Genomic DNA, 112,528 nt, shown 5'->3' on the forward strand with positions numbered 1-112,528 from the left:
GGAAACCGGCGTTAAATTCCAACCAAACGACAGCGCCAGCCAATACAGCGCCGCGTTGTTCCACATCCGCCAGGAGAACGTCGCCACCAAAGAGCAACCCACCGATCCATACCGCGCCGTGGGGGAGATCGAATCCCAAGGGCTGGAGCTGGAAGCGCAAACCCAGCTAACGGATACCCTCTCGGTTCAGGCAGGCTACAGCTTCACCGATATCACCTATGCCAAAAGCGACGACGGCAACCAGGGTAATAACGCCATTTACTCCCCACGGCACCAAGTGCAGCTCTGGGGCCACTACCAGGCCAACGACGGCTGGCTGAACGGCGTGGATATGGGGGTCGGCGTCCGCCACTACGCAGATATCGCCGCTGACCGGGCCAATACCGAAACTGTGCCCGACTACACCCTGGTCGATGCCACCATTGGTTACGACCTGGGCCACGTCGGTGTTAAAGGGGTCGAAACACGCTTAAACGTAAGCAACCTGCTCGATAAAGATTATGTGGCCTCCTGCAACTCGCTTGAGTATTGCTACTTCGGTGCGGAGCGCGGCGTGACCGCGAGCGTTCACTACCGTTTCTAGCGATGGCGCTAAGAGCCTATTCTAAGCCCCATTTCTAGGCTCTTATGCTAAGCACCATTAAGTAAACGTGTTCCCTCCCGCCCAGGCCACTCCGCCTGGGCATTTTTTCTGGGGTGTAGGTTTGCAAACAATAAATATTATCGTTTAAATACAGCCCTTATTTTCTGGATGGCCTCTCACCACCATGCGCCACACCAACCTGTTCTCTTTGCTCGCCCGCTGCGGGCTATTTGCCGTTTGTATGCTGCACCTGTCGACCGCTCAGGCTCAGTGGGCCACGGTGGACTGGACGATCGCCGAAACGCTGTTGGCGATTGATGCGCCGGTGAGCAGTGTCGCCCAGCAGAGTGACTACCATGCCTGGGTAGGCGAGCCACCTATTCCCGATAGTGCCACCGATATGGGCCTGCGCACCCAGCCCAATATGGAACTGCTGGCTCAGGTGCCACCAGAGCAAACGCTGATTTCGCCCATGTTCGCGGGTTTAACGCCGCGCTTGGAGAAAATTGCGCCGGTCACTTTGTTTTCGCTCTACTCCCCCGGCACCGATACCTGGCAAGAAATGCAAACGCTGACCCGCCAACTAGGCGAGTTAACCGAGCACCAGCCCCAGGCTGAGCAGCTTATAGAAGAGAGCCAAGCCTTGATGACCCGCCTGCGCGAATCCCGCCCCCTCTCACAGTCTGAAATCTCCCCGCTGCTGATGGTGCAGTTTATGGATGCCCGCCACGTGCGCGTGTTTGGGGAGAACAGCTTGTACAACGCCGTGCTGGAGCAGCTTGAGTTGCCCAATGCCTGGGATCAAGCCACTAACGCCTGGGGGTTCGCACTGGTGGGGATTGAAGCGCTGGCACGCTATCCAGATGCAACACTAGTTGTCATCGACCCGCTGCCCGCCGGAGTCGATGAGCAGTTAGCAAAAAGCGGCCTATGGCAACAACTCCCCAGCGTAAAACACGATAATCTAGTCCATCTGCCCCCCGCCTGGAGCTTCGGCGCGCTTCCTTCCGCCCAGCGTTTTGCCCGACAGCTAACGACGGCACTGGAATCCCCTTCGATTAGTCGCTAGGTCAGAAGTTAGAAGACCACGACGCTACCAAAGCGTTCTTAATTACGATAGGTTAAGCACTTAAGATAAAGTAGATTTCGCTTACATTCAGGTTGGAGTTTTTACCTAAACGCAGCGAGGGAAGAGCATGACGCTAGCCATTGTAGCCACGCGAGCGGGCGTAGGTTTAGATGCACCGGCGGTGCATGTTGAGGTGCATCTGGCTAACGGCTTGCCGGGCCTAACGCTAGTGGGTTTGCCGGAAACGGCGGTAAAAGAGAGCCGCGAACGGGTGCGCAGTGCGCTAGTCAATGCAGGCTTTGATTTTCCCAATACCCGCCGTATTACCTTAAACCTTGCCCCCGCTGATCTTCCCAAAGAGGGAGGCCGTTTTGATCTGCCCATTGCACTGGGCATCCTAGCCGCCTCCGGGCAAATTCCGGTGGAAGCGTTAGAAGGCATGGAGTGCGCTGGTGAGCTGGCCCTGGACGGCAAACTGCGCGCGGTGCCGGGCATACTGCCCTTTGCCCTTGCCACACGACGAGCAAAGAAAGCGCTGATTATTCCCCGCGACTGCGCCGATGAAGCAGCACTGGCGGGGGATCTGCCGGTACTACCCGCCGATACGCTCTGGCAAGTCGTCGCTCACCTACTCGACCAAGAGAAGATCCCGCCGCACAAGCTCAGTGCCTCGGTGAAAACCACTGCCCCAGTAGATGATCTCGCCGATGTGCGCGGCCAGCAGCAGGCCCGCCGGGCGCTGGAAGTCGCTGCGGCCGGAGGCCACAATCTGCTATTCGCAGGCCCTCCCGGCACCGGCAAAACCATGCTGGCCAGTCGGCTGCCCGGTATTTTGCCGCCGCTTTCCGAAGAAGATGCGCTGGAAGTGGCCGCCGTGCGTTCGGTCTGCGGGCTACCGCTGGAAGCCGACTGGGGTAAGCGGCCCTTCCGCCAACCCCATCACAGCGCCAGCGCCGCCGCTTTGGTGGGTGGCGGCTCAAAACCCAAACCCGGCGAAATTTCACTCGCCCACCACGGCGTGCTGTTTTTGGATGAACTACCGGAGTTTTCCCGCCATGTGCTAGAGGTTTTGCGCCAACCGCTAGAAACGGGAGAGATCCATTTAGCCCGCGCCAGCCATGAGCGCCGTTACCCAGCTCAATTCCAGCTCGTCGCTGCCATGAACCCTTGCCCCTGCGGCCACTTGGGTGACCCGCGCCAACGCTGCCAGTGCACTGCCAGCCAAATCCAGCGTTACCAAGCGCGGCTTTCCGGACCACTGCTAGACCGGATCGATCTGCAAGTGGAGGTTCCCGCGCTGCCGCCAGAGCAGCTCACCGCACAAACTCAAGGCGAGTCGTCCGAAGCCGTGCGTGAACGGGTAATGGCCGCTCGGGAGCGCCAAATGGCCCGCGGGGCGCTCAACAGCCAACTTAGCGGCAAAGCCCTGGAAGCCGCCTGCGCGCTTAACGATGAAGAGCGCGCCTGGCTCGCGGGCGTACTCGAAAAGCTCAAGCTCTCCGCCCGCGCCTATCACCGCGTACTGCGCGTAGCCCTGACCCTTGCCGACCTTCAGGGCGAACCCAAGCCCACCCAACCGCACCTGATTGAAGCAATTGGCTACCGGCAGTTGGATCGGATGTTGAAAGGTGCCTAAGGGTGGTTATTCGCCATTACATCGACAAGCCGTTGGCAGAGGGCGTCGAGCTTCTCGCCGGTAGCAGCGTCATTTAATGCGCCTGAATCGTTAAACGCGCTGCCTGCCTTCGGCAGCGATAGCGGCTGGGGCAATACGATTAAACCAAGATTGGCAAGCAACTGCTGACCTAGCGGCAGCGCGCGGATACCGCCTAGCCCACCGGGTGATGCTCCCACCAACGCGGCCCACTTACCGGCAAACAACCCGAGCCCCGGCGTATCCTGATAGGGTCGTGACAGCCAATCCAATGTGTTTTTCAGCAGCGGCGTGATAAAGCCGTTGTACTCCGGCGAAGCGATCATCACTGCTTGGTGATCCGCCAGAAGCTCACGCAGCTTCAGCACATTCTCCGGCATGCCCTGAGCTTCGATATCTTCATCAAACAGCGGGCAGGGGTAATCCTTTAAATCGATAAAGGTGGCTACCCCGCCAAGCGCCCCAATACGCTTGGCGGCGAGCTTGGCTAGCTGCTTATTCAGTGACGCTTCTCGGGCACTGCCCGCAAATACCAGTACCTTTTTGACCGATGATCCCATTGTCATTTCCTCTTTGAATAATGTATTTGAAAGCCACACCATTTATTAATATTTACACCTGTTGAGCAAGGCGTATTTTACTACTCAGGGCCAGACTCGACGTGCCACCCTGCTGCCATTAAAACGTCTGCACTTTGTCATTCAACTATCACTATTACGGTTGAAAATTAGCAAATGCTGCACCTGCTCTAATTTCTCTTCCTAAATGGTGAAATAGTGATGACAAAGCCGTTACTAGCGACTGCTCTACTCGCCTTTGCGTTTACCAGTGCGGCAAACGCCCAGCAGAGCTTTCCCGCCACATTGTCCGGCCATGCCCAGCTACCCGGCAGCACCTTTGTGACGGCGCCTGCCGGTGCCGCTGAGCACTACAACGTCTCAGGTCGTTTTACCGGTCAAGAGGGCCGCGTTGAGCAGCTCTATACCAACGTGCAATCCACGGGGTTGGCGCTACCCTTTCCCAGTCAGCCGCTGCAGGGATTTTCCGGTATTCGCTCACTTGGCGATGACCGCTTCCTGGTGTTGACCGATAACGGCTTTGGCTCCAAAGCGAACTCCTCCGACGTCATTCTGATGTTTAACATCATAAAGAGTGACTGGGACACTGGGCGTGTCATCGTCGAGGAAACCATTCAACTATCGGATCCCAACCGCAAGGTGCCCTTCCCGATTATGAATGAAGCAACGCCTGGTCGCTTTTTAACCGGCGCTGATTTCGATATTGAATCGATACAGCCGGTGGGCGATAGCTACTGGATTGGCGATGAGTTCGGCCCTTGGATTATCCAGGTCGACAATGCGGGCGAAGTGCTGCAAGTGTTAGCCACCAAGCCTGGTGGTACGCTGATGCGCTCCCCCGACAATGCCTTTGCCCTCCCCCCGAACCCTGGCGAGTCTCTCGCTGATGATGTGGTCGTGTTTCGCTCCGGCGGTTATGAGGGCATGGCGCTCTCCGAAGACCAAACAACCCTTTACCCCTTGCTGGAAAAGCCAGTCTGGGACAGCAGCGCCAATGCCCCAGAAACCATTGATGGCACTCCCGTATTAAGAATGTTCGAGCTCGATGCTGAAACCGGCGAATGGAGCGATACAACCCGCTACTATCCCTTGGCGTCCGCGGATCATGCGATTGGCGATTTCAATCTGATTGGCGGAACTCGCGGCTTAATCATCGAGCGTGATAGTCGCCAGGGCGATCCGCGAGAAGCGTGGGCAGAGAATCCCGCCGAGTTCAAACGCATCTATCTCATCGACCTCGAACGTACGGACGAACAGGGTGTGCTTGAGAAAATCGCCTATATCGACTTGATGGACATCCAGGATCCAGAGGGCCTTGCACCGCGAGGAACGATCAACGGCACCTTTAACTTTCCCTTTGTGACCATTGAGAACGTCGATCGTGTCGATGAGCGCACCATCGTGGTCGCCAACGACAATAACTACCCGTTCTCGATTGGCCGCCAGCAGGGGCAAGCCGATGATAATGAGCTGATACTGCTCGATGTGGAGGACTTCCTGAATACCCAGTAAGGTGAGTGTGAACATAGGTAGGTAAAGCACAGAATAAATGCTCAGCGGCGTTTATTCTGTGCCCATAACGCTTCGAGAGGTCTATCACCGATATATTTTACGAAACCTATTTGCGAGCACTCTCGACAAACCCATCTACAAAGTTATCCAGCGCTTCAAACAGCACTTCACGGATGGGATCTGCCTCGTTTACCAAGTGGTGGCGAGCTTCCGGGTGGCGGTGAATTTCAGCATTGGGAAACTTCTTCGCCAGAATCGCCAAATTCCACTCCCAATCGACGGTCAAGTCCTGCTCGCCCTGAAGAATCAAGGTAGGCAGCGGGTTGGGCTCCTGGGCCAGCAGGCGCGGCATCCAGCGGCGCATAGCGCTCACCCAGGCAACGCTCAAACGCTCGGGCTGCAGTGGGTCACCTTCGCGTAGAAACTCGGTGAACTGCTCATCGGTAGAGTTAGGCCGATATTTGCGCGGCAACTCTTTTACAAACGGGCTGGCGATCAAGTGCAGCCAGCTGGTTTGGCTCCACCCCCAAGGCCGCACCAGAGGCGCCAGCAGCACCAAACCTGACCAGCCGGACGCCTCACGGCGGGTGAGTGCATCGGTAGCCAGGATTGCCCCACCGGTGCTCTGGCCCACCCCTAACCACGGCTCAGGCGCCATGCCTTGGCTCTTTAGGGTCATCTGCAAATGAGCCAGGCAGTGCTGATAATCATCGAAATCTTCTATTGCTGCCCGCGCTCCACTGGACAGGCCGTGGCCGGGGAGATCCCACAGCACCACCCGCCACCCCTTAGCCAGCAGGCGCTCAAGCAAATGGCGATATAACCCCATATGATCGAAATAGCCGTGTACCACAAAGGCAGTGCCTACCGGCTGCGGGGGGCTCCAAACTTGGCACCACAGCGCAAAACGCCCCGTATCGATAAAGCCTGCATGCACTTCACTGGTATCTAACAGCAGTGCTTCTAAGCCATAGTGGTGGAAATAGTCTTGCATGGCGTTTGCCAATACTTCCCCTGGCAACAGACGGCTAAGGGCGGTATCGCCCGAGGCGTGGCGAAACAAGCCTTCCAGATGTTGGAAATCACTCATCGATGTTTCTCCATAACGCCATTGTCCTTTGACCTAGGCACGGCAGATGTTTCGCGCTTCCAGAACCAAATGCCTAGTCATTTGGTCGAGCATTTTAGCGCATTAGGGTCTACGCTGTTTACATGCCCGGCCAGGTGTGGAATTATTTTCCATAAATACATTTTACGCTGACCGTAGCAAATACATTACCCACTGGCGTCCCCACAGGAGAAACCCCATGAGCGAGCGTATCACGCGCCACCGTTTACAGGTGGCAGCCGATCTAGATCGTTTTATAAATGAGCAGGCGCTACCGGGAACAGGTGTTGATGAAAACGCCTTTTGGGCCGGTGTGGATGCCCTGTTTCATGATTTGACCCCTAAAAATCGTCAATTGCTCGAAGAGCGCGACACGCTGCAAGAAAAACTAGATGCATGGCACCGGGAAAACCCCGGCCCAGTCACCGATATGCCGGGATACCGCCGCTTCCTGAAAGAGGTCGGCTACCTGGCAGAAGCGCCGGCTAACGTTAAAGCGACCACCGCCAACGTTGACCGTGAAGTAGCCGTTCAGGCGGGGCCTCAGCTGGTGGTACCGGTGAGCAATGCACGCTATGCATTGAACGCGGCGAACGCGCGCTGGGGCAGCCTTTACGACGCCCTGTACGGCACCGATGCGATTTCCGAAGAGGATGGCGCAGAGAAAGGCTCCAGCTTCAACCCGAAGCGCGGCGCCAAAGTGATCGCCTACGCCCGTGGCGTACTTGATCGCGCGGCACCGTTGGCGACGGGTTCGCACCGTGATGCGGTGAACTACACCATTCGTGATGAGCACCTGGTGGTGACGCTGGAAGGTGGTCGTGAAACCGGCCTTAAGGATTCCGGCAAGCTGATTGGCTTTAGCGGCGAAGCGGCTAAACCCGATGCAATTCTGCTGGGCAACAACGGCCTGCACCTGGAAATCCAGATCGACCCTAATGACTCTATCGGCAAAACCGACCCGGCAGGCGTTAAAGATGTGGTGGTGGAGGCTGCATTGACCGCCATTATGGATTGCGAAGACTCCGTTGCTGCGGTGGATTCAGAAGACAAAGTGGGTGTTTACAGCAACTGGTTGGGCCTGATGAAGGGCGATCTGGAAGAGAAGATCGAAAAAGGCGGCAAAACCTTTACCCGCAAGCTGAACGCCGACCGCACCTGGCAAACCACCGATGGCAGCAGTGTCACGCTACCCGGCCGTTCGCTGATGTTCGTGCGCAATGTGGGTCACTTAATGACCACACCGGCGATTTTGGATGAGAACGGCAACGAGCTGCCGGAAGGTATTCTGGATGCGGTGGTCACCTCGCTGCTGGCACTGCACGACCTGAAGAAAGACGCCGACCAGCCGCGCAACTCGCGCACTGGCTCTGTGTATATCGTTAAACCGAAAATGCACGGCCCTAAAGAAGTCGCTTTCGCCAACGAACTGTTTGGTCGCGTCGAAGACATTCTGGGCATGAGCCGCGATACCCTGAAAATGGGCATCATGGACGAAGAGCGCCGTACCACCGTTAATCTCAAGGCGTGTATTGCCGAGGCCGCTTCACGGGTGGCATTTATCAATACCGGCTTCCTCGACCGTACCGGCGACGAAATGCATACCGCCATGGAAGCGGGCCCCATGGTGCGCAAGGGCGATATGAAAGGCGCCGCATGGATTCAGGCCTATGAGAAGAGCAACGTACAAGTGGGTCTTGCCTGTGGCCTGCGTGGTCGTGCGCAGATCGGTAAAGGCATGTGGGCCATGCCAGACCTGATGCACAGCATGCTGGAGCAGAAAATCGGTCACCCGAAAGCCGGTGCCAACACCGCTTGGGTGCCCTCTCCTACGGCGGCTGCGCTGCACGCCCTGCACTACCATCAGGTCAACGTCACCGACGTTCAACGCGAGCTGGAAGCGTTGGGCGAGCCCGACTATCTGGACGACCTACTCACCGTGCCGGTGGCGGAAAACGCCAACTGGTCGGATGAAGAGAAACAGCAGGAGTTGGATAACAACTGCCAGGGTATTCTCGGCTACGTAGTTCGCTGGGTAGAGCACGGTGTGGGCTGTTCAAAAGTGCCGGATATCCACAACGTCGGCTTGATGGAAGACCGCGCCACGCTGCGTATCTCCAGTCAGCACATTGCCAACTGGCTGCTGCATGGCATTGTCGATGCGCCACGGGTGGAAGAGACCCTTAAGCGCATGGCCAAAGTGGTCGATGAGCAGAATGCAGGCGACCCGACCTACACCGCCATGAGCGCCGATTTTGAAGGCTCCACCGCTTTCAAAGCCGCCTCCGACCTGATCTTCAAAGGCCGCGTACAGCCTTCCGGCTACACCGAGCCGCTCCTTCACGAGTGGCGTCAGGTGCATAAAGCCCAGGTGCTTAAGGCATAGTAAATTCGTTTTATGGTTTAATCAGCCTCGAGGCTTATGCCTCGGGGCTTTTTTATAAAGGAAAACAACAATGACCGTAATGACCGCCGAGCAAATCGAACACTTTCTGGATGAAGTGTTTCCCCAGCGGATGGGCAAGATAGAGAGCGTGGGCGACATGACGGCCACCCTACGCCTGAAGATAGGCAACGAGCATTTACGCCCCGGCCCGCGGGTTTCCGGGCCCACCATGATGGGCTTTGCAGATGTGGCTATGTACGTGGCTATTTTGGCGCAGATTGGCCCCGAGCCCATGGCCGTGACCAGCGACTTAAACTGCCACTTCCTCCGCGCGGCGTCCGGTGATCACGATATTATCGCCCACGCCAAGCTGATTAAACTTGGCCGCCGCTTAGCAGTAGGCGAAGTACAGCTATTCTCAGCCAGCGACGAAACGCGCCCGGTGGTGCATGTCACCGCCAGCTATGCGTTGCCGGATAAGATTTGAAGCAAACGTCAGTTAAGGCGCCAAGGTCATAAACGGCTCATCTTGCTGGTCGCTAAAGGCGTAAACGTTATAGGGCTCGCTCTGAGGCCCCGGCATACCCGGCGTACCGATGGGCATCCCCGCCAGGCCAATGCCATCGATGTCGGGTTGCTCTTCAAACAGCTTGGTAACCGCTTCCATCGGCACATGGCCTTCAATCCAGTAGTCGCCTATTTCGATGGTATGGCACGACCCTAAACCATAGGGGACGCCTGCCTGCTGTTTGATCTCACTTAGCTCAACGTCATCAACGATCGTTACATCCACACCCTGCTCTTCAAGGTGGCGGGCGTACTCGTCACAGCAGCCGCACTGCGGATTCTTGTACAGCGTGGCTTCATCCGGCAACGCAGCTTGAGCCGCGGCGGCTCCTAGGAGTAAAGCACTAGATAAAACCGTAGCGGTAAAACGCTTCATGAGCGGTCTCCTTGAGGTGTGTGGCTAAACAAATACTTGCCCAGCGAGGCAATAACCAGCCCTATCAACAGTAAAAAAGTTAGCGGCATTAACCAAGCCAACCACCCCATCGAGCTCATAAAAGCAAAACAATCTGCGTTCATCATGGTAAGCCTCCTACCAAGTCAGCTAGCAATAACGCTTTAAGCTTACAACCCTGGGGCTACCCTCAGGTCAAGCCTTGCAACCTTGCGGACAACAGTAAGGTTGCTAAAGATCATGTTTTGACCGCTGGGTTCAGGCTCGTTTCAGGTTAACACCGTATAAAGAACGGGTGACAATAACCTCTGAGGTAAATGACCATGCGCTACACTCTTTTCACAACGTCTTTGTTTGCTCTTTCATTAAGTCTGATCACGGGCGCGGCGCTGGCTGCACCCGGCCACGGCGGTGGTGGCAATAACCTAACCGAGGCTGACGTTGACCGCACGATCAGCCTTGAGGCTGGCGATATGTGGTTCGACCCTGAAGAGCTAGAACTGGCTGCTGGGGAGGTGGTTAGATTTGAAATCACCAACACCGGCAATTTAGAGCATGAATTTGTGATTGGCAGTAAAGAAGCCCAGGAAGAGCATCGTCAAATGATGCTAGATATGGCCAATGGTGACCACGATATGTCTAATATGGCACACGGTGAAAGCCACGATATGGCCAACATGAGCATGGCAGGCGTCACCATTGCGCCTGGTGAGACAGGGACTCTACTATGGAGTGTTCCTGATAATGCTAACCAGCTAGAGTATGCCTGTAACATCCCCGGCCATTACGAATCCGGCATGTACGGCAATTTTTCTTTCTAACCTGATGTTTACCCATGAAACTGTTGCTACTCGAAGATGATGACCTGCTAGCAGAAAGCTTGGCAGAGAGTCTTAAAGACAACGGTTACCTGGTTGATTTGGCCGCTTCATTGAAAGCGGCCAAGTCGCTTATGGCAACCGAGCATTACGAGCTGGCTATCTTGGATATCGGCTTGCCCGATGGCTCGGGGCTGGATCTGCTCGCCCAGTGGCGCAAGCAAAAACGCGCCACCCCTATTTTGATTCTGACGGCCCGCGACACCTGGGAAGATAAAGTCATTGGTCTTGAAACAGGAGCCGATGATTATCTGACCAAACCCTTCCATGAAGCCGAACTCATGGCCCGCTTGAAGGCCCTACTACGTAGGCAGTCTGGTCAGTTATCGCAGGTGGTCACGCTTAACGGCGTATCGTTGGATGGGGCAGGCCAACGGGTTTGCAAAGAAGGGGAAGCGTGGCGCTCGCTCACGGCGACTGAGTTTCGACTACTGCGCTATTTAATGCTGCATCCGGATCGCATTCATTCTAAAGAGCAGCTACTAGAGCAGCTGTATGCCTTGGAGCAGGATGCTGCCGCGCCCAACCTGGTCGAAGTCTATGTCGCTCGTCTGCGCCGTTATCTAGGCAAATCAATTATCCAAACTCGCCGCGGTCAGGGGTATTACTTTGCTTCACATTGATCGGCGCAGCTTACGTTTTCGACTACTCGCCTGGCTAGGTGGCGTGGCGCTATTCGTGGTGATGACGACCTGGCTACTACATGGAATATTGCTGCAGAACCTTGCTCGGGATTTCTTGGGTGAGCGTCTCCAGCGCGAAGCCGACCATGCCGTCACCCAGCTTGAGCAAGGTGAAGCCGCCATGCCTGCCGCGCTTGACTCGGTTAGCCGTGGCTATCAAGTCTTTCACCATTTATACGTGCTGCGCCTAAACGGCTCGGTGAGCGCCTCTAATCCCCAATGGCAGCAACAGTTGGCGCCGCTGCTGGAAGAAAACGGCGATGCTCTTTTAGATGTTAAACAGGGCGATCAGCACTTGCTGGTCTACCGCCGCCATTTTGAGTGGCAGGGTTCTAACGGCGTTTTACTGGTGGGGGAGGATTTTTCCCAGGTTGAAGCGGGCCTGGCCACGCTGCACTGGTGGGTAGGCGGCATTGCCGCAGGGCTTTTAGTAATGCTAATCACGCTCAACATGCTGGCCGTTAACCGTAGCCTGACGCCTTTATGGCAGCTCCGTGGGCAATTGGCCGAACTGCAAGCGGGGGAGCGCGAGCGCCTTTCGCTAACCGCGCCAGCCGAGCTGGACGCTCTGGTCGCACAGCTTAACCGCTTTATGGACGACATCGACCTGCGTCTACAGCGCTCTCGAGAGTCATTCGCCAACCTTTCCCATGCCTTAAAAACTCCGTTGGCAGCGGTTACCCAAGTACTGCGCGGCAACCGGCCTATTGATGAAAACCGGCGGCAGAAACTGCTCAGCCGTATTGAGGCTATTAACGCCCAGTTAGATGCGGAGCTGCGTCGTTCGCGTATTGCAGGCCCTAACGCGGGTCGAATGGCCAACGTCACGCGAGACAGTTCACGGCTCATAGAGATGTTCCGAAGCCTTTACCCTGAGCGTATGTTCAACCTCACCCACTCGGCAGGCGAGAAAGACCAAGTGCCTATTGAGGCTCACGACTTTTCTGAAATAGTAGGCATCGTGCTCGATAACGCTGGCAAATGGGCGAGTAGGCGCGTTCATTGCGATATTGCCGTCTCCGCCAACACACTCACGCTCACCATTGATGATGACGGCCTCGGCGTTGCAGAAGGGGATCTTTCGCGTTTGGGTGAGCGCGGCACACGGCTGGATGAACGCCGTCCCGGCTATGGCTTAGGCCTTTCGATTCTTGCGCAACTAATTGGCCGCTACTCAGGACACTCGCATTTTGAACGCAGCCCACGGGGGGGCTTGCGCGTTACGATTATCCTGCCACTGGCGGGTGAAATGGCTAATTAATCACTATTCAGCTTTGTTTCAGCTTCTTCCATCAAGATGGTGCCATTCATCATTGATGGGAGTTCTACATGGCACGCTCAAGCATCATTTCTCACCCGCTCTCTCGCCGACAGATCCTAAAAGGCGGCGCTGCCTTAGGCTTAGGTTCCGCTGCCGCAATGGGACTAACCCCCGCCTGGGCAAACCCCTGGGGCCGCACCAATGTTTATGCGCAGGGCGTCGAAGAAGGCCCCGAGGTATCGCTAGCCATTCGCCGCGAGTCACACCCCATTGATGGTCAAGAGGCGACGCCCATCACCATCAATGGCACCAGCCCAGGCCCGATGATTCGCTTGCAAGAGGGGCAGGACGCCGTGCTTCGCGTCACTAACCTGCTGGATGAGCCCACCTCTATCCACTGGCATGGCCTCATCCTACCGCCGGAAATGGATGGCGTGCCTGGGGTTAGCTTTGCAGGTATCGCCCCTGGTGAAACCTTTACCTATCGCTTTCCTGTTCGTCAGAACGGTACCTACTGGTACCACAGCCACTCAGGTATGCAGGAACAGCTTGGCCATGCGGGGCCGTTAATTATTGACGCCGCCGAACGCGAGCCATTCCGCTACGACCGAGAGCACGTGCTACTGCTCACCGACTGGACCTTTGAAGACCCCATGTCGGTGTTCCGTAATCTGAAAACCATGGAAGGCTACTACAACTTCCAAGAGCGCACGATTGCTGACTTCTTCGCCGATGTTCGCGAAAAAGGTTTCGCACAAACCGCCGAAATGCGCGGCATGTGGGCCCAAATGCGTATGAGCTCCCGGGATATCGCCGATGTCACTGGCAGCACTTATACCTACCTGCTCAACGGCCACTCCTCCCAGGAAAACTGGAACGCGCTGTTCAAGGCAGGAGAGCGGATACGGCTACGCGTGATTAACGGCTCAGCCATGTCATTCTTCGATGTCCGTATACCCGGCCTGAAAATGACCGTGGTAGCCGCTGATGGCCAGCCGGTGCAACCCGTTCCCGTTGATGAATTCCGTATTGGCGTAGCGGAAACCTACGATGTGCTTGTTTCACCTGAAGACGACCGGGCATACACCATCTTCGCCGAGTCCATGGATCGCAGCGGCTACGCCCGCGCTACCCTGGCACCGCGTGAAGGCATGCAGGCCGACATTCCTGAACGACGTCAAATTGCCGACCGCGGCATGGAAGCCATGGCTGCCCACGGTATGGGCGGTATGGATCATTCCAATATGGCAGGGATGGATCACTCAGGCATGTCAAATATGGAAGGTATGGATCACTCCAATATGCCAGGAATGAGCAGTGACGATGCCGGTATGGAGGGCATGGATCACTCTAATATGGGCGGCATGCCGGGGGAGCAGGCGAAAATCGGCGAAAATGGTTTGCTCGTTGCTGGTGAAGCCCAGCCCGGTTCTCGCTACGACCAGGCAGGCATAGGCATCGACCCCAACGAACGTCGAGTACTCGTCTACCGCGATCTTAAAGCCTTCACGCCATGGCCTGACCGCCGCGAACCAGGCCGTGAGCTTGAACTGCACCTGACCGGCAACATGGAACGCTACATGTGGTCGTTTGATGGCAAAAAGTTTAGCGAAGTGACCGGCCCTATTCACTTTGTGAAAGATGAGCGGCTGCGCCTCATCCTCGTCAACGACACCATGATGGAGCACCCCATTCACCTCCACGGCATGTGGATGGAGCTGGAAAACGGCCAGGGTGAATTGATTCCGCGCAAACACACCCTGAATGTGAAGCCCGGCGAGCGCGTGTCTGCGCTGATCACCGCAGACGCCGAGGGCAGCTGGGCGTTCCACTGCCACCTTCTCTATCACATGGATGCCGGCATGTTCCGCGTTGTTCAGGTTTCTTAAGGAGGCAGTATGAAAAACAAGCACTACTTAACCCTCGCCAGCGTGGCCCTCGCCGTGGCCGCCGCTACTACCGCTCAGGCCGAAGATGGCTATGCGGCTCCAGACAACTGGCCAGCGCCCACGATGGAACACAACATGGGCATGGGGCTGTTCGACCGGCTTGAATACACCGTTCCCGACAAAGGCCAAGACGCCGTGGTATGGGACTTTCAAGGCTGGTACGGCGGTGATATCAACCGCGTTTACCTGAAGTCAGAGGGCGAAAACGTCCAGGGCGACGGCGAAGATGCTGAGTTCGAGTCCCTGGAACTACTCTATAGCCGCCTAGTGGCAGATTTTTGGGAGTTACAAGGGGGTATCGGTTATCAAGGCGGTGTGTTCTCCGATGACCACGCCGAACGCACCTATGGAGTGGTCGGCCTGCAAGGTGTGATGCCCTACGGCATTGAAACCGACGTTGCCATGCAAGTGAGTGAAGATGGCGACGTGGCTGCCAGTTTTGAGGGCGAATACGATCTGCGACTCACACAGCGGCTCTACCTACAGCCACGCACCGAAATCGCCGTGGCCGCCAGTGAAGTGGAAGAATTTGGCGTCGGTGAAGGGCTTAACTCGGTTCGTGCTGGCCTGCGGCTAGGCTATGAAGTCACCCGCCGCTTCGCCCCCTACGTCGGTGCTTATTGGGAGAAAGAGTATGGCGACACGGCGGATCTCTCCCGTGCTAGTGGCGATAACACGGAAGACGCGGGGGTCGTTGCTGGTGTGAAGCTGATGTTTTAACGAAGATAAGTGCGACTGCCCCTTCGCAGCCTGCGCAGGGGCGAGCTTACAAATTGGATCGATTGGCCCAACCTCCATGCAGCGATTGCCGCACTGTTGCCGGGCACCCCAGAATCGCCTGACATTTACCGGCAGAGCATTCAACAACAGTGCGGTTCTCTGGTGCATCTAACGGTGGAAGTGCCGTTAGATTCGAGGTCTTGATCCGAAGACAAGCCAAGCAAGCTAATCAGTGAGCTTGTTGCTGGTTTTGTTCCCACGTAACGCTTACCGCTAGCCCATTGGGCATGCGGTTACTAAGTGTAAGGCGTGCATCCTGGCGCTGAGCCAACTCCGAAACAATCGACAAACCCAATCCGCTGCCAGTAGTGCCCTGACCAGACGCGCGCCTAAAGCGCTCTGTGACTTTATCCAATAGTGCCTCAGGCAGTCCGGGGCCAGTATCTCTCACAATAAGTTGAGGCGCCCCCTCCCGAAGGGTCAACTCTACCTCTATATGACCGCCTTCCAGGGTATAGCGTAAGGCGTTATCCAGTAGGTTACGAAAGAGAATGCCCACCTCGACTTCGTCGGCGCGAACCTCCAGCCGGGTTAACCCTGTTAGCCTCAAGTGCTGATCTCGCTCTTCAGCGAGTGGCCACAGTTCGGCTACCAATTCAGCAATAATCGGGTAAAGATCGATAGTTGCCGGTGAGGTTGTGGCAACTTGATCCAAACGCGCCAAAATAAGCAGTTGTTCTACTACCCGCTGAAGCCGTTCCACACCAACATACGCCTTTTGTAATGATTGTTCTCCCCCTGCCTGAGCGTTATCCAGGTGGATTCTCAGCGCTGCCAAAGGCGTGCGTAACTCATGGGCTGCATCGGCGGTAAAGCGCCGCTCGCGCTCTAACGTTGCTTTTAACCGGGCGATAAAGTCGTTTAGCGATTGGCGTAATTCATTAAGCTCTTGAGGAACCGGGTTATCGATTTTACTTAGGTCGTGGGCGGAGCGGCCTTGCACCTGGCTGGAAAGCGCTTGGATGGGCGCAATTCCCCGCCGAATGATGCGGCTCATCAGCCAAAGGAGGAGTGGCAGCAAAAAGAGCATCGGCAATAAATTGTTCCAGGTGATGCGCTCCACCACTTCATCATGAAACGAACCTTGCAGCCCCATGCGGATCCAGGTATCGCTGGCAACGTCGAACATGCTGAACACCCGCCAACGATGACCATCGTAGCTTTCCCAGCGAAACCCCTCTTCTAAAGGCGCGGGGAAAGGCCCGGCATCATGCCATTTGCCCCCTAACACCCTGGGTGAGCCATCTGCATTCCAAAAACCCAGCACTAATTTAAGCTCCTCCTCGTGGTAAAGCTTGGAACCTGATTCAGAGCTGTTCACGGGCACTGCGTTACCGTCGCGATATAGCTGTGTCGGATGGCCTGGGAGGCCCATGCGCGAGGCAAGGCGAGCGTAGTCGTCAATGGTCGCGTGTGGGTCGAGTTGGCCAGCCACAATCCGACTATGCAGACTGAGCTGAGTATCGAGAATCTCTTCCAGCTCGTGATCGGTAATTAAGTAAGCTGCGGTAACCGCAATGCCCCCAGCGATAACCAAGGTAATGGCTAGCGTGCGAAGCAGATAGTGTCGTATCGATCTCATTGCGCTTGGCTATCCAACCGGTAGCCAATCCCGCGCACATTAATGATCAGACGCTTTTCAAGCTTTTTACGCAGGTGATGAATGTGAACTTCCACCGCATTGGACTCTACCTCTTCGCCCCAGCCATAAAGCAAATTTTCTAAACGAGGACGAGATAGCACCCTGTCGGGATGTCTGGCTAGCTCTAACAATAAGGCATACTCCCGTCGGCCCAACTTTACGTCTTTACCCCGCCAACTCACCACATGACGAGCCTCATCAATACTCAGCGCCCCCAGCGTCAATATCTGCGAGGCCCGCCCCTCAGCGCGTCGCATTACGACACGCAAACGGGCGAGCAGCTCCTGCAAATTGAAAGGCTTGAGCACATAGTCATCTGCCCCCGCATCTAAACCGCCAATACGGTCTTCCATCGCATCGCGGGCGGTCAAAATCAGAATAGGTAGGGTGGATTGCTGACGGAGTAACTGGAGTACCTGCATGCCGTCCATATCAGGCAGACCAAGATCCAAAATAATCACACTGAAGGTCTCGCTGCCGATAGCGCGGATAGCCTCGCGGCCAAGCATAAACCAATCGACCGTGTACCCCTCACGCTCCAGCGCCGTTTTAATGCCATCCCCAAGCAAGGGATCATCTTCGATTAGCAGTGCGCGCATGCTGCTCCCTCAATCTACAAACCACTATCTTCGCCATCAAAACTTAAGCTTTTCTTAAACACGGCAATTTAATACCCCACAACGCATACGCATCTGAACTCAACCAGTAAGCCAGCCCCTCTTTTTTGCAAACCTCTTAGGCAGCTTAACTCTTCTTTAAGTTATTTAGGCTCAATCTGCCTCTTTCGCCATGGGCAAAGCCAAAGCAGCGCCTTCAATGGCAGTCATTTTGAATCTGCATTAACGCTGCCGTAGGCAGACCATTGTCTATTAACTGAACAGAGCGTCAGAGCATGCACTTACTAACACTTATTAGAACAAACTCTTATTTAAAAATAGTGGCCCGCTTTTTAGAAAAAAGAATGAAGCGATTTTTACTGGGAGTCATGCGGTATATCCTCAAACCGCCTGCACCAGAAACCATCGATAGCCTTGTCGGCATAGAGAAAATTTTAATTATTCGCCCCAATTTCCGTCTGGGCAACGCGCTAATCAGCACCCCTGCCATCGATGCTTTTCGTGAACGTTTTCCTTCCGCGCGCATAGACTATTTAGCGACTGATAAAACATGGCCACTGTTGCAGCAACGTCCTGTTGACCATTTCCATTTACTGTCGAGAGACGCCATTCTCCGCCCCTGGCAGTGCGTGACACTATTACGCCGCTTACGAGCACAACGCTATGACCTGGCGGTACAAGTGAGCGGAGGATCAACGAGCGGCTTTATAGTGACCCGGTTAATAGGGGCGCGGTACAGCATGGGGTCGCGCAAAGGTCACCAGCGGTGGTACAGCATTGAGGCTGAAGGTAAGTCATCACACGCCTATGATGCCATCGTCAATTTGACACGCCCGCTCGGCGTTACTTGCCGTAATCGGCCACTGCTCCAGCTAACGGAGCAGGAACGCTTTCAGGCCATAACGAAGATACGACAGCTATTCAGTCTGCATAGCGACCACTCATCAGATACAGACTTTATTGCGATCTTCGTAGGCGGGCATCAAAACAAACGTTGGCCGTTGGCATTTTGGCTAATGCTCATCGATGCCATGGAAGCCTGCAAAATACGTTATGTCGTTTTCCTTGGGCCGGAGGAGTTTAGGCTTCTAGCACCGATTGAGCAGCGCTTGATGTCATCGCGGTATGGCAGCTTATGCCCACCGCTTCCTATCCGTCACTTTGCTGCGGTTTTAGAGCGTGCGCGTTTACTCGTGACACCCGACTCAGGGCCGATGCACTTAGCAGCAGCACTCGATGTCGCCACCATTTCCCTGGTACGTCAGAAAAAATCACTCGCCTTCGTACCACGAGAACCCTATGACACGATCCTGTGGCGTCCAGAGGTCAGCACCATAGTAGAAGCCATACAAGCTAATCTTGAGGGTCGAGCCTCAACGACACCCGTTCATGCGAACTCGGCAGCAGGCCAACCAAAACAGTGCCTAACACCTTCCCCTAATACAACCCATACGTACGCCAGCTAATGAATGAAAGCACATAACTGTTCGTTAAGTATTCGGTGACAAGATAGGTTCAACCTCATCAAGATTCGGGTGCATCGGAATGTACATATCGCTCTTATCAACAAAAAATATCACTTCTGATAGTTGGATGTCGCTTGATAATAAGGGTCTCATGGACTGGCAATGGTTTTCTTTTCGGCTATGCCTATTTTTAACTACCTTGTTAACCATTTTCCTTGTGCTATTTGGGATAGAGACCATCGAAATCATTATCGCTATTTTCAGTATCGGGGTCAGCAGCACCTCCCAGTTATTGAGGTTAAGCAGTGCAAGAACAACTATGTGTAACCTTCTCCATCCTGAAGAGAGCGAGGTTTTAGATACGCTGGACGCGATAGGTATGGCAGGCGTTGGCACTTTGGTTGTTTTATATTTTTTAGCCTAATCCCTCGTTGCCAATGCCACTACCTGATTTATTCGGCGGTGGGAAATATACAAATACTTGACCTATAGGCAACCCCAGGTACTACGCTACATGCACTAGGCTTATAGCCTTGATAAGGCAAAAAGAGGGAGGTTGCCATGGCATCATCAACACAGCAAAGCGCGCGGGTTTACCGGATGAAAACCGCCGAGCATATGTGCCCGTTTGGTCTGAAGACCGTTGATCTACTCAAACGCAAAGGCTTTAAGGTCGACGACCACACCTTAACGTCCCGCGATGAGATCGACGCGTTCAAGCAACAGGAAAATGTCGACACTACGCCTCAGGTGTTCATCGGTGACCAACGCATCGGCGGCTACGAAGAGCTGCGTGAGCATCTGGGAATGAGTGTTCCCAATGCAAAAGAAACCACTTATCGGCCAGTGATTGCCATATTTGCCACCGCGCTGCTGGTAGGCTTAGCGATTAGCTGGGCGACCCAAGGCACACTGTTCACAGCGCGCATGCCGGAGTTTGCCGTTGCTACGGCGATGGTGCTGCTAGGTTTGCAGAAGCTGCAAGACGTCGAAAGCTTCAGCAGTATGTTTTTGAATTACGACCTGTTAGCTCAACGCTACGTGCCCTACAGCTATTTTTACCCCTACGCCGAGACGCTTGCTGGTATTTTAATGCTAGCCGGGGCGTTGATTTGGCTGGCCGCGCCGCTGGCGCTGTTTGTCGGTACGGTGGGGGCGGTCTCCGTGTTTAAAGCCGTGTATATCGACAAACGTGAGCTTAAATGCGCCTGCGTCGGCGGTAACAGCAATGTGCCGCTAGGTTTCGTATCACTAACCGAAAACCTGGTTATGATCGCCATGGGGCTGTGGATGCCGCTGCGGATGTTGTTGTCATAAATAGCAAAATGGCAGAGCAACGCGTGGCATAAAAAAGGCTTAGGGTCGAGCCGAGGGTTCAAATGCTTTCGACCCTCGGCATAGAGTTCAGTCTAGCCGCCACATCCCCGAGGTTTTACGCGGCGGGTAACTGCGCAATTATTCGATCCAACGTCATCGGGTATTCGCGCACCCGAACTCCAGTGGCATTGTAGATCGCGTTGGCAACCGCGGCGGCTACGCCACAGATACCCAGTTCACCCACCCCTTTTGCTTTTAGGGGCGTTGAAGCAGCATCGGTGGTATCTAAAAAGATGACCTCTTGCTCGGGAATATCCGCATGCACCGCCACTTCGTAGCCTGCCAGGTCGTGGTTGACGAAGAATCCGCGCTCGGTATCCACGCTCATGCCCTCGGTCAAGGCAGCCCCCACGCCCATGGTCATACCGCCAAGCACCTGGCTGCGCGCCGTGATGGGGTTGAGAATGCGTCCTGCATCGCACACGGCCAGCATACGCCGAACGCGGGTTTCACCGGTATAGGCATGCACAGCCACCTCAACAAAGTGTGCTGCGAAAGTGCCAATCTCCAGCTTATCCTTGAAGTCGCCAAAGTTGATCGAATCTTCAGCCACGACCTCTTCGCCATCGGCCACGTCGGCCAGCGCCAGATCTATCTGTCCGGCGACAACGCGGCCATGTTCAAAGCGCGCCTCGTCAACGTTTAGGCGCTTGGCGATCTGCGCCTGAAGCGCTACACAGGCGGCATAAACGCCAGCGGTAGAGCTTGCTGCTCCAAACTGCCCGCCTGAGCCGGAGGAGGTTGGGTAGGCGCTATTGCCCAGGCGCACCTCTACGTCCTGTATCTCCATGCCCATGGTTTCTGCGGCTGTCTGGGTCAGGATCGTGTAGGAACCGGTACCGATATCGGTCATATCGGTTTCCACGATCAGGCGGCCGTTCTGCAAGCGCACCCGTGCGCCCGAAGCCAGGGTGGGCGCGCCGCGATAAGCACCGGCCATACCGTGGCCAATCAGCCATTGGCCTTCGCGCCTGCCGCCCGGTTTAAGGTTACGTTCAGCCCAGCCGAAGGTGTCGGCGCCCTTACGCAGGCACTCCACAAAGTGGCGTTCGCTGAAGGGCTTCGATGGCTCTTCAGGATTGACCTGGGTGTCGTTGAGAATCCTAAATTCCACCGGATCCATGCCAAGCTTCTCCGCCATCTCGTCCATGGCGATCTCGAGCACCGCCAGCCCCGAGGCTTCCCCAGGGGCACGCATATCCGCCGATTCAGGCAGGCCCATATCAATAGGATGGTGCGCTACGCGACGGTTTTCGCCCGCGTAGAAGCAGCGAGTTTGATTGACCGCATCTTCACCACTGCCGCCGGGCAGCGTATGGGAAACGGCGGCGTGATCGAAGACGGTGATTTTGCCATCTGATCCGGCCGCGATACGCAGTCGCTGAATAGTGCCGGAGCGGTGGGTGGCGTTGTTGAAGATCATCGGGCGCGGCAAGGCCACCTTGACCGGCCGACCGGTTTCCCGCGAGCCAAGTGCCGCCAGCACCGCGTCAGCGCGCAGCCATAGCTTGCCGCCAAAGCCGCCGCCCACGTAAGGGCTTTCCAGGCGGATCCTGCCAGCGTCGATCTCGAAGGTGGTAGCGAGCGCCTGGCGTGTCCATTCGATCATCTGATTCGATGTCCATACCGTCATCTGACCGCCATCCGACCAGTCCACGATAGAAGCGTGGGGCTCCATCATGGCGTGGCTTTGCGAAGCAGTGCGGTAGGTTTCATCCAGCGCCACCGGTGCGGCATCAAACGCCGCCTCCACATCGCCTACATTGGCGGCCAGCTCGCCGGTATTCTGTAAGCGTGCCCAGGCATCTTCAAGATCGAACACGCCCGGCGTCTCTTCGTAGCGCACCTTGATCAAGGACGCCGCACCACGCGCCTGCTCCAGAGTATCGGCGACCACTACAGCAATCGCTTGGTGGTAGTGCTCAACGGTGGCGCCGCCGAACAGGTGGGCCACATTGCTGTCGGCACGCGCCAGCGGCTCAAACTCTAGAGTGGTGATAACGGCGGCTACGCCGGGCGCGGCGCGGGCGGCCGAGGCGTCCATATGGGTGATTTTGCCCCGGGCAATCGTTGCGCCCAAGGGAAAGCCCACCAGTTGGTTGGCCACCACATCATGCCGCTCGTAAGCGTAGGGCGCGCTTCCGGTTACCTTAAGGAGCCCGTCGACTCGTACATGCGGCTTGCCGATAATACGGGCACGGTCAAACAGGTTATCTTCCGTTGATTGATTAAAATCCATGGGTTACTCCTGAGCCAGCAGCGCGGCGAGCGTGCGCTCTGCGAGGGTAAGCTTGTAGGCGTTCTCATGCGTTGGACGAGCGCCATCCAGTAAGCGGACCATGACGGCAGAGGCGCCCTGCGGTAACAGCGCATCGGCTTCAGCACGGCGCCAAGGCTTGGGCGCTACGCCACCTAGTGCCACACGTCCGGTGCCATCGGGGGCTTTAATCAGCGCAACGGATACCAGCGCAAAGGCGTAAGAGGCCCGATCGCGCACCTTGTAGTAGGCATGGCGGCCCTCAACGGGGGGCGGCAGGCGCACGGCGGTAATCATTTCGCCTGCTTGCAGCGCGTTCTCTATCTCCGGGGTATCGCCGGGCAGCTGGTAGAACTCATCCAGCGTCAGGCGGCGCGTTTCACCTGATGAGGTCACGGTTTCTACTTCGGCATCCAGCACGCGCATCGCAACGGCCATGTCCGAAGGGTGCGTGGCAATACACGCGTCTGACGTGCCGATGACGCCCAGTTGACGCGACGTTGCGCCATCACCCAGTGCTGCACAGCCTGCCCCAGGCGAACGTTTGTTGCAGGGCATGCCGGTGTCATAAAAATAGGGGCAGCGGGTGCGCTGTAAAAGGTTGCCGCCGGTCGTGGCTTTATTGCGCAGTTGGCCCGATGCGCCAGAGACAAGTGCCCGACTCAACACCGCGTAGTCCTTGCGGATCCGGGCATCCGCCGAGAGCGCGGCATTGCTGACCAGCGCACCAATGCGCAGACCGCCCTCATCCGTCGGGGTAATAGCGTCAAGGCCCGTGCCCGATACGTCGATCAGATGCTCGGGAATTTCGATCTCATGCTTCATCAAGTCCAGCAGGTTAGTGCCGCCTGCAATAAACTTGGCGCCGGGTACTTCCGCCGCACGCGCTGCCGCCTGGGCCGGGTCGCTGACGCGTTCATAAGAAAAAGCTTTCATGAGCGTGCCTCCGCCACCTGGTTAATAGCCTTAAGAATGTTGGCGTAGGCACCACAGCGGCAAAGGTTGCCCGACATGCGCTCACGGATTTCCGCATCGCTTATCTCGATAGGCGCATCCAGATCGTTGGTAACGTGGCTTGGCAGCCCCGCCTGGATCTCCTCAAGCACTGCCTTGGCCGAGCAGATCTGCCCCGGTGTGCAGTAGCCGCACTGGAAAGCGTCATGATCGACAAAGGCTTGCTGCATGGGATCAAGATGGTCGACCTCTCCCATCCCTTCGATAGTCGCAACATCATCGCCTTCATGCATCACCGCAAGGGACAAGCAGGCGTTGATGCGCTCGCCATTCACCAGCACCGTGCAGGCACCACATTGACCGTGGTCACAGCCTTTCTTGGTGCCTGTAAGCTTTAGATGCTCACGCAGGGCATCCAGCAGCGTTGTGCGGTTATCCAGCGTTAACGTATGGCTTTCGCCATTGACGGTCAGTGAAAAGGTGCTGCTATCAGGGCTCACGGTCTTGGGGTATCTTTCGACGTTATTAGAGGAGTTCATTGCTATATGCCTTCCTTGCGCGTTGCTATCGCTTATTTAGTGCCATAAGACCTTTAGCATAGTCACGATTCCCCCAAGCAGCCCAAATCTCTCACCAAACCCAGTAAAACAAAGCCTCTAGATGCGTCAGGTGCGCTACGCTATGACACGTCTATCCACGCAAGAGAGGCAGTGGATGCCGCTTGCTCACTACTGGAATCGTTTGAAATGCAGCATTTGGATTTGCAGGTTATCGATCAAGCGCTTACCTGGTCACGGGAGGGTGAAACGGTCTGGCTGTGCACCGTGCTCGCCACGTTTGGCTCATCGCCCCGCGCCCCTGGTGCCTGGATGGCGGTAATCAGGGACGGCAGCCACCTGGGGTCGCTTTCTGGCGGCTGTGTGGAGGATGATTTCATTAAGCGCCTAGCGGAGGGGCAGTTTGAAAACCCTGCGGTCGTTATACGCTATGGCGATACAGACAATACACAGGCCAGGCATATCACGCTGCCCTGCGGCGGCATTCTAGAGGTGCTGGTTGAGCGCCTACCCGCCACGCCGGAGATACGGGAGCACCTTGGCACGCTGAAAGCGACGCTTGAAGGCCAGCGCCCGCTTATGCGCCACGTCGATATTCATACGGGCTCCCGCTACTTTACCGACGATGCCACGCTGGGGCCTCGTGTGATTTGGCCCAGTGAAGAGGGCGCACCAGATCGGGTAAGCATGCGGCTTACACCTGCGCGGCGGCTAATCATCGCTGGTATTTCGGCCGTTTCCAGCGCCTGCGCCTCGTTTGCTGCCACGTTAGGGTTTGAGGTGATTGTCTGCGACCCCGATGAAACCGCCTGCCAAGCGTTTGATGTTCCAGGGGTCACGGTCAAGACGCAACTGCCTTCCCTATATCTGGCCGCCAACGGCTGCCACGACGCCACCGCCATTGTTGCGCTCAGCCATGACCCTCGCATTGATGACTTAGCCATGATGGAAGCGGTACGCACGCCCGCGTTTTACATAGGCGTGATGGGCTCAAGGCGTACCTCTGCGGAACGGATGAAGCGGCTGATTCGCTCAGGTGGGCTGACCGAAGAGCAGGTCGAGCGCCTGCATATGCCGATTGGTCTAGCATTAGGAAGCAAAACCCCTGCGGAAATTGCCCTCTCGATTATGGCGGATATCGTACGTGTGCAGCACGGAAAAACACTCCATGAGCTCTAGTCATGTCGTCGCCTTGGTGATGGCGGCGGGCAACTCGCGTCGATTTGGTGAGGATGACAAGCGCTGCGCCCCCTTAGCCGACGGACGCTCGCTGTTGACAGCTTCAGTCACGAATGCGGAGCAAGCCTTCCCTCTGCTGCGCGTGGCGATACGCGAAGAGGATGAGGCAACGTTACTAGGCCTTGCAGACAACACGCCCCTGATCCGGCTTGGTCAGGCGCATCTTGGGTTGGGGGCAAGTCTCGCCGAAGCGGTGAGCGCCCTTAGCCGCGACGCCCGTCTTAACAGCGTCGAGGCAGTAGCCATTTTATTAGGCGATATGCCCTGGATTCAGCAAGGCACATTGAGGGCATTACAGCGGCTAGCCACTCACGACACCATCGTGAGGCCCTGCTTCAAGGGCCAACCAGGCCATCCGGTTATTTTCGGTCGCGCACTCTGGCCAGCCCTTCAAGCACTAAGCGGCGATGACGGTGCCAAAGGCGTTATTCATCGCCATACGGCGCAGTACCGGGAGTATGCCCTCCAAGATGACGGCATACTTATCGATATCGACGCGCCAGAGGACATAGTGTTCGCCGAAAACGAGCGCACTCAATAAACCTTAAGCGTTAACGCCTGAAACAAGGTGAGAACGCGCACCCTAGCGTGCTTTCACAACCACCACCCCAAGCGCCAGCCAGCCTGCCATCAGTAGCAGTCCGCCAATGGGCGTGACAATACCCAGACTTAGCCCCGCCAGCGCCATTAAATAGAGCGAACCTGAAAAGCACGTCACGCCGAGCGCCCATAGTGACAGCACCCAGCGCTGACCGGAAATTGGCTGCACCTGGCGCCATACCAGTACGATCATTACGGCAAGGGTATGCCACGCCTGGTAACGCACGCCGGTTTCCACGGCACTTACCATGACCTGGGTCGTGCGCGCCGCCAGGCCGTGGGCTGCGTAGGCGCCCAGCATCACCATCATGGCGCCTGACAGCGCCGCTACGCACCACCACACTTTATCCATCCGTTGCACGCTGCTCTCCTGCTCCGATTATGGTTGCTATCCATCACACTATTGCTGCTACGGCTTACCTTGCGTGGCGCGAAACCGCTACAATAGAGAATACCTTAGAGCACGAACTGCCACGACGAATGAGACGCGCCTATTTATGTCTATCCAGATACGTCTAAACGGTGAACCCCATACGCTGTCCACCGGCCTCACCGCCGCTGACTTAGTTGAACAGCTGGGCCTTAGTGGTCGTCGTATCGCCGTCGAAATTAACGAAGAGATCGTCCCCCGCAGCCAACACGCCGACACTCGCTTGGTCGATGGCGACCACGTAGAAGTTGTCCACGCGATTGGCGGCGGCTAGAGGAAATACTATGACCCAGTTAACTCATGAACCGCTAACCGATACACCGTTAACCATTGCCGGGCGCGATTTTCACTCGCGCCTGCTGGTGGGCACAGGCAAGTACAAAGACTTTACCGAGACCGGCGCCGCCATTGCCCAAAGCGGCGCTGAAATCGTCACCTTTGCCGTTCGCCGTACCAATTTAGGCCAGGACGCCGATGCGCCCAACCTGCTCGACGTTATTTCACCTGAGCGCTACACCCTGCTGCCCAATACCGCTGGGTGCTATAACGCTAAAGATGCCGTGCGTACCTGTCGCTTGGCCCGGGAACTGCTTGATGGCCACAACCTGGTCAAACTGGAAGTGCTCGGCGATGACCACACGCTCTACCCCAATGTGGTCGAGACGCTCAAAGCTGCGGAAACGCTGCTGGCCGATGGTTTTGACGTCATGGTGTACACCAGCGACGACCCTATTGTGGCACGCGAACTAGAAGCCATGGGCTGCTGCGCCATCATGCCGCTGGGCTCGTTGATCGGTTCTGGCCACGGCATTCAAAACCCGCACAACGTGCGCTTGATTGTTGAGCAGAGCAGCGTACCGGTGCTGGTAGATGCAGGCATTGGCACGGCATCAGACGCGGCCATGGCAATGGAGCTCGGTTGCGACGGCGTGCTGCTGAATACCGCTATTGCCCACGCCCGCGACCCGCTACGCATGGCCAACGCCATGAAGTTGGCCGTGGAGGCCGGACGTGATGCGTTTTTAGCCGGCCGTATGCCGCGCCGCCAGTCCGCTGATCCCTCTTCACCTTTCGCTGGCCGTATTAACGGTTAATTGATTCGAGACCTCATGACTGACACCAACGATAGCGTACCCGAACGTCACGCCGACCCCGAAAGCAAGACCACCACAGGGCCGGAAGGTACGGATGCACCGCTGCATCGCCGCGGTATTAAAAGCTATGTGATCCGCGCGGGCCGTATGACCCAGGCGCAAAACCGTGGCTTAGAAGATATTTGGCCGCGTTTTGGCCTGACCATCGCAGACGGCCGCCAAGACTTGGACGCCCTGTTTGGCCGCCAGGCACCGCGGGTCGTAGAAATCGGCTTTGGCATGGGTAACTCGCTGATAGAACAGGCCGAGACTCATCCAGACACCGACTTTATCGGCATTGAAGTGCACGCCCCTGGCGTTGGCAAACTGCTCGATGAAGTCGATAAACGCGGCCTCACCAACCTGCGCGTGTACCGCGAAGATGCCCTGGCGGTGCTAGAGCAGTGCCTGCCCGAAGGCTCGCTAACAACCCTACAGCTGTTCTTCCCCGACCCCTGGCCGAAGAAGAAACACCACAAACGGCGCATCGTGCAACCTGCCTTTGTTGAGCTGATCCGCACTCGGCTAATGCCCGGCGGTACTTTCCATCTGGCCACCGACTGGGAAGCCTACGCGGAGTGGATGGCGGAAGTCATGGAAGCAGCCCCCGGCTATGCCAACATTGCCAGCGCGGAAACCGCTCCCTATGTACCGCGCCCGGCGTTCCGCCCATTGACCAAGTTTGAAGCCCGCGGCGAAAAACTTGGCCACGGTGTGTGGGATTTGATCTATCGTCGGGAAGAGTAGAGTGTCAGCCAGCTAGATTGGCAGAGAGGAGTTGTTGCAGTGTTAGGCGCTACGCTCAGCATCAATTCTGAGCGGGCGTCTTTCGCATTTACCTAGGCTTTGTCTGAAAAGTCGGCGAGCGAAGGCCAGACAAGGCAAAAATCGGCGAAAAGACGGAGTTTACGTGTTGTAAATGAGTACTTTGAGCCGATTTTTAACGCCGTATGGCCGAGCGCAGCCAGTTTTCAGACAGAGCCTAGAATAGCTGCATCCAGACGACTATTAGGTTTAAGCATCTGCTTTTAATGAGTAAGCGATCTTAAAATACCCATTTGATGCAAGCTGGCGATTTCTGCGTATATCTCTTCGCAGAAAGATTCGGCCACGTTACTTAACGGCTTGTGTTTAGATTTAAGTAAGGCAATTTCCCACTCAATCGTTGGCTCCATAGGCTTTGATACAACGGCTGTTCCCTGCAACAGCAGTTCTGCAATGGGATCAATCACTGCAACCCCAAGCCCGCGATCAACTAATGCACACACACCCCGCATATGGCGCATTTCAACAGCAATATGCCGCTTTATATTCACTGTCTGCATAATGTAATCCACGCGTGCACGCAGAGGACTATCCGCCATCAGCTCTACGAATGTCTGGTTTTGTAAGCTGGTAAGCGCCACCACATCTTGCCTAGCGAGGGGGTGCGTACGCTGCATGATGCACCTGGCAGAACAGCGTGCAAGCGTACTCACCGTTGCTCCATAAGTGTCGGCTTCAAGCGTTATTCCCAGCGCCACATCACAGGTATTGTTGTCGATCATTTTAAGCAACTCTTGCAACCCGGCATCGATGACCCGAACGCCTACATTAGGGTGATTTTGTTTAAATCGCTTAATGACATCGAGTAAAAAGGTATCGCAAAAAATGGGTTGTGCCGCCACGACGACACTGCCTAATTGGTTATTAGCAATAGCATCCGCATCTTTTTGAGTATCTCGAATACTCGCCATCAACCGTAAAACGGACGCGTGGTATAAAAACGCTTCTGAGGTTGGCGAAAGCTGATTACGGGCACGTTTGAACAACGCAAATCCCAGCTCATCCTCTAGCCCGATGAGCAAACGACTGACCATTGATTGGCTGATCCCTAACGTTTCTGCAGCCGCTTTTGTAGTGCCATGTTTCATAAAGGCATCAAACGCTTCAATTTCTTTTATTTTCATTAGTTTAAACTCGCTTTAGCCTTATTTAACGAAACAACCGGCAGTTAAAAACACGCTTTATAAACAACAAGCTTGCAACTTTCGCCCACCACTAGAACTAAAACGCATACTAAATTGAATTGTTGCAACAAATTTCATAGCTGTCTATGTTGAAAGTGCTGAATCCAATTAATGCTCGTTACTCAATCCTTCAATAACGGCCCTTCACTAGCAGCTATTTAATAACAGCCATGCAAATACCACTGCGGAGACAAGTATGAAACTCACCTTAAGCTTAGCGGCAGCTACGCTGCTCGCTGCCTCCACTGCCTATGCTCAGAGCTATCCTTCCGAACCCGTCACGCTGGTAGTTCCCTATGGCCCCGGCGGCGCTTCCGATCTGGCCGGTCGTGCCCTAGCGGAGTCGGCTCGCGAATATTTAGGACAGCCCGTCACGGTCGTCAACCAAGCCGGCGCAGGGGGAATGACTGGCGCTCGTGATGTCGTACAGGCTGACCCCGATGGTTACACCTTGCTATTAGCCCGCGTCGGTATGGCGCTGTCACCGGCGGTCAACGAAAACAGCAGTGTTGATTGGGATGAGTACACCTTTATCAGCCCGCTCGAAGCTACGCCGATGATTCTTGCCGTGGCTGAAGACTCTCCCTATGAAAGCGTTGAGGATTTGCTGGAGGGCATTGAAAACGACCCTGGCGCGATGAGCTATGCCGCCTCCGGCGCCACCGCCATTGATGGCTTTACCGTGCAGTCACTGCTGGCTGACGCAGAAATGGATCCGCTGACGGCGGCCACGCTGATTCCCTACCGTGGGGGTGGTGAACTCGCAACGGCGCTACTGGGTGGGCATGTTGATTTTCTCGCCATCGCTGCTGCTTCGCTAATGCCGCATATTGAGAGCGGTGATATGCGCCCGTTAATGGTGTTCTCACCCGAGCGCATGGAAGCACTCCCGGACGTGCCGACTGCTGAAGAGCTGGGTTATGAGTTGGCTGGCCAAGTGATGGGGTGGAGCGCGCTGTATGGCCCGCCTGACCTACCCGAAGAAGTGGTTAACACTTGGGCCGAAGTGATGGAACAGGTGGCTGAGGATGAGACGTGGCTCAGCCGTGCTGATGATCGTGGCTCAATTTCCACCATCGGTAGCGTCGATATGGAGACCTACGCAAAAGAGCAGTACGAGTTCTATCGCACCTTGGCAGAACAGTTTGGCTACCTGGAATAAAGCAGCGTTAAACACTTCATTATTACTGCATACAACAGTTAATCCCGGGAGGGGACATGGGTATAACACGCGGTTTAGTCATTACGGTGCTGTTCGGTATCGTTCTGTTCGTACTGATCCCCGCCTATGTACCCCGCCCGCGCTTTATTCCCGGGTTTGCGCCACCGCCTGATATGTGGCCACGCACGGTTTCCATGCTCGGCATGGCATTGGGCATACTGCTCGTTGGGCTGACGTTTTCACGCAAAACCGAAGCCATCGCCGACCCTGAAGACGCCCGCTCAATACGTGGCGATACGCCGCTTGCCACACTACTCACCCGCTTCGGCTGGACGGTACTTGCCTTTGCGCTATTTATCGGCTCAGTGATGCTGCTCGGTTTTTTGCTATCAAGCATTCTGCTGTTAATGGCGATGCTGATACTGACCGGTTATTGGCGCCACAAAGTGGTGGCAGCCATTGTGGCCGTCGCGCTCCCACTGGTTCTCTACCTGTTTTTCTCCAGCGCACTCAATACGCGTTTCCCTGTCGGCAGCCTTTTCAAGGCGATCGGTATTTAACCTACCGCGTATAGGAGTGACCACTATGCTCAACGACCTGCTGGTTGCCTTTCAGGCGGTTGCCACCCTTGAGAATTTTTTGATTATGGCCGCCGGTATCTGGGGTGGCGTGATTATCGGCGCTATACCCGGCATGACCGGCACCATGGCGGTGACCCTGGCGCTACCCTTTACATTTTATATGCAGCCGATCCCGAGTATTTTACTGCTCGTTGCGCTCTACAAAGGCTCCACCTATGGCGGGTCGGTCTCGGCGATATTGATCAAGACGCCAGGTACTGCTTCGGCCGCCTGTACCACCCTTGACGGCTACCCACTGGCCCAACAGGGCAAGGCAGGCAAAGCCCTTAACATGGCGCTCTATTCGTCCTGTACCGGGGATTTTATCTCCAATCTCTCACTGATTTTTATTGCCGCGCCACTGGCACTCCTGGCACTGCGTATCGGGCCACCCGAATACTTTATGCTGATGATTTTCGCACTCACCACCGTGGCTGGGGTGTCAGGGCGTTCACTGCTGCTGGGGCTTGTATCAGCCTGCTTAGGGCTACTGTTAGCCACAGTGGGCGAAGATATGTACGGCTCGTTCCGCTTTGATCTCACCGTGGATATGCAGAGCGGCCTTGCCGTTGCGCCTGTGCTCATCGGTCTGTTTGCCATTCCTGAGCTGCTTAAGATTATTGTTTTCCGTCACACCCAAAGCCATAAGCCCATGCAGTTGGGCGATAACCGGGTAACGCGAGATGAGCTGCGCCGATCCTTAAAGACAATGCTTAAAGGCAGCATGATTGGTGTGGTGATGGGGGCCATTCCCGGTATTGGCCCCTCGGCAGCGGCGTTCTCTTCCTACGGCGAAGCACAGCGTAGCTCAAAGAACCGCGAGAACTTTGGTAAGGGCGAACTAGAAGGGATCGCAGCATCCGAGTCCGCTAACAATGGTTGCTGTGGCTCCACCATGATCCCACTGTTAGCGCTGGGCGTACCGGGCGATGTGATCACGGGCGTGATGCTGGGCGCCTTCATGATTCACGGCATGACCCCAGGCCCGATGCTGTTTGAGAACAACCTTAATGAGGTTTACATGCTGTTTATTGGCATGCTGTTCTCCTCTGTTCTGCTATTTGGTGCGGGTAAAGCAACCATGCGCTTTTTCTCGCATATCTCGCGGATTCCCCCGGGGTTGATGGCGCCAATCGTGCTTGCGCTATGCGTCTTCGGTATTTTTTCGATCTCCAACAGTATGTATGACGTCATCGTACTGCTGGCGATGGGCATATTTGGCTTTTTCATGTTCCTGTTCGCCATTCCCGCCGCGCCCTTTTTAATCGCCTTCATTCTCGGCCCGATGCTGGAAGAGAACCTGCGTCGTGCCCTTGCGCTCTCTCGTGGTGATCCCAGCATTCTGGTCTCGTCGCCTATTACCTGGCTATTCGCTTCGTTGGCGATATTTGTGGTGGTCGTAACAATTCGTCAGCAGCTTAAGAAGGCCAAAGCCTGAGCCACAGTTTCCCTTATTGCCAAGGATTTAACGCTATGCAAGCTAGTGCTACGCCTAACGCTCACCCGCAGTTGAAAGACGCGGTCTCGCACCTCGCAGACCTGATCGCTTACGACACAACCAGTGCGTACTCCAACCTTGAACTTATTCAGCATATGGAGGAGTACTTTGCCAGTCTGGGCGCTGAGGTAGCGGTGCTACCCGATGAGAGCGGCGAAAAGGCCAATTTAGTCGCCCGGCTAGGCCCAGCAGACGTACCTGGCATCGTCCTCTCAGGCCATACCGACGTCGTCCCCGCCAATCCGAAGAACTGGCAAAGCAACCCTTTCAAACTGGAGCAGCGCGACAGTCGCTTGTTTGGGCGTGGCACCTGCGATATGAAAGGCTTTGCAGCCTGCGTTATGGCAGCTACACCGGCGTTTGCCAGCGGCGAGCTACAGCGCCCGTTCTATTTCTGCTTCTCTCATGATGAGGAAGTGGGTTGCCTGGGTGCTCCCGCTATCGCACGCTACCTAGCCAAGCTCAAGGTGCCACCGGCACTGGCCATTATCGGCGAACCCAGCGAAATGAAGCTGATCAACGGTCAGAAAGGCAAGATCGCGATGCGGGTCACGGTGCGCGGTGAAGGGGGCCACTCATCGTTTTCACCCCAGCATGTTAATGCGGTGGAGTATGCCTCGCGGATCATCACCATGATCGCCGAACGATCACGACGATATGAGCAAGAAGGCCCTTTCGACCACGACTTTACCGTTCCCCACGCCACAGCGTTGACCACCATGATAGAAGGCGGTGTGGCGACCAACGTGACCCCTGATACCTGCAGCTTTATCTTTGAGCTACGCAGCATTGATCAGGAAGCAGCCGCCACGGACATTCAAGCACTGATCCGCGATATAGAGGCTGCCCTACTCCCCGAAATGCAGCGCCAATCAGCCGATTCCGTCATTGAGTGGCAAGAGCTATTTGCCTACCCCGCCATGGGGGACGCCACTAACAAAGATATGTTTAAAAAGCTTGAACCCATTCTTCCCGAGCGTGGTGGCAAGGTCTCTTATGGGTCTGAAGGTGGGGTTTTCGAGATCGATGGCGACATCCCCTCGGTAATTCTTGGGCCCGGCTCTATTCGCCAAGCCCACAAGCCCGATGAGTTTATTGAAATTGATCAACTTAGCCAGTGCTTAGCGTTTTTAGATGACTTAAATGCCTGGATGAAACACTGAGTCAAAAATAGCGGTGCGCATCTATTTTACATGGGGTGGCGTTGAGGCGCCCCTTCATGAAGTCACGTTCTCCCTCAACGCCTTTGGTCAAACACTTCGTAAGCCATTACCCCCACGCGCCACATCAAAAAAGCGCCAAACGTGGTGTTCTGCCACATTGGGGCGAGAACGTAAGCTCTGGTCGTAGCGCTTTAATACGGCGCAGCGCTTTGGCACTACTCCTTAAGCGGCTTTAGCGGCTCCCAATCCGAACGATTGGCCAGAAACTCAGGCCTGGGCCGGTTACCGCAGTAAGGGTCGTGTAGCGTGTTTTCAACGCTATTGTAAACAAAGAATAGATTACTTCTCGGCCAGCAAGACATATTGATATTCGAGCCGTGCATGGTGTTGCATTCAAAAATCACCAGCGATCCGGCAGGCCCCTTAGGCGCTTCGATATCGTTTTCTAACATGAGCTCGCGGAGGCTACTGGCTGGGGGCACGCCCACCTCTTGGCTTTTCAGCGACTCTTTATAGTTATTTTCCGGCGTTCGTCCAACACACGGAACAAAATAATGATGGGAGCCCGGGATCAACATTAATGGGCCGTTAAATTCACCGTTGTCAGTGAGTACGATGGAGCAACTTAACGCACGCATACGTGGCATGCCGTCTTCGCTATGCCATGTTTCAAAGTCGGAGTGCCACTCAAACCCTTTGCCTTTAAAACCTGGTTTATAGTTAATCCGTGACTGATGAATATATACATCGCTGCCCAGCAGCTGCTTAACAATCGCCAATAGCTTGGGATCCTGGGTCAAGCGCTGAAAGCGTTTTGAAACATCATGGATGCCGAAAATGGTGCGAATCTCTTCACGCCCAGGTTCAAGAATGGTGCCTTCTGAAAGTTTCAGATCAGCATCGTCTTCATACTCGCGCAGTTCTTTAAGAAAAACCTGCATATCATCAGCGTCAAAAAATCCTTCAAACGACAGAAACCCCTTTCTTTCGTACTCATCAATTTCTGATTTGCTTAAGGGGCCATTCGCAAGCTGTGACTCATCGCCATATACCACGGGATCAATACGCTTAAACATTCCCAACTTTCGTTCCAAGCGAGTCGGGAAAAGATCTTGTGTATCGTTCATGGCAAACTCCTCCGTTAGTATCCATGTCAAGTAACACTTTTAGCGGCTACTTATAAAACGTAGACGCCAAAACGCCCCTCAGCAATGACGCCATGTCAGCCTGCTTCCGTGCAGCCGTTATCGCCTTAATTAGACAATAGCTCTAAGCGTGTAGAGTAGTCGTCGAAAAAACGTGTAGATGGCGGGGCTCTAGCAGACGCTAGAAAAAAGAAAGCCGCTCCAGTGGAGCGGCAAAAAGACCGTGACTAGCAATGAGAGGGAGAAACCATGACAGGAAACTGGCGCTGATTCTTAAATCAACAGCTGTCGTGGTTGCCAGCGTCTCATTAAACGCTGACAATCACACTGTAATAGTTCTCATTTACCCCGTCAATACAAATACGAATATTTTTTATTACCGTTTGTCGAAAGCGAACAACGCAATCGCCCCCACAGGAGGTGAATAAAAATGGGTACCATAAAAAAAGAAAGCCGCTCCAATGGAGCGGCAAAAGACCGTGACTAGCAATGAGAGGGAGAAACCATGACAGGAAACTGGCGCTGATTCTTAAATCAACAGCTGTCGTGGTTGCCAGCGTCTCATTAAACGCTGACAATCACACTGTAATAGTTCTCATTTACCTCGTCAACACTAATACGAATATTTTATATTTAGATTTATCAGTCCCCCCGTCAGCTTACCAGTTGCAGCCAAAACGGCAGGGTAAGCATGGCTAATAGGGTTTGTCCGGTAATGATCGCGGCCATCAGCTCGGCATCGCCGCCCAGTTGGCGGGCGAGGATATACGCAGAGGTAGCCGTAGGGAGTGCGGCAAACAGCAGCGCTACGTCGCGGCTTACCGGATCCAGCTGTAGTATCCAGGTTAATGCCAATACCAGCGCGGGCATAAGCAGCAGTTTAACGCTATTAGTGGCCAGCACGCCGCGGTCAAGACGCAGCAGCGCCGCCGGGCGCAGCGCCACACCGACGGCCACCAAACCTAATGGCAACGCCGCACGCCCCAGCAGCGCCACCGTATCTTGACTCCAGCCGGGCAAACCAACGTCTGACAGGTTCAGACCAATGCCCGCCAAGCAAGCAAGAATCAGCGGATTTTTAATCAGCGCCATGGCACTTTTACCTACGCTAGCACCGCCTAGAGTGCCAGCCGCCACAAAGCTGGCCACACACATCACGTTAACCACTGGCACCATTAGTGCCACGGCGACGGCTGCGGTGGTCGCTCCTAAGCTGCCGTGTAGCGCGGCGGCGCCAGCAACGCCCACATAGGTATTAAAACGTACCGCGCCTTGGAATACCGACGTAAACGCCGCGGGCGTTAGCTGTAGCCAGCCACGTAAGCGCCAGAGCAGCAAGCCAAACAGCGCCATCGCGCCCAGTAACACCAGCGCCAAGCGCCCAACCGGTACCTGGCTTACATCTGCGGTGGCCAGGGTTTCCACCAGCATGGCAGGAAACAGCACAAAGTAGATCAGCCGCTCCATGTGCGGCCAGAAGGTGTCGCTAGGCCAACGCCAATAGCCAAGCACGGCACCGAGTAAGATCAATAGAAATAGTGGGCCTAAAGCGCCAGTGATACTCTCCATTTACGTCCCTTTTGCCTGCGACATCCCAGCACAGCGATATCGACGCGATTGCTGTTACCATGGCTATAACACCCCGCCCCTGCGGCTTGCGTAGCGATTATTCTGCCATGAAGATGATATCAAAACCTGCTCACCCGGCGGGCTTCCCCGTCTTAAGAGTACTGATACTGGTCACTGGCTTGGCGCTGGCGGCCTGCGCATGGTACGCCTTTGCCCATTGGCTTCATCGCGATAGCGATGTGACATGGTTTCCGCCCACATCAAGCTGTAACCTGCATGCAGCGCCCTGCACCGCCACCTTGGGTGATGTGGGCCGCATTACGTTCAACGTGCAGGCAAATGGACGGATTGATGCACTGGAGATACTGCCGCTGGAAGTGGAAGTCGATGGTGTAGCGGCCACACAGGTTGAAGTAGATTTTATTGGTCGAGATATGGATTTAGGGCTACACCGTTTTGCCCTTAGCGCCGATGCGCCCGGCCGCTTTCAAGGTCAAGGCCAAGTGGGAATTTGTACGCAAAGCGTTATGCCCTGGCGAGCGCGTGTCATACTGCAAACCGCAGAAGGCAAGGTAGGCAGCTGGTTCGATTTTGACGTGATTCGGAGTTAACGCATATGGCACGGAAACCCTTATGGCTAGGCGCCGGGTTGGTCGCTGTTTTACTCATAGCCAGCGGCATTGGCCTCTATCAGTATGCCTTTGCCCCTCAAGATGGCGAACCCGTAGGAGGCCCGGTAGACTTACCCTCTACTCAGGGTGATTTTTCATTGACCCAGCTGGACGACGATCAAATCGCGATTGTTTCGTTTGGCTATACCTACTGCCCCGACATCTGCCCCATGACCCAGTCGGTTAAACGCCAAGCCCTGGCCCAGCTCTCTGAGGAGCAGCGCGAGCGTGTAGTGCCGGTAATGATCACCGTCGACCCCGAACGCGACACGATTGAGCGCATGCAGGAGTACATGGGCTTTTTCGGCGAGGCGTTTATCGGTGCAGTGGGCAGCCAGGAGCAGCTTGGGGATGTCGCCTCACGCTATGGGGTGATCTGGCGGAAAGTCGAAGCGCCGGGGTCAGCAATGGACTACACCATTGACCACAGCGCCTCGCTTTTTTTGGTGAATCGCGAGGGCGATATTCTTCAGCGAGTACTCTACTCACCGACCCCGCATGGCCTGGTTTCCGCATTAGAGAGCGAACTAGACGGCTAAGCGGCGCCTCTTAATCGGCTTGTTCAGGTGCTGACTGCAAGCGATCCAACATCGCCATCAGCGCCCCGATTTGGGTGCCATCACGGGTATCGTGCAGGGGGCTTAACTGCCAGGTGCTTTCGGCAACCCCCCACCAGTCCCAGCAGCCCTGCGGGTTCGCCATACTGCTTTCTGCCTGAGGATAGAGCACGATTTGTTGATGCGCTGCCGACCAGGCATTGAGCCCGGTGTAGCGTATAAACGTATCGCCGATGGCCTCTGCGTTCATTTGACAGCCGTGCAGCGCCAGCGTGACCGGGCACTCGCCCGCTTCACAGCCTTCGGGTATAAACACATAGCCGGTGTCCGCTAGGCCCTTTACCGCAAACTCTGACTGATCAAACGCGACCAATTCACCACCTTGCCCTGCCTCTTGCTCACTAGCGCCCGAGGCTTCTCGTTCGGGATAGAGCCAATCCAGCATTTCTCCGGCAATATCCTCATCGCAGGACAACAAAAAACTACCGCCTCCCTGACGACAATCACCCCACTCATGGGGCCCGGGGGCAGCTTCACTGGGTAACTGTATCGGCCAGCCATGCCCCGCATTTTCACTGCGCGCAACGCGCAGCTGATCAGGCGAAGCAAGCCACTGCTGCCACTGCTCTGCAAGCAGGTCGCCGAGCTTTGGCTCAACCACTTCATCCTCTTCGCCGTGCCATAAGTAGGCCCTAAGCTGGCTAAGCGCCTCACTGCTACCTACCTGTTCAAGCCCAAGATAGCGCTGGCGGCGTGCCTCCAGCTCATCCAGCGAAGGCATACCACGACGGGTCATCATGCACTGATTAAGCGCTAGGCTCAGCGACCCCTGCGCACAGCTCCAAGGCCCCGCCGCCAACACACCCAGACCACTAAACCGCTCGGGCCAAGCCACCGCCAGTTGGGTCGCCATATAGCCGCCCGACGATACCCCCACTACGCTGGCCTGCTCACTCGCAGCACTCAGGGCGGGCAAATCCTCAGGCTCACTGTCCGTCTCGGCCTGCGCTAGCAGCGGCGTGCACAGACCTAAGCAAACCAGTGACTGGGCGAGAGAACGCAGGTTAGTGGAGGGGGTTGAGATCATCGCTTATTCGACGCCCAACAGTTCAACGCGGAAGGTCAGCACTTCGTTAGGCCCAATAGGCCCCTGACCATTCTCACCGTAAGCAAGATCCGCTGGGATATACAGCATCCAGCTATCACCAACGCTCATCATCTGCAGCGCTTCCTGCCAACCTTCGATCACTTGGTTGGTTTGGAAGCTGACGGATTCTCCACGCTCAAAAGAGCTATCAAATACAGTGCCATCCAACAGCATACCTTCGTAGTTCACTTCGACGGTGTCTTCAGGGCCAGGCGTGGCGCCGTCGCCAGTTTCAAGCACTTCATACTGGAGACCTGAGTCAGTGACAGACACTTCGTCGCGCTCAGCATTTTCAGCCAGGAAGGCTTCACCCTCTTCGAGATTCATCTGCGCAATCTCTTCAGCTTCTGCTTCACGCGCTTGCATTGACTGCTCCTGGAAGGCCATCAACGCTTCGGTCATCTCTTCTTCACTGAGCGCCAAGTCGTTGTCTTCAAAGACGTCGCTCATACCCTCGTGAAATGCATCCAAGTCGAGGTCTTCGATATCCGCCTGCATGCTTTCACCCAGAGTGACACCCAGGCTGTAAGCCAAGCGCTGTTCATCGGTTTCGGGCGCTGCCGCGGCAAAAGGGGCAACCAAAAGCAAACCTGTCAGAGCCGTAGTAGAGAGCAGTTGTTTCATGAAAGATCCTTTTTATAGCGGCGCCGAACGCCAATCAGTGTTACGCAAAGACTAACACCCACCGCCCCGAGCTGCATCTTCGAGGTGGTGGGTGTCAATAAGACCACAAAATGAGAGAGAGGTTTAGCGGCTTTAGACCACCAGGGTGGGGCAGTGCGCCGCTCCCGCCACTCGTTGAGAAACGCTGCCCAACAGCGGGTTCTTCTCGCCATTGGTGCCCTGAGCGCCAATCACGATCAGATCGCACTCCCGCTTACGGGCAAAACGCACAATAATGCGCGAAGGCCGCCCGCCTTTCACAAAAGCGCGCACACGGGCACTGTCCGCACCCAGTTCAATAGCATGGGATTTTGCATGCACAGCGATCTCGGTGGCGTACTCTTTTAACGCGTCGTCAGGAATATCCAACTGATTAGGCCGTACCATAGAGAGCGAGGCCTCCAGCAGGCTGTGATGCTTAAACACGCACAGCAGATAGAGCTCAGCGCCGGTTAGCATTTGCAAACCCACCGCTTTTTCCAGCGCCCTCAGGGCGCCTTTAGAACCATCCACCGGGACTAAAATGCGATTAAACATTCGCGTACTCCTTGTGGCTGTTTAGCGGAAGGCAACATCGCGCAGGAACAGCGCAATTTGCGGGAACATGATCAGAAGAGCGGCGGCTAAAATCAGCATGAAAATAAACGGTGGAGTACCTTTGATCACATCCCAGTAGGGGCGCTTGAAAATTGCAATCGCGGTGAAAATATCGCACCCGAAGGGCGGGGTTGCCGAACCTATTGCCACTTGCAGCGTGATCAAAATACCCACCAGTACCGGATCGAGCCCAGTGGCCTCAATGGCAGGGGTAAAAATAGGCGTTAGTACCAGAATGACCACAATCGGATCGACAAACATACAGGCCACAAAGAAGGCGATACAGATGGCAATTAACACTCCCGTGGGGCCTGCTTCATTAACCCCCACCGCCTCCAGGATCATTTGTGGGATCTGAGCAAACGAAATGATCCACGAGAAGCCGTTACCCACTGCGACCAGGATAAACACCACAGCAGTAATCAACCCGGTGGATTTGGCGATGGCATAGATATCGTTCATCTTCAGCGAGCGGAAGACCACAAACTCAAGCAATATGGCATACAGCACACAGGCCGCAGCGGCTTCCGTCGGGCTAAAGACACCACCGTAAATACCACCAACAATAATGACCGGAAAGCCAAGCGGCCAAAGCGCCTGCTGAACCGCCACTGCACGATCTCTCCAGGTCGATTTTGCTTCCGTAGGCACATCTTTAACGATGGCGTAGATGATGCAGTAAATCGAGAACATAAGCAGGATCATTAACCCTGGCCCAATCCCGGCAATAAACAGCTCACCGATGGAAGTACCCGAGATCACCCCATAAATAATCATGCCGATACTGGGGGGGATCAAAAACGCGATGTCGCTGGAATTGATAATCAGCGCCAACGTAAAAGAGTCTGAGTAGCCCGCTTTAAGCATTTTAGGACGCAGCGGTGAGCCAACCGCCACCACGGTCGCCTGAGTAGAACCGGATACAGCACCGAACAGCGTACACGAAGCCGCCGTGCTTACCGCCAAGCCGCCTTTAATATGACCAATAAACGCCATGACCATATCAATCAAACGGTTAGCGGACTGCCCGCGGGTCATAATATCGGCAGCAAGGATAAACATGGGCACAGCAATTAACGAGGCTGGTCGTATACCCGCCATCATCTGCTGGATCAGCGTATCCATCTGGCCGAAGCCGTTAAACATCATATAGAAGCCAATTACCGCAGCGGTAATCAGCGGAATCATCATTGGAAAGCCCAGCAGCAGCAGGGCAATCATGGTGGTGACCATTATTGTCGTCATAGCTGTTCCCCTAGGGTGCAGTGCCCCGCATTAGACTTCTGTTTCAGTGTCTTTATAACCATCCACCACGCCCGTCGAAAGATAGACATCGTGGGATGTAACGTTTTTAACGGCAGTCAGCAGGTATTGAATACCGGTGATTAAAAAACCCATCGGCACCCATAGGTAAATGATCCACACCGGTAAGCCCAGGGAGGGCAGCACGCGGCCTTTACTTTGCAGATCAAGAATATAAACAATCGAATAGTAGAGCAGGAAAAACATCACCAGCGAGGTGAACAGCGCAATAAAAATCATCAGTACTTTGCGTCCGCCTACCGGCAACGCATCATAAATAGCCGACATACGTATATGGCGGCCATGGCGCGCGGCATAGCCGATCCCCGCGAAGGTAATCATGATGATTAAAATGCGGTTTAGCTCACCGGAAAACATAATGCTGTTGCCAAATACAAAGCGGGCAACCACATTGGTGACCGTATTCAGCGCCATTAGCAAAACACCCATCGCGAGTATCACGGCTTCTATTTTGCTAATTGCAGTGTCGATCACGCCCAGTACCCCCGGCAAACCGGAGCGGTAACTCTTTTCCATCTCATCATCGGTCATGGCCGGACTCCTTTTGAACGGCTCTAACGGCATCAGTTAAGTGCCGTCGGCACAATAAACACAGCGTTATTTCAGTGTTATCTAGTCCACATCCACTTCGTGCCACTGTCGAAGCGTTAATTCTAGCGTAACGGTATGCAGCCGCCGGTGATTCAACGCTTGATGTACGTAACACACGGTTACGTTGTTAAAACAGCCCGCAGGACTTACGCCTTACTGAGCAAAACAAAAAGGGGCAGCTTGTGCTGCCCCTTGATCATCACCCTTACGCCAGTGTGGCTAAAAAGGTGCTTACTCGTTAGTCACGGCTTCAAGGTCAGCTTTAAACTGCTCAAGTAGCTCCTGACCTTTCTCACCGGTCATTTCCAGGAAGGCTTCTTCAACCTGCGGGGCACGATCACGGAAGGCTTGAATTTGCTCTTCATCGAGACGTGTCACCGTCACTTCATCAGACGCTGCCTGAATCTTCTCTAGCGACTCTTCAGCCAAGCCTTTGATATGCTCAATGGTGTGGTCATAGGCGGCTTCAGAGGCTTCTTGCACTAGCTCCTGATCTTCTTCAGACAGCCCTTCGTAGAAGTCCTGATTGGCCATCATGGCGGTGGTGAACCAACCGTGGCCAGTAAACGTCAGATGCGGAGAGACCTCATACAGACCGCCAGATTCGATCCAGAAGATCGGGTTCTCTTGACCATCAATGATGCCCGTTTGTAGGCCACCATATACTTCGCCCCACGGCAGCGGCGTCGGCGTTGCGCCAAAGGCGTCGTAAGTTTCCGACAACAGTGGGTTGGTCATGGTACGAATTTTCTTATTATTCATATCTTCCGGCGAGCTGATCGGCTCGTCGGTGGTCACGACCATTTCGCCTTCCGGATACATCTTCAGCAGCTCTAGACCTTGCTCGGCATAAAGCTCAGGAAACATCTCGTTGATTGCTTTACTCTCGTCGAAGAACGTCAGTACAGTCTCTTCGTCGGTAGGTAGCAGATAAGGGATGAAGAAGATTTGCGCTTCAGGGATTAGGGCACCAGTAAAGCCAGGCGACTGGTTGACGAACTGTAGAATGCCGTTCTGGGTCTGCTCCATAATGTCGTCAGACTCGCCCAGTTCACCAAAGCGGTAAACTTGTACGGTGTGGTCTGAGTTCTCTTCAATATACTCTTTAAAAGCATAGGCAAAGACGTCTTGAACGTCGCCTTCATACTCCTCGTGAGCATAGCGCCAGTTATCTGCTTGAGCAGCGGCGCTGAGGCCAAACAGCAGTGCGCCTACACTGGCTGTGGTCAATAACTTTGTCGTTACAGAACGAGTAGAAACGGATTTGCTTGCCTTCATGCGGTGTTCCCCTTGCAGTGGTAAGCGCGCTGTACGAATGCGCAAAAACCTAGTTTTGAGAACCCCACTGTTAAAATTCAATGTTTTAACAGTGAGGTCAGTATCGCATTTCCCAACGCGACACTTTATTCGCCAACCGGGGTTTATTAACCCGTATCCCAGTGTGCACTAACAGGTAGTCATGCAATCCATACAGCAATTCACACTGCCTGCTAGCGGACGAAAAACGCTAGGTATTTCAAAAACAGCTTAAATTCAGGCTAGCGCGCTCCTTGGTAAGGGTCAAGCTGGCAAGTAAGCGTTTGTAGCGACTTAAGCCACGTAGGTGGCTGTTTTAAGCGATTCTCAGAGAGACTATCATGCGGGCTAATAACAAGCTGTTTTCGCAGCCATTTAGACGCATCTGACGTCTTTTCGGCAACGTTTGCGACACGTTCCTTATTGTCGGACGCTTCCAAAGCCCACATTTGCCAACGTTGAAGGTTCTCACGCTCAGCCATCAATTCTGCCTGTTTGATGGTTGAGCGCAGCGCTTTCATGGACTCACTCGTCGCCGCCATGGCTTTTAGGTCGCGGCGTAATCCACGCAAAACCGCCGTCACACTGCACTGCCACAAGCGGCGCTGCTCACGCTCACGTTTCAGTGCAGCGGGAATGGCTTCCAACCCGGACGAATAGAGCCAGCAATGAAACAGCACCTCGCAAACGTCCAGCCCAGCATCATCTTGAAGCGTCAGGCAGGCGGCCTCAACGCCAGGCTTGGCATACAGCGTCAGTGCAAAATCCCATAAGGGTGTCTGCTGTAAGCGCTGCAATCGGGTAGAATCAAGCGTCATAGCATCTCGCATCAAATGACCCACTTTCTTCGGGAGAAGGCATGATCGCACTGCGCCAAGTCGCCCTGCAACGCGGCACGCAAACGCTACTCGACAACGCGGACGTCACCCTGAACAACGGAGTGAAGGCCGGGATTATCGGGGCAAACGGCGCCGGTAAATCGAGCCTGTTCAAACTGCTGCTCGGCGAGCTTGCGCCTGACCAGGGCGACGTCGAGATGAGCGGTGGCCAGCGCATTGCGCATATGGCCCAGGAAGTTGACGCCCTTGACCGCCCGATTATCGAGTATGTACTCGATGGCGACTTGGCGCTACGCCAGGCTGAGGCTGACTTACTTGCCGCCCGTGAGGCCGGGGAGGCGCATCGCGAAGCTGAACTGCACGGTTTGATTGAAACCCTGGATGGCTACCGCGCAGAGTCACGCGCAGCGCAACTGCTGGTGGGGCTGGGCTTTGTCCAGGCGGATCTCTCACGCCCGCTCTCGGCGTTTTCCGGCGGCTGGCGGATGCGGGTAAACCTTGCCCGTACGCTATTTATGCCTTCCGACCTGCTGCTGCTGGATGAGCCCACCAACCACCTGGATCTGGATGCCCTGCTGTGGCTGGAGCAGTGGCTGACCCGCTACCCCGGCACCCTGCTGCTGATCTCACACGACCGCGACTTTTTGGATGCGGTGTGCGACCACATCGTGCATATGCATCACCAAACCCTGGAACTATACCGCGGCAATTACTCCCAGTTTGAACGCACCCGCGCCGAAAAGCTCGCCCTGCAGCAGGCTGAAGCCGCCAAACAGCAGGCTCGTCGAGAGGAGATCGAGCGCTTTATCGCTCGCTTCAAAGCCAAGGCGACTAAGGCGAAGCAGGCACAGAGTCGGGTAAAAATGCTCGAGCGGATGGAGGATATTGCCGTTGCCCATGTCGATTCCCCCTTCCATTTCACGCTGCCCGCCGCCGATAAAACGTCCCACCCGCTGCTGGTGCTGGATCAGGCCCAGTTGGGTTATCCCGGTGAAAATGGGGGTGATGACAATGTGCAGCTGGATAAGGTCAACGTTACCTTACTGCCCGGCAGCCGCATTGGTCTTCTGGGCCCAAACGGGGCGGGTAAATCGACACTGATTAAGTCGCTTACCGGGAAACTGGAACTGCTTAATGGCAAGCGGATACCCGGAGAGCACTTGGCGATTGGTTACTTCGCTCAGCATCAGCTTGAAGGGCTGGATGTTACATCAACGCCCTTTGTGCACGTCCAACGCCTTTCCCCCACCGCCAGTGATCAGGATATCCGCAACTTCCTGGGCGGTTTTGGTTTTAAGGGCGATGATGCCTTCGGCACCGTCGCCAACTACTCCGGGGGTGAGAAAGCCCGCTTGGCGCTGGCGCTCGTCGCCTGGCAGAAACCCAACCTGCTGCTACTCGATGAGCCTACCAACCATCTGGATTTAGAGATGCGCGAGGCGCTGACCCAGGCACTGGCCAGCTTTGAAGGCACGGTGATTCTGGTTTCCCACGACCGTCACCTGCTGCGCGCCACGGTCGATGAGTTTTGGAAGGTGGCGGATAACCGCGTCGAGCCCTTCGATGGCGATTTGGAAGACTATCGGGTTTGGCTCAAAGCGCGCCTGGAAGAGAGTCGCCGGGATTCTCGCGGCGAAAAAGCCGAGCGCCAGGGCCTGCAACCCAGCGGCGACAGCCGTGAAGCGCGTAAGGCGTCACGCAAAGCGGCCGCCGAGCTGCGCGAAAAGCTACGCCCGCTGAAAAAGCAGCGCGATCAGGCCGAAAAAACCATGGAAAAGGCCCAGCAGGAACTTGATCAGGTAGAGCAAGTACTGGCAGACCCTGAGCTTTACACAGACAGCACCCGCAAAGCCGAACTCACCAAGACGCTTAGCCAGCAAGCGGAGATTAAAGCGCGATTAGACGAGTCAGAACGGCAGTGGCTTAGCGCCGAAGAGGCGTTGGAAGCAATGGAAGCAGAACTGCTCGCCAGCGAGGAAGCTGCCAACTAGTACTCTAGTACTCAAACACCGATCTAGCTTTCCAGCAAAAACGTTACTGGGCCATCGTTGATCAATGCCACCTGCATATCGGCGCCAAATTCACCGGTGGCCACGTTTGGCCAAGCCGTTCGGGCCTGTGCCACCAGCACGTTAAACAACTCCTCGCCTTGGGCGGGTGGCGCGGCGCTGGAGAAGCTAGGGCGCAGCCCCTTGTGGGTATCTGCCGCCAGGGTGAACTGAGAGACCAGCAGCAAGCCGCCGTTCACCTGCTGCAGGTTTTTATTCATTTTGCCTTCGGCATCGCTGAAAACCCGGTAGTGGAGCAGTTTATGCAGCAGCTTTTCTACAGCGGCCACGTCATCGTGCTTCTCCACCCCCACCAGCGCCAGCAGCCCGTGATCGATACTGCCAACAATCTCGCCTTCCACTTCTACGCTAGCACGCCTCACGCGCTGAATCAGTGCCTTCACAACGCCTCTCCCAGCTAACAAACGGCCATTATAACGACCACTTGTTAATTTTTCCCCAGCAGCGCATCGCGGAAATCTTCACCCAAAGGCCGTTCCCCTAGCCAGATACCAAACATGGCGCTAGCCAGTTCTGCGTTATCTCCCTCATATAGCGTGTCGCCGTTTAGCGCCAGGCGCAGCGTGTCACCGTCCCAACTCAGCACATAGCGATCTTGCGGCTCGACATCCTGGTAGCTTTGGTTAAATGCCTCAACCTCTGCTTCCAACTGGGAAAATTCATAGGCGGTAAGGCTCTTTTGCAGCGTTTCTGTGGTGGCTTCCGCGAAGTCGGGAGCGTCGATGGCGTGAAAATAAGCAAGCTCCAGACGCCGTGGTACGTCGCTCAACGGCTGCGGCTGGGTTTCTCCCTCAAGCTGGTAATAGGCGCCAGCATAGGCTGTCCAGATCATATAACGAAACACACCGCTCCCGATTAGTCGATAGCGCTGGCCGTGCTCCTCTACCGTGCGCTCAAAGGTTTCGCCTTTTTCGGTCACACTGCTGGCCATCGCCGAGTGCATTAGCGAGAGCCCCGCTAACAGCAGTGACAATTGAACAGCGCGCCTAGCACCCAATATATGTGTGTACATAGAACCTCCTCATATCATCGTATCTATACATACCGATACGGGAAATAAGGGTTCCGTACAACATTTATTATTGCCAGCACAATACTGTTATTGAATTTCGCTGTTTACCAGGCGCGGCAGAGCATTAGATCGCAGTGCGGTTCACATAGCAGCATCTCAGTTAGCTGGCTGGTGTGATGGGGCTGCCCACGACTGCCGATCATCACCAGATCCGGCGAGTGGCGCTTCATATACGCCTGCAGTACGTCGCAGGGCGCGCCTTGCTCTAGCACCAACTCAACATCGGGAACACCTGCAAGCTCTCCCATCAGGCTATCAATTTCGTTATCCAACTGCTCGCGCAGTCGCAGCACCTCATGCTCCCGCCAGTGGGCGTAATAAGCCTGTGAACCCAGTTCACGTTCACCGGGCAGTGTCCAGGCATGCAGCAGGGTAAGCGTCGCTTCAGGAAAGAGGATCAATGCCTCTTTCAAGGTATGCCGCGCCGTCAGCGAAAAATCGATAGGTACCAGAATATGCTGCCAGGGCTGGGTGGGCTGGTGAGAAGAGACCACCACCGGGCAAGGCGCGCTGCGCAACACGCGCATGGCAGTGGTGCCCGACAGCAGATCTTTTTGCCCACGTTTGCGGTGCATACCCAGTACAATCAGCTCGGCGTTGCGCTCATGGGCTTCGCGGACGATTTCAACGTGAGGCGAGCCGGTCACGGTCTGGATCAGCGTTTTCGGCGCTTCCAGAGCATAGTCTTCGCGCAGATCTGTCAACATGGCGGTAATGTCTTCCACCACCGCACTCTCGACATCGCGCAGCACACGCCGGGGTAGATAGGGATCCAGTACGTGCAGCACATCTAGCTGAACACCTCGGGCATAGGCCAGTCGTAAAGCTCGTGCAAACGCAGCGCGGTTGTCAGCAGAAAGATCGGTGGCAAACAAGATCGTACGAGGCATGGCGAAACGCTCCTCGGCTGAGCAACCCAGCCTTACAAGCCGTTAAGCAAACACTCCTTAGCATGGTGTGCAATGCGCTTTCTCGCAAGTTACCGATTGCCCAAATGCCTCAAAGCGGTACACCCATCACCACCAAGCGTGAAAATGGTGCACCGGGCCACGGCCTTTACCCACGCTTAAGCGCACGCTCGCTTCTAACGCCGCGTGCAGCCACTGCTTGGCATCGCTGATGGCGGTGACCGGGGCATCCGTACCGGCATCCACGGGTAACTTCGCCAGGCAGGCGGCAATCGCCGAAGAGAGCGCACAACCGGTGCCGTGTAAATTGTTGGTATCGATACGCGAGGCGGGCAACCACTCATGGGTAGTGGGGGTTGCCAGCAGATCCGGGCAGGTGGCCCCGCGCAGATGGCCACCTTTCAGCACCACATAGGGTGCGCCTAACTGCGTCAAGCCCGGCAGCATCGACTCCATGGCGTCTAAACTGGTGGGTGAGGGTGTGTCGAGCAGTACCGCGGCCTCCGGCAGATTGGGGGTTATCACATCGGCCAAGGGCACGAGAACATCGCGTACGGCACGAATGCCTTCATCGTCGACCAGAATATCGCCACTCTTAGCGACCATCACTGGGTCGAGCACAATCCAGCGTGGCCTGCGCTGACGCAGTACGTCGGCGATCACCTCAGCAACCTCACGGCTGGCCACCATGCCGATTTTGACCGCGTCTATCGCCACATCATCCAGCAGGTGTTCCAACTGCTCGCGAATGGCCTGGGGAGCGACAGGGTACACCGAGGCCACGCCGCAGGTGTTTTGGGCAATCACCGCGGTAATCACGTTGGTGCCGTAAACACCGAGGGCTGAAAAGGTTTTCAAATCGCCCTGTAGACCAGCACCACCGGAAGGGTCGGAACCTGCGATGGTAAGCACATTGCGAAGATGGGAATCGGTAGACATGGGGCTCCTTCACGGCAAAATCGGCAACAAACGCCACTGTGCGCCTGCTTTTACGATACCCACTAGGATACCCAAGCTGGGCGCCTTATGCTGCCGAAACGTACCTGCCAGCCACACAAAAGCCGCCCGAAGGCGGCCATTGCGTTCGTGTGCGTGAGCACGGCAGACTATTGAGCGGTGTCGCCTTCCGGGTTGCGGGCGTTATAGTACGCCTGCTCGGAAATGGCGTGGTAATCCTCAACTTTTTCCTGGAACGCTTGATAAGAGTCATAGATACGCGTAGCCAGCTCGCTCGATTCCGCCAACTCTGCAACAACATCAGCCGAATGCTCGCGGGCTTGAGCGAGTACATCGTCAGGGATGCGGCGTAGCTCAACATCGTGCTCGTTGACCAGTGTTTCCAGCGCATCGTTGTTACGCGCGGTGTACTCATCCAGGACGCTTTGGTTGATGTCGCTAATAGCACTACGCAGGATCGCCTGTAGATCCGCGGGCAGCTCCGCGTAAGCCTCTTCGTTAACAATCGCCTCGAACATCACCGTGGGCTCGTGCCAGCCTGGATAGTAGTAATAGTCGGCGGCTTGATGCAGACCAAATGCCAGGTCGTTATAGGGACCAATCCACTCTGTTGCGTCAATCGCACCCGACTGCAGCGAGGTAAATATCTCGCCGCCAGGCATATTGACAATCGCCACCCCCATGCGGCTCATTACTTCGCCACCCAAGCCGGGCATACGCATTTTCAGGCCGTTCAAATCGTCAACGGAGTTGATCTCTTTGTTGTACCAGCCGCCCATCTGCACGCCTGAGGCACCCGCGACCATTACGTCAACGCCGAAGTCATCGTAGAGCTCGTTCCACAGCTCCATACCACCGCCATAGCTTAGCCAGGCGTTCATCTCTTGGGCGTTCATACCAAACGGCACGGCGGCAAAGAACTGTGCAGCAGGGGCCTTGCCCTTCCAGTAGTAGGAGGCAGAGTGACCCAGTTCAGCAGTGCCGTCAGAAACGGCATCAAACACCTCGAATCCGGGTACTAGCTGACCGGCACCGAAGACTTCAATGGTCAGACGGCCATTCGACATTTCGTCGACCAACTGCGATAGGCGCTCAGGGCCTTGACCAACACCTGGGAAATTCTTCGGCCAGGAGGTGACCATTTTCCAACGGAACTCTTCCTCCTGGGCCTGGGCTTGGTTATCGAAGCTAGAAACCACCAGCAAGCTGGCGGAGAGTGCGGTCGTCATGGCGATGGCGACGGGGAGCGTTTTGGCTTTCATACAAGAACCCTCTTACTTTCTATTATTACTATTATTGAGTAGGGAATACTCCGCCTAGCGAAGAACACTAGGCGGTTTACGGCAGGCCATTAACGGCTGCTAACTGCTTTTTAATTAGATTGCCACATATATCCGTTGATAGCTGCGATGTTTTTCAACCAACGCCCCGTTCGTTAAAACTGGTCGGGAAGCCACGTCGCCAGCTGCGGGAAGAAGCTCAGCATGAGCAACATTCCTAGCTGCATGAGGATAAACGGGATAACACCGCGGTAAATAGCTGACGTAGAGACCGACGGCGGCGCCACACCGCGCAAGTAGAACAGCGCGAAGCCAAACGGCGGCGTTAAGAATGACGTTTGCAGGTTGATCGCGATCATGATGCCCAGCCAAATAGGATCAAGCCCCATGGCGAGCAGAATCGGCCCGACAATAGGCACTACCACAAAGGTGATTTCGATAAAGTCGAGAATAAAGCCGAGCAGGAAGATCACCAGCATAACGATAATCGTCGCGCCGACCACCCCGCCAGGCATTGCCTCGAACAATTCAGTCACCATATGCTCGCCGCCGTAGGCACGAAACACCAGCGAAAACAGTGCCGCACCGATCAGGATCAAAAACACCATGGTGGTGACGTGGGTAGTCGAGCGCAGTACGTCTTTGAGGGTCGCCCAGTCAAGCTGACGATAGGCCAATGCCAATACTAAAGCACCAAAGGCGCCCACCGCAGAGGCCTCTGTGGGGGTGGCAAAACCGCTTAGGATCGAGCCCAGCACCGCCACAATCAACACCACGGGCGGTACCAGGCCTTTGAGCAGCAGCATACCAATCCCCGAGGTATGGCCCAGTTCGGCCATTAACTCTTCACGGTCGGCAGCAGGCGCCATGTGCGGGCGCAGCCAGGCCACCAGGGCCACGTAAATCATATACATCACGACCAGCAGCAACCCAGGCACCAGCGCGCCCATAAACAGATCACCCACGGAGACGGTTTTAGGGCTGAAGATCCCCATATCCAGCTGCGCTTGCTGATACGCCGATGACAGCACGTCACCGAGCAGTACCAGGGCAATGGAGGGCGGAATAATCTGACCCAGCGTGCCGGTGGCGCAGATAGTGCCGGTTGCCAACGAGGTGCTGTAGCCACGCTTTAGCATGGTGGGAAGCGACATCAGCCCCATGGTGACCACAGTGGCCCCAACGATGCCGGTAGAGGCAGCCATCAGCATGCCCACCAGGGTTACCGAAATACCCAAGCCACCACGCAATGAGCCAAACAGCAGCGCCATGGCGTCCAGCAGCGTCTCGGCCACTTTGGATTTTTCCAGCAACACACCCATTAAAACAAACAGTGGCACCGCCAACAGCGTTTGGTTGGTCATAATGCCGTAGAGTCGGTTGGGTAAGGCGGCAAGATAGCCACTATCAAAGTTGGCGTTGATACCAATGGCTTCCAGACCCAGCCCCATACCGGCAAACAGCAGCGCCGTGCCCGCCAGCGAGAGCGCTACGGGAAAGCCGAACATCAGCACTATGCATATAACGGCAAATAAAATAATCGGCATGAATTCCAGCATCAAACACGCTCCTCAAGATGGTTGCCACCGGCAGCAGACGGCACTATCCGCCCGGCCATCACATAGCCATTGCGCACAATCTCAATCACGCCTTGCACGATCATTAGCACGGCAAACAGCGGTATTAAGGTTTTCAGTGCATAGACGGCCGGAATACCGCCGTAATCAGAGGAGGTTTCCAGAATACGCCAGGAGTTAGCAACGTAACCCAGGCTGGAAGCGATAATGAAGATCATTACTGGAATCAGTAGGGTAATAATGCCTACCACATTGATTAACGCCTGACGGCGCGGCGTCATACCTCGATAGAAGATATCCACCCGCACGTGACCGTCGTGGCGAAAGGTATAGGCGGCAGCGAGCATAAAGACAGTCGCGTGCATATACATTACGAGCTCTTGCATAAAGATGCTGTTCACACTGAAGGCGTAACGCAGCAGTACAATCGCGAACTGAATCAACATCATTATGATGATCAGCCACGCAAGGGTACGCCCGAACCACTCTGAAGCGCGGTCCAGCGCACCAATAAACGCAGGTAGTTGTGTTGTGTCCGACATGGGAGTGTCTCGCGTAAAACGGCTAAGGGGAGTCAGCGCTCCAGACAATAGCGCATATACGCGCACAATGCAGCGCCCTCGCGCTGCACAGAGTGCTTATTATTAAACGCTTGGGCGAATTGCCGCTAAACAGGCCTCTGGCAAGGGTAGATCCACAGCGATCGGCAGGTGATCAGAAAAAAGATGATCAAGTACACGCACCTCCGCAGCCTCTAACGACTGCGACAACAGGATATGATCCAGTGCATGGCGCGGCTGCCAGGAGGGGTAACTTAACAGAGGTTTAACCGGATGCAGCGGTAGCGACGCACTAAAACGCTCATGAGCATGCAGTTGGTCAGGAGTACAGTTGAGATCTCCCATCACTACAACGTGGCGCAGCGGCTGGATAATCTCGCTTAAATAATTGAGCTGACGCACCCGACCTCGATGACTAAGTGCCAAGTGAGCAACAAATATGTGCAGCGCATCAGGCCCTTCGCCAAAGCGTGCATGTATCGCACCGCGACCAGGCATCGCTCCCGGCAAACGGTGCTCTTCTACTTGGCTGGGCACCAGCCGTGAGAGTAAACCGTTACTGTGCTGAGCAATACGGCCCAGATTACGGTTGAGCTGCTGAACGTGATGGGGAAACCCCGCTTTGGCAGCGAGGTACTCCACCTGGTTGACGCGGCTTGAGCGAAAACTACCGCCATCGACCTCTTGAAGACCGACCACGTCATACTTGCTCAGCACCTCCCCCATTACATCCAGCCGCTTCTGGCGACGCGGATGAGGCAGAAGGTGCTGCCAGCTGCGCGTGAGGTAGTGATGATACGCCGATGTCTGGATCCCCACTTGCAAATTAAAGGTCAACAGACGCAAGTGCCCATCTTCAAACAGCGTCGAGCGTGGGCCATTTATGGCTGCTTCGTCACGCTCTCTGGCTTCGCGCAACACGGTTATTCTGCGCGCTCTTCACGCACCTGCTCGACCAACGCCTCAGCGATCTTCGGCATGTTATCCAGGCTGCCGGCAGAGCTCGGCGTTACCAGATAGCGACCATCAATCACAATGGCCGGCACGCCCATTAACTTCATTTTGCGCATACGATTATTGGCATCATTCACTTCACTGCGTACACCAAAGTCGGTCAGCGCCTGCTTGGCTTCTTCTTCACTGACACCATAGTTGGCGAAGAAAGCAGCGATCTCATCTGGCTCGGTGAGCGACTGATTTTCCTGATGGATGGCGTTAAAGAAGTCGGCATGGAGTTTATCTTCGATGCCCAGCGACTCCGCCGCGTAAAACGCTGTGGCGTGAGTATTCCAATCACCGCCCATAGTGGCAGGCATCTTGACGACACTCACGTCATCTTCCAGCGTCTCGTACCACTCGTTAATCGGCGTTTGCAAACGATAGCAGTGCGGGCAGCCAAACCAGAATATTTCGGTGACTTCAATTTGCCCGTCCTCAACCTGGGTCTCCACCGGCGATTCAAGCAGCTCATAGTGCTGGCCTTCCACCACTTCCTGGGCACTTACCACCGCAGAAAGCCCCAAACCTGCCACTGCAACCATTAGCGTTTTGAACATATTAGACATCGTGTAAGTTTCTCCGTGGGTAAGCGAGGAGTGAGACCGTTGATAAGCCAGCGGGTTCCCTCAGCTAGCGAACGTTGCCTAGTGAGGGCCCGCAAACGGCATAAGGAAGTGTTTAGGCTATCGATTGCTGGTTTTAAACGCGCTTATTGACAACCTTAGTTCAAACCCAGCACGTAATTAGCCACGGCTTCCATATCGTTGTCGCTCATTTTTGAAGCGATATCGCCCATGATGTTATTGGGGCTATTGTTACGATCACCCGCAGCGAAATCCTGAAGCGTTGAAACGGTGTACTCCGCATGCTGGCCAGAAAGCCCCGGGTAAACAGCACTACCGATACCTACCCCGGTTGGAGTGTGGCAAGCTGCACAGGCGGGAATGCCTTTCGACATATCACCAGCGCGGTAAAGCTCTTCACCGCGCGCCAGTAATTCAGCGTCCTCATCACTGGTTTGACCCAGGTTGGCATCCTGGCGTGCAAAGTGTGCCGCTACGTCCCAAGCGTCTTGGTCAGAGTAGTCATCAACTTGACCGGCCATTTGGGGAACCATGCGATTGCCGTCGCGGATATCCATGATCTGTTTTGCCAGATAGGACATCTGCTGACCGGCCAGGTTAGGGAAAGCGCCCGACGGGCTAATGCCCTGCTGCCCATGGCAGGCGGCGCAAGTTTGGGCCATTTCCTGGCCTGCAGATGCGTCTGCATCGGCTTGGTAGTCCGTTTGTGCGTGGGCGATGCCAACGGCGCCCATGGTAATTGCTAGGCTTGCCAGTAACTTTCTCATTGCTATTCCACTATGCCGTTTTATGTTTGACTGGTACGCACCCTGGGCGCTTCCCAGGCTTCACAAGTTACCAGGGTTAGCTCCGCCAATACCAACCTTCGCTAATACCAACAACGTATCGCGATGGTACACTAGCGCCCCAGGTCGCAGATATAAACCGCTTGCATTATAACGAATCACCCCAGCGGCGGGAATGCAAGTACTTACCTGCTTTAGGGGTAATTCGTCGCGGTACCGCTCTCACTTCTTTATCATGAGTCGCTATTATGCGTTCTACTTTACCTGATGGTGAGGCGATAATGAGTTGATCGTACGCAGAGTAGGCCGTTTTTATGTTCGTTTTTCAGGATTAACCCCATGACTACCTCCCATGATAGCCCAGTTCCTCGGCTGAACTACCCGACGGCAAGTTTTCTTATTAGCGCCCCCACCCTGGCCCTGTGCCCGGATGACACCGGTGCCGAAGTCGCTTTTGCCGGGCGTTCAAACGCGGGCAAATCAAGTGCTATCAATGCATTAACGCAACAAAATGCGTTAGCGCGCACCTCTCGAACGCCGGGGCGCACCCAACTGATCAACTTTTTCAGCGTGATGAACGACGAAGCGCGGCGCTTGGTCGATCTCCCCGGCTATGGCTACGCCAAGGTACCAGAGGCGGTCAAACTGGAGTGGCAAAAACATCTAGCCGAGTACTTACGCAACCGCTTTAGCCTGCGCGGCTTAGTACTGCTAATGGATGTGCGCCACCCGCTTACCGAGTTCGACCAAATGATGCTCGACTATGCCGACCAGCGCGGTATGCCGGTGCATATTTTGCTCACCAAAGCCGACAAACTGAAGCGAGGCCCGGCCAGTGCTGCCTTGCAGAAAGTGCGCTCACGGTTGAAAGAGTGGGAAGACCTGGTCTCCGTTCAACTGTTCTCTTCACTCAAGCGCGACGGCGTCGATACGCTATCCCAGAAGCTCAACCAGTGGCTGTATACCCCCCCTGAGTGATGTCGCTATTGCTCCGCTGAGCTATAGCTTCTCAAGCACGCTGGGCAATTCTTTAATATGAGCTATGCGATACACCCGTGGCGGCAGTGGTTGATCCTCTGAGGGAGAAATCCATACCGCATGCATGCCCAACTGCTGGGCGGGCAGCACGTCCTCCAGCCACGAATCACCCACATGCATGGCGCGCTCGGGGGCCACGTTGAGTTGCGACAGTGCGGTGAGGAACGGCGTAGGGTCAGGTTTGGGCGCCAATATCTCGCCCGCGGCAATGGCAACCGGAAAGTAGGCTGCCAGCGGCTGTCGTTTAAGATGAATATTGCCGTTGGTGATCGCCGCCAACTGATAGCGTTCCGCCAGGGCAGCCAGCAAACCGGCCGCTTCGGGGTGAGGCGTGACCTGCACGCGTAGGCGGTGGAACTCATTCATCGCCGCGGATGCCCACATTAACGCAGCACTGCGGTGCAAACCTGCGTCTTCTAACTGGGCCTCCAAGGCGCGCAAACGCAGCCAGGTGAAATCCCCGCGACGTTCTGGCACCTCACTGGCCAGCTGTTGACGACGCTGGAGATAATCCAGCCCGCCCTCTTCATGGGATAGCCCCAAGGTTGCTTCCTGGCGTGCTGCCCGCCATGTATCCAACGCCTCCAGTAACCAACGGTAGTGCCCCTCTTCGGTGCGCGCCATCACACCGTGGTTATCCCATAACGTATCGTCGAGATCGAAGGTAATCGCCTTTAACATCGTCATGGCTTGCTCCTGGGGCTATTCGTAGGGTCGTTGGGGCCTCGCTTGGCCCGGGGGTGTGCGGCATCGTAGCTAGTCGCCAGATGCTGCCAGTCAAGCCGGGTGTAAATTTGCGTGGTCGACAGATTGGCGTGCCCCAGCAGTTCTTGCACGGCGCGCAGATCCTGGCTTGATTCCAGCAGGTGGCTGGCAAAGGAGTGGCGCAAACGGTGGGGATGCAGGTGTTCGGGCAAGCCACGGGCAACAGACAACTGCGCTAAACGCTTTTGAATGGCGCGATGACCTAACCGCTGCCCGCGCTGGCCCACAAACAGCGCCTGCTCAGCCATGGGGGCCAGCGCAGCGCGACACCCGAGCCATTCGGCCAGCGCCTGCTGGGCGCGGCGCCCTACCGGCACCTGGCGAGGTTTAGCGCCTTTGCCCATTACCCTGACCCGGCTGTTTTGCAAATCGCCCAAATCGAGCGCCGCCAGCTCCGCCAAGCGCAGACCGCTGGAGTAAAACAGCTCAAGAATGGCTTGATCCCGCACGCCCAACGGTGAGCCGTCGTGGGGGGTATCGAGGAAGCGCGCCAGGGCGTCAACATCCACCGGGCGCGGCAGATGGCTGGGCTGCTTTGGCGTACGCAATAAACCCACCGGGTTATCAACCAGTACACCCTGTTTGACCAGATAGTCGGCGAACTGGGAAAGCGCCGCCCGCCGCCGGGCCAGACTCCTGGGCGCCAAGCCCCGGCTGCGCTCTGAGCCCAAAAACGCCCGTAATAGTGCAGTATCTAACGCCGCAGGGTCGGTCACCTCGCGACGCTCGGTGAAGGTACACAACGCCGCCAGGTCATGCCGGTACGCCTCAACGGTGGCTGGACTTGCATGGCTCGCCAGAGCGTTCAAAAATGCCTCAACACGCTGGGCTAAGGCTGATTCCGACAAGCAGGGGTCAGTCATCGCCCAGGCGTACCAGCAGGCGCGCGACGATATCGCCCAAGTACTCGGTAAACAGCGTGTCCATACTGGCGCGGTAAGCGTCGGGGCTGGGGCTAGCGAGCAGCAAATAGCCCATGGGGTCACCCGCCGAGAGCCGTGAAATCGCGCACGAGCCCGCTTTGCGGGGCGCTTTGACATGGGGTAGCAGGCACTTCCAGTCGCTGACGCTAAGCTTAACGCAGCGGCTGGTTCGGCCATCCAGCAACGCCGACAGGCGAGCGCTGGCGTGCTGATCCAGCACATGCCGGGGCGGCTGGGGCGGCGTCGGCTCACTATCGCTTAACGTGGAGGGACACCACAGCGCCATGGCCGGGGTCTCAAAGCGCTCGCTCAGTTGGGTGGCCAATGCTTGCGCCAGCGCATCGCGGTCTGGAGCTTCCACCAGCGCTATCAATGTTTCCCGCAGCCGACGGTACTGGGACTCGTTATGCCGAGCCGTCTCCAGCAGGTGTTCCAGGCGCCCCTCGGCGGTTTCCGCACGCTTACGCAGATCCAGCACTAGGCGCTCTAGCAGCGATACCGCCCCATCGATATGCGGGTGAGGCACCTGCAGTTGCTGAAGCAACCCTTCACGGCCGACGAAAAAATCGGGATGGCGCGCCAGCCAGAACGCCACTTGATCAGGCTCGAGCGTTTTGCGGGGTTCGGGGGCTTGTGACATCGCCGTTCTCCTCGAATTAATTAAGTGCTACGCGGCCATCGAAGACGCGTGTAGCTGGCCCCACCATCGTTAGCGCCCCTTCTGGGTCAGGCCACTCAATGCTGAGTTCTCCACCGGGTAAATGGACTTTTACAGGGCTTTTCAGCAGCCCCTGGCGAATGCCGCTGGCCACTGCGGCGCAGGCACCGGTGCCGCAGGCCAGCGTTTCGCCGCTGCCGCGCTCATAAACGCGCAAGCGAATTTCACTTGGCGAGAGTACCTGCATAAAGCCTACGTTAACACGCTTAGGGAAACGGGGATGCGCCTCTACCAATGGCCCAAGGCGTTCGACCGGGGCATCGTCCACGCTGTCGACCTGCAGCACCGCATGGGGGTTGCCCATGGAGACCACGCCAATCCGCAGCGTTTCATCCCCCACTTCGAGCTGATGCAATGGTTGATCCCCAGGGGCATCGAACGGCAGCGCCAGAGGAGTAAACCGTGGCCGGCCCATATCCACCCGCACCATGCCGTCGTGCTGAACGGTGAGTACCAAGGGGCCACCGGCGGTTTCCACATGAATTTCATGCTTATGGGTTAGCCGCTGATCGCGCACGAAGCGGGCAAAACAGCGCGCGCCGTTGCCACAGTTCTCCACTTCACTGCCGTCGGCATTGTAAATGCGGTAGCGAAAATCCATCTCGGGATCGCGAGGCGGTTCAACAACCAACAGCTGATCAAAGCCAATGCCGAAACGCCGGTCTGCCAGCGTGCGGATTTGGGCCTCGTCCAACCGTGCGCGCTGAGTGACCAGATCCACCATGACGAAGTCATTGCCCAGGCCATGCATTTTGGTGAAGTGTAACAGCATCAGCGCCCCCCTTCGGGCAGCAGCGCTTCACCTGCCCACAGGCTAGCGACGGTTTCCCGTGCGCGCACCACGTGGCAGTTGTCGCCATCGACCATTAGCTCAGCGGCCCGCGGGCGGCTGTTGTAGTTCGAGGCCATGACGAACCCGTAGGCCCCCGCCGAGCGCACCGCCAGCAGATCACCTTCGGCAATTGCCAGCTCGCGCTCTTTGCCCAGAAAGTCACCGGTTTCGCAAACGGGGCCCACCACGTCGTAGAAGGCACTCTCCCGGGATTGGCGGGTATCCACCGGCACAATTGCCTGCCAGGCCTGGTACAGCGCCGGACGAATCAGGTCGTTCATGGCCGCATCGACAATGGCAAAGTTTTTGGTCTCTCCGGGCTTTAAGAACTCCACCCGAGTGAGCATAACGCCCGCATTGGCGGCTATCGAACGGCCTGGCTCGAACAGCAGCGTCAACTGCTCGCCGCCCTCCCAGCGCGAAAGCCGCGCCAGCAGTTGGCTGGCGTAATCGAACGGCTGGGGCGGCTTTTCGTCACGATATGGCACGCCTAAACCACCGCCTAAATCGAGGTGCTCGATTTCGATGCCTCGCTCGCGCAGCCGCTCCATGAGTACCAACAAGCGTTCAAGGGCATCCAAAAACGGCGCCGTTTCAGTAAGCTGGGAACCGATGTGACAGTCGAGCCCCTTCACTTGCACATTGGGCAGGCTTGCGGCCAGCTCATAAACAGCCAGCGCTTCATCCACCGGAATACCAAACTTGTTATCCTTCAAACCGGTGGAGATATACGGATGAGTACCCGCATCCACGTCCGGATTAACCCGCAACGAGACCGGTGCCACTTTACCCAGCTCGCCAGCGACGCGATTCAAGCGCTCGAGCTCAGGGCGCGACTCAACGTTAAAGCACTTAATGCCCACTTCCAGCGCTCGGGCCATTTCATGGGGCTGCTTGGCAACCCCGGAAAAGACCACCTTCACCGGGTCGCCCCCCGCCTTCAGCACCCGTTCAAGCTCGCCGATGGAGACGATATCGAACCCCGCACCCAGCTTGGCTAACAGGCCTAGCACAGCCAGATTGGAGTTGGCCTTCACCGCGTAACAGATCAAGTGAGGATGGCCGCCCAGTGCTTCGGTGTAGGCACGAAAGTGGCGCTCAAAGGTCGCTTTTGAGTAGACGTAGCAGGGCGTGCCGAACTCGTCGGCAATCCGTGACAGCGGCACATCTTCGGCGTATAGCACGCCATCGCGGTAATTAAAATAATCCATAGGGCTCTCCCCTTCTCCTGGGCCTGCGGCTATCTATTCAGAGGGCTGGGTAGATTGCTCGTCAGCGGGTGCATTGTCCGGCAGATAAAGCGGCCCCTTTTGCCCACAGGCAGTAACCGCGGTTAACAGCAGCGCCGAAAGGGCGATGATTGCCAGCGTTTTCATGCGCCCGCCTTGAGCGCGGCCAACGCCTCACGCGCCCGCTGGGCGGCCGCCCGCACCTGGTTGGGTGCAGTGCCACCAATATGGTTCCGGGCGGCGACAGAGCCTTCCAGAGTTAATACCTCGAAAACGTCCTGCTCGATGGTAGCGGAGAACTGCTGAAGCTCTTCCAGGCTCATTTCAGACAGGTCTTTTTCGCTTTTTAGGCCATAAGCCACCGACTGGCCGACGATTTCGTGGGCGTCACGAAAGGCCACGCCTTTGCGCACCAAGTAGTCAGCCAAGTCCGTCGCGGTGGAGAAACCACGCCGCGCCGCTTCATACATGCTGGCTTTTTTGGGCTCAATAGCGGGCACCATATCGGCGAAGGCTTTCAGGCAGTCGCGCACGGTATCCACGGCATCGAACAGCGGCTCTTTATCTTCCTGGTTGTCTTTGTTGTAGGCCAACGGCTGCGATTTCATCAGCGTTAACAGCGACATCAGGTGGCCATAAACACGACCGGTTTTGCCGCGCACCAGTTCCGGCACGTCAGGGTTTTTCTTCTGCGGCATGATGGATGAGCCGGTGCAGAAGCGGTCGGGCAGGTCGATAAAGTTGAACTGGGCGCTGGTCCACAGCACCAGCTCTTCGCTCATGCGCGACAGGTGCATCAATAGGATGCTGGCAAAGCTGGTGAATTCAATAGCGAAGTCACGATCCGAGACTGCGTCCAGGGAGTTTTCCGTGGGGCGGTCAAAGCCCAAAAGCTCTGCGGTGACGTGGCGGTCGATGGGATAGGTAGTGCCGGCCAGCGCCGCGGCACCCAGCGGCATGACGTTGACGCGCTTGCGGCAGTCCAGCAGGCGCTCATGGTCGCGAGCCAGCATCTCCTGCCAAGCCAGAATGTGGTGGCCAAAAGTGACCGGCTGGGCGGTTTGCAGATGGGTAAAGCCGGGCATAATGGTCTCGGCTTCACGGTCAGCCAGCTCGATCATGCCTTCGCGCAGACGTTTCAGCTCCACTTCGATAACATCGATCTCATCGCGCATAAACAGACGAATATCGGTGGCGACCTGATCGTTACGCGAGCGTCCGGTGTGGAGCTTTTTGCCGGTAATGCCGATCTTTTCGGTCAGCCGCGCTTCGATGTTCATATGCACATCTTCAAGCGGCACTGACCAGTTAAATTCGCCGCGCTCGATTTCGCCCTGTATCTCATTCAGGCCGTTAATAATCGCATCGCGCTCATCATCGGTAAGCACGCCTACCCGAGCAAGCATGGTGGCGTGGGCGATGGAACCCTGGATGTCCTGGGGGGCCAGACGCTGGTCGAAATTAACCGACGCGGTGAAGCGTGCAACAAAGGCATCGGTGGGCTCGCTAAAGCGACCGCCCCAAGACTGATTCGTGGCTTGGCTCATCGAAGATATATCCTGCTAGCAAAACAAAGGAGTCGTTAGCAGAAAGTGTACCAGAGTCGCCCCGGTCAGCGGCACGCCGTTTTTACTTATGCGTCAGCTAACAGAGAGACGTTATGACGGCAGGGGGTTGGTGCAAAAACTCGCGCAGGGCACCGAGGGGCATGGGGCGAGCAAAGAAATAGCCTTGATAGTAGTCACAGTGGCGCTTTAGCAGGTAGCCAAACTGCTCTGCCGTCTCGACGCCTTCGACCAAAACCTCAAGTCCCATCTTTCCCGCCATAGCGACTACACCTTCGATAATCGCAGCATCGTGGCGGTCAGAGATCACGTCGCGCACAAAGGAGCGGTCAATCTTGATGCGATTAATCGGCAGCCGCTTTAAGTAGCTGAGACTAGAGAAGCCGGTGCCAAAGTCGTCTAACGCTATCTGAACCCCCAGGGCACGCAAATGCTTTAACGCCTGGATGGCTTGCTCGGCACTCTCCATCAGGACGCTTTCGGTGAGCTCTAGCTCCAATAGCGCTGGCCTTAAACCACTGCTCGCCAGCACCTGCTCAATGGAGGCGAAAAAGCCGGGACGTTGAAACTGCATCGGCGAGATATTGACCGCCATGGTGATCTCACCCAACCCTAGGCCATTAAGCTGCTGGGCATCGCGACAAGCGGTGGCCAGCACCCACTCGCTGATAGGTATGATCTGACCAGTATCCTCGGCAAGGCTGATAAAATCAGAGGGCGGAATATTGCCGCGCTCAGGGTGCTGCCAGCGGATCAGTGCTTCCACCCCCACCACGCGACCACTGGGCGCATGGATTTGCGGCTGGTAATGCAGTTCGAACTGCTGCTGTTCAATGGCTTGCTGTAGTGCGCTGCGTAAGCTCACCCTTTCGCTCACTTTGCGATTCAAGTCTTCGGTATACCAGTGGTAGGTATTACGCCCGCGCCGCTTGGCTTTATACATGGCCAAATCCGCCTGCTGGATAAGCTGGCGGGGGTTGTCTATGGTGCCGTCGTTGATGGCAATCCCGATACTGGCGGTGATGCGAAGCTCACTGTCGCGGTACCAATAAGGGGGCGAAAGGCCCTGAAGCACTCGTTCGACCACTTGTATCACATCATCTTGGTGGGCCAGATCCGGCAGCAGCACAACGAACTCATCGCTCCCAAAGCGCGCCACGGTGTCCCAGGGGCGCAATTCATTTTCCAGCCGCTTGGCGACCTCGACTAAAATAAAGTCGCCCACTTCATGGCCGAGGGTATCGTTGATCGGTTTGAAATCGTCCAGGTCAATAAACAGCACGGCTATGTAGCGCTGGTAGCGGCGCGCGACCACACACCCCTCTTCCAAACGCTGACCTAGCAGCAGCCGGTTGGGCAGCCCCGTCAGCGCATCATGATGGGCGTTGTGGGCGAGCTGGGCCTGATATTCGCGCTGCGCCGATATGTCGTTCTGGACGCCAATAAAGTGGGTCACCTGGCCGTCCTCATCTAGAACGGGTGAAATGTACAGGTCGTTCCAAAACTCCGTGCCATCACGCCGATAGTTGCGGATCACCACGTGCACTTCACGCTGTTCAGCAATCCCTACCTTTAGCTGATTGATAGTGGCGGGATCGGTCTCTTCACCCTGCAGAAAACGGCAGTTGCGCTCCAGTGCCTGGCTGCGCGAATAGCCGGTAATCCTCTCAAAAGCGGCGTTGACATACACAATTGGCCAATCAGCACGCTGCGCATCGACAATAATGACGCCATTGGTGCTTGACTCAACGCTACGCTCCAGCAGTTTCAACTGATGCTCGGTCGCTTTGCGCTCGTTAATGTCGCGGAAATAGACCGCAAGCCCCTCAGTAGAAGGGTAAACGTGCACCTCAAGCCAACTATTGAGCCGGGGATTGAAGGCTTCAAAATGCACCGCTACTTGTTCGCTCGCGGCGCGTTGATACTCTTTTTGAAACCTGCTGCCCTCGGCGTCAGGAAAACTCTGCCAAATAGGCTGGCCTAGCAACTCACCCCCGGGGCGCTTCAAAATACGCTCTGCTTCCCGATTCACGTAAGTAAAACGCCACTCTGTATCGAGGGTAAAAAAACTGTCGGTGATGCTATCCAGCGTCATTGTGAGCCGGTGCGCAAGCTGGGTGAGGTTTTCGCGCAGCTGCTTTTGCTCGGTAATATCCTGAGACGCCCCCTGTACCTGAATAATGCGGCCCTCGTCATCACGCACTGCTTTACCAATGGCCCGCACCCAAAGATGCTTCCCTTGGCGGGTAATCACCTCAAACTCGCCATCAAAACTAATGCCGTCCTCACAACAGGCATTGAACGCCGCCATCAGGCGTTCCCGTGACTCAGGAGCATAGAAGGAAAACGCCTCCTCAACGCTGGGCTGAAATCCAGCGGGCATGCCGTGAATCTGGCTAAGCTCATCCGACCAGATAAACTTGCCGTCCACCATGTCGACATACCAACCACCAATCAGCGCGGTTTCACCGGCAATTTTAAACAGCCGTTGGTTGCGCTGCAGTTGCTCATCGGCTGCCTTACGCCGCGTAATAACCCGGGCGATCACGTAAATCACGCCCTCCCCAAATGAAGCCGTGACCTCCAGCCAGTGCTGCTTGCCGGTTGCGGAGACAGCACGCACTTCGAAGGGGGCGACCTTTCCGCCTTGATGCAGTCGCTGTAAAGCTCCCTCAATCACGGGATGGTCAAGGGGATCTATAACGACGCCGCAGGCACGCCCGATCAATTTTTCAGACGAGTACCCCAGCAGCGTCTCGAAGGCTGGATTGACTTGCAGCAGCGTGCCTTCAAAGTCGATACAGCAGAACAGATCCCGTGAAAGCAGGAAAAACTGGTCAAGCTGGCCGTGGGGTAACACTAAAGACATAGGATTTCCTAGAGAACGGATAAAACACGTGACGGGAGCATAATTAGTTCCGTTATTTTTACTGTGGCGCTCGGTGCTTTATGATGACACTTATCATAGCTTGACTCGCCGTGTCTGCGGTATAGGGAGAATAACGTGCTATCCATCACCAAACTGCGCATTGCCACGCGTAAAAGTCAATTGGCCATGTGGCAGGCTGAGTACGTTCGCGACCGCTTAATGGCGGCCCACGACGGCCTTGAGGTCGAGCTTGTGGCACTGTCTACCAAGGGCGACAAAATTCTCGATACACCGCTTTCAAAAATTGGCGGTAAAGGGTTGTTCGTTAAAGAGCTGGAAGACGCCATGCTCGATGGCCGTGCCGATATTGCCGTCCACTCGATGAAAGATGTGCCCATGCACTTTCCCGAAGGACTGGGCCTATCGGTCATTCTCGAAGGCGCCGACCCTACCGATGCGTTTGTATCCAACCACTACGCCAGCATTGATGAGCTTCCCGAAGGGGCACGGATTGGCACTGCCAGTCTACGCCGTGGGCTGCAGATGCGTGAAGCCCGCCCCGACCTGCAAATTCTTAATCTGCGCGGCAACGTGCAAACGCGGCTAAGTAAATTAGACGCAGGCGAATTTGACGCCATCATCCTGGCGACCTCGGGCCTTAAGCGGTTGGGCTTGAATGAGCGGATTGCCCAGGCACTGCCACCGGAAGTGTGCCTGCCCGCCTGCGGCCAGGGCGCCTTAGGCATCGAGTGCCGCCTGCATGATCCCGAGCTGATTGCGTTACTAGCCCCGCTTGACGACGCAGACACCGCAACCCGCGTACGCGCCGAACGGGCCATGAACACGCGCTTAGAGGGCGGCTGCCAGGTACCCATCGCGGGCCACGCGGTGCTGGATATTGACAATGAAACCCTGTGGCTACGCGGCTTAGTGGGCAACCCAGAGGGCACCGAAGTGCTGCGCGCCGAAGGGCGTGGTTCTATGCATGAACCGGAAGCGCTGGGCATCCGGATTGCCGAAGAGCTGCTGGATCAGGGCGCTGGCGATATTCTGGCTGAGGTTTACGGCCGTACCCTATGAGCCAACCGGTATTGATCTGCCGCCCAGGCGAGCGCGGTGAAGCGCTGGCCGCTGCCCTTCGCGAAAAGGGCGAGAGCGTTGAATCACTTAATGTGATGCAGCTTGAAGTCTTGCCAGAAAATCCCGACATGCGACAAATCTGGCTGGATATAGATCAGTACCATAAGATAATCGTCATCAGCCCCTTTGCGGCGGTATGTTTAAGCGAAGCGCTGGATCGCTACTGGCCACAACTGCCCATTGGCATTGACTACTACAGCGTTGGCAGCGCCACCGCGGCGACGCTCTATGATCAGTTGGGTGTACGCGTTCATGTGCCATCGCCCAGTGTCGGCGAAGATACCAGCGAAGCACTGCTTGCGCTTGCCTCACTGCAGCGGTTAGCGCACCAGCGTATTCTGCTGGTGGCAGGCGAGGGTGGCCGTTCACTGCTCGCGGAATCGCTTGCCGAGCGGGGGGCAAAGGTGACTCGCGTGGCGGTGTATCGCCGCACGTATCACCCCCTTGCACCTGCTCTGCAAACGCGTCTTTCTTCAGGTAATTATCGGGCGTTGATCGTCACCAGCAGCGAACTGCTGGAACATCTGGCAAAATGGTGTAATCAGGCGGCCTTGAACCAACCGCTAATCGTTTCCAGTCGCCGTTTGGCTACACTGGCTGGCATACTGGGTTTTCGTGACCTCAAGGTGGCGTCCGGAGCTACGCCAGCTGCATTGATAGCGGCGTTGGAGACCTGCGACCCACAGGGTGCCGATGTCGATCAAGGAACTTACTAAGGGCTAGCGACACATGAGCAAACAAGTAAACGATCAGGACGATGTACAACCGACGTCCGCCGATGCCTCCCAAGGCGTCCCTAAAGCGACCGACACAGCAGCTTCCACGACCGACGCGACTGAGCCCAGCACGCCGACCACACCGCCGAGCTCAACAACACCTGCTCAGAGTGGTGCTAAAAATAGTCGGTCGCGGCGGCGTGGAAAGGGCTCTGCGAGCTCAACCGCTGCTAGCAGCACCACGGCTAAGCCAGCGGAGGCCACGACCTCCAGCAGCACGGCCTCACCGTCATCAAGTGCAGCGCAACAAAGCCCTTCTTCTTCAAGTTCCACCGCGTCCAAGCCGGCCAGCGACAAATCGTCGACGGGCACCACGCCGCCCACCGGCCCCAAAGGCAGTGGCAGTGGCAGTGGCAGTGGCAGTGTCCAGAACGGTGGAGGCAAGAGTGGTGGCGGTAAAAGTGGCGGCCTCGCGATTGCCCTGGTGATTATTCTGGCGATTGCCTTGGCGTTCATCGCCTGGCAAGGCGGGCAGCGCCTTGAGAGCCAGCAGCAGCGCCTTGACGAAGTAGCGCAACAGGCTGAAGGTAGCGCCTCACAACAAGCGGTTAGCGATTTGGAATCACGCCTGGACAGCGGCGAAGCCGAGCGCGATGAAGCCCTGCAGAGCGCGCTAAGCGATCTACGTAGCGAATTTGAAAGCTACCGCAGCGATGTCGATGAGACCCTGGGCCAAGTGCTGGATCAACTCTCTCAAGAGCAGGACACCGACGAGCGCGAGTGGCTGCATGCTGAAGCAGCCTATCTGCTGCGCCTCGCCAATCAGCGCCTGCAGTTAGAGGGCGATGTTGATGGCGCCGCCGCCCTGCTGCGTACTGCCGATGCACGCCTAGCTGATGCTGATAACCCAGCGCTGACCCCCGTTCGCGAAGCGATTGCCAATGAGCTAGCTGCCCTGGACGCTGTGCCTCAGGTTGACCGCACTGGTCTCTATTTAGCGCTCAATGCTCAGCAGGAGCGCATTTCCAGCCTGCGCCTCTCCCAGGAGATCGAAGAACAGGCTGTCTCCTCCAGCATCGAAGAGCCGCCGACCGGCACTTTCCAGCGCCAGCTGGCGCGCTTTGGTGAAGAGCTTAAAGACCTGGTGGTCGTTCGCCATCACGATGAAGCCCTGGAAGCGTTGATTACGCCAGAGCAAGAGTCTTACCTGCGTCAAAGCCTGCGTTTAGTGCTCGAACAGACCCAACTGGCCCTGCTCAACGAAGAGAAAGAGCTTTATGACGCGAGTATCGACAAAGCACTACAGCTGCTGAATGACTACTACGACACCACTCGCGAAGAGACCCAAAGTGTTATTGCGCGCCTTGAAGAGCTTAAGCAAGCAGAGGTAAAACCAGAGCTGCCGGACATCAGCGCTTCACAGCAGGCACTTGCTCGCTTTATCGACAACCGCTATGAGACGCGTGGCCAAAGCGGAGGTGATTCATGAGAAAGCTTGTTCTCCTCATTGTCGCAGGCCTCGCCGTCGGGGCCCTGTTTGGGCATCTGATGATGTCGGTGCCCGGCTACTGGCTGATCCGCGTGGGTGACTCCTCCGTCCAGACATCGTTTTGGTTTGGTCTGGTACTGCTGTTTGCCGCCTTTATCGTCCTACACTTCGTGCTGCGTTTGCTCAGCGGCATTATTCGCCCCATGGGGCGTTTTCGTAGCTGGAACAGTCGCGCCCGTAACCGTCGCGCCATGCAGCGCACCGTGCGTGGCCTGGTAGCACTGACCGAAGGGCGCTGGAAAAAAGCCGAAAAAACCCTGGTTAATGCCGCCGATGACTCCAGCACACCGCTGGTCAACTACCTATCTGCCGCGCTGGCGGCCCATTACCAGGGCCATCACGTGAAATCCCAGGAGCACCTGAATCAGGCACAGCTAACCACCGACGGTGCCGATACGGCCGTTGGCCTGATGCAAGCGCAAATGATGATTGAGCGTCAGCAGCCGGAAGAAGCGCTGGCGATTCTTAATCGCCTGGATAAGAAGCTCTCCAACCACCCGCAGGTGCTCAAGCTACTCAAGCAGGTGCATTTAAGCGTCAACGACTGGGAAGGCTTACGGCGTTTGATTCCCCGCCTGGCGGCGCAGAAGCTCATTACCCAGCAAGAGCGTGAGCAGCTCGAGTTTAAAGCCTACCGCGAACTCATCGTGTTTGAAGCGCAAAACCCCACCAACATTGAGCGTGTGCGCGGCCTGTGGGCGGATATGCCGGACTACCTGCGTGGCAATACCGAGCTGATCGTGCTTTACAGCGAAGCGCTGATACAAGCCAACGAAGAGCCGATTGCCGAACGCTTGCTCAACCATTCGCTCGATCACCATTGGGATGCGCGTTTGGTGAAACGCTACGGCCTGCTGAACGTGGACGCTGCTCGCCAACTCGTTAAAGCCGAAAAATGGCTGCAGGAGCGCCCTAACGACCCAGAGCTGCTGCTCGCTTGCGGCCGCCTCTCGCTGCGCATCGGCCAGTGGCAAAAGGCACTAGAGTATTTTGAAGCCAGCCAGCGTCAGCGCCCCAATGGCGAAGTGTGTGCGGAGCTTGCGCGCCTCTATGCCAGCCTGGGCGAGCATAATAAGAGTCAGCTCTACTACCGTCACAGTGTCGAAATGCTGGCTAAATCGCTGCCGTCGCTACCGCAACCCAGCGATGCCAACGACAGCAAGAAGCCTGACAGTAAGCAAAAAGATAGCAAAACCATTAAGAAAAGCGCGTAGTGGTACGTCTGGTTCTACCTTTAAGGGCGCCTTTATAGGCGCCCTTTTTAGTGGGTCAGGGTTTAGCTGCTGGCATGTGCGGTGGGGTGGTAGTCTCATCCGCCGTTTCAGCCACTGTTGGCGAAGGAAGAGTTGCTGTGCAGTGACCACAGCGGGTGGCTTTGATCGGTACCACCATTAGGCAGTAAGGGCACGGCTGCTCCGTAGGACTCGCAGGCGCCACCGCCTCTTCACGCTTTAAACGGTTGATGGTGCGCACCAATAAGAAGACCACAAAGGCGACAATCGTAAAGCTCACCACTGCATTGATAAACAGCCCCACATTTAACGTTACCGCCCCTGCCGCCTGGGCATCCGCCAGCGTCGCATAAGGGCCGCCCACCGCCCCTTGGCGTAACACCACAAACAGGTTGGAAAAATCCACACCCCCCACCAGCAAGCCAATCAGCGGATTCATCACATCCGCCACCAGGCTCTGCACAATCAGCGTAAACGCCCCTCCGATAATGATCCCCACCGCCATATCGACGACGTTGCCTTTTACCGCAAACTCACGGAATTCCTGGAAGAATTTTGCCATTTCTTCGTCGCCCCTAACGTTTTCCTGTTAACCACACCCAAAGCGATTCTATTCAAATAAAAGCATGGGCGACGGCGCGTTAGGCGGCAAGTAAATTTGTTCAGGGTGGAAACCATGCAGAGTGATGTGCGAACAGTTATCGGCATCGCTCTTTACTCACTCACCGTAATCACACGACACTTGGCAGAGTGGCCTATTTTGTGTGAAACGCTGCCAATCACAACACCCGCCAAGTCGCTTAATCCGCGGCTCCCCATCACAATCGTATCGATATCAACCATATTCGCAGTGTCTAAAATCACTCGGACAGGATCACCCCGGGTAAGTAGCTCTTCAATTCGCTGAGCACCTTGCTCTTGCGCTGACTTAGCCGCTTGCCGCAGCAACTGTTCGCCTGCTTTCTCCCGTTCAGCAAGATTAGCTTCGGCATTAACAGCTCCAATACCCCATACCAGCGTGGTGGTATATGAGAGCGTTTCAGGTACATGCAGTAAATAAAGCGTAGAGGCCTTTTCATCTAATAACTTACAAGCGACTGATAGAGCTTGCTTAGCGTGCTCAGAGCCATCGATAGGTACGAGAATACGGGTATACATGGTGCGTTCACCTCTATCTATTTTCTCTATCATTACTAAAGTCTTACACGTTATTTTGCTTTCTCACGCATAAACCCTGATAGCTTTGTAAGGCCTAACTGGGTTGGTTAAAAAATGTTTTGCTGCTTGAGAATACTAACCAGCTTGAAATTTTCAGAATTACAAAACAACTATTATTTAAGTAGCCACTCATACCTTGGAGGTATCATGGAACTACGCCACCTGAGGTACTTTTGCATTGTTGCCGAAGAGCTTAATTTCACTTGCGCTGCCGAACGCTTGCATATGTCGCAGCCACCTCTATCACGCCAAATCAAGCAGCTAGAACAAGAAGTAGGCGCGGAGTTATTCGAACGAAGCTCTAGAGGCTTGCGCCTAACGCCGTCAGGTGTGTTTTTTCAGCAGCATGCTCTGCAGATATTAGAGAAAGTTGAGGTCACCATTGAAGCGACACGCCACATGGCACGCAGCAAACGTGCGCTGTTCGGCATTGGCTTTGTACCGTCCGTTTTTTACGGGCAGTTGCCAATGCTCGTACGTGATCTACGCCGAATGGATAATGTAGAGCTCTCGCTAGCAGAGCTTACAACGGTACAACAAATTCAAGCGCTTAAGGCAGGCCGCATCGACATGGGGTTCGGGCGTTTACGTATTGATGACCCCGACGTCGAGCAAGAGATTCTCTTCGATGAGCCATTAATTGCAGCACTCTCAAGCGGCCATCCGCTAGAGGGAACCACCCCTAGCTGCGAAGAGCTGGCCCGCTACCCTCTCATCCTGTTTCCCGCAAAACCACGTCCCAGTCTTGCCGATATGGTACTTGGCATTTTCCGTCGTCAAGGCTTGAAGGTGGAGGTGGTACAAGAAGCAAACGAGGTTCAGACGGCACTAAGTCTTGTCGCTTCCGGCATTGGTATTACGCTGGTTCCGGAGCAGGTTAAGCGCGTTCAACGGGATGGCATTTGCTATGTGCCCTTGGCTGATAAGTCCATCACTTCACCCGTTGTCTGCAGCCGTCGACGAGGCGAAAAGCCCTCCCCGCTTATGCAGGAAGCCAATGCTATCTTAGAAGTACTCGTTGAGAATCGTCGCTCTGGCCGCTACCCCTAACGGTTCGGTTCAAAGCGTCGATGCAGTAGGTTGTAAGCAAGCGCTCCAACGACCACTCCCCAAAAGGCGGAGCCTAAGCCTAAAAAGCTAACGCCCGATGCGGTGGCAATAAAGGTAATCACAGAGGCTTCCAGATGGCTCTTTTCGACAGCAAACGCACTGATGTTGCTGGCAATAGCACCAATGAGCGCGAGCCCCGCAAGCACCGCTACAAACTCCCCCGGCAACGAGGTGAATAGAGACACAATAGTGCCCGCAAAGATGCCACCAATCAGGTAGAACACTCCGTTCGCTACCCCCGCCACATAACGCTTGTCGGGATCTTCGTGGGCTTCCTTACTGGTACAGATGGCCGCGGTAATCGCTGCGATCACCGTAGTAATCCCCCCAAAAAAGGCAGTAAAAAAAGACGTTAAACTCGCCACGGTGACAATTGGTTTGGCCGCCGTGCTGTATCCGGAACTCCGCATGATTGCCATACCTGGTAGAAACTGCCCGGTGAGGCTGACGAGTACCAGCGGTATGGCTAGACTCAAGGTTGCATTCCAGGTCCATTCAGGGCGGATAAACTGTGGTTGGGCAAGCTGGACTGAAACGCCCTCTAAGTTTGCGCCTTCTAAAATGACAGCCAACACAATGCCAACCACTAATAGCAGCACCAGACTGTAGCGTGGAGTTAACCGCTTAAATAGGAGATAAGCGATAAGCATACCAATCGCCAACGCTGGCACGCTCTCCAGTGAGACGAAGACACCCACCCCAAACTGGAAGAGAATACCCGCCATCATCGCGCTGGCAATACCTGGTGGAATCATCTGAATAATTCGGTCAAAAGAGCCGGTAACACCGATCACAAAAATGATCATCGCTGCACTCAAATAGGCCCCCACCGCTTCATTGAGTGACAACCCTGGGAACAGGGCCACTAATAGCGCCGTACCAGGCGCTGACCAGGCCGTCACTACCGGCACCTTTAGCCATAGGCTTAACAAAATACCCGAGACTGCTGCACCGATAGAGATGGCCCAAACCCACGATGTCATCATCGCATTCGATATTTCGGCGCTTTGGGCCGCCTGAAAAAAGATGGCGAGAGGGCCGGAATAAGAGACCAACACCGCTACAAAGCCAGCTGTGATCGCCGGAATCGACATCAATAAGTCTTTTTGAGATAGCTTTTGCAATTGCTTGTAAAATTGCATGCAACACACTTCCCCGTGTCAGTATTTAACGAGTAGCCAACGGCTCCGGCAAGCATCTGCTAGCCGGAGCTGTATCAAGCAACGCCGAGGTGGGTTTCAAGAATTGAAGGGTTATCTTTTAGGCCTTGAGAATCACCGCTATAGACCACTTCCCCCTTGACCAGTAGCAGGTGTTTTTCTGCTATCTTCAGAATGTTATCGATATTTTTATCGACGATAATGGTAGAAATCCCGGTCGCTTTGATCTCACCTATGATCTTCCAAATCTCATCGCGAATCAGCGGAGCAAGGCCTTCGGTCGCTTCATCAAGGATGATCAGATCGGGGTTGGTCGTCAGCGCACGGCCAATAGAAAGCATCTGCTGCTCGCCACCTGAGAGAAAGGAGCCATCATGATTGATACGTTGGCCCAGCCGCGGGAACGTATCCAGAACGCGCTCTAGCGTCCAGGGGGACTCCCCCCGCTCATTGGGACGTGCAGCCATAATTAGATGCTCACGTACACTGACGCCTGGAAAAATACCGCGTCCCTCCGGCACGTAGCCAATCCCTTGGCGAATCAGTTGCCAGGGGCGCCGCTTGGTCGCCGAGACGCCCTTAATAAACACCTCGCCGCGCCGCGGTGGGACAAACCCTAGTATCGACTTTAGCGTCGTGGTCTTGCCCATACCGTTACGGCCCAGCAGACTCAACGTTTCGCCAGGCATGAGAGTCAAATCCACCCCGTGCAAAATATGGCTCTCACCGTAGTAAGTGTGCAGCCCCTGGGCGTCAATCAATGGTGTATTGGCTTGTTCTGAGTTCATGCCGCGACCCCCTCTTCATGACGCCCCAGATAAACATCGCGTACCTTTTCGCTTGTGCGTATCTGCTCGGTCGGGCCACTCTCCAACACGCAGCCATCAACCATGACGGTAATGCGGTCAGCCAAGCGAAAGACCGAATCCATGTCGTGTTCAATCAGTACCAGGGTGTAGCGATCCGTCAAACTGGCGAGCAGCTCGGTGACTTGAGCGGTCTCTTCACGCCCCATACCCGCCATCGGCTCGTCGAGCAGCATCAGCGACGGTGCTGTCGCCAACACCATCGCGATCTGCAGTTGGCGCTGTTCGCCATAGCTCATATCTGAGGCTTTCGTATGCGCACGGTGACTCAATTGGCAGGTATCCAGCACCTCCTGAGCGCGATCGTTCACCTTCCGGGCGGTTTGTCGCGAACGCCAACTGCCAAACACACCACCCATATGGATACGCGCGGACAGCTCACAATTCTGCAGGCAACTGAGACGAGGGAAGATATTGGTTTTCTGGTGGCTGCGGCCAATGCCCTGGCGGGCAGTCTGCCGAGCGCTTTTACCCTGAATCGGCTGACCGCGATAGAGCACCTGACCTTCAGAAGGAGGAATCTCGCCAGAGAGCAGGTTGATCAGCGTACTCTTACCCGCGCCATTGGGGCCTAAAATGGCATGGATCTCATGGGCCTTAACATCAAAGTCCACCTCGTTAACCGCCACTAATCCACCAAAGCGCCGGGTCAAACCGTGGGTAGCTAAGATAATGTCGTCACTCATAATTTAGCTCTCCTTGCGCGGGGTAACGGGTTGAGCGGAGATAGCCAACGACGTCTTCCCATGGTCTGAGGTGACTTTAGAGGCTACTTGGCGCTTACGATGCCTGGGCGGCGCGATAATCAAGCCTGCAATTCCGCGAGGAAGCACCAGTACTGCAACGATAATGGTCAGCCCCATCAGGATGGGCCAGTGTGTAGTGGCATGTTCGTAGGTATAGAGCAGAATTTCGTAGGCGAAGGCGCCTAAAATGGGGCCAAAGATAGTGCCCATGCCGCCTAAAATCAGCATCATTAGCACTTCGCCCGAGGTGTGCCAGCCAAGCTGAGCCGGATTAGCGAAGCCGTACTGCATCGCCGCCAACATACCAGCAATCGCTGCCATCACTCCCGCGATAACAAAGGCCACCAATTTGTAGCCGCTAGTGGCATAACCTAACGCCTGCATACGATGCTCATTGTCATGAATACCGTCGAGCACTTGGCCGAAGTAGGACCGAGTGAGCCAGCGTAAAAAGAGGTAGCCCAGGAGCAGCATTCCCAAACAGAAATAAAAGAAGCTGTAAGGGTTATCAAGGTCTACCAGCGTACGCTCTCCTAACGCCAAGCTCGGCCGGAACATGATAAAAACACCGTCGGTTCCTCCCGCAAACTGGGACGTACTAATGAAGTAGTAAAGCATCTGGCCAAATGCCAGAGTGGTCATGATGAAGAAGATGCCTTTAGTGCGGATCACTAAGATGCCTATCACTAATCCCACACAGGCAGAGACGCCCATTACAAGAGGCAACATCCACCACATTGATGCCGGACTAAAGTCAGGGCTGGCTAACGCCAGAGTGTAGGCCCCCAAACCGAAGAAGAGCGCATGTCCCAGACTGACCAGTCCCACGATGCCTACCAATAGATCCAAGCTCATGGCAAACAGGGCCAGAATCAGCATCAGGGTTAGTTTCTCCAACATGAAATTGGCTTGACCGCCGAAGACGGCTTCTCCCCAGAGAGGAAAAGCGGCTACCAACGCCGTTAATACCAACATGATGAGTCCAACGCGCTTGGGATATCTATGTAACATTGCTTACTCTCCTCACGCGAAAAGGCCGCGCGGTTTCACCAGCAGCACCGCCGCCATAATTAGGTAGACCACCATGCTGGCAAGGCTAGGGATGAGTACCGCTCCAAAGGTGGTGGCCATACCAATAATAATGGCGCCCCAAAAGGCCCCCTTAATGGAGCCAATACCGCCGATAACGACGACTACAAAGCAAGTGATGAGGATGCTATCGCCCATGCCTGGCGCAATGGAGGTGAGCGGTGCCGCGATCATCCCCGCGAAAGCGGTAAGTGCCACTCCTACGCTAAAGATGAGCGTAAAGAGGGTACGGACATTGATTCCCAACCCTTCCACCATGTCGCGGTTAACCGCTCCCGCGCGAATAATGATGCCCAGTCGCGTATGGCGCATCACCCAATAGATCGCCCCCGCCAATGCTAGGCAGACGCCCATCACAAATAGGCGGTAAACCGAGTACTGCAAGTTATCCGTCAACTGAATACTGGCGTCGAACGGTGCAGGCACTGCAACACGGTGCACATCGCCTCCCCAAATAATCCGCTGCGCTTCGTTGAGCACTAAAATTAACCCGAAGGTTAGCAATACTTGATAGAGGTGATCCCGCTTGTAGAGGGTATCCAGAAACAGCCGCTCAATGATGAGTCCCAGTGCAATAGCGATGGGAATGGCCGCCAGAATGGCCAGCCAAAAATTGCCCAAACGCAGGGTAAGGTCGTAAGCCAAATAGGCTCCAATCATATACATAGCGCCGTGGGCCAAGTTAATGATGCCCATAATGCCGAAAATCAACGTCAAACCGCTGGCAATCAAAAACAGCAGTAAGCCGTACTGCAGGCCGTTAAGGAGCTGTACGCTGAAAAATGCGAGATCCATAAGATCCCTCCGAGAATCTGAGTGAGGGGCGAGCCATGCTCGCCCCAGAGTGCCTATAGATGTGGTTACATCTGGCAGGCTTCATCGGGTACTTCGAGATTCTCGGCAGCGATACTAATGACTTCATGCTTGCCGTCGCGGATCTCACGAAGGTAAACATTTTGGATAGGGTGGTGGGAGTCAGAGAAGCTTAAAGGCCCACGCGGGCTTGCCAATTCAACATTGGCTAATACATCTATCAGGCGCTCTTGATCAGAGGTATCGCCCCCTAATACATTCAGCGCTTGCACTAGCATCATGCCCGTATCGTAACCCTGTACGGCATAGGTATCCGGCATTTCACCGTAGGCATTTTCATAGGCTGAAAGGAAGGATTGGTTAGCATCATTTTCGAGGGTCTCAGCGTAGTGCAGCGTAGTCATCACGCCTTCGCCTGCATCGCCTAATGCTGCCAAATTACCTTCGGTAAGAAATCCCGATCCTAGCAGCGGTATGCTCTCTTTTAGACCGGCTGCGGCATAATCCCGTACAAAGCTGACGCCGCCGCCGCCCGCAAAGAAGGTGTAAACCGCGTCAGGCTCAAGACTGGCAATCTGCGTCAGGTAACTTTGAAATTCCGTACTGGGGAAGGGTACTAAAATTTGCTCGACGATTTCGCCGCCTTCTGCGGTAAACGCCTCTTCAAAACCAGTGAGGTCTTCCTTACCACCGGCGTAATCCCAAGTAATGGTAACAATCTTACGATGCCCTTGATCGTAAGCTACTTTACCCATGGGATAGCTGTCCTGCCACATGCTGAACGAGGTTCGGAAAACGTTTGGCATGCACAGTTCATTAGTGGCGGCCCCCAACCCTGCATTGGGAATAATGGTGATAGCGCCAGTCTGTTTAGCTACTCGCAGCATGCCCATGGCAACGCCCGAATGAACGGGGCCAATGACGAAATCCACATCATCGCCATTGACCAAACGGCTCATGTTTTGAGGCGCTTTAGATGGATCTGCTTCCGAGTCTAGCTCAATGTATTCAACATCGCGGCCACCCAACTGGCCACCCTCTTCCTCAATGGCCAATTTCAAACCATTCGTGATGGCCTCTCCAAGGGCAGTGTAGGTACCTGAATAGGGAAGCATCAAACCAAGTTTCACCGGATCTTCATTAGCGATGGCACTGCCGACTGACAGCATGGCAGTAGCGCTGAGGAGTGTCGCTAGCGAGGTCTTTTTAAAAATTTTCATTCTATTTTCACCAGGGTTCAGTTGTTGTTAATTTGTTTTGTTATCCAATATCGCCAAAGGCGTTATCAAACTCAGCGGCATCCCTGTCACGTCAGTGCCGATTAAACGTGATACACGTCGATAACCTGATGGATATAGTCGTTGTTCAATTGCACGACTCGATCTCCTCCGACGCTCCTAACGGAAGGACGCTCAACCAATCAAACCTTGGCAGTACCGGCGAGTTGGCTGGCAAGATCCTGCTCGTCTTCTTTAGCCCGTGGGCGGGCGTGACGCACTTGCAGCTCGGCGGCGTCGGTTGGAGCCAGCTCCACGTCGAACACTACGTGGGAGAACGGGCCGTCCAGGTCGCGCTTGGCGATCTCGGCCGGGTCTTCAATGCGCTCGGCGGGCACCACCAGCTCTTCCCGAGTGGCAAAGGCGAAGTCGTCAAAGGTGTAGGGGTCGCCTGCCAGGTTGATCTGGGTGGTCAGGTGCTGGTGGCCTGGAGCGGAGACGAAGTAGTGAATATGCGCCGGGCGTTCGCCGTGGCGGCCCAGGGACTTGAGCACCACGTCGGTGGGAGCGCCTTCAGGTACGCCGTAGCCGGAGGGGATAATGCTGCGCGCGGTGTAGCGGCCGTCGCTGTCCGCATAGATCGTGCGGCGCAGGTTGTACTCGGGTTGCGAGGGGTCAAAGAAGGAGTAGCAGCCTTTAGAGTTGGCGTGCCAGATCTCGACCTTGGCACCGGCAATCGGCGTGCCGTTCACGTCGCGCACTTGGCCGGTCAACCACATAGTCTCACCATTGTTGTCCTGGCCGTCGTCCAGACGGGCAAAGCCTTCGGCTTCCGGGGCACCGGCCACGTAGAGCGGGCCTTCAATAGTGCGCGGCGTGCCGCCGGCGCGCTTGGCTTCGGCGTCGATAGCGTCCTGGCGCATATCGAGGAAGTGATCAAAACCGAGACCAGGCGAGAGCAAGCCGAACTGGGTCTGGCTACCCAGGGCATTGAGCAGGTTAACCGCCGCCCAATACTCCTCCTCGGTGACATCGAAGTCATCGATTAGCTTGAACAGGTCGCCGACCAGTCGATGGACGATTTGCTTGGCGCGGTCATTACCGCCAGCTTTGTCAAAGCCAGCAACGGTTTTGATGAAGTCTTGTACTTCGGGGGTGTCGAAGATCTTCACGGTCATGGTGAAACCCTATCGTTGGTTTTCTTGTTGTCTTGGAGCCCGGCGATAGTGGCAGTACGTTTTGAGGAGTAAGTGCCTATCAAGGGCCTAAAGACGACAGTTGTTTTTATGTTCGCCACTAATATCGACCATGCCGTGACTTCCAGACCAATATCGTTTGAGTTCCTTTCCATACTTGATAGGTATCTCAGAGGGGAGTTATGTTGAATATTCCCTCCCTAAATACAATCAGCAAAAACAGCTAACCTTCTATTTATAAAGAAAAAATATAAAATACTAATGTTAAATATGCTAATAACTTTCAGCTGAACTCCTCATTAACTCAGGCTTTAAACCGATAAAGTGGTTTTTGTGAGGAAGAACACTCATCTGCCCCTCTCAAAAGTAGTAGCCATTACGCCCAACTTAAGACAAAAGGATAAAGGGAGAGCCAGATGCGCAATGGAAAAAAACCCGCACTGCATAAGCAGAGGCGGGTCAAGGAGGATAGCGACGGTAAAGCGGAAGCAGATACGTGAGATCAGCCGCTCTTTTTGGCTATTTCACGGGTAAAAATAAACTCGAAGTCTTTAGTTTCAAAGATGGCCGACACAATCACGCCCAGCACTAATGCCCAGAACGTGGCGCCTATCCCAAGAATCTGAATTCCGGATGCAGCAATTAAAAAGGCAAACAGCGCGCCTATCTCATGCTTCTTACCTGAAAAGGCGATAGCCATTGACGAGGTGATCACGCGCATAAGTGCCAGCCCGGCAATAATGGCGATAAAGTAGCGCGGCGTGGCTTCCAGTAGGCTAACCACATAACCGTAGAAAGGGGCGGCAACCACAAAGATAGCCCCGGCAATCACCGCCGCTACCCAGCGTTTATCATGAGCCCCGGCTTCCGGTGAGGCGCAGACACCGGTCATGGGCGCGGCAATACAGGTACTGTGCAGATTGAAAAACGCCGACACCATGGTACCTAAACCGCCCACTGAGGTGATCGCATTGGCGGGTACTTCTTTGTAGCCCATCCCCTTTACCAGGCCGACGCCCGCGGGCGTTTCCATGCCTACCAAGATGATGGCAAGTGGTAAACCGTAGGTTAGGAAAGCGCCTAACGTGAATTCAGGGAGAATGAACTCGGGAAACCGAATCGTTGCCTCGATACCTGACAGATCGACGCCGGTCGCTATCAGGTAAAGAATTCCCGCCAGCATCGCGACAACCAGAGGGGGAATTTTACGAAAAAGGCGTGCGGAGATGAAGAAAGCCAGGATCATGATGGAGGCAGGCACGATAGCGCTCTCCAACGGATTAACCATATTGAGACCAAAACTAAGCAGCATACCACCCACCATGCCCATCACTATCGGCATCGGTATCAAACGCATAACGATACCCATCACGCCAGTCACCCCAGCGACCAACGTAATCACTCCGGCAATCAAGCTTGCGCCTAATGCAGCCTCCAGGCCAATCACAGGAATGACCGCTGCGAACATCAGCGCACCGGGGATCGAGTTGGCCATCGGTAGCGGCAATCGGTAGTAGGCTGGCATAAATAGCCCGAATAGACCATTGATCATCAGGTAGCTGATCACCCAAATCATGATGAAGGAGGAGTCGAGGCCGGCTGAGGTGCCGGCGCTAATGTGAACGACCCCAACGCTGAGCCCTAAGATTCCCGCCACTAGGCCAGTACTGGCGTTGTCGGCATTGAGGTCGCGCAGGAAATCGCGGGGCGCATGCCTTAGGCTGACGCCTTTCTCAATATGTTTCACGGTTTTCTCCAGGGGTATTATTATGCTTAAAGTTATAATTAACGCTTATTTAGATTTATTGGTTTCATCTACTGTTAGCCAAGGTCTCCGCCTGCCACGGGCAGTACGCTCCCGGTGATATAGCTGGCCTCATCGGACGCAAGGAATAGAATAGGTGCGACCATTTCATCCAGGGTGCCGTAGCGGCTCATTAAACAGCTCTGCTTGGTCTGATCGATATGCGCCTGAAACCACGCCTGCTCTGTCTCGTTACTTGGCGTAGGCGTTCCTCGCGAAATTTTCCTTGGCGGGGCTTCGGTACCCCCAGGCGCCGTGGCGACTACCCGGATACCATACTCGGCATACTCAAATGCCAGCGATGCGGTTAGCGCGTTGATGCCACCTTTGGCTGCCGAGTACGGAATGCGGTGAATACCCCGGGTAGCCGCTGAAGAGACATTGACGATGACACCTCTGCCCTGCTCCACCATGGTGGGTAGTGCGGCGCGGCAGCACCAGAGCGTAGGCATTAGGGAGCGGTTGATCTCTGCGGCGATTTGGGCTTCGCTAAACTCGGTAAATGGCTTGAAGTTAATCGCGCCTCCAACGTTGTTCACCAGAATGTCGATACGACCAAAGTGAGCCAGCGTCTCCTGCATCACTTGTTCCGCACCTTTCCATGTTTCCAGATCGGCTTGTACCGCAATCACGTCCCGCCCTTGCGTGCTTATTTCAGCGACAACCTCGTGGATTTGGTCAGCTCGATCGACCAGTACCAAGCGGGCACCTTCGGCGGCGGCACGCTCGGCAACACGCTGCCCAATCCCTTGGGCAGCTCCAGTGACCACCATTACCCGTTTTTGAAAACGCGCACTGTTAACGGCTGAGTAACTCATGCGGCTTCTCCCACTTGATTAGGGGTGAACTTCTCATAGTGGAAGCTCTGGGGCTCGATGCCTTCAGCGTCGAAGTACTTCAGCACCGCATCCACCATCGGGGGTGGGCCACACAGATAAACGTCCACATCGCCGTTATGCATCACCTCGGCGCCCATGTGATGCGTTACATACCCTTTGCGTGGATGTTCGCTTGCTTCGTCGACCACCACAGTGGCGTAGGTAAAACCAGGGAGCTTTTCTGCAAAAGCATCCAACGCGTCGGTTTTGACCAGATGGTCATCTTTATTGACGCCATAAATCATATGAATCGGTGCATCACAGCCCTTTTCGGCCAATTGCGCCAACATGGAGAGAAACGGAGCCAGCCCCGTGCCGCCAGCAAGCATCAGCACCGGGCGTGTCACTTCACGCAGATAGAAGCTCCCCAGCGGGCCGGTCAGAGTAAGCTTTTCGCCCACCGCCGCCCTCTCGGTCAAATAGCCGCTCATAACCCCATTGGGAATGTTGCGGATCAAAAAGGTGGCGCGCTTATCCCCCGGCAGCGAGCTGAAAGAGTAGGAGCGGTGCACCTCGGTACCGGGCACATCGATATGGATGTACTGACCCGGTAAAAAAGCGAGGTTCTCCTGCGCTAAATCGACGGCCAGCTCGATGCTATCCTCGGAGAGCTGCTCCACCGCCGCTACCGTACCCTCAACCTTGCCCACCTGTGTTTTACATAGCGTGGATGCCACTGGCACTTGAATAACGCAATCCGAAGAAGGCACCATCTGGCACGTAAGCACTTGGCCTTCAGCTGCCTCCTCATCGGAAAGCGCATCCTCCAGATACTCGTCACCCATATCGAATTCGCCCTGTTCGCAGTGGCCTTTGCAGGTGCCACATACGCCGTCAGAGCAGTCCATCGGTAGGTTAACTTTTTGCCGGTAAGCAGCGTCGAGAACGGTCTCTCCCTCTTTACAGCCGATGAAGCGGGTGACGCCATCTTCGAAGTTGAGGGCAATGGTATAACTCATGATTAACTCTCCTCTCTCCTCAGGTCACACGTGGTACACGTCGATAACCTGATGGATATAGTCGTTATTCAACTGCACGACTTTTCTTGTGATCAACGGGGTCTCACCTGACACATCCAGGGTGTAGAAGCAGGTGCCGAAGAAGCTGTCGGTCTTCTTGTAGCGGTGGTTCAGCGTGTGCCAGTTAAACCGCAGCTCCACCGTGTCACCGTCTTGGGAAAGGATCTCCAGATTGGTCACCTGGTGGGTGGTGCGCGGCTCGGGCGTGCTTGCACCGCTACGCTCGGTCTTGATCCGGTACACCCGGTCTTCCAACCCTTCCCGGTTGGGATAGTAGATCAGCGAGATTTCGCTGTGCGGGTCGCGAGTCAACTGGTCATCATCGTCCCAGGCGGGCATCCAGAACTCAGCGTCTTTGCGGTACAGCGTGAGCCACTCATCCCACTGGCGGTCGTCCAGCAGCCGCGCTTCGCGGTACAGGAAAGCTTGGATATCGTGATAGCTAATGCTCATGGCACTTCTCTCCTCTCTTTTGACTCTGGACGCTTAGGTGGACGCGGTGGCGATAAACTGGCTGCGCTCTTTGTCGATGGCGCGCAGCATTTCGTCGACCCAGTGCTTGTGGTGCAGCACGTAGAGCCCTTCGTCTTCCGGCGAGGCGCCGCTGAGCAGGGGCTTCATGTCGATGGCTTGGGCCGTTTCATCGGCGCCTTCGATCCACTGTTGGGCCCCGCGGGAGAGGTCGTTCCATTCGGCCAGGGCGCCGTTGTAACCCTCCTGGCAGGCGCGGAACTCTTCCAGGTCATCGGGCGTGCCCATGCCGGAGACGTTGAAGAAGTCTTCGTACTGGCGGATACGCACACGCCGATCTTCGGCGGCTTCGCCTTTGGGCGCGAAGCAGTAAATCGTGACTTCGGTTTTGTCCACGGCGATGGGGCGGATCACGCGGATTTGGGTGGAGAACTGATCCATCAGGTAGACGTTGGGGTAGAGGCAGAGGTTGCGGGTCTGGTTGACGATGGAGTCGGCGCGCGCTTCACCTAACTGTTCCTGGATCCAGTCTTTATGCTGGTAGACCGGGCGCACTTCCGGGTTAAGCAGCCGAGTCCACAACATCATGTGGCCGTTTTCGTAGGAGTAGAAGCCGCCTTTGCTCTTCGACCAGCCGTCGGCGTCCACCGCTTTGGTGCCGCCCGCGTCGTAGTTGCGGCGCTCCATGGTGGAGGCATAGTTCCAGTGTACGGAGCTGACGTGGTAGCCGTCGGCGCCGTTTTCGGCCTGCAGCTTCCAGTTGCCGGTGTAAGTGTACGAGGAGGTGCCGCGCAGGATCTCCAGACCTTCAGGCGCTTGGTCAACGATGTTGTCGATGATCTTGGTGGTTTCACCCAGGTGTTGTTCGAGCGGTTGTACATCATCGCTCAGACTGCCGAACAAGAAGCCTTTGTAGTTCTCAAAGCGGGGCAAGCGCTTGAGGTTGTGGGAGCCGTCCTGTTTAAAGTTATCCGGGTAGGCGCCGTTCTTCTCGTTTTTGGCTTTGAGCAGCTGACCGTCGTTTTTGAACGTCCAACCGTGGAACGGGCAGGTGAAGGTGCCTTTGTTGCCGCGCTTACGACGGCATAGCGTGGCGCCGCGGTGGGCGCAGGCATTAATCAGGCCGTGAAGTTCGCCCTGCTTGTCGCGGGTGATGAGCACCGGCTGGCGTCCCATGGTGACGGTCATGTAGTCACCAGGCTCAGCGACCTGGCTCTCGTGGGCCAGGAATAGCCAGTTGCCTTCGAAGATGTGCTTTAGCTCCAGTTCGAAGAAGGCGGGGTCAGTGAACATGCTGCGGTGGCAGCGGAAAATGCCGTTGTCAGGGTCATCTTGTACAGCACCGCGCACGCGGGCTTCGAGCTGATCAAGCTGTGTGGTCATGATCTCTCTCCTCAATGCTTTGGCATAACCTGGGGTAGCACTGACGCACCGGACAGTGGTCGACGGCAAGCGTCAGCGCGAAGTTATTAGACTTAAACTTTGGCGGTACCGGCGAGTTGGCTGGCTAGATCCTGCTCGTCCTCCTTTGCCCGGGGGCGGGCGTGACGCACCTGAAGCTCAGGCGCCGCTGTGGGGGCCAGCTCCACATCGAACACCACGTGGGAGAACGGGCCGTCCAGGTCACGCTTGGCAATCTCGGCCGGATCTTCAATCCGATCGGCGGGCACCACCAGCTCTTCCCGGGTGGCAAAGGCGAAGTCGTCAAAGGTGTAGGGGTCGCCTGCCAGGTTGATCTGGGTGGTCAGGTGCTGGTGGCCTGGAGCGGAGACGAAGTAGTGAATATGCGCCGGGCGTTCGCCGTGGCGGCCCAGGGACTTGAGTACCACATCGGTGGGAGCACCTTCGGGCACGCCGTAGCCGGAGGGAATAATGCTGCGCGCAGTATAGCGCCCTTCGCTGTCCGCATAGATCGTGCGGCGCATGTTGTACTCATCCTGGGAGGGATCAAAAAAGGAGTAGCCGCCCTTGGAGTTGCAGTGCCAGATTTCAACCTTGGCGCCGGGAATCGGGGTACCGTCGACATCTCGCACCTGACCGGTCAGCCACATCACCTCGGCATTGGGATCACTGCCGTCGTCCATGCGGGCGAAGCCTTCCGCTTCCGGGGCACCGGCCACGTAGAGCGGGCCTTCGATGGTGCGCGGTGTGCCGCCGGTGCGCTTGGCTTCGGCGTCGATGGCGTCTTGGCGCATATCGAGGAAGTGGTCAAAGCCGAGACCGGGCGAGAGCAAGCCAAACTGGGTTTGGCTACCCAGGGCATTGAGCAGGTTAACGCCCGCCCAGTACTCTTCCTCGGTGACATCAAAGTCGTCGATCAGCTTAAACAGGTCGCCGACCAGGCGGTGAACGATCTGCTTGGCGCGGTCATTCCCGCCTGACTGATCAAAGCCGGCCACGGTTTTGACAAATTCTTGGACTTCGGGAGTATCGAATATCTTCACGGTCATGGTGAAACCTCTTTTTTTATAGGCTGTTGTTTTATAAAAGAACTGGCGCGTTCTATAAGTAATTAAGTGTCATCATCACGCACAGAAGAAGGATGACGACAGAGTGGCTTGACGCTGATGTCCATATAAGGGAATAGCGGAAGGTTACTGACGACTTCTTGCAGCTCGGCGTTATCTTTAACGTCAAAAATACTGACATTCGAGTAACTGCCCGCCACTCGCCACAAGTGACGCCATTTACCCTGACGCTGTAGGTCTTGGGAATACGCCTTTTCAGTCGACTTAATCTTGGCCGCTTGCTCTGTGGGCATGTCGGGCGGCAACTTAACGGTCATTTCTACTTGAAACAGCATATGGCTCTCCTCTTTCATCGCGGGCGATCACAAGCGATGGCTTTATTTACTGCGGCTTTTACTTACGTGAGTAGTGCGCCAACTTATCTTCATCTAAGGTGATGCCGAGCCCAGCCCCTTGCGGCAACTCCACCCCAAACTCGGTGTAGTTGAGGGGCTCAACGACGATGTCGTCTTTCAGCAGCAGTGGGCCGAACATTTCCGTACCCCAGGCCATTTCCGGCAACGTCGCCCAGGCGTGTAGAGAGGCAGCCGTGCCAATGGTGCCCTCTAGCAGGGTGCCGCCATATAGGCCAATTCCAGCCGCTTGGGCGACGTGGGCTAGCTCTAGTACCCCGTAAATACCGCCGGATTTAGCGATCTTCAGGGCAAAGGCACCATTGAAGCCGCCGCAGACGAGATCCAGTCCATCGCGGGCATCTTGCACCGCCTCATCGGCGAGCATTGGCACATTGAAGCGGTTAGCCAAGCGAACTAACCCGGCGTGTTCGCGGGCGTGGATGGGCTGCTCGATTAACTCAATGCCGGCATCTTGCAGCGCCTGAATACCGCGCACCGCGGTCGACTCATCCCAGGCCTGATTAACATCAACGCGCACACTGGCGCGATCACCCAGCGCTTCCTTGATCGCCGCCACATGGCGCACGTCCTGATCCACAGGGTTAGCACCAATTTTTAACTTGAAGTCGCAGTGCCGACGCTGCTCTAAGCGCAGCATGGCCTCATCAATATCTTTGGCGGTATCACCGCTGGCTAGCGTCCATAGCACAGGCAAGTGATCCTGGCGTGCGCCGCCCAGCAGCTCGGCGACGCTCAATCCCAAGCGTTTGCCCTGAGCATCCAACAGAGCCGTTTCTAAGGCAGATTTGGCGATCATATTGCCGCGAGCATGGCGGTGAAGCCGAGCGCGCAACTGGTGAACATTGTTGGAAGGCTGGCCGACCAGCAGGGGGGCTAGGTAAGTATCAATATTGCGCTTAATGCTCTCCGGGCTTTCTGGGCCGTAGGCCAAGCCGCCAATGGTGGTGCCTTCGCCGAGCCCTTCGATACCGTCGGAGTGGCGCATGCGCACAATCACCATGGTTTGGCAGGCCATCGTGGTCATGGAGAGTTTGTGAGGACGGATGGTCGGTAGGTCGACCAGCAGCGTCTCAATATGTTGGATGACGGTTGACATGCAGGCTCCAGCGTCTGGCAATCGTTGACTTGATGTCAGTTTGATTGCGTGAGCAAGAGGGAACCAATATTGTTTAGGTGCTTAGCCATACCGTGGAGGTATCACGACCGGGTGGTGAGAGCTTAGTTTTTATCTAATAGCAATCATCATTTAGCTGACGCACCCTCTACTTATCTTCTTTATCGAACTAATATTTTTATATTTATTAACAACTTGAAGAAGATAGTCCCGTTTAGATGACGGTTTATCCAACAGTAGATGAATAACCAACGGCAAACTATAGCGATGTCTTCAGCGCACAAACTCTGCGACTAACTATTAAGGGAGCTGCGCGGCTGAATTGATCATTAACAGTGGCAGTTAGTTAACCCTGTGTGGCTATAAGCTAATGGGTTAGCGCTTCCATTACCTGTCGTGCCGCTCTTACATCGTCACGAGGATCATGGTTCCAGAGCCAATCAAAGCGGTTTTCCAGGTTCTCGATGAGTTTGGTCTCATCACTGCCAATACCCATACCCGCATACTCGTATACGTCGCCTGCCTCATGAGAAGTGCGCTGCACCTTGCAGGTACGTGCATGGCGCACCTGTTCAAAAGCGGCTAGCACATCGCTTACGTTGCGTCGGTGGCAACTGGCATCCGTCAGCAGAGTGGCGAGCACATAGGCATCTTCAAGTGCCTGACCGGCCCCAGCCCCCTGGTGGGGTACTAATGCGTGGGCAGCATCGCCGACAATCAGCACACGATCACGGTGGTAGTGGGCCAGCTCCGGTAGCTCATGCAGCGCCCAGCGGGTTGGCTCAGAAATGCATTCAAGAATTGCCTGGCAAGCTGGGCTCCAGTCTTCAAAGACGTCCAGCATCTCCTGTTGGGTGACGGTTTGTACCCACTCTTCACCTTCAGGTAGTGCAGGATTAGGCGTTGGGCGGTCGGTGATAAAGGCAACCACGTTAACCAGTTGCGACTGTTTAACCGGGAAGGTCAGAATGTGTCGGTCTTTGCCTAGGTACATCTGGGGCACCAGCGCTAGGCGCTTCTCTCTGCCCTTTGCTTCCAGGGCAGCCTCCAACTGGTTAGTTGGGATCATGCCGCGGTAAGCGTAGGTACCACTCCAGAACGGGGATATCTCGCCGTACTTCTTTGGGGGCAGAACATGACGGCGCACCGCGGACTTGATGCCGTCAAAGCCGATAATCACATCGCCGGTAAAGTGCGTGCCGTCGTCAAAGCAGACGGTGGCACTATCGGTAGCTTGCTTAACCTCGACACAGCGCTTACCGAATTGGGCGATGCCTTCTGGTAGATTGGCGACAATGGCATCCAGAAAATCGGCACGGTGTACTGAAGATTGGCCCACCCCAGGGGCTAAACTGGCGGTTAAGTAGCCATCATCACTACCCCGCCGCCACTCAAACCACACATCTTCAAAGGGGGCTGGTGAGGAGTCGGCAATACGCTGATAAGCCTCTTCCAACCCCAGCAGTTGAATGGCTTTCACCGCGTTGGGGCCAAAGGAGACCCCGGCGCCAATTTCTGAGAACTGGGGGGCGGCTTCGAAAAGTTGAACATCAAGACCGTTGTCCCGAGATAGCGCGACGGCGAAGGCTACGCCACCGATACCGCCACCGACAATACCAATCGAGAGACGTTTTTGCTGTGTAGGTTTAGCTGGCATGTTCCACTCCGCTCGGGGGTTTATCGTTATCATGGTGAGCTTCACGCTCTGCCCCTAACGCTATTAGGATGAAACAACGTCCACCACACAGTCCCTTTCATTTGAACTATAAACGGTGCTAATAACAATATGAATCAAAGAGATGAAGTCACTTCCTGCGACGACAATAGACTATTGTCGAACTCCCAACAGAGCGCATCCTGATGGTCAAACTTGCCGATATCGACCTGAACTTGCTGGTTGTGTTTGACCTGCTCTATCAGGAGCAGAACACGCAGCGGGTCGCACTACGTCTTGGTATTACGCAGCCTGCGGTCAGCCATGCGTTAAAGCGTTTGCGCCTTTTATTGGGTGATGAGCTCTTCGAACGCACTTCGCAAGGGCTCCAGCCAACGCCTCGCGCCAGCCAGCTTCACCCCGGCATTGCGGACGCATTAGCCAGAGTGAATGACACCCTGAACCTGCGTGATGATTTCAACCCAGCCCTGAGTGAGCGCACCTTTAATCTCAACATGACCGATATTGGTGAGATCATTTTTCTACCACGCTTGTTGCAGCACTTTTCTCAAACAGCACCAGGAATCTCACTCCACACCGCTCGCAGCCCCAACAATGGGCTGAAATATGAGATGGAAGAGGGTCAGATCGATCTAGCCGTTGGGCTGATTCCACAGCTTGGCGCTGGCTTTTATCAGCAGCGTCTATTTGTGCAGCGCTATGTCTGCCTTATGCGCCATGACCACCCACTCGCCACGGGTGAATTCGGCTTAGAGGAGTTTCGCTCAGCCCATCACGCTGTTGTCGTTGCCCAGGGAACCGGCCACGGAGTAGTAGAAGAGCAGCTAGCAAATGCTGGTATTAAGCGCCCGGTGAGATTAACGCTGCCGCATTTCGCTGCTGTTCCCTACATTGTCAGCAGCAGCGATTTAGTGGTGACAGTGACGGGTAAGCTGGCCGAGGCGACGTGTGAACGATTTGGGCTTATTGTTCGTGAGCACCCGCTAGCCTTTCCAGAGATTTCCATCAATCTCTTCTGGCACCGTCGCTTTCATCAAGATCCCGGCAACCGTTGGTTAAGAGGGCTTATGTTTTCAATGTTCTCTGAATAGAACCGACCTGAATAGAACCAACGTCAGCAGGCCCTAGGCGCTGGGCTTGGCCCACGCCGCGCGCGTACTGTGGGCAGCAGTCTTATTGGTGATTTTCCAGGCGCCTTGGATCTTGAGCAGGGCAATCACATCGACCCAAGAGTCCTCAAGGTTTTCGCTATTATCAAAACCTAGCAGCACGCTGGCGACCTCTCCGGCCTGGGTGATGGCAATAAAACGACTCTTCACCGCTCGCTGGCTATTCGCCCAGCGCTCAAAGCGATCGCTGATCAGGTCAGTTGCCAAGGCGCCCTCAGCGTCCAGAGCAAAAATCCACGCCTCTTTATGAAAGGCTTCCTGAAGCTTTTCTATACCGCCTTGAAAGCCATCCACATAGAGTTGTACAACCCGTTTGATCTCGTCTATTTCTGGCGCATCACCCACGACAGTGATATTCGTCATCTCTTTACTCCTGCTTATTACTTGTCGGTTTTGTACTGTTATAACCCAAGCATCTCACGGGCCTGCTGCCAGGTAGCCACCGGCCGCTCATACCTTTCGCATAGGGCGACGGTGCGCTCGACCAACGCCGCGTTGGAAGGCGCCAGCGTTTCGCTATCCAGGCGAACGTTATCCTCAAGCCCGGTACGCGTATGACCGCCTGCAGCAATCGACCACTCGTTAAGCAGGTATTGATTGGCTCCAATGCCCGCACCGCACCACTGCGCATCTGGCGCCAGCCGCTTGAGCGTCTCGATATAGAAATCAAACGTTGGCTTGTCTGCTGGCATCGCATTCTTGACGCCCATGACAAACTGCACATAGAGCGGCGTCTTTAGCTTGCCTTGCTTGGAAAGACTCACTGCCTGGTGGATATGCGACAGATCAAACGCTTCGATCTCAGGCTTGACGCCGTACTTGAGCATCTCATCGGCCAGCCACTCCACCAACTGCGGTGGATTCTCGTACACACGATTGGGGAAATTATTGGAGCCCACCGAGAGGCTGGCCATATCAGGCTTCAGCGGGAGCATCCCACCCCGGGCTTCTCCTGCCCCGGAACGCCCGCCGGTGGAGAGCTGAATAATCATACCGGGGCAGTGCTTCTTAAGCCCTTCCATCAGGCGGCCAAACTTTTCTGGGTCGGATGAAGGCGTTTGATCCTCGTTGCGCACATGGCAGTGAGCAATAGAGGCTCCTGCTTCAAACGCCGCCTGGGTACTTTCGATCTGTTCCTCCAACGTAATCGGTACGGCAGGATTGTTCTCTTTGCGTGGCAGACTGCCGGTAATGGCGACACAGATAATACAGGGCTGGGACATGTAAACCTCCTTATGTTCGCATAGCGAATATTAATTTGTCATACGAACAAGATAGGCCAGATATTTACTAGCGTCAAATTCAAATCATGGTGAAAAGGCGAAAAAAAGCCCAAGCATCAGCCTGGGCAAGGAAGATCAATGGAGAAAGGTTAGAGACTACTCCAGCGATTCGTAGGGCAAACCCACATAGTTTTCCGCGATAGTCGTCAGCCCCGCTTGTGAGCTGGTGACGTAGTCCAACTCGGCCAACTGCATGCGGCTGTTGAAATCTTCCTCCTCAGAGAAGTTGTGCAGCATGGAGGTCATCCACCAGGAGAAGCGCTCCGCCTTCCAGATGCGCTTCAGGCAGGTTTGCGAGTAGCGCTCGATCAAATCCGTACGGCCTTCCTGGTAGACCTTCACCATTAGCCGATAGAGCGTATTGACGTCGCTGGCGGCCAGGTTAAGCCCTTTAGCCCCGGTGGGCGGTACAATATGCGCCGCATCGCCGACCAGGAACAGCCGCCCGTACTGCATGGGTTCGACCACATAGCTGCGCAGCGGAGCGATGCTCTTCTCAATCGAAGGCCCAGTCACCAGCTTTGCGGCAACGTCGTCAGGCAGGCGGCGCTTCAGCTCTTGCCAAAAACGCTCGTCCGACCAATCTTCTACCTTTTCATCCAAGGGTACTTGAAGGTAGTAACGGCTGCGGGTGGCGGAACGCATGCTGCACAGACTAAAGCCACGCTTATGGCTCGCATAGATCAATTCATCCGAGACCGGCGGGGTATCCGATAGCAAGCCCAACCAGCCAAACGGATAAATTTTCTCAAATTCCTTGATTCGCTCTTGAGGGATCGCCTGACGGGAGACGCCATGGTAACCATCGCACCCGGCGATGTAGTCGCACTCAAGCCTGACCGTTTCACCGTTATGTTCAAAGGTGAGGTAGGGGCTGTCGCTCTCCAGGTCGTGGGGCCGAACGTTTTCCGCCTCGTAGAGCGTTGTCGCGCCAGCGGCGGCGCGGGCCTCCATCAGATCCCGCGTCACCTCGGTTTGGCCGTATACCATCACTCTGCTGCCGCCGGTCAGCTCATCGAGTGCGACCCGCACGCGGCGGTTGTCGAAAACAAGCTCAAAACCGTCATGGGGTAAGCCCTCTTCATCCATCCGCTGGTCAACCCCCGCTTCGCGCAGTAAGTTCACCATGCCCTGTTCAAGCACACCCGCGCGGATACGGCTTAATACATACTCACCGCTACGCCGCTCAACAATCACGTTATCAATGCCTTGGCGATGCAGTAGCTGACCCAGCAGTAGGCCAGAAGGGCCTGAGCCAATAATCGCGACCTGCGTTTTCATAGGGGATGCCTCATCATTGTCATTATCTAAAACATATGACTTGTATTTTTCAATGAAACAAGCCGCATAATAAGGCATGATCTAGATCAATTATTGGACATTTAGCGCTTTATTACCCCACCTTAGTCGTATAGGAGATACCGGTGATGCCAGCCTCGTCGGCAACGTCCGTTCCAGTATTTAAGCTGTATGGCGAGACGCAGCACTGGCCCACGCCCGACTTGCTCCACTGTGAGTCGATCCCCGAGCGCAGCCAGCTACATGACTGGCGTATCCGGCCCCATCGCCACGCTGATCTCGTGCATATTCTATTTGTTTCTCACGGTAGCGTTGAGTTGGAACTGGAGGGAACAAGCCATCAGCTGCAGAGCCCCAGCGCTATCGTTGTGCCCGCGATGGCTATTCACGGCTTTCTCTTTTCACCGGATGTGGAAGGACACATTATCACCCTGGCCAAACCGCTGGCCGACCACTTACATGCACTAATGGGTGAGAGCAGTACGCTAAAAAAAGCCGACTTCTATCCGCTGCTCCAGCCAAACCAGACCGACAGAATTGCCACGCTGGTGACCCAGATCGACCAGGAGTACCGCCAACCGGCCCCTGGACGCAACAGCCTACTCGAAGCGCTTATCCAAGCCTTGGTAGTCGAGCTATCGCGTCTTTGTGCTTATGCAGGCCGCATGGCAAAACGCTATGGCCCCCGCCAAAGTGACAAAGGACGACAGCATTTAGAGCACTATCAAGCGCTGATCGAAGCCCACTATCGCGAGCAGCCAAGTATTGAGCAGTTAGCCGAGCAGATAGGGGTGAGTAGCGCGCACCTGAACCTGCTCTGCCGCCAGCTCGCCGGACGCAGCGCCCTGCAGTTGCTACACGAACGCCTGCTACTGGAAGCCAAGCGCCAGCTCACCTATACCAATATGACCATTGGCCAGGTCTCCGACAGCTTAGGCTTCTCTGAACCGGCCTACTTCACGCGCTTTTTTAAGCGTAATACCACGTTTTCACCGCGGGAGTTTCGGCTGCGTCAATCGCAAGGGCGTTAACACTTCTTAGAGCAAAAAGAAGGTCGAGAGCACCGGAAAGAGGATTAAGAGTGTCAAGCGGAGCAAGTCAGACACGACAAAAGGTGTCACGCCCTTGAAAATCTCCCCCAGCCCGACATGCGGCGCCATCGCTTTAATCACGAACACATTCATCCCCACCGGCGGGGTCATTAGCCCCAGCTCTACCGTCAGCACGGTAAGAATACCGAACCATACCGGGTCGATGCCCATGGCCTGAATAATCGGGTAAACCACCGGCACGGTGATCACCAGCATCGCGATAGAATCCATAAACATGCCCAGCACAAAGTAGAGTGCCAGGATGCACAGCACTACGACGATGGGCGTGAGATCCATACCGTAGAGCAGGTCAGTGATAGAGAACGAAATTCGCGACACTGAGATGAAGTAACCCAGCGTTTCAGCCCCCACCAGCATAAAGAACACCACCGCAGAGAGCGCCAATGTCTCTTGTACGCTGTGCCATAGCTGGGCACCGCGCATGCCTTTTGCCAAGGCGTAGAGCAGCGTGGCGAACGCACCGACACTGGCCCCTTCCGTCGGTGTAAAGGCACCAAAATAGATACCTAAAATCATCACCAGGAAAACGCCAAAGAAGGGCACTAAACCGGTCAGCGAGAGCAGCTTCTCTTTCCAGGCAGTGGGTTCGCCCGCTACGGCTAGGGAAGGGCGCAGGTACATGACTACCGTAATGGTCAGTGAATACATCACCAGCCCCAGCAGGCCAGGGATTAGCCCCGCCATAAACATATCACCAACGGACTGTTCGGTAAGGATGGCGTAAATCAGCAGCGCGATGCTGGGCGGAATCATAATGCCCAGCGTGCCGCCAGCAGCCAGCGCACCGGTGGCTAAGCCACGGTTATAGCCATAGCGCTCCATCTCCGGCAGCGCCACCCGGGTCATGGTACTCGCCGTCGCCAGCGATGAACCGGAGATAGCGGAGAAGATGCCGCAAGAGCCCACCGCCGCAATTGCCAGGCCGCCCTTCCAGCCACCGCAAATAATACGAGTTGAATCAAACAGCTTACCGGCCATCCCCGAGTGAGCAGCCAGCACGCCCATTAAAATAAACATGGGCACGGCGCTGAAGCTGTAGTTAGAGAGCACCTCAACCGGAACGGTTTTTAATTGTGCAACGGCTGCGTCCCAGCTTATGACTTGGGCAAACCCCACGACCCCGACAATCAGCATGGTCAAGGCGACCGGCACACGCAGAATCATCAGTACCAATAAAAGCCCTAGCCCAATGGCTCCAATCGCTTCACTCCCCATGAGCCGCCTCCTCACCCGCCGCATAAATCATGCCTAGCAAGGCGTGAATAAAGCTGCGTATCCCCAATAGCAAACTAAGCACTGCCGCCAACTGGTAAATCGGCCCCATGGGCAATCGCAGGTCTTGGGTTATTTCCCCGTGCCGCGTAGCGGCAGCAGCAGAATCCAGTAAACCCACAAACAGGATTAGCCCCAGCGCCATAAAACCGAGCAAAAAGACGCCTTGCACGCGATTTTTGATTGTTTGCGGTAAGCGATGTGAGAACGCCTCCACCACCACTTGGCTTTTTTCGACATTAGCCGCCATCGCTGCCAATAGCGCGAACAGCATCAAGTAGCTAACCAACTCCACGCTCCCCGATACGCGCAGCGCAATCGCGCCCTCCGTCAACCGGGAAAGATAGCGTGTGCTGACATCAGCAATGGTAACCGCCAGCAGGCCAATCAAAGCGACCCCGGCCACCAAGCGACAAATAAGGGCCAGCCAATGGCTGGCCCGGTAAAGAGTAGACTGCATGACACATTACCCCTATTGGGCGCTGCAAGACTCACTGGCTGCCAATGCCGCCTGATAGACATCGCGCGCCTGATCAAGACCGCGCTCTTCCAGCTGCGTCAGGTAATTTTCGATGCCTGTTTCAAGCGGCTCCTGCCAGTCTGGATGCTCCAGCGGATTTTCGATTTCGCGAATGGTATGGCCCGCGTCGGCAGCCTCTTGCTTGCCTTCAACGTCGAGACGATCAAATACCGCACCAGCGTTTTCAGCCCATTTCATACCGGAGTTATTATCGATCACCGCCTGCTGCTCGGGGGTCAGGCTGTCGTAGCTGCGCTGATTCATAGTCGCCACAAAGATCAGCGTGTAGAACGGCACTTCGGTGTGATAGTTGACGAGTTCGTTGATACGGAAGCCTTTTAAGCCTTCCCAGGGGAAGCTCAGGCCATCAATAACGCCGCGCTGCATGGAGGTATAAATATCGGGGGCTGGCATGCCCACCGGGCTTGCGCCCATATTTTCAAGCATTTCGCCCGCCACCGCGGTGGGGCGACGGATGCGCAGCCCTTCGAGATCAGCAGGCGTTTTTACGTCGGTGTCGATGGTGTGAATACCACCAGGGCCCGTGGTAAACATAAATAGCGGGCGAGTATCTTCGTATTCGCTATCCAAATGGCCATCATCAAAAAGTGTTTGCAGTACGCAGGCGCCCTGCGTTGCCGTACTCGCTACCCCGGGCAGCTCAACGATCTGTGAGAGCGGGAAGCGACCGGCCGTATAGCCCTGGGCAGTGGCACCAATATCGGCAATACCATTGGCCGCGGCTTCATAAATGGAGTCCGGTTTGGCTAAGGTACCGGCGGGAAACATTTGAATAGTGAGATCGCCATTGGACTCTTCGGCAATGGTGTCGGCCCATGCCTGCAAAACATCCTGATTAACGCCTGAAGGGCCAGGCCAAAAGTGAGCCATACGCAGGGTGGTCTCTGCCTGGGCAGAGCTAATGGCCAGGCCAGCAATCGCCGCTGCCAACACACACCGGGATAGGGAAATTTTCATGGGAGCCTCCAGGACTTTTCTTGGACTATTGTAAGTTCGCATAGCGAATACTAGTTCGCTTTAAGCAACCACATTAGTCCACTATCAGGCGTAAGGCTAATCGACATTCGTCTATGTTTAAGCGCCACAGCGAGCCTTTAAACCCGCACGATCACAGGTAACCACTGTTCCAGCCTGCTACCCCGTCCCAAAAGCAAAATAGCATCAAAAAATTGGACTTTTCCAATATCGCTTCACGACTATAGTCGAATTGCCGAAAAACCACGCGATTAGCCATCTCCCGATACAAAAATAAAAAGCCGCCTTCACTAGTACGAAGACGGCTTACTGATAAGAGCAAATACTGGCTACATTGTCTGCTCGGTATACTCCTCTACCAATCGGGTCGCCTCATCATAGAGCAGTTGACCATCAAAGCCTCGGTTACCCATGTCGTCAATCCACTGAGCCGTGGCCGTCTCAGCCGCCGCCTGCCAGGGCGCCAGTGAGTCTTGATCGATGTAGAACATTTCACCTTCACCACTCGCTTCAATAGCTTCAATCGCCTTCTCTTCCGCTTGATCCATGACCTGGCCGATACGCTGCGCTTCTTGAAGCCCGGCATTATCATCAATCACCTGTTTCAGTTCCGGCGAAAGTGCATCATAGCTCGCTTGGTTTAAGCCCAGCACCATCATCGCCGTGTATAAACCCTGCTCACCCTCGAAAAAGGTGTGGTTTTGGGCGATATCCAACACACCCAATGCCGCCGCACTCTCGAATGGCAGCGTCAGCCCATCGATCACCCCACGGGAAATCGCTTCTGGAATTTGCGGCATCGGCATGCCCACCGCTTGAGCGCCGAGAAGGCCAAGGTAACGATTCATGGTCTTTGAGGGCGCGCGCATGGCTAATCCTTTCAGATCGTCGGCACTCTCTATAGACGCATCTCTGGTATGGATTTTACCCGGCGTATGCGCGAATACGGCGATGGGGTAAACACCCTCGAAGGCGTCTTGCATATGCGTTGTCGCAAACTCGTGGGCGGCCATGCTGGTCGCTTCCCCCGTTGTGGGCAGGAAGGGTTGATCGAATGCTTCAGACTCGGGGAAGCGATTCGGCGTATAGCTGAGCAGCGTCCAGGCAATATCGACTACCCCGTCCTTGGCCTGGTCATAGAGCGAGGGAGCCGACCCACCTAGCTGCATGGCAGGGAAGATTTCCACCTTGATAGCCCCTTCGGACTGCTCTTCGAGTCGCTTAGCCCAAGGCTCCAGATACTCGGTCTGCACTGGCGTGGTAGGGGCAGCAAAGTGGTGCAAACGCAGAGTCACCGTGTCTTGGGCGTAGCCACTACCGCTAAGGAGTAGGCCGCTTAACAACGCGAGGCTGGCGAGTGTGGGTTTTATTGTCATTGTAGTAACCTCCTTACTTATAGCCTTATTAAAAGAAATAGTGTCAGGCGCTTATCTAAATGGGGTAATGGCGCGGGCCAAGCTGCATGGTTATCCAGCGCAGGTCAGTGAACTCCTCAATCCCGGCCTTACCGCCAAAGCGTCCATAGCCGCTCGATTTAACGCCGCCAAAGGGCATCTGGGGCTCGTCGTGCACGGTGGGGGCGTTGATGTGGCAAATACCCGACTCAATACGCTGGGCAAACTGCATCGCCCGGGCGGTGTCGCGGCTGAACACAGCGGCTGAAAGGCCATATTCGCTATCGTTGGCCACGCGCAGGGCTTTCTCTTCATCCTTAACGCGCATCATTGCGACTACCGGGCCAAACGACTCTTCGCCATACAGACGCATCGCCTTCGTAACACCATCCACCACAGTGGGCTGCATAATGACGCCTTCGGCCTTGCCACCACAGGCTAAACGAGCGCCATGCTGTTGGGCGTCGTCCAGCAGGGCGTTGAGTTTTTCGCCCGATTCGCGATTGATCAGCGTACCCAGCGCGTTACCTTCACCACGAGGGTCGCCCGCGCGCAGCGTTTCAGCCTTGCGGGCCAGTTTTTCGACGAAGGCGTCGGCGACCGCGTCCACCACGATCAGCCGCTCGGTGGACATACAGATCTGGCCCTGATTGAAGAAGGCGCCAAAGGCCGCGGCCTCTACGGCAGCATCCAGGTCGGCATCTTCAAGCACCACGAACGGCGCTTTACCGCCTAGCTCCAGCAAGACCGGCTTAAGATGACGCGCTGCTTTTTCGGCAATGATGCGCCCCACCTGGGTAGAGCCGGTGAAGTTGATACGCCGTACGGCTTGATGCTCGATTAGCGCCTCGACGACCTCGGCAGCCTGAGGGGGCGCATTGGTCACCACATTAACGATGCCATCGCCCAAACCAGCCTCGATCAGCACTTCGCCAATCAGATGATGCGTGGCGGGGCACTGTTCCGAGGCCTTAAGAATCACTGTATTGCCACACGCCAGCGGTGTTGCAATGGCACGGGTGCCCAGAATAATCGGCGCGTTCCAGGGAGCGATCCCTACCACCACGCCACAGGGAACCCGCACGCCCATCGCTAAACTGCCGGGTACGTTGGAGGGTATAACCTCGCCGCCTACCTGCGTGGTCAGCGACGCTGCCTCACGCAGAATGCTGGCGGCGACCATGACGTTAAAGCCTGCCCAGCCTGGCGTAGCGCCGGTTTCATCTACCATGCGTTCGATAAAGTCGGCTTGGCGCGCTTCCATAACCTCTGCCGCCTTAAGCAGCTTGGCGCGCTTTTCGCCGGGGCCCGTCGCTGACCAGGCAGGTAATGCCTGTGCAGCCGCTTCAACCGCCCGAACCGCATCGCCAGCGGATGCCGCCGCAGCCTGGGTGACAACATCACCGGTGAGAGGGTTAGTTCGAGTAAAGGTCGCGCCTTGGCGAGCAGCACACTGCTCACTACCAATTAAAAGATTAAGATCCATGATCTGACTCTCCTCAAAAGGGTGGTCGAATATTGGTATAAAGCCCTTACCGCTGGTAGCTCTCCAACCCCGGCTTGATGCTCTTGTCATCAAGGAACTGTTTAAGCCCTTGGGCGCGACCCTGCTCAGGATCAAGATGCTGCGCCTGATCAAGCTTGGCGTAGAGATACTCTTCGTTCTGCTCCCAGGTCAGTTCGCGGCTCATTTTGAAGCCGATCTTGGCGGCACGCAGCACAACGGGGTTCTTATCACGCAGCGTAGCGGCTAACTCGCGGGTGGCTTCGCGTAGCTTGGAGAGCGGCACACTTCTATTAACCAGCCCCATCTTGGCTGCCTGGGTGCCGGTAAAGGTTTCCCCGGTCATGATGTAGTAGAGCGCTTCCCGGTGGCCCACGGTATCGGCCATGGCTTTACTCACCAGGTTACCGGGAGGGATACCCCAGTTGATTTCGGAGAGACCAAACACCGACTCATCGGCGGCAATCGCCAAGTCACAGGCCACTAATGGCGAGAAAGCCCCGCCAAAGCACCAACCATTGACCATCGCGATGGTGGGCTTGGCGTAGTGGCGCAGCAGCTTCCACTGCCAGGTAGAGGCATCCCGGCGCACCTTGACTTGCACGATCTCGGGGCTGGCATCAATCTCGCGGAAGTACTCTTTAAGATCCATACCGGCCGAAAAGGATTCGCCTTCGCCTGTCAATACCAACACGTGGGCCTCTTGATCCAGTTCGATGGTCTCCAGCACATCGATCATTTCACGGTTAAGCGTTGGGCTCATGGCGTTGCGCTTTTCAGGGCGATTCAACGTCACCCAGGCAATGCCCTCTTCGACGTTAACTTTTACGGTTTGCCAGCGATCTTGGTAGTTACTCATCTCTTGCTCCTTGGGTTTTATCAAACGGCTTATTCAAACGTTAATGGTTAAGCGCCTACTCAGCGGTGAACTTGTCGATTAACTGTCGGGCGTCGTTATATAGCGCTTCACCATCGAGCCCTTTCTCTTCGGCATCGGCGATCCACTCCTCAGCCACTTCCTGTCCCACGGCTTGCCAACGGGCAGTCTCTTCACTATCTAGCTGGGTAATCGTGCCGGGCTGTTCGCCATCCTGAATGGCCTGGATCTGCACCTGGTCAGCGTCATCCATGATCTGACCTATTTTGCGGGCCTCTTGGATGCCGGAGTGAGCGTCGATAATCGCTTGTAGATCGGCAGGCAGCGCGTCGTATTTACGCTGGTTCATGGCGACGATCATCATCGTGGTATAGAGCGCATGATCACCGCTGAAGACCGTATGTTCGGTGGTAATATCCGCTAACCCCATGGCGGTAATCGCTTCAAAAGGGATCACCGTTCCATCCAGAACACCCCGTGATAGCGCCTCCAGTGCCTGGGCGACCGGCATACCAATAGGCTCAGCGCCCAACTTGGCTAGATAGCGATTCACCAACCGGCTGGGGCCGCGCATCTTGAGCCCCTCTATGTCGTCGAGCGATTCGATGCGCGTCTCTTTGGTGTGCAGCGCCCCTGGGCTATGGGTATGGACGGCGATGGGATAGACGCCCTCTAACTCATCCTGCATGTACGTCATTGCATACTCATGGGCGGCCTGGCTTGTCGCAGCACCAGTGGTGGGTATAAACGGCAAGTCGAAGACCTCTGCCCTAGGGAAGCGACCGGCGTTGTAGCCCAACACGGTCCAGATAATGTCCACCTGGCCATCTTTCGCTTGGTCATAGAGCGACGGGGGCGTACCGCCCAGCTGCATTGAGGGGTAGAGCTCAACCTCCAAGCGCCCGTTGGACTCCTCCTCAATGGCCTCTTTCCAGGGAATAAAATACTCCTGGTGAACGGGCGCTGAAGATGGGAAGAAATGATGCAGCCTAAGCGTATACTCGGCCTCCTGGGCGCTGGCCTGCCCAACGCCCAAGACAAGAGGTATGGAGATGGCAAAGGCGACTAAACGCTGGCGTAGCTTTGGGGTTGCTTGCTGTGTCATAAAAAGTACCTCGTTGTGTTTGTTATGTTTGCCGTGGCCAATGGCTAAACGACTGAGCACGGAGCCTTAATTCACCGCGAATAAATCAATCAAAACGTTCTCACGGGTACGCTCGGCAGCGCCGATAAAGATCGTGCGTGTTAGCCAGGCGTAGTCCGGGCTGGAGGTATAAAAGCGCGGCGTGGTGTAAAAGTAATACTCATTAGGAGCAACGGGCTCCCCGCGCTGAAGGCGCTGCATAACCTCAGCCGAACCATGCCGAAATCCGGTGTTCTCCACTTCGATGCGCTCGCCACTATCGGTTTCTAGAAAGTAGCAGGCATGCAGTTCGGCCACCCCATCGGTACGCAGGGTCTGCCAATCGCCACCGCCAGGCAGTACCACGCCCTTCAACCGTTCACCACACACTTGACCGCCGTTGATGGCAATGAAGCGACGCTTGCCTTGAGCGTTTTCACCCAGCTCCAGCGGGGCATCGACGTCAACCGTTAAGCGCGCGATAAAAGTTGCTGTCGGCATTCGTTGAGTCGCCTCTTGGGACATGTCCAACTCCCTTGGTCAATTGATTAAGTAAACGAAGCCAAGCGAGATGGCGGGGAAGAGCACCAGCAAAATAATGCGAATAAGATCGGCCGCTAAAAAAGGCAGGATGCCTTTAAAGGTTTCCGTTAAAGGAATGCGGGGAGCCATGGAGTGGATAATGAAGATGTTCAGCCCCACCGGCGGCGTGATCATGCCAACCTCGACGACCACCAGCGCTAAAATACCGAACCATATCGCCACATCCGTTGCGGGCATGCCGAAGTCCATCCCGGTGACGATGGGCAGAAAGATAGGCACGGTAAGCAGGATCATCGAGAGGCTGTCCATAAAGCAGCCGAGCACCAAATAGCAGAACAGAATGCCCGCCAGAACCACCCAGGGACTGATCTCGAGCCCCACAATCCAACCAGCGGTAATCTGGGGTAGCTGAGTCAAAGCAAGGAAGCTATTGAACACACTGGCGCCCAGTACGATGAAGAAGATCATCGCCGAGGTCACCGCGGTTTCAAGGACGCAGTCCCGCAGGCCGTTCCAGCGCAGCCCGCCTCGCGTTATTGCCAGTGCGCCGGTGGAGACCGCACCGACAGCGGCGGCTTCAGTAGGCGTAAAGATGCCGGTATAGATGCCCCCAATGACCACGATAAAGATCGCCGCTCCTGGCCACACCTCCAACAGTGAGCGCCAGCGCTCGCCGCGGGAGGCTTTTACCTTACTCGGCGCACTGTCAGGAAAAAAGCGCACATAAAGCGAGATGGCCAACATGTAGCTGAACACCGCTAACAAGCCCGGCACCAGGGCAGCGGCAAACATTTCGTTAATGTTCTGTTCGGCCAGAATGGCGTAGATAACCAGCACCACCGAGGGGGGAATCAAAATCCCCAGGGTGCCACCTGCGGCCAAGGCACCGGTTGCCAGGCTGCCGCGGTAGCCCTGGCGTTCCATCTCGGGCAGCGCCACCTGGGTCATGGTCGCGGCAGTCGCCAGCGAGGAGCCGCAAATAGCTCCAAAAGCGCCGCAGGCGCCAATCGTCGACATCGCTAGCCCACCGCGACGGTGGCCCAGCCAGTCGTTGGCCGCCTGGAACATGGCCCGGGAAAGACCGGCTCTCGCCGCGAACTGCCCCATCAGCAGGAACAGCGGAATGATGGATAGCGTATGGCTGGAAAAGTGTTCGTAAGGAAGTGACTTTAAGCCATTTAAAATTCCCATCGGGCCGGTGATCAGCATCATCCCCACGGCACCCACCACCAGCATGGCCAAGCCGATAGGAATACGCGTCGCCATCATGAACAGCAGTACCACAAAGCCGCTAGCGCCCAAGGTGAGAGGTGTCATCACAGATCTCCTTGGGCGGAACTTTCTTGTGTCGAACCGTCTTGAGCCGAACTGCTTTGAGTCGCGCTATTTTGATTCGAACCGGGCTGTGTCGGGTCGTAAGTAAACGCGTCGCAGGTACGATAGAGACAAACCAGTGTCAATAGCGCGAAACCCACCAGGCCGCCGATATACCCCCACCAGAGCGGTATATCCAGCAGCATGCTGGTTTCCATATAGCGACGTTTATCGAGCAAGCCGTGATAGAGGCGCCAGGTCATTAACCCTGCCACTACCAGAAAGAGCGTTTCGGCGACAACGGCGAGCAGGCGTTGAACCATGGCCGGCGCGTGCATGACCAGTAGATCCACCGTGACATGCCCACCGCGAAGATGGCAGTAAGGTAAAAACAGAAAAACGGCAATGGCAGTGCCCATTTCCACCAGCTCATAATCACCAGTGATGGGGCCCACCCACGCCAGCATGGTTATATCGCTTAACACTGGTGCACTGGCTACCCACCGACCAAGAATGCTAACGACGGTGATGATAGCGAGTGCTGTGATCATTAATCCGCCGCTTATCGCGGCAACCCTACAGGGTATCTCAAGGCTACGGCGCATCAATGCAGTGCCGATTGTCGGTACCGTCGCTAAGCTGCTCATCGTTTCGTCTCTTGTTTTTGGAGTTCGCTGTATGGCTGAAACCTACCTTGCGCTATACACCGCGAGAACATCACAACCAAACTAGTTACTTAATATAATTAATTGCCTTTGAGAGAGCATGCAAGCGTTGCCGACAAAAATACGTCTAAAGTTTTATTCCTCGCTGGTTTCCGGTGCGTATATTTTCACTAGCAGAGACAGCAGCTGACGCCGTTCAATATCACTAAGTGATTGAGTTGCATTGATATCACTCTGCTCAGCCAGCTCTTTTAGCTGCTCGGTTAAGGCTTCACCTTTTTTGCTAAGAAAAATCCCGTGGGAGCGCTTATCTCGCTTACAGCGCACCCGTAAAGCCAGCCCTCTCTCCTCAAGATTATTAATTAAGCTAACGATTCTGGGCGGATCAATGTCCAGCACCTTGGCTAAAGTGGTCTGGGTGATACCGGGATACCCTTCAATCACTACGAGCGAAGAGAACTGGGCAGGGCGTATCTCATACTCCTGCATGGCCTCATTAAAATTTTTAAAAACAGCCAGCTGTGCTCTTCTCAAGGCGTAACCAAGGCGATTTTCAAGCACCAGACCAGCGACAGAAGTCGGCTCTTTTTCGTCAGGCTCAACTTGCTGAATAGAAGTGCTCTTTTTAGATATGGCCATGCGTTAATTCCTGTCTCATTTAAATAATTACAACTATGGTCTTAAATCAGCATCCTAGCTAATCATCTAGTTAACAACTATAACTATATTCGCCAAGATGACAGCACACAACAAAACCAAGATTTTTCGCTATGGAGCTATTCATGTCCCTCCCTCCTCCGCTGACTGACACCTTACAAGAGTTCCGATTACACGGAGGCGATGTCCCCTCTTACCCACACAGCATGACCCAGCGCCTTGCCCATTGGGCAAACAAAACACCCATGAATACCCTTTTGGCCGAGCGCGAAAAGGGCCAGCACAGGTGGCGAACGCTAGCCTTTGGTGAAGCAATGCCACAAGTGATCCGCCTGGCACAAGCACTGATTGATCATGGCCTGTCGACGGAGCGGCCGCTGATGGTGCTGTCGGGAAATAGCATTGAGCATGCACTGCTTGCCTGTGCTGCCATGCATGTGGGTATTCCCTACGTGCCGGTGTCGCCCTCTTACGCGCTGCTATCAGAAGATTTCGTTAAGCTGCTGCATGTGGTGGAACTGGTGACCCCGGGGATGCTATTTGTCGATGAGGAGGCGCGCTTTAGCCGGGCACTGGCGGCGGTTTGCGATGATGGCGTCACCTGTGTGGCCAAGGTGCCAACTCTGCGAGCCCTGCCCTTTGATTCACTCGCCGCGACGCCAGCGACTGTCGCGGTGGAGAATGCCCACGCCCGCGTAACGCCTGACACTATCGCCAAACTACTGTTTACCTCAGGGTCGACGGGCATGCCCAAAGCGGTGATCAATACCCACCGTATGCTGTGTAGCAATCAAGCCATGCTAGCGAAACGGCTGAGCTTTCTAGAGCAACATACCCCGGTTTTAGTCGACTGGCTGCCCTGGCACCACACTTTCGGCGGCAATACGATTTTGGGGATGGCGATCCACAACGGGGGCGCTTTATATATTGATGATGGCAACCCCACCGCTCAGGGAGTTCAGCGAACCATCGAGAACCTGCGCGAGGTTTCGCCCACGTTTTACTGCAATGTCCCCAAGGGGTTCGAGGCGCTGGTCGAGCATTTGCGCAACGATGGCTCCCTGCGCGAGGCCTTTTTCCGCGACCTGGAAATGCTGCACTTCGGGGGCGCCGTGCTACCCGCCCATGTGCGCACCGCCCTGGAAGCGTTAGGCAAGCAGACGCGCGGAGCCGCCGTTCCCATGTTGACGGGGCTGGGCTCCACCGAAGCATGCCTGGCTTTTTGCACCGAAGAGCCCAGCGACACACCGGGCCTGATCGGGAAGCCCGTGCCAGGCATGACGCTGAAGCTGGTGGCGACGGACGATAAGTGGGAGGCGCGACTTAAGGGTCTCAACATCACACCAGGTTACTGGCGCGACACACAGCGAACCAGTGAGGCGTTTGACCACGAAGGTTACTACTGCACCGGGGATGCTATGCGCCTAATTGACCCCGACCACCCCGAGCGCGGGCTCATCTTTGACGGCCGGCTAAGCGAGAACTTCAAGCTGGTGACCGGCACCTGGGTCAATGTGGGCACCCTGCGCCTACACCTTGTGGAATACTTTGCCCCGCTGGTACAGGACATCGTGGTAGTCGGCGAAGGGCGCGACTACCTGACGGGCATCGTCGTGTTGAACCTGCCTGCCTGTGAGCACCAGCTTGGCAAAGTGGGCACCCCTCTTGACGCTCTGGCCACAGACGCCAGCCTGCATCAGTGGTTCGCCCAACGCCTGGCAACCCACTGCCGCGGCCAGTCAAGCTCCATGCGTTTAGAGCGCCTATTACTGCTCGATCAACTGCTTTCCGTTGATCGTGGCGAACTGACCGATAAGGGCTCGGTGAATCAGCGCCTAGTTCGCGAGCGCTACTCGGATCTCGTGGTGTGCCTATACGCTGAGCCACCCCAGGATCCACGCATCATCCTACCCTCTGCGAACCCAGCGCCTTAACCGCGGTACTTTTAGGCAGCCATACGATACTTTTAGGCAGCCATACGAGACCAAAAAAGGCTGGCAAAGTGCCAGCCTAGAACATGATCGAAATAGCACTAAAGCACTTACACAGTCACCTCACTGCAACGCGTAGAGCGCTAGAATTGGAAGGTGGCACTCGCCTGAAGGCGACTCGCATCATTGGACACCCCATTCACCTGCTCGATATCAGCATGCTGGTACTCAAGACCGACTGACATGCGGTCGGTAACATCCCAAATCACATTGGCAAACCCATAGTCGAGCGTTTCGAAATGGTCGCCATAGCCTGCAGGCAAGTCTTGCTCAAGCCGCGAAACGCCCACAGAACTGAACCAGCTATCCGTCCAGTAGTGATTAAGCGAGAGACCAAACGCTTGGGTTTCAATAGCTTCAAGATTGTTACCCTGCACATAGACATCAGGTGCGTTGCGGTGCCCTACATTGCCAGGGTTGCCCATATAGTTACCAATACCCTCACCGTAGGTGGCACTGCCGCGCAAGCTGGTTGAGGTATTAAAGGGCAAATTGAACTGCGCCTGCACCCCGTAGCCGGTGACTTCATCATCAATGGTATTGGTGATGTTATTGGTCGAAAGCTGACGCGCTATCCCGGAGAGCGCAAATAAACGCTTATATTCATAGCGCAGCGTCAAATCTGGCAGCTGGCTCTCCCCATCAGCTACGGAAGCATCATTGCGGGCAATGACCGTGGTGGGGTTTTCCAAGGCAACAGATAAGCTTCCTTCCCCGACAGGCTGCGTGTAGCGCAACTGAGCCTGCCTCTCAAAGGCGTAGCCCTTAGGATCCCCTAGCGCTAGGGTGCGTGTCCCGCCCACGAAACTCATAAAATTTGACCATGTTTGTCCGGCGAGAAAACCGTTCAGCTCGCCATACGCATGGCGCAGTCCGAACTTACCATCGGGAACAAAATGCCCTTCGAAGTAAGTGGTTAAACGCCCATAGTCAGTCGCGGTGTGGGTACGGAAATTCAGGCGGGATTCATAGGCCGTAAAGCTGGTGCGACCATCGGTTCGATTGCCTGGGTTCATAACGGCGTAAGGATCCGTTGATGTGCCCAGGTCGTAGTCGAAGTCATAAAACGCATCGAGTTTAACGTACCCGCCAAAGGCGATATCGGTTTTGGTGCCTGGAATATTCATCGTTGATCGATGATTCCAGGGTGGGCCTACACGGCTTGGCTCACCGGTCACGATAGGCTGTCCGGCTTCTACCACATCAAGCGCATGGGCCTGGGTAGCAAACGCACAGGGAGCGAGAAGGGCGCATGCAACAAAGTGGTTAATTTTCATTGTTTGTCTCTGCTTTGGTCGTAGTGGTTAGTTGTAATTGTTCTTAATGCGAACTCTGATCCGCACTACGTACCAAAGCTGCGAAAAAAACCTCCATCTGTCAATTAAAATGGAGGCTATGCATCTTCAGTTTTATATAAGCAATTGAATATAAATAACTTTACACCATTACTACTTTGGTTTAATTACACATTACAACTAAATTGCCGAGTATTTTATTCGGATTCGGCCAGCAACTCAGGGTAACGCAGTCCAATCAGCGCATGCTCACGCATCAACATTTCTGCCCTCGCCCCCTCCCTCTTCTTAAGTGACTGAAATATAAGCTCATGATGAAACTGCGCTAACTGCAGCTTTTTAAATTCTCGCTCTAGCTCATCGCTATCGATGATGATTGAGTCGGCGGCAGCGAAGGGTAGGTGATTATTCCTTGCAATGGCATCCGCCACGACACCGCTACCGATGGAGTGAATGATAATGCTGTGGAAGTGAGCATTAAGCTCACTCCATTGATTGATATCGGACTCTACAAGATACCCTTTGGCGATTAGTTTTTTTCCTTTTTGGATCCAAAACTTCAATTCCTTATCGACGCTAGGCGACAGCCCTTGCTCCGCAAGTCGCCTCGCGGCTAGTCCCTCCAGCACCCCGCGAACCTCAACCGCGCAGTGCACATCCGCCTGGGTAAACTGACGCACCATAAACCCGCGCTTGCCCGCCTGTTGCAGCAACCCCTCCTGCTCCAGAGTGCGAAAAGCCAGTCTTACCGGCGTTCTAGAAACCCCCAGCTGCTCCGCAACCGCGACTTCACCAAGGCGCTCCCCTGGAGCGTATGCACCCTCACTGATCAATTTACGCAGCCGACTGACGACACTTTTATCGTTGTTACTCATTTATTTGTTCTCTCATATCAACACTGTTTTGCAATTAGTTGGCGAGCTCTACGAAAGTATAGGTTGACGACAAAAACCTTCCTAGCCTTTACTTTGGATCCAATAGGCATAATTACAACACTAAACCAAAAAGGAGTTTACCGTGACTCAACAAGCCCCCTTTCCTTTAAATACCTGGTACGTCGCCTGCACCCCAGAAGAGCTTACCGAGAAACCGCTTGGGCGAACTATTTGCAATAAGCAACTAGTTTTCTTCCGCGGTGACGAAAATCGCGTGGCCGCCGTGGAGGACTTTTGCCCCCACCGTGGCGCGCCGCTCTCCTTGGGCTTTGTACGTGATGGCAAGCTGGTGTGCGGCTACCACGGCCTTGAAATGAACTGCAGCGGTAAGTGCGACAGCATGCCCGGCCAGCGGGTTCGCGGCTTTCCCAGCAATCGCGCCTACCCCGTTGAAGAGCGCCATGGCTTTATCTGGATCTGGCCCGGCGACCCCGAGAAAGCGGACGCCGATCTGATTCCCGAGCTGCACTGGGCCAACAACCCCGACTGGGCATATGGCGGCGGCCTCTACCATATTCAGTGTGAATATCGCCTGATGATCGATAACCTCATGGATCTTACCCATGAGACCTATGTGCACGCCTCCAGCATCGGCCAGCCAGAGATAGAGGAAGCCGCACCGGAAACGACGGTTAACGGCGATGAGGTGGTCACCAGCCGTGAAATGGAGAACATACCCGCACCGCCTTTCTGGCAGGCTGCCCTCAGGGGTAACGGGCTTGCCGATGACGTCCCCGTCGACCGCTGGCAAATTTGCCGCTTTACGCCCCCCAGCCATGTGCACATCGACGTCGGTGTGGCTCACGCAGGCAATGGCGGCGCAAAAGCGCCGGCGGATGTGAGAGCGTCCAGCATCGTGGTCGACTTTATCACTCCTGAGAGCGACACCTCTATCTGGTACTTCTGGGGCATGGCCCGCAACTTCAAGCCGGAAGATCACGAGCTCACCGACAAGATCCGCGAGGGCCAGGGCAAGATCTTCGAAGAAGATCTTGAGATGCTCGAAGCCCAACAGCGCAACCTGCTGCTCTACCCCGAACGGCAACTACTTAAACTCAACATTGATGGCGGCGGCGTGCAAGCCCGCCGGATTATCGATCGAATATTGGCAGAAGAGCAGGCAAAGGAGCAGTCAGCACTAACTGAGGAGGCTAAAGTATGAGCCACCCCTCTCTATCGCTTATTGTCGAGGTAAAAGCTCGCCATGAGGAGGCGCTCGGCATTGCCACCTTCGAGCTTGCCGACCCACACGGTCGACCGCTGCCCCCCTTTAGCGCCGGCGCCCACATTGATGTGCAGGTGAAAGAGGGGGTAATCCGGCAATACTCGCTGTGCAACCACTCTGAAGAGCGGGATCGCTATTTGATCGGCGTGTTGCGTGATGAGGCCTCCAGAGGAGGCTCCATCGCCATGCACGATGAGATTAAAGTAGGCAACCTGCTCCTCATCAGCGCGCCCAAAAACCACTTCCCGCTTAAACCCGCAAAGCGCACTTACCTGCTGGCGGGCGGGATCGGCATCACCCCGCTGCTGTGTATGGCGGAGCGATTGGCGCGCACCGAGGCGGATTTCGAGCTGCACTACTGCGCCCGCTCCGCCGAGCGCATGGCCTTTCGTGAGCGTATCAACACATCAGGTTTCGCCGATAGAGCATACTTCTACCTGGACGATGACACCGCGTCCCCAACCCTCGATCTGGAAAAGCTGCTTAGTGAGCCCGAGGCCGATGCACAGGTTTACGTCTGCGGCCCTAGCGGATTTATTAACGCCGTCCTATCAACAGGTAAACAGTGCGGCTGGCCAGCCGACCAACTGCACACAGAGTACTTTGCAGGCGCAGAGACAGCCAGCGAAGACGACGGCAGTTTCGAGGTGCGCATCGCCAGCAGCGGTGCCGCCTTTACCGTGCCCGCCGATAAAACCGTCTACCAAGTACTGGCTGAAAATGGCATCGATATCATGGTCTCCTGCGAGCAGGGGGTCTGTGGCACCTGCCTCACCCGTGTGCTCGAAGGCGAACCCGACCATCGAGATTTATACCTGGATGACGATGAGCACGCAGCCAACGACCAGTTCACACCCTGCTGCTCCAGAGCCAAGAGCAAAACCCTTGTGTTGGATCTTTAAATAAACATAAAAACAGTTACAAAAACGTACCCCGTTGACGAGCCATCAGGATAACGACAATGAATAAACTACCCACACATCTAGCCAAGGCGACTCTGTTTGGCGTGTTCGCCGTTTCATTCGTGGCCCCCGCCGTGGAAGCCAGCACCACACTGCGGGTTGCGCACGTCTGGCCCGGTGGCTCCATGATAGACCGGGAGCTGTTTCAAGCCTGGGCTGAAAGCGTCGAGGAGGCGTCAGATGGGCAACTGACAGTAGAAGTTTTCCCCAGCCAGACACTAGCGAAATCGGCTCAAACCTACGAAAGCGCTGTCAGCGGTATCGCCGATATTGGCGCCTCTGCCCAAGGTTATACGGCGGGCCGCTTCCCACTCACACAAGTCGTCGAGCTGCCGGGGGTATCAGCAAGCGCCCGCCAAGGGGCCTGCATACTCCAGTCGCTTTACGATCAGGGATACTTTGAACAGGAATACGCCGACACACGCCCCCTGTTCCTGTTTACTACCGGCCCAGGTTACCTACACACCAAAAACCAGCTGATTGAAACACCGGCGGATCTTGAGGGGCTTCGCCTACGCCGCCCCACGCCAGTGGTGGGTGATATGTTCGAACGCCTTGGCGCCCAGGCGGTGGGTATGCCAGCGCCGGATGTGTTTACCTCCATGCAGCGTGGTGTCGTCGACGGCCTCAGTTTCAACTGGGAAGGCATGAAGACCTTCCGGCTGAACGAACTGGCGCAGTACCACACCGAAGTCCCCCTGTATGACCTTTCCCTGTTCGCCACCATGAGCCAGCGCAGTTACGACAGCCTGCCGGCCGATTTGCAGCAAGTAATCGATGACCACAGCGGCTTGGAGTGGTCGCTGCGCGCCGCAGAGGTTTACGACGAGATGATACGCCAAGGGCGTGAAGAAGCCGTTGAAGCGGGGCATGAGTTTGTGGTCATTGAAGACGCCCTGGAAGATCCCGAATGGGGCCCTGTGCTCCAGCAAACCATTGATGATTACTTGGAGGAGATTGGCGGCGCTGCCAATGAAATCTATAATACCGCGATGGATTTACAGCAAAGCTGTCAGGTTTAGCGATTCCTTGAACCTCATCACAAAAGGGCAGCCAACATAGGCTGCCTATTGTTCTTACACTCAGAATTCTTACCTACTTAGCATTAACTCAATGGATAAGCACCACATTCCCCAAATGGTGCATCTACCACTAACCGCTCAACGACTCCGTTCAATTCCTGACTCCTTCCACAACTGTTATTCCGCATAAGCGCTACGGCTGAACCTTTGCACTGCTCG

Annotated in this window: 112 protein-coding genes (2 of these 112 cut by a window edge); 39 read left to right on the top strand and 73 right to left on the bottom strand. The window is 55.5% G+C overall.

The features are described 5' to 3' along the window. The 3 genes from ACFIOZ_RS20835 to ACFIOZ_RS20845 all read left to right on the top strand — a co-directional run. On the top strand, positions 1 to 583 hold the 3' end of the coding sequence (locus ACFIOZ_RS20835; protein WP_386080976.1) for a TonB-dependent siderophore receptor. 1,538 nt of this gene lie to the left of the window's left edge; 583 of the gene's 2,121 nt are visible here — the last part of the coding sequence; its start codon lies off the left edge, out of view; the stop codon is at positions 581 to 583. A 184-nt stretch (positions 584 to 767) separates the two neighbouring features. Beyond that, on the top strand, positions 768 to 1,652 hold the full coding sequence (locus ACFIOZ_RS20840; RefSeq protein ID WP_386080978.1) for an ABC transporter substrate-binding protein: 885 nt from the start codon (positions 768 to 770) through the stop codon (positions 1,650 to 1,652). Between the two features lie 127 nt (positions 1,653 to 1,779). Next, entirely contained in the window at positions 1,780 to 3,288 is a 1,509-nt protein-coding gene (locus ACFIOZ_RS20845) for a YifB family Mg chelatase-like AAA ATPase (RefSeq protein WP_386080980.1), read from the top strand. Here ACFIOZ_RS20845 and ACFIOZ_RS20850 read toward each other — a convergent pair. Further along, complete coding sequence (locus ACFIOZ_RS20850; RefSeq protein WP_386080982.1) at positions 3,285 to 3,866, bottom strand: NADPH-dependent FMN reductase; 582 nt, start codon at positions 3,864 to 3,866, stop codon at positions 3,285 to 3,287. The genes ACFIOZ_RS20845 and ACFIOZ_RS20850 overlap by 4 nt on opposite strands. A gap of 219 nt (positions 3,867 to 4,085) precedes the next feature. On the opposite strand from ACFIOZ_RS20850, the gene ACFIOZ_RS20855 reads away from it, so the two are divergent. Further along, a complete protein-coding gene (locus ACFIOZ_RS20855) occupies positions 4,086 to 5,396 on the top strand; it encodes an esterase-like activity of phytase family protein (protein ID WP_386080984.1) in 1,311 nt (436 codons plus the stop codon). Positions 5,397 to 5,502: 106 nt separating this feature from the next. Here ACFIOZ_RS20855 and ACFIOZ_RS20860 read toward each other — a convergent pair whose 3' ends face one another. Next, complete coding sequence (locus ACFIOZ_RS20860; protein ID WP_386080985.1) at positions 5,503 to 6,486, bottom strand: alpha/beta hydrolase; 984 nt, start codon at positions 6,484 to 6,486, stop codon at positions 5,503 to 5,505. 217 nt (positions 6,487 to 6,703) lie between these two features. On the opposite strand from ACFIOZ_RS20860, the gene ACFIOZ_RS20865 reads away from it, so the two are divergent. Together ACFIOZ_RS20865 and ACFIOZ_RS20870 are read left to right on the top strand one after the other, a co-directional pair. Then, entirely contained in the window at positions 6,704 to 8,890 is a 2,187-nt protein-coding gene (locus tag ACFIOZ_RS20865; RefSeq protein ID WP_386080986.1) for a malate synthase G, read from the top strand. Positions 8,891 to 8,960: 70 nt separating this feature from the next. Continuing rightward, positions 8,961 to 9,377 carry a PaaI family thioesterase gene (locus ACFIOZ_RS20870; protein WP_386080987.1) on the top strand — a complete coding sequence of 139 codons (417 nt, stop codon included), beginning with the start codon at positions 8,961 to 8,963 and terminating at the stop codon, positions 9,375 to 9,377. Between the two features lie 12 nt (positions 9,378 to 9,389). Here ACFIOZ_RS20870 and ACFIOZ_RS20875 read toward each other — a convergent pair whose 3' ends face one another. Further along, the gene (locus tag ACFIOZ_RS20875; protein ID WP_386080988.1) at positions 9,390 to 9,833 is read right to left on the bottom strand and encodes a DUF411 domain-containing protein; all 444 of its coding nucleotides are present in this window, start codon (positions 9,831 to 9,833) and stop codon (positions 9,390 to 9,392) included. Next, on the bottom strand, positions 9,830 to 9,979 hold the full coding sequence (locus tag ACFIOZ_RS20880) for a hypothetical protein (protein WP_157693147.1): 150 nt from the start codon (positions 9,977 to 9,979) through the stop codon (positions 9,830 to 9,832). The genes ACFIOZ_RS20875 and ACFIOZ_RS20880 overlap by 4 nt, the downstream gene beginning before the upstream one ends. A gap of 195 nt (positions 9,980 to 10,174) precedes the next feature. Here ACFIOZ_RS20880 and ACFIOZ_RS20885 point away from each other — a divergent pair, with 195 nt between their 5' ends. From ACFIOZ_RS20885 to ACFIOZ_RS20910, 6 genes are all read left to right on the top strand, one after another. Next, positions 10,175 to 10,672 (top strand): cupredoxin domain-containing protein, encoded by a 498-nt coding sequence (locus ACFIOZ_RS20885; protein ID WP_386080989.1) that lies wholly within the window; start codon positions 10,175 to 10,177, stop codon positions 10,670 to 10,672. Positions 10,673 to 10,686: 14 nt separating this feature from the next. Next, a complete protein-coding gene (locus tag ACFIOZ_RS20890; RefSeq protein ID WP_386080990.1) occupies positions 10,687 to 11,352 on the top strand; it encodes a response regulator transcription factor in 666 nt (221 codons plus the stop codon). Continuing rightward, the gene (locus ACFIOZ_RS20895; protein WP_386080992.1) at positions 11,339 to 12,673 is read left to right on the top strand and encodes an ATP-binding protein; all 1,335 of its coding nucleotides are present in this window, start codon (positions 11,339 to 11,341) and stop codon (positions 12,671 to 12,673) included. Before ACFIOZ_RS20890 ends, ACFIOZ_RS20895 begins: the two co-directional genes overlap by 14 nt. A gap of 68 nt (positions 12,674 to 12,741) precedes the next feature. Further along, positions 12,742 to 14,562: a copper resistance system multicopper oxidase gene (locus tag ACFIOZ_RS20900; RefSeq protein WP_386080994.1), complete on the top strand. Its 1,821-nt coding sequence runs from the start codon at positions 12,742 to 12,744 to the stop codon at positions 14,560 to 14,562. 9 nt (positions 14,563 to 14,571) lie between these two features. After that, positions 14,572 to 15,342 carry a copper resistance protein B gene (locus ACFIOZ_RS20905; protein ID WP_386080995.1) on the top strand — a complete coding sequence of 257 codons (771 nt, stop codon included), beginning with the start codon at positions 14,572 to 14,574 and terminating at the stop codon, positions 15,340 to 15,342. Between the two features lie 9 nt (positions 15,343 to 15,351). Continuing rightward, complete coding sequence (locus ACFIOZ_RS20910; RefSeq protein ID WP_386080997.1) at positions 15,352 to 15,546, top strand: hypothetical protein; 195 nt, start codon at positions 15,352 to 15,354, stop codon at positions 15,544 to 15,546. Between the two features lie 25 nt (positions 15,547 to 15,571). Here the strand turns inward: ACFIOZ_RS20910 and ACFIOZ_RS20915 are convergent, their stop codons facing one another. Then, the gene (locus ACFIOZ_RS20915; protein ID WP_386080999.1) at positions 15,572 to 16,984 is read right to left on the bottom strand and encodes an ATP-binding protein; all 1,413 of its coding nucleotides are present in this window, start codon (positions 16,982 to 16,984) and stop codon (positions 15,572 to 15,574) included. Beyond that, positions 16,981 to 17,643, bottom strand: coding sequence for a response regulator (locus ACFIOZ_RS20920; RefSeq protein ID WP_386081000.1), 663 nt, complete (start codon positions 17,641 to 17,643; stop codon positions 16,981 to 16,983). Before ACFIOZ_RS20920 ends, ACFIOZ_RS20915 begins: the two co-directional genes overlap by 4 nt. A 293-nt stretch (positions 17,644 to 17,936) precedes the next feature. Here ACFIOZ_RS20920 and ACFIOZ_RS20925 point away from each other — a divergent pair, with 293 nt between their 5' ends. From ACFIOZ_RS20925 to ACFIOZ_RS20935, 3 genes are all read left to right on the top strand, one after another. Further along, positions 17,937 to 19,127, top strand: a complete 1,191-nt coding sequence (locus ACFIOZ_RS20925; protein WP_386081002.1) for a glycosyltransferase family 9 protein — start codon at positions 17,937 to 17,939, stop codon at positions 19,125 to 19,127. 79 nt (positions 19,128 to 19,206) lie between these two features. Further along, positions 19,207 to 19,551 carry a hypothetical protein gene (locus ACFIOZ_RS20930; RefSeq protein WP_386081004.1) on the top strand — a complete coding sequence of 115 codons (345 nt, stop codon included), beginning with the start codon at positions 19,207 to 19,209 and terminating at the stop codon, positions 19,549 to 19,551. A 137-nt stretch (positions 19,552 to 19,688) separates the two neighbouring features. Further along, positions 19,689 to 20,444 carry a glutaredoxin gene (locus ACFIOZ_RS20935; protein ID WP_386081005.1) on the top strand — a complete coding sequence of 252 codons (756 nt, stop codon included), beginning with the start codon at positions 19,689 to 19,691 and terminating at the stop codon, positions 20,442 to 20,444. Positions 20,445 to 20,559: 115 nt separating this feature from the next. On the opposite strand, the gene paoC is transcribed toward ACFIOZ_RS20935, so the two are convergent. The 3 genes from paoC to ACFIOZ_RS20950 are packed head-to-tail and all read right to left on the bottom strand — an operon-like array spanning position 20,560 to position 24,254. Further along, positions 20,560 to 22,743 (bottom strand): aldehyde oxidoreductase molybdenum-binding subunit PaoC, encoded by a 2,184-nt coding sequence (paoC, locus tag ACFIOZ_RS20940; protein WP_386081007.1) that lies wholly within the window; start codon positions 22,741 to 22,743, stop codon positions 20,560 to 20,562. Between the two features lie 3 nt (positions 22,744 to 22,746). Next, positions 22,747 to 23,697: an FAD binding domain-containing protein gene (locus ACFIOZ_RS20945; protein WP_386081009.1), complete on the bottom strand. Its 951-nt coding sequence runs from the start codon at positions 23,695 to 23,697 to the stop codon at positions 22,747 to 22,749. Further along, complete coding sequence (locus ACFIOZ_RS20950) at positions 23,694 to 24,254, bottom strand: 2Fe-2S iron-sulfur cluster-binding protein (protein ID WP_386081011.1); 561 nt, start codon at positions 24,252 to 24,254, stop codon at positions 23,694 to 23,696. The genes ACFIOZ_RS20945 and ACFIOZ_RS20950 overlap by 4 nt, the downstream gene beginning before the upstream one ends. A 207-nt stretch (positions 24,255 to 24,461) precedes the next feature. Here ACFIOZ_RS20950 and ACFIOZ_RS20955 point away from each other — a divergent pair, with 207 nt between their 5' ends. Next, positions 24,462 to 25,451, top strand: a complete 990-nt coding sequence (locus ACFIOZ_RS20955) for an XdhC family protein (RefSeq protein ID WP_386084150.1) — start codon at positions 24,462 to 24,464, stop codon at positions 25,449 to 25,451. Further along, entirely contained in the window at positions 25,441 to 26,052 is a 612-nt protein-coding gene (locus tag ACFIOZ_RS20960; RefSeq protein ID WP_386081012.1) for a nucleotidyltransferase family protein, read from the top strand. The genes ACFIOZ_RS20955 and ACFIOZ_RS20960 overlap by 11 nt, the downstream gene beginning before the upstream one ends. 42 nt (positions 26,053 to 26,094) lie before the next feature. On the opposite strand, the gene ACFIOZ_RS20965 is transcribed toward ACFIOZ_RS20960, so the two are convergent. Next, positions 26,095 to 26,472 (bottom strand): DUF423 domain-containing protein, encoded by a 378-nt coding sequence (locus ACFIOZ_RS20965; RefSeq protein ID WP_386081014.1) that lies wholly within the window; start codon positions 26,470 to 26,472, stop codon positions 26,095 to 26,097. A gap of 136 nt (positions 26,473 to 26,608) precedes the next feature. Between ACFIOZ_RS20965 and thiS the strand changes: the two genes are divergently transcribed. The 3 genes from thiS to trmB are packed head-to-tail and all read left to right on the top strand — an operon-like array spanning position 26,609 to position 28,421. After that, positions 26,609 to 26,815, top strand: coding sequence for a sulfur carrier protein ThiS (gene thiS, locus ACFIOZ_RS20970; RefSeq protein ID WP_022521266.1), 207 nt, complete (start codon positions 26,609 to 26,611; stop codon positions 26,813 to 26,815). A 10-nt stretch (positions 26,816 to 26,825) separates the two neighbouring features. Continuing rightward, positions 26,826 to 27,635 carry a thiazole synthase gene (locus tag ACFIOZ_RS20975; RefSeq protein ID WP_386081016.1) on the top strand — a complete coding sequence of 270 codons (810 nt, stop codon included), beginning with the start codon at positions 26,826 to 26,828 and terminating at the stop codon, positions 27,633 to 27,635. A gap of 15 nt (positions 27,636 to 27,650) precedes the next feature. Further along, positions 27,651 to 28,421 carry a tRNA (guanosine(46)-N7)-methyltransferase TrmB gene (trmB, locus tag ACFIOZ_RS20980; protein WP_386081018.1) on the top strand — a complete coding sequence of 257 codons (771 nt, stop codon included), beginning with the start codon at positions 27,651 to 27,653 and terminating at the stop codon, positions 28,419 to 28,421. A gap of 281 nt (positions 28,422 to 28,702) precedes the next feature. Here the strand turns inward: trmB and ACFIOZ_RS20985 are convergent, their stop codons facing one another. Beyond that, positions 28,703 to 29,623 (bottom strand): LysR family transcriptional regulator, encoded by a 921-nt coding sequence (locus ACFIOZ_RS20985; protein WP_386081020.1) that lies wholly within the window; start codon positions 29,621 to 29,623, stop codon positions 28,703 to 28,705. A gap of 256 nt (positions 29,624 to 29,879) precedes the next feature. Between ACFIOZ_RS20985 and ACFIOZ_RS20990 the strand changes: the two genes are divergently transcribed. Genes ACFIOZ_RS20990 through argE form a run of 4 tightly spaced genes read left to right on the top strand, consistent with a single transcriptional unit; the run spans position 29,880 to position 34,126 of the window. Continuing rightward, a complete protein-coding gene (locus ACFIOZ_RS20990) occupies positions 29,880 to 30,845 on the top strand; it encodes a Bug family tripartite tricarboxylate transporter substrate binding protein (RefSeq protein ID WP_386081022.1) in 966 nt (321 codons plus the stop codon). Between the two features lie 56 nt (positions 30,846 to 30,901). Further along, positions 30,902 to 31,405 carry a tripartite tricarboxylate transporter TctB family protein gene (locus tag ACFIOZ_RS20995; protein WP_386081025.1) on the top strand — a complete coding sequence of 168 codons (504 nt, stop codon included), beginning with the start codon at positions 30,902 to 30,904 and terminating at the stop codon, positions 31,403 to 31,405. Positions 31,406 to 31,430: 25 nt separating this feature from the next. Further along, on the top strand, positions 31,431 to 32,903 hold the full coding sequence (locus ACFIOZ_RS21000; protein WP_386081026.1) for a tripartite tricarboxylate transporter permease: 1,473 nt from the start codon (positions 31,431 to 31,433) through the stop codon (positions 32,901 to 32,903). 35 nt (positions 32,904 to 32,938) lie between these two features. Then, positions 32,939 to 34,126 (top strand): acetylornithine deacetylase, encoded by a 1,188-nt coding sequence (gene argE / locus ACFIOZ_RS21005; protein ID WP_386081027.1) that lies wholly within the window; start codon positions 32,939 to 32,941, stop codon positions 34,124 to 34,126. Between the two features lie 215 nt (positions 34,127 to 34,341). On the opposite strand, the gene thpD is transcribed toward argE, so the two are convergent. Then, the gene (gene thpD / locus ACFIOZ_RS21010) at positions 34,342 to 35,253 is read right to left on the bottom strand and encodes an ectoine hydroxylase (protein WP_386081028.1); all 912 of its coding nucleotides are present in this window, start codon (positions 35,251 to 35,253) and stop codon (positions 34,342 to 34,344) included. Positions 35,254 to 35,925: 672 nt separating this feature from the next. After that, a complete protein-coding gene (locus tag ACFIOZ_RS21015) occupies positions 35,926 to 36,840 on the bottom strand; it encodes an AEC family transporter (protein ID WP_386081031.1) in 915 nt (304 codons plus the stop codon). Positions 36,841 to 36,947: 107 nt separating this feature from the next. Here ACFIOZ_RS21015 and ACFIOZ_RS21020 point away from each other — a divergent pair, with 107 nt between their 5' ends. Together ACFIOZ_RS21020 and ACFIOZ_RS21025 are read left to right on the top strand one after the other, a co-directional pair. Next, positions 36,948 to 37,451 carry a hypothetical protein gene (locus tag ACFIOZ_RS21020; protein ID WP_386081033.1) on the top strand — a complete coding sequence of 168 codons (504 nt, stop codon included), beginning with the start codon at positions 36,948 to 36,950 and terminating at the stop codon, positions 37,449 to 37,451. Between the two features lie 5 nt (positions 37,452 to 37,456). Then, positions 37,457 to 38,050 (top strand): SCO family protein, encoded by a 594-nt coding sequence (locus ACFIOZ_RS21025; RefSeq protein ID WP_386081035.1) that lies wholly within the window; start codon positions 37,457 to 37,459, stop codon positions 38,048 to 38,050. 10 nt (positions 38,051 to 38,060) lie between these two features. Here ACFIOZ_RS21025 and ACFIOZ_RS21030 read toward each other — a convergent pair whose 3' ends face one another. The 7 genes from ACFIOZ_RS21030 to ACFIOZ_RS21060 form a co-directional block, all read right to left on the bottom strand. Next, positions 38,061 to 39,155: a poly(3-hydroxybutyrate) depolymerase gene (locus ACFIOZ_RS21030; protein WP_386081036.1), complete on the bottom strand. Its 1,095-nt coding sequence runs from the start codon at positions 39,153 to 39,155 to the stop codon at positions 38,061 to 38,063. A 3-nt stretch (positions 39,156 to 39,158) separates the two neighbouring features. Then, entirely contained in the window at positions 39,159 to 39,839 is a 681-nt protein-coding gene (locus tag ACFIOZ_RS21035) for an FKBP-type peptidyl-prolyl cis-trans isomerase (RefSeq protein ID WP_386081038.1), read from the bottom strand. A 132-nt stretch (positions 39,840 to 39,971) separates the two neighbouring features. Beyond that, the gene (locus ACFIOZ_RS21040; RefSeq protein ID WP_088700144.1) at positions 39,972 to 40,415 is read right to left on the bottom strand and encodes a universal stress protein; all 444 of its coding nucleotides are present in this window, start codon (positions 40,413 to 40,415) and stop codon (positions 39,972 to 39,974) included. Positions 40,416 to 40,436: 21 nt separating this feature from the next. After that, positions 40,437 to 41,720, bottom strand: a complete 1,284-nt coding sequence (locus tag ACFIOZ_RS21045) for a TRAP transporter large permease (protein ID WP_386081040.1) — start codon at positions 41,718 to 41,720, stop codon at positions 40,437 to 40,439. A gap of 30 nt (positions 41,721 to 41,750) precedes the next feature. Continuing rightward, positions 41,751 to 42,329, bottom strand: a complete 579-nt coding sequence (locus ACFIOZ_RS21050; protein WP_386081041.1) for a TRAP transporter small permease — start codon at positions 42,327 to 42,329, stop codon at positions 41,751 to 41,753. Between the two features lie 291 nt (positions 42,330 to 42,620). Then, complete coding sequence (dctP, locus tag ACFIOZ_RS21055; RefSeq protein WP_386081043.1) at positions 42,621 to 43,667, bottom strand: TRAP transporter substrate-binding protein DctP; 1,047 nt, start codon at positions 43,665 to 43,667, stop codon at positions 42,621 to 42,623. Between the two features lie 260 nt (positions 43,668 to 43,927). Beyond that, a complete protein-coding gene (locus ACFIOZ_RS21060) occupies positions 43,928 to 44,503 on the bottom strand; it encodes a TIGR02444 family protein (RefSeq protein WP_386081045.1) in 576 nt (191 codons plus the stop codon). Between the two features lie 41 nt (positions 44,504 to 44,544). On the opposite strand from ACFIOZ_RS21060, the gene ACFIOZ_RS21065 reads away from it, so the two are divergent. Continuing rightward, entirely contained in the window at positions 44,545 to 46,515 is a 1,971-nt protein-coding gene (locus tag ACFIOZ_RS21065) for an ATP-binding cassette domain-containing protein (RefSeq protein ID WP_386081047.1), read from the top strand. 23 nt (positions 46,516 to 46,538) lie between these two features. Here the strand turns inward: ACFIOZ_RS21065 and dtd are convergent, their stop codons facing one another. The 10 genes from dtd to ACFIOZ_RS21115 form a co-directional block, all read right to left on the bottom strand. After that, on the bottom strand, positions 46,539 to 46,976 hold the full coding sequence (gene dtd / locus ACFIOZ_RS21070) for a D-aminoacyl-tRNA deacylase (RefSeq protein WP_386081049.1): 438 nt from the start codon (positions 46,974 to 46,976) through the stop codon (positions 46,539 to 46,541). A gap of 44 nt (positions 46,977 to 47,020) precedes the next feature. Further along, the gene (locus ACFIOZ_RS21075) at positions 47,021 to 47,605 is read right to left on the bottom strand and encodes a chalcone isomerase family protein (RefSeq protein WP_386081051.1); all 585 of its coding nucleotides are present in this window, start codon (positions 47,603 to 47,605) and stop codon (positions 47,021 to 47,023) included. A gap of 104 nt (positions 47,606 to 47,709) precedes the next feature. Then, positions 47,710 to 48,555 carry a universal stress protein gene (locus ACFIOZ_RS21080; protein ID WP_386081053.1) on the bottom strand — a complete coding sequence of 282 codons (846 nt, stop codon included), beginning with the start codon at positions 48,553 to 48,555 and terminating at the stop codon, positions 47,710 to 47,712. Positions 48,556 to 48,681: 126 nt separating this feature from the next. After that, positions 48,682 to 49,512, bottom strand: coding sequence for a bifunctional hydroxymethylpyrimidine kinase/phosphomethylpyrimidine kinase (gene thiD, locus ACFIOZ_RS21085; protein ID WP_386081054.1), 831 nt, complete (start codon positions 49,510 to 49,512; stop codon positions 48,682 to 48,684). Positions 49,513 to 49,679: 167 nt separating this feature from the next. After that, positions 49,680 to 50,792, bottom strand: a complete 1,113-nt coding sequence (locus ACFIOZ_RS21090; protein ID WP_088700132.1) for a TRAP transporter substrate-binding protein — start codon at positions 50,790 to 50,792, stop codon at positions 49,680 to 49,682. A 173-nt stretch (positions 50,793 to 50,965) separates the two neighbouring features. After that, positions 50,966 to 52,369 carry a TRAP transporter large permease gene (locus tag ACFIOZ_RS21095; RefSeq protein ID WP_386081057.1) on the bottom strand — a complete coding sequence of 468 codons (1,404 nt, stop codon included), beginning with the start codon at positions 52,367 to 52,369 and terminating at the stop codon, positions 50,966 to 50,968. After that, a complete protein-coding gene (locus tag ACFIOZ_RS21100; protein WP_386081059.1) occupies positions 52,369 to 52,929 on the bottom strand; it encodes a TRAP transporter small permease subunit in 561 nt (186 codons plus the stop codon). Before ACFIOZ_RS21100 ends, ACFIOZ_RS21095 begins: the two co-directional genes overlap by 1 nt. A gap of 102 nt (positions 52,930 to 53,031) precedes the next feature. Next, positions 53,032 to 53,865 carry an endonuclease/exonuclease/phosphatase family protein gene (locus ACFIOZ_RS21105; RefSeq protein ID WP_249325331.1) on the bottom strand — a complete coding sequence of 278 codons (834 nt, stop codon included), beginning with the start codon at positions 53,863 to 53,865 and terminating at the stop codon, positions 53,032 to 53,034. A gap of 5 nt (positions 53,866 to 53,870) precedes the next feature. After that, on the bottom strand, positions 53,871 to 54,503 hold the full coding sequence (locus ACFIOZ_RS21110; RefSeq protein WP_386084152.1) for a thiol:disulfide interchange protein DsbA/DsbL: 633 nt from the start codon (positions 54,501 to 54,503) through the stop codon (positions 53,871 to 53,873). Positions 54,504 to 54,667: 164 nt separating this feature from the next. After that, entirely contained in the window at positions 54,668 to 55,297 is a 630-nt protein-coding gene (locus ACFIOZ_RS21115; RefSeq protein WP_386081061.1) for a c-type cytochrome, read from the bottom strand. A gap of 357 nt (positions 55,298 to 55,654) precedes the next feature. Between ACFIOZ_RS21115 and yihA the strand changes: the two genes are divergently transcribed. Then, on the top strand, positions 55,655 to 56,293 hold the full coding sequence (gene yihA, locus ACFIOZ_RS21120; protein WP_386081062.1) for a ribosome biogenesis GTP-binding protein YihA/YsxC: 639 nt from the start codon (positions 55,655 to 55,657) through the stop codon (positions 56,291 to 56,293). 21 nt (positions 56,294 to 56,314) lie between these two features. On the opposite strand, the gene ACFIOZ_RS21125 is transcribed toward yihA, so the two are convergent. The 8 genes from ACFIOZ_RS21125 to ACFIOZ_RS21160 all read right to left on the bottom strand — a co-directional run bounded on the left by ACFIOZ_RS21125 (position 56,315) and on the right by ACFIOZ_RS21160 (position 65,254). After that, the gene (locus ACFIOZ_RS21125) at positions 56,315 to 57,040 is read right to left on the bottom strand and encodes an HAD family hydrolase (RefSeq protein WP_386081064.1); all 726 of its coding nucleotides are present in this window, start codon (positions 57,038 to 57,040) and stop codon (positions 56,315 to 56,317) included. Then, the gene (locus tag ACFIOZ_RS21130) at positions 57,037 to 57,981 is read right to left on the bottom strand and encodes a tyrosine recombinase XerC (RefSeq protein ID WP_386081066.1); all 945 of its coding nucleotides are present in this window, start codon (positions 57,979 to 57,981) and stop codon (positions 57,037 to 57,039) included. Before ACFIOZ_RS21130 ends, ACFIOZ_RS21125 begins: the two co-directional genes overlap by 4 nt. Next, on the bottom strand, positions 57,974 to 58,681 hold the full coding sequence (locus tag ACFIOZ_RS21135) for a DUF484 family protein (protein ID WP_386081067.1): 708 nt from the start codon (positions 58,679 to 58,681) through the stop codon (positions 57,974 to 57,976). The genes ACFIOZ_RS21130 and ACFIOZ_RS21135 overlap by 8 nt, the downstream gene beginning before the upstream one ends. 16 nt (positions 58,682 to 58,697) lie before the next feature. Continuing rightward, positions 58,698 to 59,531, bottom strand: coding sequence for a diaminopimelate epimerase (dapF, locus tag ACFIOZ_RS21140; protein ID WP_386081068.1), 834 nt, complete (start codon positions 59,529 to 59,531; stop codon positions 58,698 to 58,700). Beyond that, the gene (gene lysA, locus ACFIOZ_RS21145; protein ID WP_386081069.1) at positions 59,531 to 60,802 is read right to left on the bottom strand and encodes a diaminopimelate decarboxylase; all 1,272 of its coding nucleotides are present in this window, start codon (positions 60,800 to 60,802) and stop codon (positions 59,531 to 59,533) included. The genes dapF and lysA overlap by 1 nt, the downstream gene beginning before the upstream one ends. 33 nt (positions 60,803 to 60,835) lie before the next feature. Continuing rightward, positions 60,836 to 60,967 carry an LPS translocon maturation chaperone LptM gene (gene lptM / locus ACFIOZ_RS21150; RefSeq protein WP_386081070.1) on the bottom strand — a complete coding sequence of 44 codons (132 nt, stop codon included), beginning with the start codon at positions 60,965 to 60,967 and terminating at the stop codon, positions 60,836 to 60,838. Beyond that, positions 60,964 to 62,367: an argininosuccinate lyase gene (gene argH, locus ACFIOZ_RS21155; protein WP_211594509.1), complete on the bottom strand. Its 1,404-nt coding sequence runs from the start codon at positions 62,365 to 62,367 to the stop codon at positions 60,964 to 60,966. Before argH ends, lptM begins: the two co-directional genes overlap by 4 nt. A gap of 97 nt (positions 62,368 to 62,464) precedes the next feature. Further along, positions 62,465 to 65,254, bottom strand: coding sequence for an EAL domain-containing protein (locus ACFIOZ_RS21160; protein WP_386081071.1), 2,790 nt, complete (start codon positions 65,252 to 65,254; stop codon positions 62,465 to 62,467). A gap of 135 nt (positions 65,255 to 65,389) precedes the next feature. On the opposite strand from ACFIOZ_RS21160, the gene hemC reads away from it, so the two are divergent. The 4 genes from hemC to ACFIOZ_RS21180 are packed head-to-tail and all read left to right on the top strand — an operon-like array spanning position 65,390 to position 69,873. Further along, positions 65,390 to 66,334: a hydroxymethylbilane synthase gene (gene hemC, locus ACFIOZ_RS21165; RefSeq protein ID WP_386081073.1), complete on the top strand. Its 945-nt coding sequence runs from the start codon at positions 65,390 to 65,392 to the stop codon at positions 66,332 to 66,334. After that, complete coding sequence (locus ACFIOZ_RS21170) at positions 66,331 to 67,110, top strand: uroporphyrinogen-III synthase (RefSeq protein ID WP_386081075.1); 780 nt, start codon at positions 66,331 to 66,333, stop codon at positions 67,108 to 67,110. The genes hemC and ACFIOZ_RS21170 overlap by 4 nt, the downstream gene beginning before the upstream one ends. Before the next feature lie 13 nt (positions 67,111 to 67,123). Next, positions 67,124 to 68,599 (top strand): uroporphyrinogen-III C-methyltransferase, encoded by a 1,476-nt coding sequence (locus ACFIOZ_RS21175; protein ID WP_386081076.1) that lies wholly within the window; start codon positions 67,124 to 67,126, stop codon positions 68,597 to 68,599. Then, positions 68,596 to 69,873, top strand: coding sequence for a heme biosynthesis HemY N-terminal domain-containing protein (locus ACFIOZ_RS21180; RefSeq protein ID WP_386081077.1), 1,278 nt, complete (start codon positions 68,596 to 68,598; stop codon positions 69,871 to 69,873). The genes ACFIOZ_RS21175 and ACFIOZ_RS21180 overlap by 4 nt, the downstream gene beginning before the upstream one ends. A 55-nt stretch (positions 69,874 to 69,928) precedes the next feature. Here the strand turns inward: ACFIOZ_RS21180 and mscL are convergent, their stop codons facing one another. Next, entirely contained in the window at positions 69,929 to 70,453 is a 525-nt protein-coding gene (gene mscL, locus ACFIOZ_RS21185) for a large-conductance mechanosensitive channel protein MscL (RefSeq protein ID WP_386081078.1), read from the bottom strand. A gap of 152 nt (positions 70,454 to 70,605) precedes the next feature. Beyond that, complete coding sequence (locus ACFIOZ_RS21190) at positions 70,606 to 71,049, bottom strand: universal stress protein (RefSeq protein ID WP_386081080.1); 444 nt, start codon at positions 71,047 to 71,049, stop codon at positions 70,606 to 70,608. 207 nt (positions 71,050 to 71,256) lie between these two features. Between ACFIOZ_RS21190 and ACFIOZ_RS21195 the strand changes: the two genes are divergently transcribed. Next, positions 71,257 to 72,159, top strand: coding sequence for a LysR family transcriptional regulator (locus ACFIOZ_RS21195; RefSeq protein ID WP_386081082.1), 903 nt, complete (start codon positions 71,257 to 71,259; stop codon positions 72,157 to 72,159). On the opposite strand, the gene ACFIOZ_RS21200 is transcribed toward ACFIOZ_RS21195, so the two are convergent. From ACFIOZ_RS21200 to salA, 16 genes are all read right to left on the bottom strand, one after another. Then, complete coding sequence (locus tag ACFIOZ_RS21200; protein ID WP_386081083.1) at positions 72,156 to 73,361, bottom strand: benzoate/H(+) symporter BenE family transporter; 1,206 nt, start codon at positions 73,359 to 73,361, stop codon at positions 72,156 to 72,158. The genes ACFIOZ_RS21195 and ACFIOZ_RS21200 overlap by 4 nt on opposite strands. Before the next feature lie 74 nt (positions 73,362 to 73,435). Then, positions 73,436 to 74,167, bottom strand: coding sequence for an ABC transporter ATP-binding protein (locus ACFIOZ_RS21205; protein ID WP_386081084.1), 732 nt, complete (start codon positions 74,165 to 74,167; stop codon positions 73,436 to 73,438). Beyond that, positions 74,164 to 74,931 (bottom strand): ABC transporter ATP-binding protein, encoded by a 768-nt coding sequence (locus tag ACFIOZ_RS21210; RefSeq protein ID WP_386081086.1) that lies wholly within the window; start codon positions 74,929 to 74,931, stop codon positions 74,164 to 74,166. The genes ACFIOZ_RS21205 and ACFIOZ_RS21210 overlap by 4 nt, the downstream gene beginning before the upstream one ends. A gap of 3 nt (positions 74,932 to 74,934) precedes the next feature. Beyond that, positions 74,935 to 76,002: a branched-chain amino acid ABC transporter permease gene (locus tag ACFIOZ_RS21215; RefSeq protein ID WP_386081088.1), complete on the bottom strand. Its 1,068-nt coding sequence runs from the start codon at positions 76,000 to 76,002 to the stop codon at positions 74,935 to 74,937. Between the two features lie 12 nt (positions 76,003 to 76,014). Then, positions 76,015 to 76,875: a branched-chain amino acid ABC transporter permease gene (locus tag ACFIOZ_RS21220; protein ID WP_386081090.1), complete on the bottom strand. Its 861-nt coding sequence runs from the start codon at positions 76,873 to 76,875 to the stop codon at positions 76,015 to 76,017. A gap of 65 nt (positions 76,876 to 76,940) precedes the next feature. Further along, the gene (locus ACFIOZ_RS21225; protein ID WP_386081091.1) at positions 76,941 to 78,113 is read right to left on the bottom strand and encodes an ABC transporter substrate-binding protein; all 1,173 of its coding nucleotides are present in this window, start codon (positions 78,111 to 78,113) and stop codon (positions 76,941 to 76,943) included. Positions 78,114 to 78,313: 200 nt separating this feature from the next. Further along, positions 78,314 to 79,288, bottom strand: coding sequence for a catechol 1,2-dioxygenase (gene catA / locus ACFIOZ_RS21230; RefSeq protein WP_386081093.1), 975 nt, complete (start codon positions 79,286 to 79,288; stop codon positions 78,314 to 78,316). A gap of 520 nt (positions 79,289 to 79,808) precedes the next feature. Beyond that, positions 79,809 to 81,053 carry a benzoate/H(+) symporter BenE family transporter gene (locus ACFIOZ_RS21235; RefSeq protein ID WP_386081094.1) on the bottom strand — a complete coding sequence of 415 codons (1,245 nt, stop codon included), beginning with the start codon at positions 81,051 to 81,053 and terminating at the stop codon, positions 79,809 to 79,811. Between the two features lie 74 nt (positions 81,054 to 81,127). Next, positions 81,128 to 81,928: a benzoate diol dehydrogenase BenD gene (benD, locus tag ACFIOZ_RS21240; RefSeq protein WP_386081095.1), complete on the bottom strand. Its 801-nt coding sequence runs from the start codon at positions 81,926 to 81,928 to the stop codon at positions 81,128 to 81,130. After that, positions 81,925 to 82,947, bottom strand: coding sequence for a benzoate 1,2-dioxygenase electron transfer component BenC (benC, locus tag ACFIOZ_RS21245; protein ID WP_386081097.1), 1,023 nt, complete (start codon positions 82,945 to 82,947; stop codon positions 81,925 to 81,927). The genes benD and benC overlap by 4 nt, the downstream gene beginning before the upstream one ends. 24 nt (positions 82,948 to 82,971) lie before the next feature. Further along, positions 82,972 to 83,460 carry a benzoate 1,2-dioxygenase small subunit gene (gene benB, locus ACFIOZ_RS21250; protein WP_386081099.1) on the bottom strand — a complete coding sequence of 163 codons (489 nt, stop codon included), beginning with the start codon at positions 83,458 to 83,460 and terminating at the stop codon, positions 82,972 to 82,974. 33 nt (positions 83,461 to 83,493) lie between these two features. Further along, positions 83,494 to 84,861, bottom strand: a complete 1,368-nt coding sequence (locus ACFIOZ_RS21255) for a Rieske 2Fe-2S domain-containing protein (protein ID WP_386081102.1) — start codon at positions 84,859 to 84,861, stop codon at positions 83,494 to 83,496. A 92-nt stretch (positions 84,862 to 84,953) separates the two neighbouring features. Further along, positions 84,954 to 85,928 (bottom strand): catechol 1,2-dioxygenase, encoded by a 975-nt coding sequence (catA, locus tag ACFIOZ_RS21260; protein ID WP_386081104.1) that lies wholly within the window; start codon positions 85,926 to 85,928, stop codon positions 84,954 to 84,956. Between the two features lie 62 nt (positions 85,929 to 85,990). Further along, positions 85,991 to 86,281, bottom strand: coding sequence for a muconolactone Delta-isomerase (gene catC, locus ACFIOZ_RS21265; RefSeq protein WP_386081106.1), 291 nt, complete (start codon positions 86,279 to 86,281; stop codon positions 85,991 to 85,993). Between the two features lie 58 nt (positions 86,282 to 86,339). Further along, complete coding sequence (locus ACFIOZ_RS21270) at positions 86,340 to 87,458, bottom strand: muconate/chloromuconate family cycloisomerase (protein WP_386081107.1); 1,119 nt, start codon at positions 87,456 to 87,458, stop codon at positions 86,340 to 86,342. 385 nt (positions 87,459 to 87,843) lie between these two features. Then, on the bottom strand, positions 87,844 to 89,133 hold the full coding sequence (salA, locus tag ACFIOZ_RS21275) for a salicylate 1-monooxygenase (RefSeq protein WP_386081109.1): 1,290 nt from the start codon (positions 89,131 to 89,133) through the stop codon (positions 87,844 to 87,846). 203 nt (positions 89,134 to 89,336) lie between these two features. On the opposite strand from salA, the gene ACFIOZ_RS21280 reads away from it, so the two are divergent. After that, complete coding sequence (locus ACFIOZ_RS21280; RefSeq protein WP_386081110.1) at positions 89,337 to 90,242, top strand: LysR family transcriptional regulator; 906 nt, start codon at positions 89,337 to 89,339, stop codon at positions 90,240 to 90,242. 33 nt (positions 90,243 to 90,275) lie between these two features. Here the strand turns inward: ACFIOZ_RS21280 and ACFIOZ_RS21285 are convergent, their stop codons facing one another. The 3 genes from ACFIOZ_RS21285 to pobA form a co-directional block, all read right to left on the bottom strand. Next, complete coding sequence (locus ACFIOZ_RS21285; RefSeq protein ID WP_386081112.1) at positions 90,276 to 90,683, bottom strand: nuclear transport factor 2 family protein; 408 nt, start codon at positions 90,681 to 90,683, stop codon at positions 90,276 to 90,278. Between the two features lie 38 nt (positions 90,684 to 90,721). Then, positions 90,722 to 91,543, bottom strand: coding sequence for a 3-keto-5-aminohexanoate cleavage protein (locus ACFIOZ_RS21290; protein ID WP_386081113.1), 822 nt, complete (start codon positions 91,541 to 91,543; stop codon positions 90,722 to 90,724). 156 nt (positions 91,544 to 91,699) lie between these two features. Continuing rightward, positions 91,700 to 92,884 (bottom strand): 4-hydroxybenzoate 3-monooxygenase, encoded by a 1,185-nt coding sequence (gene pobA / locus ACFIOZ_RS21295; RefSeq protein WP_386081114.1) that lies wholly within the window; start codon positions 92,882 to 92,884, stop codon positions 91,700 to 91,702. 146 nt (positions 92,885 to 93,030) lie between these two features. On the opposite strand from pobA, the gene ACFIOZ_RS21300 reads away from it, so the two are divergent. Beyond that, positions 93,031 to 93,933 carry a helix-turn-helix domain-containing protein gene (locus ACFIOZ_RS21300; RefSeq protein WP_386081115.1) on the top strand — a complete coding sequence of 301 codons (903 nt, stop codon included), beginning with the start codon at positions 93,031 to 93,033 and terminating at the stop codon, positions 93,931 to 93,933. Between the two features lie 6 nt (positions 93,934 to 93,939). Here ACFIOZ_RS21300 and ACFIOZ_RS21305 read toward each other — a convergent pair whose 3' ends face one another. The 11 genes from ACFIOZ_RS21305 to ACFIOZ_RS21355 all read right to left on the bottom strand — a co-directional run bounded on the left by ACFIOZ_RS21305 (position 93,940) and on the right by ACFIOZ_RS21355 (position 104,861). Further along, on the bottom strand, positions 93,940 to 95,229 hold the full coding sequence (locus ACFIOZ_RS21305) for a TRAP transporter large permease (protein ID WP_386081118.1): 1,290 nt from the start codon (positions 95,227 to 95,229) through the stop codon (positions 93,940 to 93,942). After that, positions 95,219 to 95,746 carry a TRAP transporter small permease gene (locus ACFIOZ_RS21310; protein WP_386081120.1) on the bottom strand — a complete coding sequence of 176 codons (528 nt, stop codon included), beginning with the start codon at positions 95,744 to 95,746 and terminating at the stop codon, positions 95,219 to 95,221. Before ACFIOZ_RS21310 ends, ACFIOZ_RS21305 begins: the two co-directional genes overlap by 11 nt. Positions 95,747 to 95,758: 12 nt before the next feature. Beyond that, positions 95,759 to 96,784 carry a TRAP transporter substrate-binding protein gene (locus ACFIOZ_RS21315; protein WP_386081122.1) on the bottom strand — a complete coding sequence of 342 codons (1,026 nt, stop codon included), beginning with the start codon at positions 96,782 to 96,784 and terminating at the stop codon, positions 95,759 to 95,761. Positions 96,785 to 97,131: 347 nt separating this feature from the next. Next, on the bottom strand, positions 97,132 to 98,178 hold the full coding sequence (locus ACFIOZ_RS21320) for a TRAP transporter substrate-binding protein (RefSeq protein ID WP_386081124.1): 1,047 nt from the start codon (positions 98,176 to 98,178) through the stop codon (positions 97,132 to 97,134). Positions 98,179 to 98,233: 55 nt separating this feature from the next. Next, on the bottom strand, positions 98,234 to 99,685 hold the full coding sequence (locus tag ACFIOZ_RS21325; RefSeq protein ID WP_386084154.1) for an aldehyde dehydrogenase: 1,452 nt from the start codon (positions 99,683 to 99,685) through the stop codon (positions 98,234 to 98,236). A 43-nt stretch (positions 99,686 to 99,728) separates the two neighbouring features. Continuing rightward, positions 99,729 to 100,559, bottom strand: a complete 831-nt coding sequence (locus ACFIOZ_RS21330; RefSeq protein ID WP_386081126.1) for a p-hydroxycinnamoyl CoA hydratase/lyase — start codon at positions 100,557 to 100,559, stop codon at positions 99,729 to 99,731. A 55-nt stretch (positions 100,560 to 100,614) separates the two neighbouring features. Beyond that, positions 100,615 to 101,682: a TRAP transporter substrate-binding protein gene (locus ACFIOZ_RS21335; RefSeq protein ID WP_386081128.1), complete on the bottom strand. Its 1,068-nt coding sequence runs from the start codon at positions 101,680 to 101,682 to the stop codon at positions 100,615 to 100,617. A gap of 66 nt (positions 101,683 to 101,748) precedes the next feature. Then, positions 101,749 to 102,201 (bottom strand): DUF3237 domain-containing protein, encoded by a 453-nt coding sequence (locus tag ACFIOZ_RS21340; protein WP_386081131.1) that lies wholly within the window; start codon positions 102,199 to 102,201, stop codon positions 101,749 to 101,751. 39 nt (positions 102,202 to 102,240) lie between these two features. Next, entirely contained in the window at positions 102,241 to 103,560 is a 1,320-nt protein-coding gene (locus ACFIOZ_RS21345; protein ID WP_386081135.1) for a TRAP transporter large permease, read from the bottom strand. Continuing rightward, positions 103,560 to 104,204: a TRAP transporter small permease gene (locus ACFIOZ_RS21350; protein ID WP_386081136.1), complete on the bottom strand. Its 645-nt coding sequence runs from the start codon at positions 104,202 to 104,204 to the stop codon at positions 103,560 to 103,562. The genes ACFIOZ_RS21345 and ACFIOZ_RS21350 overlap by 1 nt, the downstream gene beginning before the upstream one ends. Positions 104,205 to 104,357: 153 nt before the next feature. After that, complete coding sequence (locus tag ACFIOZ_RS21355) at positions 104,358 to 104,861, bottom strand: MarR family winged helix-turn-helix transcriptional regulator (RefSeq protein WP_386081138.1); 504 nt, start codon at positions 104,859 to 104,861, stop codon at positions 104,358 to 104,360. 143 nt (positions 104,862 to 105,004) lie between these two features. Here ACFIOZ_RS21355 and ACFIOZ_RS21360 point away from each other — a divergent pair, with 143 nt between their 5' ends. After that, positions 105,005 to 106,813 (top strand): feruloyl-CoA synthase, encoded by a 1,809-nt coding sequence (locus ACFIOZ_RS21360; protein WP_386081140.1) that lies wholly within the window; start codon positions 105,005 to 105,007, stop codon positions 106,811 to 106,813. A 140-nt stretch (positions 106,814 to 106,953) separates the two neighbouring features. Here ACFIOZ_RS21360 and ACFIOZ_RS21365 read toward each other — a convergent pair whose 3' ends face one another. Both ACFIOZ_RS21365 and ACFIOZ_RS21370 read right to left on the bottom strand, forming a co-directional pair. Then, on the bottom strand, positions 106,954 to 108,147 hold the full coding sequence (locus ACFIOZ_RS21365) for a DcaP family trimeric outer membrane transporter (RefSeq protein ID WP_386081141.1): 1,194 nt from the start codon (positions 108,145 to 108,147) through the stop codon (positions 106,954 to 106,956). 215 nt (positions 108,148 to 108,362) lie between these two features. Continuing rightward, positions 108,363 to 109,040 (bottom strand): GntR family transcriptional regulator, encoded by a 678-nt coding sequence (locus tag ACFIOZ_RS21370; RefSeq protein WP_386081142.1) that lies wholly within the window; start codon positions 109,038 to 109,040, stop codon positions 108,363 to 108,365. Between the two features lie 142 nt (positions 109,041 to 109,182). Between ACFIOZ_RS21370 and ACFIOZ_RS21375 the strand changes: the two genes are divergently transcribed. The 3 genes from ACFIOZ_RS21375 to ACFIOZ_RS21385 are packed head-to-tail and all read left to right on the top strand — an operon-like array spanning position 109,183 to position 112,309. Then, positions 109,183 to 110,262: a Rieske 2Fe-2S domain-containing protein gene (locus ACFIOZ_RS21375; RefSeq protein ID WP_386081144.1), complete on the top strand. Its 1,080-nt coding sequence runs from the start codon at positions 109,183 to 109,185 to the stop codon at positions 110,260 to 110,262. After that, positions 110,259 to 111,227 (top strand): PDR/VanB family oxidoreductase, encoded by a 969-nt coding sequence (locus ACFIOZ_RS21380; protein ID WP_386081145.1) that lies wholly within the window; start codon positions 110,259 to 110,261, stop codon positions 111,225 to 111,227. The genes ACFIOZ_RS21375 and ACFIOZ_RS21380 overlap by 4 nt, the downstream gene beginning before the upstream one ends. A 59-nt stretch (positions 111,228 to 111,286) precedes the next feature. After that, positions 111,287 to 112,309 carry a TRAP transporter substrate-binding protein gene (locus tag ACFIOZ_RS21385; RefSeq protein WP_386081147.1) on the top strand — a complete coding sequence of 341 codons (1,023 nt, stop codon included), beginning with the start codon at positions 111,287 to 111,289 and terminating at the stop codon, positions 112,307 to 112,309. A gap of 193 nt (positions 112,310 to 112,502) precedes the next feature. Here ACFIOZ_RS21385 and ACFIOZ_RS21390 read toward each other — a convergent pair whose 3' ends face one another. Next, on the bottom strand, positions 112,503 to 112,528 hold the 3' end of the coding sequence (locus tag ACFIOZ_RS21390) for a PAAR domain-containing protein (protein WP_386081148.1). 238 nt of this gene lie beyond the right edge of the window; the window shows 26 of its 264 coding nt (coding positions 239–264); the start codon falls outside the window, past its right edge; it ends in the stop codon at positions 112,503 to 112,505.

The sequence above is a fragment of the Vreelandella sp. F11 genome (assembly GCF_042466685.1).
In the GTDB taxonomy this organism is placed as follows: Bacteria; Pseudomonadota; Gammaproteobacteria; order Pseudomonadales; family Halomonadaceae; genus Vreelandella.

Bases quoted from the DNA above. Each gene is read 5' to 3' on its own strand.
- ACFIOZ_RS20840 (WP_386080978.1), top strand. From the start codon at position 768: ATGCGCCACACCAACCTGTTCTCTTTGCTCGCCCGCTGCGGGCTATTT.
- ACFIOZ_RS20845 (WP_386080980.1), top strand. From the start codon at position 1,780: ATGACGCTAGCCATTGTAGCCACGCGAGCGGGCGTAGGTTTAGATGCA.
- ACFIOZ_RS20850 (WP_386080982.1), bottom strand. From the start codon at position 3,866: ATGGGATCATCGGTCAAAAAGGTACTGGTATTTGCGGGCAGTGCCCGA.
- ACFIOZ_RS20855 (WP_386080984.1), top strand. From the start codon at position 4,086: ATGACAAAGCCGTTACTAGCGACTGCTCTACTCGCCTTTGCGTTTACC.
- ACFIOZ_RS20860 (WP_386080985.1), bottom strand. From the start codon at position 6,486: ATGAGTGATTTCCAACATCTGGAAGGCTTGTTTCGCCACGCCTCGGGC.
- ACFIOZ_RS20865 (WP_386080986.1), top strand. From the start codon at position 6,704: ATGAGCGAGCGTATCACGCGCCACCGTTTACAGGTGGCAGCCGATCTA.
- ACFIOZ_RS20870 (WP_386080987.1), top strand. From the start codon at position 8,961: ATGACCGTAATGACCGCCGAGCAAATCGAACACTTTCTGGATGAAGTG.
- ACFIOZ_RS20875 (WP_386080988.1), bottom strand. From the start codon at position 9,833: ATGAAGCGTTTTACCGCTACGGTTTTATCTAGTGCTTTACTCCTAGGA.
- ACFIOZ_RS20880 (WP_157693147.1), bottom strand. From the start codon at position 9,979: ATGATGAACGCAGATTGTTTTGCTTTTATGAGCTCGATGGGGTGGTTG.
- ACFIOZ_RS20885 (WP_386080989.1), top strand. From the start codon at position 10,175: ATGCGCTACACTCTTTTCACAACGTCTTTGTTTGCTCTTTCATTAAGT.
- ACFIOZ_RS20890 (WP_386080990.1), top strand. From the start codon at position 10,687: ATGAAACTGTTGCTACTCGAAGATGATGACCTGCTAGCAGAAAGCTTG.
- ACFIOZ_RS20900 (WP_386080994.1), top strand. From the start codon at position 12,742: ATGGCACGCTCAAGCATCATTTCTCACCCGCTCTCTCGCCGACAGATC.
- ACFIOZ_RS20905 (WP_386080995.1), top strand. From the start codon at position 14,572: ATGAAAAACAAGCACTACTTAACCCTCGCCAGCGTGGCCCTCGCCGTG.
- ACFIOZ_RS20915 (WP_386080999.1), bottom strand. From the start codon at position 16,984: ATGAGATCGATACGACACTATCTGCTTCGCACGCTAGCCATTACCTTG.
- ACFIOZ_RS20920 (WP_386081000.1), bottom strand. From the start codon at position 17,643: ATGCGCGCACTGCTAATCGAAGATGATCCCTTGCTTGGGGATGGCATT.
- ACFIOZ_RS20925 (WP_386081002.1), top strand. From the start codon at position 17,937: ATGCACTTACTAACACTTATTAGAACAAACTCTTATTTAAAAATAGTG.
- ACFIOZ_RS20930 (WP_386081004.1), top strand. From the start codon at position 19,207: ATGTACATATCGCTCTTATCAACAAAAAATATCACTTCTGATAGTTGG.
- ACFIOZ_RS20935 (WP_386081005.1), top strand. From the start codon at position 19,689: ATGGCATCATCAACACAGCAAAGCGCGCGGGTTTACCGGATGAAAACC.
- paoC (WP_386081007.1), bottom strand. From the start codon at position 22,743: ATGGATTTTAATCAATCAACGGAAGATAACCTGTTTGACCGTGCCCGT.
- ACFIOZ_RS20945 (WP_386081009.1), bottom strand. From the start codon at position 23,697: ATGAAAGCTTTTTCTTATGAACGCGTCAGCGACCCGGCCCAGGCGGCA.
- ACFIOZ_RS20950 (WP_386081011.1), bottom strand. From the start codon at position 24,254: ATGAACTCCTCTAATAACGTCGAAAGATACCCCAAGACCGTGAGCCCT.
- ACFIOZ_RS20955 (WP_386084150.1), top strand. From the start codon at position 24,462: ATGCAGCATTTGGATTTGCAGGTTATCGATCAAGCGCTTACCTGGTCA.
- ACFIOZ_RS20960 (WP_386081012.1), top strand. From the start codon at position 25,441: ATGAGCTCTAGTCATGTCGTCGCCTTGGTGATGGCGGCGGGCAACTCG.
- thiS (WP_022521266.1), top strand. From the start codon at position 26,609: ATGTCTATCCAGATACGTCTAAACGGTGAACCCCATACGCTGTCCACC.
- ACFIOZ_RS20975 (WP_386081016.1), top strand. From the start codon at position 26,826: ATGACCCAGTTAACTCATGAACCGCTAACCGATACACCGTTAACCATT.
- trmB (WP_386081018.1), top strand. From the start codon at position 27,651: ATGACTGACACCAACGATAGCGTACCCGAACGTCACGCCGACCCCGAA.
- ACFIOZ_RS20985 (WP_386081020.1), bottom strand. From the start codon at position 29,623: ATGAAAATAAAAGAAATTGAAGCGTTTGATGCCTTTATGAAACATGGC.
- ACFIOZ_RS20990 (WP_386081022.1), top strand. From the start codon at position 29,880: ATGAAACTCACCTTAAGCTTAGCGGCAGCTACGCTGCTCGCTGCCTCC.
- ACFIOZ_RS20995 (WP_386081025.1), top strand. From the start codon at position 30,902: ATGGGTATAACACGCGGTTTAGTCATTACGGTGCTGTTCGGTATCGTT.
- ACFIOZ_RS21000 (WP_386081026.1), top strand. From the start codon at position 31,431: ATGCTCAACGACCTGCTGGTTGCCTTTCAGGCGGTTGCCACCCTTGAG.
- argE (WP_386081027.1), top strand. From the start codon at position 32,939: ATGCAAGCTAGTGCTACGCCTAACGCTCACCCGCAGTTGAAAGACGCG.
- thpD (WP_386081028.1), bottom strand. From the start codon at position 35,253: ATGAACGATACACAAGATCTTTTCCCGACTCGCTTGGAACGAAAGTTG.
- ACFIOZ_RS21015 (WP_386081031.1), bottom strand. From the start codon at position 36,840: ATGGAGAGTATCACTGGCGCTTTAGGCCCACTATTTCTATTGATCTTA.
- ACFIOZ_RS21020 (WP_386081033.1), top strand. From the start codon at position 36,948: ATGAAGATGATATCAAAACCTGCTCACCCGGCGGGCTTCCCCGTCTTA.
- ACFIOZ_RS21025 (WP_386081035.1), top strand. From the start codon at position 37,457: ATGGCACGGAAACCCTTATGGCTAGGCGCCGGGTTGGTCGCTGTTTTA.
- ACFIOZ_RS21030 (WP_386081036.1), bottom strand. From the start codon at position 39,155: ATGATCTCAACCCCCTCCACTAACCTGCGTTCTCTCGCCCAGTCACTG.
- ACFIOZ_RS21035 (WP_386081038.1), bottom strand. From the start codon at position 39,839: ATGAAACAACTGCTCTCTACTACGGCTCTGACAGGTTTGCTTTTGGTT.
- ACFIOZ_RS21040 (WP_088700144.1), bottom strand. From the start codon at position 40,415: ATGTTTAATCGCATTTTAGTCCCGGTGGATGGTTCTAAAGGCGCCCTG.
- ACFIOZ_RS21045 (WP_386081040.1), bottom strand. From the start codon at position 41,720: ATGACGACAATAATGGTCACCACCATGATTGCCCTGCTGCTGCTGGGC.
- ACFIOZ_RS21050 (WP_386081041.1), bottom strand. From the start codon at position 42,329: ATGACCGATGATGAGATGGAAAAGAGTTACCGCTCCGGTTTGCCGGGG.
- dctP (WP_386081043.1), bottom strand. From the start codon at position 43,667: ATGAAGGCAAGCAAATCCGTTTCTACTCGTTCTGTAACGACAAAGTTA.
- ACFIOZ_RS21060 (WP_386081045.1), bottom strand. From the start codon at position 44,503: ATGACGCTTGATTCTACCCGATTGCAGCGCTTACAGCAGACACCCTTA.
- ACFIOZ_RS21065 (WP_386081047.1), top strand. From the start codon at position 44,545: ATGATCGCACTGCGCCAAGTCGCCCTGCAACGCGGCACGCAAACGCTA.
- ACFIOZ_RS21075 (WP_386081051.1), bottom strand. From the start codon at position 47,605: ATGTACACACATATATTGGGTGCTAGGCGCGCTGTTCAATTGTCACTG.
- ACFIOZ_RS21080 (WP_386081053.1), bottom strand. From the start codon at position 48,555: ATGCCTCGTACGATCTTGTTTGCCACCGATCTTTCTGCTGACAACCGC.
- thiD (WP_386081054.1), bottom strand. From the start codon at position 49,512: ATGTCTACCGATTCCCATCTTCGCAATGTGCTTACCATCGCAGGTTCC.
- ACFIOZ_RS21090 (WP_088700132.1), bottom strand. From the start codon at position 50,792: ATGAAAGCCAAAACGCTCCCCGTCGCCATCGCCATGACGACCGCACTC.
- ACFIOZ_RS21095 (WP_386081057.1), bottom strand. From the start codon at position 52,369: ATGCTGGAATTCATGCCGATTATTTTATTTGCCGTTATATGCATAGTG.
- ACFIOZ_RS21100 (WP_386081059.1), bottom strand. From the start codon at position 52,929: ATGTCGGACACAACACAACTACCTGCGTTTATTGGTGCGCTGGACCGC.
- ACFIOZ_RS21110 (WP_386084152.1), bottom strand. From the start codon at position 54,503: ATGTTCAAAACGCTAATGGTTGCAGTGGCAGGTTTGGGGCTTTCTGCG.
- ACFIOZ_RS21115 (WP_386081061.1), bottom strand. From the start codon at position 55,297: ATGAGAAAGTTACTGGCAAGCCTAGCAATTACCATGGGCGCCGTTGGC.
- yihA (WP_386081062.1), top strand. From the start codon at position 55,655: ATGACTACCTCCCATGATAGCCCAGTTCCTCGGCTGAACTACCCGACG.
- ACFIOZ_RS21125 (WP_386081064.1), bottom strand. From the start codon at position 57,040: ATGACGATGTTAAAGGCGATTACCTTCGATCTCGACGATACGTTATGG.
- ACFIOZ_RS21130 (WP_386081066.1), bottom strand. From the start codon at position 57,981: ATGACTGACCCCTGCTTGTCGGAATCAGCCTTAGCCCAGCGTGTTGAG.
- ACFIOZ_RS21135 (WP_386081067.1), bottom strand. From the start codon at position 58,681: ATGTCACAAGCCCCCGAACCCCGCAAAACGCTCGAGCCTGATCAAGTG.
- dapF (WP_386081068.1), bottom strand. From the start codon at position 59,531: ATGCTGTTACACTTCACCAAAATGCATGGCCTGGGCAATGACTTCGTC.
- lysA (WP_386081069.1), bottom strand. From the start codon at position 60,802: ATGGATTATTTTAATTACCGCGATGGCGTGCTATACGCCGAAGATGTG.
- lptM (WP_386081070.1), bottom strand. From the start codon at position 60,967: ATGAAAACGCTGGCAATCATCGCCCTTTCGGCGCTGCTGTTAACCGCG.
- argH (WP_211594509.1), bottom strand. From the start codon at position 62,367: ATGAGCCAAGCCACGAATCAGTCTTGGGGCGGTCGCTTTAGCGAGCCC.
- ACFIOZ_RS21160 (WP_386081071.1), bottom strand. From the start codon at position 65,254: ATGTCTTTAGTGTTACCCCACGGCCAGCTTGACCAGTTTTTCCTGCTT.
- ACFIOZ_RS21170 (WP_386081075.1), top strand. From the start codon at position 66,331: ATGAGCCAACCGGTATTGATCTGCCGCCCAGGCGAGCGCGGTGAAGCG.
- ACFIOZ_RS21175 (WP_386081076.1), top strand. From the start codon at position 67,124: ATGAGCAAACAAGTAAACGATCAGGACGATGTACAACCGACGTCCGCC.
- ACFIOZ_RS21180 (WP_386081077.1), top strand. From the start codon at position 68,596: ATGAGAAAGCTTGTTCTCCTCATTGTCGCAGGCCTCGCCGTCGGGGCC.
- mscL (WP_386081078.1), bottom strand. From the start codon at position 70,453: ATGGCAAAATTCTTCCAGGAATTCCGTGAGTTTGCGGTAAAAGGCAAC.
- ACFIOZ_RS21190 (WP_386081080.1), bottom strand. From the start codon at position 71,049: ATGTATACCCGTATTCTCGTACCTATCGATGGCTCTGAGCACGCTAAG.
- ACFIOZ_RS21195 (WP_386081082.1), top strand. From the start codon at position 71,257: ATGGAACTACGCCACCTGAGGTACTTTTGCATTGTTGCCGAAGAGCTT.
- ACFIOZ_RS21200 (WP_386081083.1), bottom strand. From the start codon at position 73,361: ATGCAATTTTACAAGCAATTGCAAAAGCTATCTCAAAAAGACTTATTG.
- ACFIOZ_RS21205 (WP_386081084.1), bottom strand. From the start codon at position 74,167: ATGAACTCAGAACAAGCCAATACACCATTGATTGACGCCCAGGGGCTG.
- ACFIOZ_RS21210 (WP_386081086.1), bottom strand. From the start codon at position 74,931: ATGAGTGACGACATTATCTTAGCTACCCACGGTTTGACCCGGCGCTTT.
- ACFIOZ_RS21215 (WP_386081088.1), bottom strand. From the start codon at position 76,002: ATGTTACATAGATATCCCAAGCGCGTTGGACTCATCATGTTGGTATTA.
- ACFIOZ_RS21220 (WP_386081090.1), bottom strand. From the start codon at position 76,875: ATGGATCTCGCATTTTTCAGCGTACAGCTCCTTAACGGCCTGCAGTAC.
- ACFIOZ_RS21225 (WP_386081091.1), bottom strand. From the start codon at position 78,113: ATGAAAATTTTTAAAAAGACCTCGCTAGCGACACTCCTCAGCGCTACT.
- catA (WP_386081093.1), bottom strand. From the start codon at position 79,288: ATGACCGTGAAGATCTTCGACACCCCCGAAGTACAAGACTTCATCAAA.
- benD (WP_386081095.1), bottom strand. From the start codon at position 81,928: ATGAGTTACTCAGCCGTTAACAGTGCGCGTTTTCAAAAACGGGTAATG.
- benC (WP_386081097.1), bottom strand. From the start codon at position 82,947: ATGAGTTATACCATTGCCCTCAACTTCGAAGATGGCGTCACCCGCTTC.
- benB (WP_386081099.1), bottom strand. From the start codon at position 83,460: ATGAGCATTAGCTATCACGATATCCAAGCTTTCCTGTACCGCGAAGCG.
- ACFIOZ_RS21255 (WP_386081102.1), bottom strand. From the start codon at position 84,861: ATGACCACACAGCTTGATCAGCTCGAAGCCCGCGTGCGCGGTGCTGTA.
- catA (WP_386081104.1), bottom strand. From the start codon at position 85,928: ATGACCGTGAAGATATTCGATACTCCCGAAGTCCAAGAATTTGTCAAA.
- catC (WP_386081106.1), bottom strand. From the start codon at position 86,281: ATGCTGTTTCAAGTAGAAATGACCGTTAAGTTGCCGCCCGACATGCCC.
- ACFIOZ_RS21270 (WP_386081107.1), bottom strand. From the start codon at position 87,458: ATGTCAACCGTCATCCAACATATTGAGACGCTGCTGGTCGACCTACCG.
- salA (WP_386081109.1), bottom strand. From the start codon at position 89,133: ATGCCAGCTAAACCTACACAGCAAAAACGTCTCTCGATTGGTATTGTC.
- ACFIOZ_RS21280 (WP_386081110.1), top strand. From the start codon at position 89,337: ATGGTCAAACTTGCCGATATCGACCTGAACTTGCTGGTTGTGTTTGAC.
- ACFIOZ_RS21285 (WP_386081112.1), bottom strand. From the start codon at position 90,683: ATGACGAATATCACTGTCGTGGGTGATGCGCCAGAAATAGACGAGATC.
- ACFIOZ_RS21290 (WP_386081113.1), bottom strand. From the start codon at position 91,543: ATGTCCCAGCCCTGTATTATCTGTGTCGCCATTACCGGCAGTCTGCCA.
- pobA (WP_386081114.1), bottom strand. From the start codon at position 92,884: ATGAAAACGCAGGTCGCGATTATTGGCTCAGGCCCTTCTGGCCTACTG.
- ACFIOZ_RS21300 (WP_386081115.1), top strand. From the start codon at position 93,031: ATGCCAGCCTCGTCGGCAACGTCCGTTCCAGTATTTAAGCTGTATGGC.
- ACFIOZ_RS21305 (WP_386081118.1), bottom strand. From the start codon at position 95,229: ATGGGGAGTGAAGCGATTGGAGCCATTGGGCTAGGGCTTTTATTGGTA.
- ACFIOZ_RS21310 (WP_386081120.1), bottom strand. From the start codon at position 95,746: ATGCAGTCTACTCTTTACCGGGCCAGCCATTGGCTGGCCCTTATTTGT.
- ACFIOZ_RS21315 (WP_386081122.1), bottom strand. From the start codon at position 96,784: ATGAAAATTTCCCTATCCCGGTGTGTGTTGGCAGCGGCGATTGCTGGC.
- ACFIOZ_RS21320 (WP_386081124.1), bottom strand. From the start codon at position 98,178: ATGACAATAAAACCCACACTCGCCAGCCTCGCGTTGTTAAGCGGCCTA.
- ACFIOZ_RS21330 (WP_386081126.1), bottom strand. From the start codon at position 100,559: ATGAGTAACTACCAAGATCGCTGGCAAACCGTAAAAGTTAACGTCGAA.
- ACFIOZ_RS21335 (WP_386081128.1), bottom strand. From the start codon at position 101,682: ATGACACAGCAAGCAACCCCAAAGCTACGCCAGCGTTTAGTCGCCTTT.
- ACFIOZ_RS21340 (WP_386081131.1), bottom strand. From the start codon at position 102,201: ATGCCGACAGCAACTTTTATCGCGCGCTTAACGGTTGACGTCGATGCC.
- ACFIOZ_RS21345 (WP_386081135.1), bottom strand. From the start codon at position 103,560: ATGACACCTCTCACCTTGGGCGCTAGCGGCTTTGTGGTACTGCTGTTC.
- ACFIOZ_RS21350 (WP_386081136.1), bottom strand. From the start codon at position 104,204: ATGAGCAGCTTAGCGACGGTACCGACAATCGGCACTGCATTGATGCGC.
- ACFIOZ_RS21355 (WP_386081138.1), bottom strand. From the start codon at position 104,861: ATGGCCATATCTAAAAAGAGCACTTCTATTCAGCAAGTTGAGCCTGAC.
- ACFIOZ_RS21360 (WP_386081140.1), top strand. From the start codon at position 105,005: ATGTCCCTCCCTCCTCCGCTGACTGACACCTTACAAGAGTTCCGATTA.
- ACFIOZ_RS21365 (WP_386081141.1), bottom strand. From the start codon at position 108,147: ATGAAAATTAACCACTTTGTTGCATGCGCCCTTCTCGCTCCCTGTGCG.
- ACFIOZ_RS21370 (WP_386081142.1), bottom strand. From the start codon at position 109,040: ATGAGTAACAACGATAAAAGTGTCGTCAGTCGGCTGCGTAAATTGATC.
- ACFIOZ_RS21380 (WP_386081145.1), top strand. From the start codon at position 110,259: ATGAGCCACCCCTCTCTATCGCTTATTGTCGAGGTAAAAGCTCGCCAT.
- ACFIOZ_RS21385 (WP_386081147.1), top strand. From the start codon at position 111,287: ATGAATAAACTACCCACACATCTAGCCAAGGCGACTCTGTTTGGCGTG.